A 115,343-nucleotide genomic window follows, 5' to 3' on the forward strand; every position below is an offset into this window, starting at 1 on the left:
GACGTTTACCCACTTCAAGGCTCTTCTTCAATTGAGCACCTGCATAAGCGAACACGTCTGCATTCGATGTTGTACCTGCGCCATGCACGAAACGCGGGTTCGTGAACATATTCGCCGTGTTCCACAGCAGCTTCGCGCCGGAAGCCTTCATATTCTCTTCCATCAAGTCCACGATTACATCGAGGTTCTTGTTCGTTTCTGCCAGCGTAGCGCCTTCCGGAGCGATGTCGCGGTCATGGAAGCAGAAGTAAGGAATGCCGATTTTGTTCAGGAATTCGAAGTTCGCTTCAACGCGAGCTTTCGCTTGATCCATTTCATTCGCCGAATCCCAGCCGCGGACTGCAGTGCCTACGCCGAACGGATCGGAGCCTGAGCCTGTGAATGTATGCCAGTAAGCAACTGCAAAACGCAGGTGCTCTTCCATTGTTTTGCCAAGTACAACTTCTTTAGGATTGTAATGTTTGAATGCTAACGGATTGTCGGAACCTTTGCCTTCGTAAGCGATTTTACCGATATTTTGAAAATAAGCCATGAATAATTCCTCCCAGAATAAAAGTATTGAAAACGCTCTTACAGCTATTCTAGCATCATCAAACTTAGTTTGTCTACTAAACAAAGTATGTTTTTTTAATAAATCCACCAATCCAAATACAGGCATACATCCCGGCTTGCGTGCATACATTGTACATAGTTTATTTTTCAAACAGGAGGCGAACGTGGATGGCCTGCGGCAATTTAGGCGTGGCAAATGATTTTAACGTGTTCGTTCTGGGCAACCACACCCAATCGTTCGTCGATTCCGGCGGGCGCGTCGCTGTTGGCGGCAATGCTACCTATAACAGCTATGGAATCGGCAATGCACTTCCCACTTCGACTACGCGTGCCGATTTAATCGTTGGCGGCAATATGAACATTATCGGCGGGACCAATTTCAGCGGGAATAGCGTCATCAGTCCTACCGGTACGATAATCAACTACACGATGACGAACAATAACGGCGTTACCGGTCAGCCTTTCCGTGGAACGCCGGTTGATTTTGCGGCAGCACAGCAATATTTGACCTGCGCCTCGAGCTCATGGGGGTCACTCAGCCCGAACGGAACCGCCTTCGTTAACTTCGGCCAAATCGTGTTAAGCGGTAACAGCCCGACGCTGAATATATTCACCATCAACGGCAATAACGTGGCAGGATCCGGCGTTTCGCTGTCCAGCGCGAACGGCATCAATATCATCACACCTCCCGGCTCTACCGTACTTGTGAACATCACCGGCAACAATGTTGGGTTTGGCAGCTATGCGATTTTCATCAATGGCGGTCAATCCTCCCCAGCGAACGGAGCCGTTATTCTATGGAATTTCTTTCAGGCGACAAATGCGTTCAACCTCAATCTGTCGATCAAAGGCTCCGTGCTTGCCCCATTCGCCGCTTGGAGCGCGTCCGGCTTCGGCAACATCGACGGCACGATTGTCGTCGATTCCCTGACGAACACGACAGGCTCCATCGAAGAGCATCACATTCCTTTTACGGGCTGTTTGCCGGAAGTATTCTGTACGCCAAGGCTGCAGCTGGCGAAGACCGTCAATGGCGGAAGCTCTGTAAGCGGCCCTCCGGGTACACCGCTTACGTACGTCATTACGGTCACTAACACAGGTGCCGGGACATTAACGAATATTGTCGTCGACGATCCTGAACTTAACTTCAATCAAACGATCATGGTGCTGCCGGCCGGGCAGTCCGTGCAATTCACGATCAATTCCGTTATTAAAGCCGGTCCGCCTAACAGCAGCTATCAGAATATCGTAACGGCGAAGAGCAATCAAACGCCTATACAATCCGCCGCTGTCACCATCAATATCGTCGGCCCGATTGTAGCGGAGCTGATCAAGACCGTTCTACCAACGACGGCAGAACCCGGAGATACGGTTACTTACACCTTCACGCTTGTTGTTCAGAATGGCGCTACGCTCTTCAATGTGCATTTGGTCGACCCCGTGCTTGGTCTGGACTTGACGTTTCCTTCGGCGACAAGCGGCGAACTGGCCTCCGTTCCCTTCGTCATTCCCGCGAACACGCCGATTGGCAGCAATTTCGTCAATACCGCAACGCTGACCGCAAGCAATCTGCCGCAACCTTTAACCGATTCGGCGACTGTATTCATTACGGAAACACCGTCTGTCATCTTAACCAAGTCGGCAGATACCGCTACGGCTGTACCCGGCCAGACGATTACGTACACGCTTACTGTCAGCAATGAATCTAAAGCAACGACGCTGTTCGATCTGCTGCTGACGGATCCGCTGCTCCATGTCAATCAAACGATCGCGAAGCTGGATCCGCAAACGACGGTCGTCTTTCATGGCATGTACACCGTTCCCGCAGGCACGCCTGCCGGCACGATTATTCACAATACCGCGACACTCGTATCCTCGCTTGGCACACAAACAGCAAGTACAGACGTCACCATCCTCGCAGCCCCAAGCATCACGATTACCAAAATACCAAGCGTGACGCTTATCGCGCCCGGCGAAACCATCTTCTACGCCATTACGGTAACCAATACGGGCAACATCCCGCTTACCGATGTTTTTATTACCGACCCGGTATTGTCCTTCTCCGTTACGGTGCCTATTCTCCCGGTTGGTGGGCAATATGTCGCTAACGCCTCTTTTTTGGTTCCGCTGGGTACGCCCGCCGGGACGAAAATTATCAACACCGCAACGGTATTAACGGATCAAACACCGGCGATCTCGGCAATGGCAGAAGTCGTCGTCGCAGCGGTATACGGATTGTCGCTGGCTAAGACAGCGGATGCGAGTACAGCCGTACCCGGTCAAATTATTACCTACACCATTACGGTGACGAATACTTCCAATGCCAATTTGACGAATGTCACCGTTACGGACGATCTGCTGTCCTTTACGGAAACGATCGCCTCCTTCCCTGCCGGCGCCACGATCATGTATGACATTGAATATACGGTTCCCGCCGGTACACCTGCAGGAACCATCCTGACGAACACCGCGACAGCCGACTCTGACCAAACGGAGCCAACCACGGCAACGAAGATGGTTATTATCACAGCCGTGCCATCGCTAAGTCTAACTAAAACCGTCGCGCCGACCAGCGGTCCAGCCGGTACGCCGCTCACCTATACATTTACGGTTACCAATACCGGCAACACCAGCTTGACGCAGGTGCGTGTCCAAGATCCGCTCCTTGGCGTGGATACGATCATTCCGCTTATCGCGATAGGCGGGCAGGCCGTGTTCAACGTGCCTTCGGTTATTCCGGCCTTGCCGCCGGGAACGATTATTCATAATATCGCGAACGCCACCTCAACCGAGACGCCGACTCCGGTGTTCGCCGACGCTTTTGTAACCGTCGGAACTCCGCCGACCATTTCGCTGACTAAGACCGTAAGCGAACCTTCCGCTCTTCCGGGCGAGACGGTTACCTTCACGATTACACTGACAAATACGTCCCCGGTCGTATTAACGAACGTGCTGCTCGTCGATGAATTTTTCAATTTGGACTATACGTTCGACAGCCTTTCGCCGGGAGAGTCCCGGACTATCGATGCCGATTTCACGATACCGCTCGATTCACTCGGAGGGACTGTATATGTGAATACCGTAACGGTTTCTTCGGACCAGACGCCGCCTGTCTCAGCATCGGCTTCCGTGACCACCGAGAATGTTTTTGACATGACGATTACGAAATCGGTCAATTTCGCGACGGCGCTGCCGGGCCAAACCATCACGTACACCATTGAGATCGAAAATACAGGCAATGTCTCTCTCTTCAACGTGTTGGTATCGGATCCGCTTCTTGGTCTGCAAACGGTAATTACGGAGCTTGATCCTAACGCTGTTCAGACTTGTATGATTCCGTTCACCATTCCCGAGGATGCCGTTCCCGGCTCTGTTATTGCGAACACAGCTACAGCGAGCAGCATACAGACCGGTGATCGCACGGCAAGCGCAAGCGTAGAAGTACTGCCGATTCCTGCCGGGGATATTAAAGTGCAGAAGCTTGTGAGCACCTTAACTGCGGATCCGGGCGAAACGGTCTTTTATACGATTATTGTGTTTAACGACTCCACCGCGCTCGTGACAAATATTCAAATTACGGACCCTGTCCTTGGGATCAGCGAGACATTGGCCGAACTGCCGCCGCAGAGCTCCTATACGCTGAGCGTGCCTTATACGGTTCCGCTTGGTACACCCGGAGGCACGGTAATCGTCAATACCGTATTCGTCGATGCAATCGGTGAAACCCTGACGGCGACGGCCACTATCACTGTAAATGGAATTCCTGCGGTCACGTTGACTAAGACGGCCGACCAGTCGACTGCTTTGCCCGGCGACATCGTGAACTACACCATCACGGTCACGAATACCGGCAACGTGCCGCTGACGAATGTAACGGTTACCGACCCGACACTTGGCTTCGTGGAAGTGATTCCTTCGCTTGCAATCGGCCAAAGCGTGCCATCCATTGTCCAATTCGTCGTTCCGGCTGTTCCTACAGGTACGATCATTACGAATACGGCTTCAGTAACCTCCGATCAGATTCCGACGCCTGTCACTGCGTCCGCATCGATCAGCGTGGATACACCGGCCAGCATTTCAATTACGAAGACGGTCACCCCTGCTTCCGCCGCTCCGGGCGAAATCGTTACTTTCACCATTGAAATCATTAATACCTCAGCCGTTGATCTAACGAATGTGGAGATTACGGATGAGCTGCTTGGCTTGTTCATCGATGCGCCGATTATTCCTGCAGGCGTGACTCGAACCATTACGATCGACTACACGATTCCGCCTCAAACGCCTGCAGGCACAATTATTAACAACGTCGCAACCGTCACTTCCGATCAGACGCTGCCTGCTTCCGCCGACGCCCCCGTAACCGTGGCCGCTGCTCCTTCCTTAAATCTGGTGAAGCGCGAAAGTTCAAACACCGCGGAACCCGGGGATTTCATCACTTATATGATTACGGTAACCAATACAGGCAACGTGGCATTAACGGGCATTCGGTTAACGGATACCTTGCTCAATCTGAACGAAGTCATTTCGCTGCTGGAGCCACAGCATTCGTTTGTCTTGAACATCCCCTATCAAGTACCATTCGGATTGCCGGCCGGAACCAGTATATTTAATACCGTTGCGGCCGTCTCCGATCAGACCGCCCCGCAAGAGGCCATGACGAATCTGGATGTGCTGCCGGTATATTCGATTGCGGTTCAGAAGACGTCGGCGCAAACGGAGGTGCTGCCGGGAGGAACGATTACGTTCGAAACGACGGTGACCAATACTTCCAATGCGATTTTGTCGAATTTGGTGCTGTATGACCCGCTTGTAGGCATCAATGAAACGATCGACACTTTGGATATCGGCGATTCCCTTACGCTTCGATCCGACTACGTCGTCCCTCTTGGCACACTGGCTAACACCATTATCACCAACGTTGTGACGGTGACTACAAGCGAAACGCCTCCTGCCGTCGCGGACAGATCCGTGCTCGTTCTGCCGGACCCGCGGCTTGATCTGACCAAAAGACTGCCTGCCATCGGGGTTCCCGGCGGCAAGCTACGAATGGAACTGTTCTTCGTCAACAGCGGTAACGTCACCTTGCATAACATTCATTTGGTCGATGCGGCTGCGCGGTATGATTTCCACTTGGATGAACTGACGCCGGGGGCGAATCAACGAGGAGCGCTATGGTTCATCCTGCCTCAGGACGCGCAGATTGGTTCGCAAGTCTTGAATACCGCTCTTATCAGCTCGAATGAAACGGCTCCGTTCGAAGCGCGCGCAATCGTTACGGTTGTCGGCCTGCATATCGAGAAGACATCGAGCGCCATCTCCGTCGTTGTGGGCGATCGCATCACCTATTCCCTTGTTGTTCGGAATCCGACGCCATATGCGGCGCACAATGTGGTATTGAGAGATCCGCTCCCGATGGAAGCCGCCTTTATTCCGGGCAGCGTATCGGTCAACGGCGAACGGCTGCCTGATGCTACTCCGGGCTTCCCGGGTATTCCGATCGGCACCATTCCCGCAGGCACATTCGCGACGGTTTCGTTCAAAGCCAGAGTGAAACTCGAGCCGCCGGGCCGCAAATTAGAGAACCAAGCGCATGCGAGCTTTTCGTTTACGGATGGCAGACATACGGCGAACGGCAATGCGGAGTCCAATGTATGGATCGTGGAGGTCTACGACGACGAGGAATAAAAAAAGTGCAACTTCATCTTCCGCGTGGTAAAATCGTACCCAAATCATCCGCAAAGCGGATTCGGGGGACGTTATGGCCATTAAGAAGACCGGAGATTTGACTTTAGTCAAAAAAATGAATACGGCAATCGTGCTTGAGGCGGTGCTTCGTCACGCGCCTCTTTCACGTGCTCAAATATCGGAGCGGACCGGGCTGAACAAAGCGACGGTATCGAGCCTCGTGCAGGATCTGATCGACCGCCATCTCGTGCTCGACATTGGCCCGGGTGAATCGAGCGGCGGACGCAAGCCGTTTCTGCTCTTGTTCCATGCCCGTGCAGGCTACGCGATCGGCATCGATCTCGGAGTCAACTATATCCGCGGCATCTTGACGGATCTGGAAGGAACGGTCGTGCTTGAACGCGAGCTGACGATTGATAATCATGAGGCGGCCATCGTGCTTCCGAAGCTGATGGATTGCATCGAAGAGCTGAGAACATCCATGCCTGCCAGTCCGTATGGTCTCGTCGGTATTGGGATAGGCGTGCCCGGCATCGTCAATGGCGAGGGCACCATCTTGTTCGCGCCTAACTTATCCTGGCCGCAAGTTCCGCTTCGGGCTATGATCGAAGAACGCTTCGGCGTGCCGGCTACCATCGACAACGAAGCAAATGCGGGGGCACAGGGCGAGCAGAAATATGGAGCCGGACGAGGCATTGCCAATCAGATCTATGTGAGTGTCGGCATCGGGATCGGAACGGGGATTATTTTGAACAAGGAGCTGTATAAAGGGGCGGCCGGTTTCTCCGGCGAGCTTGGCCATTTGTCCGTTATGGCGGATGGCACGCCATGCCGCTGCGGCAATCGCGGCTGCTGGGAGCTGTACGCATCCGAGAATGCGCTGCTTGAACAGGCGGAGCCGCTTGGCTATACAGATCTGGATGCTCTTATCGGCGCAGCCGAACAAGGCGATAAGCATGTCATCGCCTTGTTCCATCGTATTGGGGAATGGATTGGGACAGGAATTGCGAACATCGTCAATGTATTCAATCCCAATGTGGTCATCATCGGCAACCGGATGCGCCGCGCGGAACCGTGGATTCGTGAGGCGGTCGCGGCCACGGTCGGCAGCCGTGCGCTCGCTTATCACCGGGAGCAATTCCGCCTGCTCTATGCGGAGCAAGGCGACAGGTCCGCTGTGCGGGGGGCCGCCCATTATGCGATTTCCGCGTTTCTGGCCAAGATGAAAGACAGCTAGCATGCTGCAGAGCTTATCGCTTAGTCGATTAAACTCTGCGACCCCCTTCCCCTAGACAGCGAGAATGATTTTGCCGTATTGAATTTCACCTTTCACAAGCCGCTGGAAGCTTCTCGGGCCTTCCTCCAGCGGTTTTTCTGTTGTCCAGCCTTCCTCGGTCACTTTCCCGTCGGTCAGCAGCTCCAGCGCATCGGCGAAATCCTGCGGCGTATAACAGAACGAGCCGAGTACGTTCGTCTCGCAGCGGATCATATCGTTGATCGGAAGCGGCGATTCTGCGCTGCCAAGCCCGATATTCATGATCGTACCGCCGGTGTTGACAATGGCTTTCGCCAGACTTCGCGTCACGCTAAACCCTGCCGCATCGATGACGATATCTATGCCTTTGCCCTTCGTAGCCTGCTTCATGGCAGCAAGCGACGAATCGCTTGTGCTGTCTACCGCGCCGTCGAAGCCCATTTGTGAAACAAGCTCCAGCCGCAGCGGATTATTATCAAGCACGAACACCTTGCCCGCTCCGAGCAAACGTGCCGTAAACGCGCAAAGCAATCCGATCGCGCCGGCTCCAATAACGGCTACATTGCCGAACGGAACAATCGCCATCGCACGTCTGGTGGCACGCAAGGAGCATGCTAACGGCTCGGTCAGTGCCGCTCGGCGGTAAGAAAGCGCGTCTTGTATACGCACTACTTGCGCCGCCGGCACCGTAATTTGCTCCGCATAAGCGCCCGGCCGGTGGATGCCGATAATTTGTCTGCGATCGCAAAGGTTATACTGCGCGCGAACGCAGCGCGGACATGTTCCGCAGTGGATCAGCGGATTCACTACGACACGCTCGCCTAAGGCGAAGCTTGCGGCAGCACCGATAATTTCACCGGCGAATTCATGGCCCATCAGCAGCGGCGGATGCCGCAGGCTGTTATGACCGAGATACCCTTCCAGATCAGAGCCGCAGATGCCGGCATGGCTGACTTTGATGACCACTTCCTGCTCCTTCGGCTCCGGTAAAGCCATATCGATGAACGACATTTGCTCCGGTCCTGTCCACATCACTGCTTTCATGGCTATCTCCTCTTTCCCCTATTACATGATTAGTGCGCCGCCATCGACAGCGAGCAATGCACCGGTTACCCATTCCGCATCCGGCGATGTCAGGTAGACAATCGCTTTGCCAAGATCGCTCGGTCTTCCCCCGCGTCTGGCCGGCAAATGCGACGCCCATTCATCGCTCTGAGCACCGGCTTGCTTCCGCTGCTCCAGATTGATGTCTGTCGCCACACCGCCGCATAGTATGGCATTGACTCGGATGCCGTATTTGCCTAGGGCATTAGCCATAGACGAAGTCAGCGAATTCATGCCGCCTTTGCTCGCTGCATAGTGTACCTGCTCAGGACCGCCCCTCATCGTGGTGACCGTGCTGATATGCACGATTGCCCCGCTCCCTTGCTCCCGCATTACAGCCCCGGCTGCCTGCGAACAGAAGAAAGCGCCTGCCAGATTGACGGCAATCGTCCGATTCCACGTCTCTTCCTCGATATCGAAGAAATCGCGAAATGGGCAAATGCCTGCGTTGTTGACGAGAATATCGATGCGGCCGTATCGCGATTTCACATCGCTGACCATGCGATCGATATCTGCCTTCTTCCCAATGTCCGCGACTATTGCTTCTGCTTGCCCTCCGCGCTGCTTGATCTCGGCAACTACTTCCTGGGCGGCTGCTTCATGACTGGTGTAATTCACAATAACCGTCGCTCCCGCATCGGCAAGCTCACCGCAGATTCCCCTGCCTATGCCGCGGCTTCCGCCGGTTACAATTGCAATTTGCCCCTGCAATTTTCCGCTCAAGCTCGTTTCCCCCTTACCCATCCGTCCGGATAATGTTCCAAGATCGCCGCATCATGGCCAGGCAGCAAAATATCCGCTTCCCGCTTCAACCGGCGAATCGCATACACGCTTTCCTCCGAGCTGAACCCGAATCCGATCGGATGCTCTCGCTCCAAATTTTCGTATAGAAATGCGACATCGCCGGTAATGGCGGCTATGCCGTCTTCCATCTGAATCAATACCGCTTGCGAGCAGCGCGTATGTCCGCCTACTTGGATAACCCGTATCCCCGGGACAATTTCCGCCTCGTCCGGGACGAGCGTAAGCTGTTCGTGCATTTCGTTATCCATGTATCGAAGAAGGGCGTGCGGGAACGTATCGAAGATTGGAACGCCACGTTCGACCGCAAAGTCCCAGCCTCTGCGATTCACGTAAATCTTGGCGTTGACGAAGAGCGGAATGTTGGCGATATGATCATAATGCAAATGCGTCAGAATGACCGTATCGATATCCTCCGGCCGCAGCCCGTCGCATTTGGCAAGCAAGGATATCGTATCTTCCCCCTCGGCGACCGGGAACCCGGCATGACTGTTCTGATCGAGTCTATGAAACTCTTCGCCATATTCACCGCCGTAACTGAGCTGATGCGTCCCGCCCATTCCCGTGTCTACAAGAATGTTCCGGCCTGCACCTTGAATCAGCCAAAAATAGCAATTCACGTGCACCTGCTCCCCGAACCCTTCCATGAATAGAAAAACCGGCTTCGGCGCGCTGTGCGTCGCGGTTCGTAAACATTTGATCGTATAGACGCTCACTTGAAATGCCTCCTATCTGGTCAACTCATCCAGCACTTCAAGTGCCCCTTCGCGCAGCGAAAGTCCCGTACCGATGCACTCCGGCAGTTTAAACCATCCGTCCTGCGGCAGCTGTACGCCTTCAAACACGACATCATAATTGGTTTTATCCGCGCCATGGTAATAAGCAAACTCTGCATACGGAATGTTCACCTGCGAGAAAATCAAATGCAGCGCCCAAGGCTGCAGTCCGCCTGCGTGCGGAATCACTTCGAGGTTGCATGCGGATGCCATCGTGCAAATTTTGCGCGCTTCCGATACCCCGCCGACCCAGCAAATGTCCGGCTGCAGAATTTGTGCTCCGCGGGCCTGGATAAGCTGTTGATAGCCGTAACGCGTATATTCGTGCTCGCCTGTCGCGATAGCGGAAGTGATGACCTTGCGGTTTAGCTCCGCGTAACCGTCAATATCGTCCGGCGGCAGCGTCTCTTCGATCCACTTGACGCGGTATGGCGCGACCAGCTCGGCCATCCGAATCGTATATTCCACGTTCCACGCCATATAACAGTCCAGCATAATTTCCATATCCGGGCCCAAAATATCCCTGGTTTCCGCCACCAATGCCGCATTGCGTTTCATGCCTTCCCAGCCCGAGGACGGACCGTACGGCATCGCAAGTTTCTGGCCCATGAAGCCGCGGTCTTTTATTTTCGTCGATTCGTTGCCGGTGACATAAGCTTGCACTTTGTCCTTCGTCGCGCCGCCTAAGCTGACATAGAGCGGCTCTTGCCTGGCTTTGGAAATGAGATCCCACAGCGCCAAATCGACCGCGGAAACGGCCATGATCGGAATGCCCTTGCGACCGTAAGGAAGCGTGATTTTGAACATCATGTCCCACAGCTTCTCGATTTGAAAAGGATCCTTCCCCAGCAAAATGCGGCTGATATGCTCGTTAATGATAGACGCCGTCGCCATGCCCCCCGTGCTCTCGCCAAACCCCTCGAGTCCATTGTCGGCAATGATCTGCACGATCACGCGGCCTCCCATGCCAAGCCAGCTGGACCTGCGATCGAAATATTCCGGGTAGTTGGACATCGGATTCGCAATTACCGTTTCCGATAACCAGGAGCCCTCCGTGTTAACGCTCCCCTGCTTCACTTGCTGGGCATGAGCTTTCTCACCATTCAAAATAAAGACGCGCACATGCTCGATTTTCATACAAGCAGCCTCCTCTTGATCTGTTAGTTGGGTGATTTCAGCACCTGGCAGTTGCGTTCATATAAGCGCTTACAAAAGCATGGCATGCCAAAAACATCAAGCAGCCGATGGATTTCTGCTTGAGTGATTCCTTTCGGGCGGTACGGCAGCGGTAGTGAGTGTTTGTTGGAAAAGATGCGGGAGTTTGTTTTGCAGTTGGCTAGGGCTAGGCAATCATGGTGATCTGTGTCAGTGAGGTAACTTGAGGTTGAGGTGTAGGAGCAGCGCCGGTCCGGCATCCAAATGGGTAGTGGCAGTCCGGCGCCGCTTTCGAATTAAGTATACAATGTAAATTATTTGGTTTCAATAATAGTTTTAAGTTGCATATAGGTATACTTTTATAAGGTTGCGGAGTAATGAGCGGTGCTGCTGCGAACCAGCAGTTTCGGCACGATTTCTTCTTTCACAAAAGACTCTTCAATCGCCTTCTCGCTCCATGGCTTCAGCAGCAGCTCCACGGCACGCTTGCCCATTCGCTCCGTATTCTGATTAACGGTCGTGAGCGCCGGCGAAGTGTATCGGCTTTGAATGACATCGTCATAGCCGACAATGCTGAGCTCATCCGGAATGCGCAGCCCAAGCTCTTTGCCGGCGCGAATAGCGCCGAAAGCCTTGTAATCGCTCGTGGCAAAAATCGCGGTAGGCTTATTCTCAAGCGCAAGCAGCTGCTTGGCACCTTCGTAGCCCATCTCTTCCAGCTCTTCGTTGGCTTCCATTACCGATACAAGCGACTCATCGAAGGCAATTCCGTGCTGGGAGAGGGCCAGCTTGTAGCCTTGCAGGCGCAGCGAGAATTCTTGGTTGATATCCATCAGCGAGTGTCCCGTTACAATGATGCCGATGCGCTTGTGGCCGAGTGCAATCAGATGCTCAGTGGCCAAGTAGCCGCCTGTCAGATTGTCGACGATGACATATGGAATTTGCAGCTGCGGAAAATAAAAGTGAGCCAGCACCATGCGAAGGTCGGCTTCTTTCCACGCTTTCAGCTGGGAGATCATTATATTTTGCGCGCCGGGTGCGCCCGGCAGCACGATGGCTCCGACCAACGGATTCGACTCGATTCCATCGCTTTCGCTTACGTCGAGCAGCTGGAAACGAATGTCGTGCTCCTCGCACGCTGCATGAATGCCGCTTATAAAGTTGGCATAAAACGGATGGTTGAACAGATGCGGCGAGGCGGACGGATGGATTAACACGATCTGTTCGAGCGCGATTTTGCCGCCCTCCGAAGGATCGGTATTGTGCGGGTCTCGCAGCTGAATGAACGTCCCTTTGCCGCGAATGCGGACGACGAGTCCTTCGTTCACGAGCTCGCTGAGCGCGCGGCGCGACGTAATCTCGCTCGTCTCGTACAGCTTCGCCAGCTCGATCTGCGTCGGTATCGCATCTCCGTCCTTCAGTTGACCGCTGCCGATCTTCTCTTTAATGTCTTCCACAATAAACTTGTAAAGCGGCATTGTCTCTCTCATCATCATACACCCCTTCTGCCGGTTCCTACCCGATGCGCGGACAGTACATTATACTTATAAATCTATAACTTGATTATATAGTATACTTTATCAAAAAACCAACCAAAAGTTGATGGACACGCCTTTTAAGTAGGGGGGACGCAAGGTGGGCGAGCACGACTGGCGCGGCTTGAGTTGCGGATGCAGCTGGGGTGGGCTTGGCGCGGCTTGGTGCGGCATGAGCTGCGGATGCAGCTGGGGTGGATTGGCGCGACGGCGCAGCTGGAGCCGCGAGTGCAGCAAGGGCGGATTGGCGCGGCGGGCGGCGGGAGCCACCGGCTAGCACGAGAGGTAACAGGTACCTCTCTTTTGCTCTTAACTAACTTTTCAAGCCCAACTACGGTAACTGTTACCTCTCTTTCACTCGCTGTCGCCATTTCTAGCTAATCTAGGGTAACTGTTACCTTTCTTTATCCACATTGTGGCCAATGTAGATCCCCAGGCAAGCTACTTGTCTATCCACCTACAGCGGCGACTGAGTACTACAACGTGCTTCCTTCTACACAGCCCAAACAACATAAAAAAGTGACCGAGCAGGATCCACTTCTCCTGCCCAGCCACCTTCATTAGCCTCGCCTAGTTCGCTTTACCACTCATTACTGCGTTTGCTTGCCTAGCCTAGTTCGCTTACCGCTCATTACAGCTTTTCTTACCTCGCCTAATTCACTTTACACTCATTCTGCATTCCCCTGCCAAGCCACTCTCCGCCTATAAGCTCTAAGGTGTATTCGTCAGCCATATATAATCGACGTTCATCGTGCCTGCGGTTGAGAAAGGATCGAAGCGCAAGGATTTTATCGTCCCGCTCCAGCCGGCAACGGTTCCCATGTCGATTGTGTACTCGGTGTAGCTGCCCATATTCGCTGCAGTCGTGAACGTCTTGGACTTGGCTTCATTCCAGGTCGAATCGGCGTTCGTGATGAAGAAGAGCTTCGCGCCGGTATCGCTCGTGTTGTTCTTCAATCGGATCTTGAGGTACCGGTAAGAAGACGCGATGCCAAGGTTATTCGGACCGACGGAATACGGATCTCCGCCGCTTGAAGTGATCGTCCAAATGCCGCCGGATACGCTGCTGCTGATTTGATTCGTATTATTCCAGCCTTCCGTGCTGCCTGCCGTCGCAAAATCCCACTGCGCCGCAATACTCGAAGCCGTGTATGCGACTGCCGGCGACCAGCTTACATTATCGTACTGGTTGCTGCCCGCGGCGCCGCTCGTAATTTCGAAGCGAATCTCATCTCCCGCGGCGACCGTTACGCCGTCCAGGTTGCTTTCATAGCCGAAGCGATCATTGTAAGCGACGCTTTGATCGCCGCCTGCCGGCCAAATCCGTGTCCCGTTCTTCGTAATGCGGGCAACGACGCCATCTCCGCCGGCAATGACGGATTTCAGCACGCGGCCGCGAATACTTACCGTTCCGCTTGTTGGCGCCGTCCATGCGCGGGCAACGATTTTTCCAACTCCGGTGTCAGGATGCATTTCGAATTGGGAAACCTGCGGCACATTCGATACAGAGGATGCCTGCCAAATGTTTCCCGTCGTATCATAGTACCCGAGGTTGCTCCACGAAGAGCCGTTATAGGCTTTATACGACCAATTGCTGCTTCCTTGCGTGGAGCTAAACTGCTTAGCCGCATGATAGATGTTGCTGCTGTTCGTAATTTGAAGGTTGTTGGTCAGCGTAAATCCGCTGTAATTGGCGCCGTCCTGGTACAAGAAATTATTGGGCTCCGAATACAGATTGTCGCGGATCGTGCCGCTCGGCGTATCCGAGTTGCCCGCACGGCGGAAAGAGCCGCTGCCGTTGTTAATGAAGACATTGCCGCCGGCCACGCTGTTTGTCTCCAAACCGAGCCCCGGATGAATCGCCAAATACGAAATACCGGCGCCTGCGTTACCGGCAATATAGTTATTATTGATTTGCAGATTGTCCGTGCAGCACTCATAATCGAAGGCCACCATATCCGGTGAGGACGTGTTCGGCACGTTCGTGAACATACTGTTCAGAATGTACGAGTCGCTTACGAAAGCAATATAGATCGCAGCCGTACCCGTATCCGAGTGACAGCCTCCTTCACCGTCGAGCTTCGAGTTAATCATGGTCAAATACCGGACGGATGTCAGCCTCATCCCGTCGTCGCAACCGGTGCCTCCGCCCGCATTATCGCCGTGCATATTGAGATTGTTCATAAATACATGCTCCGCTGCTTTATGGCCGGTTGCATTCATATAGCCGGAATTGTACCAATCGATCGAAATCGTATCGAGATTTCGCGTGCCTTCTATCGTATCGAAAGTAACGTTATCAACGATGTAGGTGCTTGCGGGGTTGGAGGCGTTGAAGGTTTTGGAGGTGAACTCAATTCCTGCCGAGTTCCAGATGGCGTCCCCGGTAGAATCATTGCCGCTGCCTGATCCTTGATGAATGCCGTAGATATCATGGAAATATAAATTCGTGAAGGACAAATCATTATGCCCCGCTGTCGAGAAGGTAACCAGAATGCCCGTTCCGGCGCTGCCTACCTCCAGATTGTTGATTTTCCAATAGCTTGGATTGGTCAGCTTAATGCCGCGATCGGCTTGATTGCCATTGCGGATGATTTTCGCTTTAGCGGTGCCGCCGTACGAATCGATTGTAATATAGTTTGTCGAGTTTCCTTGCCCGGTCACCGTCATTTGCTGATTGCAAGTGACGCCGCTCTTGAGCAAAATACGGTCGCCGGCACTCATCGTACCGATGCTGTTAATCGAGTTAAAGCTGTTGTATGGCGATACCTGTGTGCCTGTTCCATTCGTTCCGGCAGAGCAATCCACGTAATAGTCCGCTGCGTTAGCCTTCGCGTTCCATACAAAGAAGCAGCAGCCCACAACTATTGCAAACAGCATTGCCTTTAGCATTTTCGATCCGAAAGCCATCCTTATCGATAGAGCCATCTTTTCTCCCTCTTCCCTTTTCGAATAGTCGCCTCACATCCGTGGAGTAAACACTTCCAAAAATAGAATCAGAATCAAAACCGCGTATTAATAACCTCCTTTCATCCGCCGGTTATTTAAGTATACTAATTAATACTTTACAACCGACTATCAATACTTTAACACGCACATACCCAACAATAAATATACTTTGTTAACATTTTCTTATGCTCATCGCAAACAAAAAAACCTCAACGCCTTAATTCTCGGCATCGAGGTTTCCAAGCCATCTGTTGCTCACTCACTACACGAGGTGGGATTGATAAATGCACTTCATGAGCTCAAAGGTTGCTTTCGTATCGGCCCATGCGCGATGAGGTCGTTCGTTCTGAATGCCATATAATTCGCAGAGGGTGGATAAATCATAGCTCTCGATAGGAAGCTTAAGCTGCCTTGCCTGCTTGATTGTACAGAGCAGCTTGCCTGTCCAGACTCGAATATTCGCTCTGTCACACATCGCCTTTAACACGCGATAATCATATTGCACATTATGACCGACCAACACCGGAGTGCCCGCAAGGAATTTATTCAATTGTTTCACGGCTTGAAACGATGTCGGCTTATCGGCTACGTCTTCAGCTGTAATGCCTGTGAGCTCCCTAATTTGCTTGGGAAGCTTCGACTTGGGGTTCACCAGTGTTTGATACCGGTCGATGACTTGGCCATTTCTAAACTTCAATGCGCTGATTTCAATAATCTTGGCATATTCCACGATAGGAGAAGTGGTCTCAAAGTCCAGCACGACACCTTCATCGGGCATCGCAAGTTCATTGTAGTAGTCGTACTTTTTGGCCTTCTCCTTCACAATTACGGGAGGATTCAACTGCGCCGCAGTGATCACCTCAAGCGGATATCCCTTAAGTACGCCCGGCTGTATCTGATCGACAATGCTAATGTCATTGAGCAAATCAAGCCGCTCTGTATAGGGATCGCAAGTTATTTGGGCATAGGAAGCAAATTCGTTCAGCAGTCCGGAAACCTGATCTTTATCCGCTAAGCCGTGCAACGATAGTGCGGACTTGGAAACGGCAAGCTGCATGCCGCAGCTTCGGTAGGTGCGATGCAGGATGCCAACGACCTTACGCAGCCCGCTCCAAAATCCGTAATCCGCCCTGCCTTGCCCCACGTTCAGCGCCATATAGCCTTCTTTTACTTCCGGAATGCAGCAATAGAACATCAGTCTGGTTTCGGATTGATGTTCATAGAGCTTCGCAGCGAGAACAATGGTCCTGTTCATCACAATCACCTACCGTTCTATAAAGTGGCTATTGTCCTTATAGTATAAGCCAAAAAAGAAGCAGCCTCCTCTTTTTTTTGAGGAAACTGCTTCTTATCGCTAGCCTTACTCTATCATTTGAAAAGTTCGATTAGAATGCAGAAGTCCATCCGGCATCCGCAGTAACGACCGTTCCGTTCAAGAAACTGGAGTCATCGGAAGCCAGGAACAACGCGACCTTGGCAATTTCTTCAGCCGAACCTGCGCGCGGAATCAAACCTTGCACCGCTTGCGAGCAGCTGAGGCCGAACTCGTTGATGTTCTTCATCGAAGCTGCGATGTTCGTAATAACCGCTCCCGGTGCGATCGCGTTGCAGCGAATTCCTTGTTTGGCGTACATAAAGCCTGTATTCTTAGTCAAACCTACGACCGCATGCTTGGAAGCGGTATAGATCGCCCCTGCGTGTCCGCCATTATAGCCGCCGGTCGAAGCGGTATTGACGATGACGCCTTTCCCCTTCTCCAAGAAGATCGGAATTGCTTTGCGCATGGCTCTCATGACGCTTTTCGTATTGATATCGAATACGCGATCCCACTTCTCATCCAGTATGTCCGCAACAGGCTCGAATCCATCCATGATACCCGCATTGTTAACCAGAATATCCAATGTGCCGAACTCGCTGACGGCAGCATCGATCATCCCTTCGATGTCTTCCCGCACCGCAACGTTAACTCGAATGGCTTTGGCTGTCCCGCCATTATTGACGATCTCTTGGGCAACTTGCTCCGCACCTTCGAAATTCAGGTCGGCAACAATCACCTTAGCGCCTTCCTTTGCGTACAATTCGGCGATTGCTTTGCCCATACCCGATGCTGCTCCGGTGACAACGGCTACTTGATTTTGAAGTTTCATGGTCGAGTTCTCCTTTGTTATCTATTCGATACAGTAACCGGTTTAGGTTCTAAGATAATTCCTGTTGCTGCCTTCTCTTCGACAGCCTGCCCTGTACGTTTAATGAAGAAAGATAACAAGAGTCCGATAACGCCAATCCCAATAATAACTAGATAGGCATCATTAATACCTTGAATCGTCGACTCCATGATCATATGCTCCTGTGTAGCATCTCCGCCGGCAGCCATCATATCCTGAAAATGCGTCTTCGTTCTGGTCGTCATTACGGTAACCAGCAAGGAGGTACCGATTGCACCGGCTACTTGCTTGATTGTATTGGAGATAGCAGTACCATGCGCATTAAGTCTGGCAGGCAACTGATTCAAACCTGCTGTCGTAATTGGCATGAGGAACATCGCCATACCGAAACGTCTGCCTGTGGACATCAGAACCAGATAGGTATAGCTGGTGGAATCCGTTAGATTCACGAAGCCTATTGTCGTTGCGATCGTAATAGCCATCCCGATAATGGATAACCACTTCGCTCCAAATTTATCGAATAGTTTACCTGTGATCGGCATCATAATGCCCATCAGAAGCGCACCGGGCAACATCAGCAAACCGGACTCCAGCGCTGTGTAGCCACGTGCATTTTGCAGATACAGAGGCAGCAGCATCATATCCGCATACATCACCATCGTGACCGCAATATTAATAATGGTCGTCAGGGAGAACATACTATACTTGAATGTTCGAAGCTCCAGAAGCGGTACTTTGGATACCAACTGTTTCCACGTGAACAGGATCAAGGCGATTACGCCGACAATGATCGAGAGGATCACTTCCGCGCTTGACCAGCCCTTACTTCCGGCGCTGCTGAAGCCATAAAGAACGGCACCGAATCCGATTGTCGAGAGAAGGACACTCCACAGATCAATTTTAGGAAATTGTCGTTCAGCTACATTTTTCAAGAAGACAAACGCGACTCCGATAACGATAGCGGCAATTGGAATCATGCCATAAAACATCGTGCGCCAAGAGAAATGCTCCATTACATAACCCGCCAAAGCAGGCCCGATTGCAGGTGCGAAAATAATGGCGAAGCCGACCATGCCCATTGCTGCTCCTCGCTTGTCAGGAGGGAATACAGTTAGAATTACCGTCATGAGCAGCGGCATGATGATACCGGCACCGGCAGCTTGGATTAGACGGCCGGTCAATAAAACATCAAAATTAGGTGCCACTGCCGAAACAATCGTACCCCCGAGAAAAATAATCATTGCGGTCTGGAACAGTTCGCGTGTCGTAAACCGCTGCATGAGATAAGCGGTAATCGGAATCAGAACACCGTTTACCAGCATGTATCCCGTTGTCAGCCATTGCGCAGTGGATGCCTCAATGTCAAAGTCGACCATCAGCTCCGGCAGCGCAACGCTCATTATCGTCTGATTCAAGACGGCGATGAACGCCCCCAGAATCATAACAAACATCAGAGGACCTTTCTTAATACTGCTGACTTCAAGGCCGGAAGTACTCATATTGCTCAACCCCTTCAAATTCTTTTCCGAACTAATTTACACAGTGTTGTATAATGTACCTAATGTAAGATTATAGTCACCGTACTTCTCGATCACAAGCAACAGCTTTTCGAGAAATGTTAATTAGTTTACGTATCCGCCAATTATGTCGTCCAAACGAAACATCTTTTACGATGCGGGCATAATTGTCGCGGACAAGTTGGAAGAACAAGGGAGTGAACTTGTGACGGTTAAAACACCACGGACCGATCCTCGCGTCCTGCGAACGCGTCAATTGATTCGAGATGCATTCATCGATCTGCTGCAGGAGCATGACTTGGAGAAAATAACCGTAAATGGTATTGCAGCACGCTCTACGATCAGTCGCGTCACCTTCTATCTTCATTACCGGGATATCCCGGATTTGATGGATAAGATGGCGGATGACATGATTAATGAAATTCATACGATCTTAAGAGCAGTACCGGAGAAACCTCAAGTCGAGGTAGATTGGACGATTCTGCTCCGGATTCTGGAGCATATCGCGGAGAACTCGAAATTTTATACGGTGCTTCTTGCATCCAAACGAGTATCTGTTTTTACCGATCGCCTGATGAAGCTGATGGTTGAAATCATCTCCAAACGAGCAGAGAGCCGAATCGCTTCCTCGACCGCTCCGGCTGTGAACGTCCCTAACGACATCGCCATCTGGTATGGCTCGTCCGCATTCATCGGCACGATCGTCTGCTGGCTTCGTAATGACATGCCCTATACGCCGCTTTATCTCGCGAAGCAGCTTTCTCTGCTGTTCCGATTACATCAGAATCCTTCCTCTACATAATTCCATACAAAAATAGCGGCGGATAAAGGTTTAATGTAACCTTTGTCCGCCGCTTCCGGTTTCTAGAATAATAGGATTGGCGTAATGACAACGCCATCTGAGAAATCACCGATGGTAGAGAAACAAGTTCGGTTATGGATAGCCGACTAGCTAACGAAGCCCGCCGGAAGCTTGGGCTTGGCGCTTGCCGGACAGCGAATACCAGAGCAGCATACATAAAGAGCCAATGCTCACGGCAATTAAAACGCCGTACACATATTCATAAGCGTGCATCAATGAATATTTCTTATGAAATTCAAGCAGCATCCCGCATACCGCAACAGATAACGAGCCGCCAAAAAACTGGATGAGCTGCATAAGTCCCATACCTGAACCGATCAGCTCGGCCGGCAATATACGTGATGTTTCATTGTTTAACGATGCCAAAGTAGCGGATGCCGCAGGTGAGAAGAACAGATATCCGATCAAGATAATTAACGGTGATGCACCGAGCTCTTCTTTAAACAGTATCATGACTGCCGCCAGCAGACCATGCCCCAGAATCAGAAACCGCACATTGCCGTATTGATCAATCCAACGTCCGAAGAAGCGCGTTAGAAAGGCTGATAACACCGCTCCCGGTGCAATTATGAGGCCAATCACCAACGGTGATTTGTGAAATAGATTGGCGAGGGCCAAGGGCATCAGGAACAGGTTCCCGAGATTCATGACTAAGATGCTGAAACCGACAACAAGCAGTTTCAAATACTCAGGTTTCGATAAGAGCCGCGGATTAATGAACGTTTCTTTGCCGCGTTTGAGATGCCAGGCGTGAGCGGCGATCGATAACAAGCCGGCAATCAGCCAGATAACCGAGCGCTGCGTAACGGCAATCAAGAGTGCCGCTGCATTCACGACCGTTAGAATGGCGCCGATCAAATCAAACCGAAACGGCTTTGGTTGTTCTTTCGGGAGCAGCCTCAGCAGAATCGGAAGCAGAATAAGCACGATACAAGTGACGGCGAACAGCCCGTTCCAACCTATGTACTCGCTGATCAGCCCGCCGACGATCGGCCCAAGACCGAAGGCCATCGCCGAGCCCGCCGATATCATGGATATCGTTCTGCCGCGCCTTTCGTACGGAATATACCGGCTGGCAAGAACGAGTCCGAGTCCGGCCATCGCCCCGGCGCCGGCCGACTGTGCGATGCGAGCGAGCAGCAGCGTTTCGAAGTTCGTCGCCAGAATCCCGATTATAGAGGAAAGCCCTAGAATCAGGAGACCGACTGCCACCAATCTTCGAATGGGCAGCACGTCCGAGAGTCTGCTGTAAATCACCGTCGATAAAGCATATCCGATCGAGTAGCTTGAAACGATCCACGATCCAAGCACCGCCGACACGCCTATATCTTGAATGATACTCGGGATGGATACGTTAAACATCGTCGTATTCATCACTACGATGAACAAGCCGAACGTCCAGACCGGCATTACGATTTTGTCATTCATGCTGATCCCTTCCTAATCTTTAGCTTTCCGTGCGCGCTTCTTATAATGCAGCAAGCAGCTCTTCCGTTGTTAGAATGGCATGAGCAAACGTAGGGCCGTTAATCTCATGCGCCGCATGCATCGCTTCTTTGCTGAAAGCCGATGTAGCATCTTTCACAAGCGTTACATGGTAGCCAAGCTCCATGCCGAAGCGTCCGGTCGATTCAATGCACGTATTGGCTATCATACCGATTAAGATGACTTTTTGTAAACCATGCATCTTGAGTTGATGATCGAGATCGGTGTTCGCAAACCCACTGCTGCCCCAATGCTCCTTGATTATGACATCGCCTTGCTGAGGTTGAAAATCCGCGTGAAATTCCCCGCCCCAAGAACCTTTCGCAAAGGACTGTCTGGCTTTAGCCCCGAGCTGATAAGGAGTCGGATGATTCCAAGTTTCGTAATCATCGGGTTCCGCTCTATGATGAGGCACGAAAAACACCCGGATACCGGCCTTTCGAACCGCAGCAACAATTTCCCTGAGATGGTCGAGCAAGTTAACGGATTCGCTTACTTCTTTCGTTCGCGGGTAAATCTTCCCCTCCGGTGCCAAGAAATCATTATAAGGATCCACCAGAAGCAGTCCTGTCGTTGTTTTGTCGTACATAGTGGTCATTTCAATACGCTCCCTTCCGTATGTTCAGTTTTCCCATAAACGACAAGATGAACCGGAATCGATAATCGTAACTTTGTTGTTACTTTTTCGTTACCTTTCTGTCATTCATTTCGATGCCGGGCTCGTTAATATGTAGTTGTAAGGCACGGCAAGCCAAGCCAAGCTAAGCCAAGCCAAGCCAAGTTGTTCTTAACCGTCCTAGTCTACAATAATAAGAAGAGGTGTATACATCATGTTGAAGAAGAATACAAAAACGAACTCATCGTTGAAAATAGGAAGTAAATTAGCGCTAGCCGGATTGATCGCAGTAGGCTCCATGGCGGCAATCGCCCATTCGGATGTACATGCAGCGGCGGCAAAACCGGATACCAGCAGCATTAAAGCGCAGCAAGGCAGCACTTATATCAAGACGATCTACGCTCTTGCAAAAGAAGGGAAAATTCCCGGCCTGAACGCGATCGCAGGCAAAACGCCAATCTCCGCCGTCCACTACAAATGGGGCGATCCGGAAGTTGGCGGCGACTTGAAAGGCAACCATTACGAAATGTACAATTTCGGCATGGGAAAAGGCGCCTACGGATTCGGAGTCAACAAATCCGGCGTCATCTACGATCTGCGTAATTTCGGTCAGTCTGTCGATCAAACCGTTGGCATCAAGTCACTGACATTCGAGTCCGTTATCAAAACGCTTGGTATGCCTAAAGAAGTTCGCTTCACCGGCACGGACAAAATCTACGTCTACCACCCTTCAACGAAATACGAATTGAAATTCGTCGGTCCTAGCAAGGTGGTTAAAGGCAAAGTCGCTCACATCGATCACGTTAACGTGTACGCAGGCAAAGCGAATCTATAATCCGCCGCAGCGTGCGCACGAGGATAAATGAAAAACCGCCCCTATCCGGCCTTCTTGGCCAAGTAGAGGCGGTTTTTTCTTTCATCCTAATTCTAACGAATCCTAGAGATCTTATTTGGCCCAATTCCACCATCCTGAAATTCTAACGAATCCAGGAGGTCTTATTTCACTTCAATTGCCGCAAAAATAGCCCAAAGTGACAAAATAAGACCTGTACGATTCGTTAGAATTGAAAAGTGGTGTTTTCATGTAAAATAAGACCTCTGCGATTCGTTAGCGCTTTGGAGCAGAGCCAAAGTGCAACAGGTTCGCTCGCAAACAAGAGCCGTAATTATTTACGGCTCTTGTTTCGCCTTTAATGAAGCACCTTCACATCAGTCCAGTACCGCCGTGATATGAGCTTTCGTAACCGCCCAGTGCGAGGCTGTCCAATACTTGGCCTTATCTTTAATGACAATCACTTGCGGGGATTCATGTTTCACATTCAAATCCTCTGCAATCCGATTGGAAACCGGACGGGATTCAATCACTTTGACAAGCGTGTAGTCCGCCGCTTGGTTCGGACTGCCCTTCAAGTAGTTCTCATATTCCTGAAGCGCGTTCGCGCTGACCGGGCATGTAGTGCTATGTTTCAAAATCACTTGTTCCCGCTCCGATGACCTCGCAAGCATGTCGTTCCATTCTTCAAGCGTCGTAATTTCTCTCCAATCCATTCGAGTTCCTCTCCCTTAGCTGCAGTTGTTGTTACGTTCCGAAAAACTCCGTCAACAGCTTCACGGTTTCTTGCGGGCTCTGCTCTGAGATCCAGTGTCCCGCTTTATTTATTTTGACCATTTTCATGTCAGTTGCATTTTGCTTCAGAAACTCTTCAAGCGTATGGGCAGTGGAATCCCAGCCGGCAATACCAAGTGCAGGTACGGACAGCTTCTTATAGGTTTTCAGATCATCGATATCTTGTCTGAATGTGTTGTACCACCCGTTACTTGCACGGATCGCATCAGGACTTGAGTAGGCCGAATAGTAGATATCTTTGGTCTCTTGCGTCATTGGCGGTTTGCCGCCAAATGCCAAGTAATAGAAGAGCCAATCTTGAAAAATACTCATCTGTTTGCCTTGCAGCAGCTTCTCCGGCAAGTCCGGCACGGAATTTAATGAAAACCACCACGGATAAATAGGACGTTCTTTATCGCTCATCACATATACTCCCGGCGGCGGTAAGAGCGGAATGCTCAGAAATCCTTCGAAGGGATGCGGAACATCCATCATCACTAGTTTTGTCGTAGCCTCTGGGAATTGAGCTGCATATGCATATGCGACCTGTGCCCCGATATCATGTCCTGCCATGTGAACCTTGTCATAACCAAGCTCTTTGACGAGCGCATGAATATCGGACGACAACGTCTTCTTATCGTAGCCGGTCGGCGGTTTATCGGAGCTGCCCATTCCACGATACTCAACGACGTAAACATGATACTTCTTCACCAGCTCCGGCATAATTTTGTGATAGGCATACCAGTTCTGAGGCCAGCCCGGGAGAAGGAACAGCGGTTTACCTTTACCGCCTTCAACATAATGAAGCGTGACGCCATTGACCTTTTTGTATCAGTTTTTGAATCCGGGAACCTTCTTAATAAGCTCCTGATCGGAGAATTTCTTGATGTCCATTTCAGGGTCAGCCAGATGCTGCATAGCTGAAACCACAGCCATATCACTTCGACTATCGTAAGCTGTGAACGCCGAAAGAAACACCGTCATCATCAACGACAAAGCCAACAAGCCGACCACTTTTGCATGCCTTCTTACCATTCCTATTCCTCCGCCTAAGCGCATCTGTTGATGGCTGTTTTATTGAAGACATTGCAGCCTTCCGGCTGCGCGCCATTCACGCCGTTATTATTAATCAGATGCGCTGCGGTTATTACAATGAGCCGGCTGGTCGCTGCTCCCTTATCGTGAAGTGAGCTTCGTGTAATAACGACTAAAAGTGACCGAATAAATGAGCACATAAATGACGATTAGTGCAGCGGCCAGATTGAAGATGACCAAGGAGACGTTCAGATTGAAAAATTGAGTCAGTATGCCGACAGCAACGGGCGGAACGATAAATCCGAAATACGCGCATAGATAGAAGGCAGAAACCACGCGCGGACGTTCTTCCGGCTTCGGCAATTGACCGGCAAATCGTAAAGCAACCTGAAACGTCCATCCGGCACCGATCCCTTGGATGAAGATGCCGGCCCAAAGTAAGAACAAGCTCTCTGCCTGACCGGAGAACACGATCAACCACGATCCAACGGCAAGAGATAGGATTGCCAATCGCATTCGTGTAACCGGATTACGCGGCCAAGGGAAGAATTGCATCAGAGCGCCTCCGCCCAGCAGCAATAGGATTAACAATCCGGAAATAGACAAGTTGTTCGTGTGAAGAACATGTTTAACGAAGGATGGGATTAGGGAGAACACGACGCTCCCTAATGTAAAGACGGTAAAGATCGGAAGTCCGATAAAGGACCAGAAATGAGCACTAATATTGTCGGGAACGCCAAGCGATATTTTAGCCTTAGCTTGCTTCTTCGCCTCTAAGTCCTCGTGTTTCGGCATGAACTCCAGCACAATTAAGGAACTGAACAACATGATAAGCAGTATCCAAAACGGCATACGAAGCGGCTGAACATCCAGATATTGCACGATTAATCCGGAAATGGCCGGACCAAGACCAAAACCGATATTCACCACGACCCCGGACAACTTGAGTGCCGTCCCCACTTTCTCTTTAGCCGTTTGTTTCATAAGAAACGCGCTGGCTGTACCTGTAAAAGCACCATACGCGATCCCTTCCAAGATTCTTGCCGCATACAGCATCCAACTGTTAGAGCTAATAATAAACAGCAGCGTAGAGGCGATCGAAATCCAAATACTGTAACGAAGGACTCGTTTCAATCCCCAAGCGTTCCCCCTCGCGCCTACAACTAGCAAGGTTGGCAGCAGAACTGCCGCATAGACGGCGAACAAAATCGTAATTTCCAGACTGCTGAGCTTATAGTGCTCCCCGTACAAAGGGAATAACGAAGAAATATAAGTGGCCCCACAAGACATGATTAGAACAACCCAAAGCATTTTTTTCATAAGATCTCTCCACTCCTTTTATTAAGAAACCGGCGTGTTCCCCCATATAACCTTTAGTTTGCTACAGGATGACCTGATTATTACAAGGAGCTCGAATCGGATAACGCTATATAGTCTTATATGCCCCTATTTAGCAAACGTTCGCACATCGAATCGACGATAATGACAAATCCTACACTATCGTCGATATGCAGCTATCTATCCGTTATGCTTGAAGGCTGACACCAACAACGTCATCCATCATGTTTCTCATCGAGGCTGCATGTTCGGCGCCGAATTTCCCTTCAAACTCAGCCTGAGCACGTTCCCATCCGATTCTTCCGATCTCCATTCGGTTCAAGCCTTCATCGGTAATGGACACGATTCTGGCACGCCGATCTCGTTCACTTACCTCGATCCGAACCAAGCCGTCACGCTCGAGCGGCCGTAGATTATGTCCAATCGTGGCCCGATCCATCGTCATAAGCTCAGCGAGTTCATTCATCGTCTGTGACCCGCGGTTCTTCAGGTAGCCTAGAATCGCGTATTGCGTAGCCCGGAGTCCCGAGCCGGTCTCTGACAAGCAGGTATCATAGAACCGCGTAATATGACGTGCGGCACGTCTCAACTTGGTACAGTTGCAGAGCTCTATGTTGGTCATCATGTTTAACACACACCTCCTAACGTTGTTGCCTCATTTGCATAAACCTATATTAGTCTCATATTCCCCTATTTGCAAGTGGGATAACATGGCCGACTTCAAATTGCCGCATTGTATAGAAATGGGCATCCCGTAACATAATGGTGTTAATCATACCACAGGTGTAGGCAAGGAGCATACGATGAAACGGCATAATGAACCTGTTGTGGATAGCGATTCTGTTACGGGTACGGATAAGAATCAACAACATAAAACCCCGAAGACAATCTCCGAGGTTTTTGAGCTGGCACTGAAATCCGGTGATTTTCATCAATTTTCTCCGGTTGAAGGCAACTTTCCTGTACGCATTCAAATCAGCTACTATGAAACGCTTGTGAATTGCACGAAAATAAACCGATACATTATTTCGGAAATTCAACAACACATCGGACTCATTCATGATCTGGACGATCTAAAAAACATCATTCCCTTCGTAGATGTGAAAGTGACCCATGATCCGGAGGATGTAGGAAATAAGCTGATTAAAGGTTATGTAGTCCTGCAGCTAAACGAAGCCGAGCATGCGTTCCTCCTCGTAAACGTCAATCAAGCGGATCTCGGTCATCGGATGACCAATGAAACCGAGAATGAGTTTAGCGTCGTCGGGCCCAAAGTCGGCTTTGTTGAAAATATCGAACTCAACATCCACCTTCTTCGGCAGCAAATTGCCGTACCGGAGCTGGTTTTTGAAGAAGTAACGGTCGGGTCCATGTCCAACACCACGGTAATGATCGCTTATATCGACGGCGTGACGAACGATCAGCACGTAGAGACGGCACGGCAGCGGCTTACTGCGGCAGATGCCGATATTGTTTTCGACAGCTCGATACTGGATCAAATCATTTCGGATCATACCAACACGCCGTTCCCCTTGTTTCTATCCACGGAGAGAGTCGATCGCGTGGTCTATGCAATTATTAACGGACAAGTCGCCATTCTTTCGGACGGATCGCCTTATGTGATTACGGGGCCATCCGGCTTTTTGGATTTCTTCGTATCACCTGAGGATTATTACGTACCCTGGATCGTCGGATCGTTCTTTCGGATCATTCGCATCATGAGCGTTATTTTCTCTGTATTCGCCACACCCTTATATGTTGCCGTATTAACCTATCATTTTGCGCTGCTGCCCGAAACGCTTCTTGAGCCGCTAATCATCTCACGCAGCCACGTTCCGTTTCCGCCTTTTGTTGAAGCCATTTTCCTGGAGATCACAATCGAGCTGCTGCGGGAGGCGGGAGCAAGGCTGCCTGCCAAAATCGGACAAACCTTAGGCATCGTCGGCGGTATTGTAATCGGACAGGCGACGGTTCACGCGGCGCTGACCAGCAATATTTTGTTGATTATCGTTGCGTTAACGGCACTAGCCTCGTTTACAACCCCTATTTTCAGGATGGCGAATACGATTCGGCTGTTACGCTTTCCCTTTATCCTGCTTGCAGCTTTATGGGGAGGATTAGGCATTGTTACCGGATTTCTATTGCTTGCAGGACATTTACTGCGCTTGAAATCATTAGGGGTACCCTACCTGGCTCCGATCTTTCCGTTTCGTACCGGCAACTTCTCGGACAGCTTCATCCGCGCTCCTCTGTCCTATATGACAAACAGAAGAAATTATTTAAAGCCAAAGTCGCTTGTCCGTTATCGTCCAAAAGGAGATAAGGAGGACATTAGCAATGAATAGGATGAAATGTCTGCTTATTATCGTTTCGTTCATTGTTCTGACGGGCTGCAGCAATGCAGTCGTTGTCGACCATATTCGCAGCTTGACCGTACTCGGTTTCGATAAGCAAGGTTCCGGATACAAGGCCTCGGCACTCTATGCTGATTACGAGGATAAGGGAAGAATAAAGGTGCTTCAAGGAGAAGCCAAGCGAACAAGGGTTATGATCAAAGAAATGGCCTTCCAATCCGCACAGCCCATACAGATCGAGAAACTGAAAATGCTGGCCTTTAGCAAAGAAGTAGCCGCCGAAGGGGTCAAGACGTTTATTAAAACCTTTTGCAGGGACCCTATCATCAGCTTCTATGTGACCTTGGCCGTCGTTGACGACTCCGTAGCCTCCTTAGCAACTAGTTTATTGGGCAAAGACAGCAAAGAGTTTCCTTATCACTTGATCGATCAGAATATGAAGCAAGAAATGATCCCACACTCGACCGTATCGAGCGTCTTATTTGATTATTACGGATTGGGGCGGGACTTTTCCGTACCTTATCTCAAGTTAAACGACAAGAAGCAAATTGAAATCGCCGGATACGCGATCTTTCAAGGCGACCGGTTGAAGCTGATCTTGAACCAAGAAGAAATGGTGTACTATAAATTGCTGCAAGGCCGATCACTTCGCGGAGATATCCCGTTTGAGATCAGGAAAGGCGCCAAGCAGTCCCCTGCCGTATTTCATACAACTTCCGGCAAGATGAAGAGGAAGGTAGCCACCGTTCAATCAGAGACGAAAGTGACCTATTCCTTCAAGTTAAAGGGGATGGTGAATGAATATCCGGATTGGTTTTCTTTAGGCGAAGAAGCAAACACGAAGTCGTTGACTGATCAGCTGGAAAAGCAGATACAAAGCCATATTCTTGCCTTGCTGCGCAAATTCGTGAAGGAAGGCGTTGACCCGCTGGGCATCGGTGATTTGACAAGGTCTCGCCAAAGAGGCTGGACGGAGCAGAGGTTCTATGCGACCGAGTACGATGATGTCCAATTCGATGTTCACATTCATGTCCTGTTAACCAAGGCGGGAATCGCAGAATAATGACGTAAGGGGGTACCTGTAACCGGATGGGAACGCATGTGAAGGAAAGCTTAACCCTATCTCCATATTTCCTATGGATATTAATACACGGTACCCAAATGCGCAGCACCTTGTTAATATTTCAGAACAGCATCATTAAAGGGGCTGAAATGGACGCCTTGCTCTCCTTTGCGCTCGTTGGCATAAGCTTTCATCTCCTTATTGTCATGATGTTTTATTTGATGAAGCATGCAGCCGAAGGCGATATCATTTCGCTTCACAACCAGTTATTCGGCAAGTGGCTCGGGAAATTGCTTACTTTCGCGTTCTATGGTTATATCCTTCTGTTTATCATAAATGAGTTAAGATCGTACATGGAAGTCATTCATGTTTGGGTTTTCCCCAATACACAACTATGGAGCTTGTCGGTCTTGTTTTTGCTCATTTCCGCTTACATCGTTACCGGGGGCTTAAGGGTCATAACCGGGATTACGCTTGTCTGTGTTCTCCTCCCGTCTATGTTGATTCCGTCCCTGTATTACCCGCTGAAGCATGCGCACTGGACGAACTTTCTCCCGCTGTTCAATCATACGGGGTATCAGTATGCGGAGTCAGCCTATCATTCATTAAGCACCTTTCTGGGGGCCGAATTTCTGCTGCTCTTGTACCCGTTCATCAAAAATCAGGAAAAGTCCAAGAAATGGGCTCATCTTGCCGTAGCTCATTCTACGATTATTCCATTTCTGATCGCCTTGGTCAGCTTCGCATTCTTAAATCTACAGGAGCTGAGACATATCATATGGCCAACGCTTATGTTATCCAAAATCATCAGTTTTCCGGTTCTGGAACGATTTGATTATGTGTATATTTTCATTTGGTTTTTCGTCATTATTTCCCCTTGCTGCGTCGGCTTGTGGGGAGGGACTCGCATTCTCAAGAAAACAATCGGCTTCCGATCAAGGCCCGCCTTATGGATCACCATCAGTATCGTGTTTGTCGTTATGCTTCCTATGAAAAGCCCCTTGATGATCAATAAACTGGACTCTGCTTTGAACCTGTCGGGATGGATTCTCATGTACGGCTACCTTCCGCTGCTTTGTATATGGGTAGGCCTGAGGAATTGGCTTGCAAACGCAAAAAGGACAGCCTCCACTTGAGGCCGTCCTTTTCTCTTATATGATTCGTTAGTTAATAAAGCGGTGACGGTTTCTTATGCGGAGCATGACTAGGCTTTCGAACGCACCAACAAGAAAAGAAAATACGGAGAACCAATTACGGCGACGACGATGCCCGTCGGAATTTCCGATGGCATGAACGCCCATCTGGCGATCGTATCTGCCGTGATAATGAGCAGTGCGCCTACAAGTGCGGTAACAGGCAGCAGCGCCTGATGCCGCGAACCGACCAGCCTGCGAGCCAGATGCGGAGCAATCAAACCGACGAAACCGATGCTTCCGCTTACCGCAACACAGGAGCCCGCGAGTCCGACAGCCGCTGCCAACAGGAGAATCTGTTCACGGGAGACGAACGCCCCCAGCCCCGTTGCCATGGACTCACCTAAATTAAGGATGTTTAACGTTCTTGCTTTGTAGAATACGTACGGCAAGAGGATTGCGATGAACGGAAGCAAGGCGAGCACGAACTGCCAGTCTTTCCCCCAGATGCTTCCCGCCAGCCACGTTTGGATGAACATAAACTTTTCTTTCGAAATCCGCAGCGACAGCACAATCGTAACAGCGGATATGCCCGCCGTCACCGCAACGCCCGATAACAGCAGCCGCGTAGGCGATATCCCCGCATTGCGCCGGTAGGCCAGCGTAAAGACAAGTGCGGCGGTGAACGCCGACCCGCCCCATGCGAGCAGCGGCAATAGATATACGGGAGCACTTGCCGCTACCGGGAAGAACACGACGAACAAGAGAACCGCCAAACCCGCGCCTGAATTTACGCCGAGTATGCCCGGATCTGCCAATCCGTTGCGCGAGATCGCTTGCATGACGCTGCCTGACACCGCCAGACCGGTGCCAACCAGTAGCGACAGGACGATACGAGGTAATCGAAAATCGAATAAAATCAATTCTTGCTGTGACGTCCCGTCTCCCAGAATCGTGTGCAGCAGTTCCATCGGAGTAAGCCGAATAAAGCCGGTGTTCATGCTTAAGATGAACACGATTATGATCGCGAGGCCGAAAGCTCCTACTACAATAAGATTTCGTTTATGCATCCGTTTCTCAGCGGGAGATACCATAATGTCTCTCGTACTCATACTTACAGCTCCCTCCTTTCTTTACGAGCCAAATAAAGAAAGAAAGGCACGCCGATAATGGCAATCAGTGCGCCGATAGGCGTCTCTTCCGGCGCATTGACCGTCCTCGCCGCGAGATCGGCCAGTACAACAAGCACTGCTCCCAGAATCGCCGAGCAAGGGATGATCCAGCGGTAATCGACGCCGACCAGCTTGCGAGTGACATGCGGTACCAGCAGTCCGATGAATGCGACCGCTCCTGCTACCGACACGGCTGCACCGGCAAGCACAAGCACGACGAGCATCGCCAGAAATTTGATGAGTCCCGTTCTAAGACCCAGTCCTTTGGCGACATCATCCCCTAGGCTTAGCATCGTAATTGCCGGGGACAGCATGATTGCAGCAGCCACCGCAACCGCGAACCAAGGAGCCATGATTTCGAGCTGCGACCATCTCACGCCGGCCACGCCGCCCGCGTAAAAGAAAGCCAAGTCTTGTCCGATCCGGTATTGAATGGCGATCCCTTCGCTAAGCGCCGTCAGCATCGCTGACAGAGTCGCGCCGACGAGCACCAGTCGAACCGGCGTCAGTCCTCCTCGTGAAGCTGCTCCGAGCCCAAATACGATCAACGCAGCAAGTCCGGCACCTGCGAATGAATAAAGCATCAAGTAGGTATACGGCAAGCCCGGAAAGAAAGCAAAGCACACCGCCAGCGCGAACCCCGACCCGGAATTGAGGCCGAGAAGGCCCGAATCCGCGAGCGGATTGCGAGTCATCCCCTGCATAATCGCTCCCGAGATTGCGAAGCTGGCGCCGACAAGCGCAGCTCCGAGCACGCGCGGCAAACGAAGCTCCTGAATGATCTGATGCGAAACGAGATCCGGTTGGTAATGAAAAATAGCGCCCCACACTTCTGCGAATTTGATATCGGCTGCTCCGAATGAAACGGATAAAGCAATCGACAGAGCAAGCCCGATCAGCCCGCCTATTATGATGAAAGTCGCGGTCCACGGCCTCGCATGAATGCGTACACTTTCGACCGGCTGCTCCACCGGGTTTTGCGTTTTCATGAATGATAACAAGGTAAACTACTCCAGTCTGATGAATCCTTATTGTCAGCTAGTCCCGCTCGCAGCGTACTGCCCTGTTCTGATTTTATTGATAATTATTCTCATCGTCAATGCTAAGATTTTCAAGCCACTCCGAATAACGCAGCAAAAACCCATAGCATCGCACAAAGCAGCTAGGGGTTTTGCTCATGATTAGGCCTTTAATGGGCTGCATGTCTTAGGCTCCGCGGCATGCCGTCCTTCTGGCTTCCCGCTCCGACTCCTTCACCCGGGGACAAGCGAAGCAGTATTCTCCATCCTCCCATTTGAAGTACAGGCAGCAGGTATTTTTAAGAGGAATCATGCGGCCGGGTTCACTCAGATCCTCTGTTAGAGGGGGATCAGCCCGATAGGGGTTGACCTTCGCCCCGAAGGCTTCCGGCTCCAGCCCTTCGCGCAGATAAAGATAATCTTCTTCGAGTCTTACGCGGACCTGCTCCGAATCAGCCGATTCCTGCCAGACGCTCATATAGTAACGCAGGTTTGAAGGCAGCTGCCCCCACAGTTCTCTTGGAGGAATAGAAGCCGCATGGCTCGCGGCTTCTATGATTGGCCGAATGGTAGCTTGATAGATTTCATACAACGTTTGCTGACGCGATGTTTCCCTATCGGCCCCCTGCACCGGCAGGCTGCGCTCCTCCCATTGCTTCAACGTATAGCCAAACGCTTCATAGCCGTCTTGCATGTAAAGATGGAGTTCAACATTCGCTAAGGAAAAGTCTATGCTTACCCCATGCACGGATAGTGCGTATTGCTGAGCAAAAGCTAAGTTTCCCACTCCAATCGCAACCGAGACTGCGGACGCGTCAAGAGAAGTCGTCTTAATTAATGGCATATGGGCTTCAAGTAATCTTGTCATATTCGATTCGACCAACAAATCGGTTAGCTGTATGCTGATAATCGGCGATTCCGGTGCTTGAAGTCCAATGTTGAAGGAATTGGCAAGCTCCGTGCTTAACGCGGTATTCCATTCACTCTTCTCCATCCTGTCACTCAGCCCTCCCTCAGTAGATTCATAACCTCATCGATTTCCCAATCCAACGTGTAGGCATCGTAGGGAAACCAGCGGCCGTCCAGACGTTGAACTTTCCCTCGCCGAACCGAGCTCAATTGCTTCCACTCCGGGCAAGCGGTCAAGCCCTTATAACGCAGCTCTGCCCTGGCTCCGCCGAATACCATGATGTACATGCGATCCGCATCGTACTGCGCCAATTCCTTCTCTGCAATGTTGCGCGCGCCGATTTCCGTTCGATCCGAAATGATTTTCCTCACCTTTGACGGGGGTTCAAAGCCAAGCACATGATAGAACGTATGTCCAACGTTGCGATCGGCGAATACGCACAGGAAGTCATCGAAGACGCCGAGCAGCGCGACCGTCTCCCCTTGGCCTAAGCACCCTCTCAGAGCAGAACGGGCATGTTCCGCTTTCTTCTCATATTGCAGTGCCCACTCCTTCGCTTCTCGTTCCCGCCCGATCAGACCGGCAACGGCGTTCATGTGGTCGAAGACGTTATCTTCCCAGGAGACCTGGGCGACCGGAGCAATTCTCGATAAGCTGCTCGCCATCGCCGACATGTCGCTTTCCCCATCCCTGAGCAAGATGAGATCAGGCTTTAAACCGATGATCGTCGCCAGCTCCTCGTCGACGTTGCCGATGTCTCTCATATCCGGAATCGGCCCTCTGCCCGGGATACTCTCCGTTAAGTAACGGGCCGCCGCAATCGGTCGCACGCCGAGTGCCAGCAGCTCGCCCAAGTATTCCATGGAAAGCACCCTCATCCGTTCCTTGCTGCGATTCATGTACTGCTTCGGCGATACCCCGACATTCTGTTTAAACCGTCGGTTAAAATAATACTCGTCGCGGAATCCCGTCTGCTTAGCGATATCCCGCAGCTTCCCTCCGGTCGTCGTCAGCAATGCCTTGGCACGGTCAATTCGCAAGTCCGTCATAAATTCGACGAGACTCTTGCCCGTCAATTCGCGGAACAGCCGCGCGTATTGCGATCGCCCAATGCCTGCCTTACACGCCAGCTCCGCAAGGCTGATCTCCTCCAGATATGCCTCGCGCAAATACGTAATGGATCGTTCCACTGCGAGCCGCGAATCACTGACCTCGTAATCGGAAGCATCCCCGCTGACGGGAACGCAGCTCTCGAGGAGAAATGCTGCCAGCTCCTGCAGCTTCCCGTTGTTTTTGATTCGCGCAGCCGGTTCAGCCTTAATGGCCAGAGCTGCCTCGCGGGCACAAATCTCCTCGGCAAGCTGCACAAGCTTGGAGAACGGCGTTGCACGGATCTCCTCGTCGCGCGCGAAGCCGACCCCGAAGATCGGATCGGCAACGCCGCTGGCGCTTATCGTCTTGCGATCATCCAAGCGAAACGCTCGGAAAGAGATCTCGCAGAATACGAGATCTCCCGTCAGCACGCTCTCCGCCTCAAGTACAGTTCCGATCGGCAGAAGGAATGCTTTGCCCGGCGCCAAGGAACGCACCTTGCCGTTTAAAACAATCTGTCCTCGTCCTTCCGAAACCGCGATCAATGCATAAACGTCCGTTATTCGCTTCTCCATCTTCCAACCGAATCGGCACACGTGACGCTCGGCTCTGTCCAGCGCGAACAATACGTTATCGCTTGTGCCAGGCTCTGTTCTTATCCTCGCAGTTTCCATCGTACAAACCTCGCTTGTTTATTCCGGCTTCGCTGTTAACATCTTAACGGTCTCGTCCAATTCCCACTCCAGCGTAAGCGCATCATAATAGAACCACTCCGGTCCTACGACATACACATGGCCGGCTTTTACGGCGGGAATATTGGTCCACATCTTCATTTTCTTTAGATCTTCGTATTTCTGATTTACTGTCTTCTCATCACCGTAGAGCATGACGAACAAGTAATCCGCCTTCGCATATTCCGGCAGTACCTCGAGTGAAATTTCCTTCGCGCCGGACGCTTCCCCGTCTTCCATCATTTCTTTAATCTTAGGGGTAGGTGTGAAGCCGAGTGCATGGTACAACGTATGTCCGATATTGCGGTCTTCGTAAGCGTAGAACGATTTATCGAAGATGCCCAGGGCAACCGCAGTGGATCCTGCCGGAACGACGGATGAAATTTGCTCCTTGGCCGATTGAGCTTTCGCCTCGTAGTCCTTGATCCATTGCTCCGCTTGATCCTTCTTGCCAACGATGTCCCCCATCGCACGAAGATGTTCATATAACGTTCCGTTCCAAGCAATCGAGACGAACGGTGCCACTTTCTCCAATTGCGGGCGATCCTCCCGGTCGCTTCCCCCGTCAAATGAAACGATTAAATCCGGGTTCATGGCCGTAATTTTCTCCAGGTTGACCGGCACATCTCCTACGTCCTGGATGCCATCCACTTTGCCCGCGAATGCGTCGATTAAATAACCTGCAGTACCGATCGGCTTTGCCCCAACAGCAAGCGCTTCGCCCAAATATTCGAGAACGACGATTCTTTGCGGATTCGCCGGGATTTCCACTTCTTTGCCGTCGGCATCTTTATAGATGCGCGTAGCCTGACTTTCTTCGGATTCCGTTGTTTCTTCAGATGTTGTTTCTTCAGCCGCTGCCTCTGTCGTTTCTTCGGAAGCAGCCTCATCCGACACAGCTTGATTGGAATTTGCCCCTTGGTTACTGTTGTTGCCCGCAGACTTCCCGCATGAAGCCAGCATCATGAGGGCTATAATTAGCACGCAATAGAGCGCTCCTCGTTTCATTCTACTATTCATTTTAGTACCTCTCTCCTATGAATGATATTGATAATTAATCTCAATACATTATAAGAGATCGTCTCTCCCTCGGGCAATGGAGGATTGGCGCATCGTTTTTGTATTTTTGGTCTGATCGCCGGAATCGCGCCTAGCCAAGTATCCGATCAATCCCCATAAAAAAAGCCCGCGCTATCACGCGGACTTCATTCGGATCTCTTACAGATGCGAAACCAGCGCATCCACAAACTTCTCTAAGTACTGCTGATCCAGCTCGTCAAAGCGCTCTAGGATCGGGCTGTCGATATCGAGCACGCCCAGCAATTCCCCGTTCTTGAGGATGGGAACGACAATCTCCGATTGGGAAGCTGCGTCGCATGCGATATGCCCGGGAAACTCATGGACATTGGCCACCCGAACCGTCTCCTTGTCGCTCGCTGCCTTGCCGCATACCCCTCGAGATAGCGGAATTCGCACACAAGCAGGCAAGCCTTGGAATGGACCTAGCACAAGCTCATCGCCCTTATATAGATAGAATCCTACCCAATTGATGGTATCCAGGAACTGGTTAAGCAACGACGAAGCGTTGGATAAATTAGCAATGCTATCACTTTCTCCGTCCAGCAACGCATGCAATTGGCGGATTAACAGTTCATAATTATCTGCTCTTGAGCCTTTGTATTCTTCCGTATGAAACATAACTATACTCCTTAATCGCTGCGGACTATTCATCATCAGAGCGGGCTATTTGCTATACCTCTTTTCAGTATACCATTGTCGTCTTTATTCATTAAGTCATAATTATTGACAGGTTATTAGCCGCACTATACGTACTATCTACGCATTGAGGAGACGTGCAATAATCCTGAAAATATGGCTGCTATTAATCCAAATCCTGAGATAAAGGTATAAATGAACAGAGGTGCAGGACTAGGGTCAGCGTAGAAGTTATCCAGATCTGCGATTGTATTGTAATAATAAAGTCCTCCCAGAATTGCTCCGCCGATCCAGACCAGTACCCCAATTTTTGCAATCAGCAAATATTTGCTCGTCACTATTCTCATAGGTAATTCTCTCCTTACGCATCCGTAATCAGGTGTGGAATTCGTACCGCTGCTTCATACAGCATAACGATTGTTATAAATTTCCACAACCCAAAAAAGGCTATGCGCCCGAGATAAATGACTCGGAGCCGCACAGCCTTTACTCTTCCGCTTATTACTTCTTGCTATCGTACGCCTTCTGATAGATATCCAGATAGTGAGCCAGATTTAAGCCCTCAAAGCCTTTGACGTAGCTGTCCCACTCGGAATCCGTCAGCTGTTTCGAGCCCGTTACAAACTGCGCCATGTTGGAGCGGATGTACTCGTTGATTTGCGTGCGCAGCATAATCGTTTCTTTCGCGTCGTTCTCATCCATGAAGATCGTGAGCGGGAACGTCTCTTCCGGCTGCTTGTTCTCGTAATTATTCGCCGTTTCGGTGAAGAGACGGAATTCATAGCCCTGCTGGGAGAACATATCGGCCGGCGCCGTCCAGGATTCACGGATTTCGCGCGTCCGTCTCGTGATGCCCATCTGATCCCAAGTATCGTTGGACGTCGTCGTGATATCCCAATATTTCGGCTTCAAGCTGTACTTGGCCGGATTGCCGTGCACATCCTTCTCGCCATCCGGAGCTTTCTCCCAGAAGTTTCCTTCAAGGCCGTATTCGTTCATGATGGCATGCTCTTCGGAATACATGTAATCGGCCATTTTGATCGCTGCGATTGCTTCTTCCTCCGATGCCTTATTCGTGATTGCGAACTGTCCATTGCCGTATGCCTTATAGTAGCCGGCATAAGCAACTCCCCCGGGACCTGTAAGCGGAGGTACCGTTACATACTCCTTATGACGGTTCTGCCCTTCAGCCAAACTGAAGGCCATGCCGATGTGACCCGCGGTCACGCTGCCGATGACATTGTCGCCTTCTTGGTTGCCGACTTGCGCCATTTGGTCGATATTCTGCGTGAACGCTTCTTTATCGATCAACCCTTCGCTGAAGAGCTTGTTAATGTAGGCCAAACCTTCGCGCCATTCCGGCTGATTGGCGGCCAGCTGCACTTTACCGTCCTTCAAGTAGAAGAAATCCTCATCATTATCATAGATAAAAGCATTCATTAAGAAGTTGGACGGAATGGCATGCCAGGTATTGAACGCACCGGACAGCGGGACTTCGTCCGCTTTGCCGTTGCCGTTCGGGTCCTGCGTCTTGAAAGCCTTGAGCACTTCAAAATATTCGTCCGTCGTCGTCGGCATTTTCAAACCCAGCTTATCCAGCCACGTCTTGTTAATCCAGAGCTTCTGCGAATACCAGCAATGGAAACAGTCATTAATATGCGGCAGCGAATAGATGTTGCCGTCCGGAGCTGTAATCGCGTCCTTCAGATCCTTGTCTTCCGTGAACGCGCGTTTGATTTCATCGCCATATTGGTCAATCAGGTCATTCAGCGGTCTAAGAATACCTTGCTTGCCGTAATCGATTTGCTCCGCTTGCGTGAAATCACCGGAGAGGAACACGGCCGGATAATCGCCGCTCGCCAGAATCAGCTTCTTCTTGTCCTTGGCGTTTGCGCTTGGCGTTGCATCGAACTTGAACTTGATATTGAGCTTCTTCTCCAAATACGTTGTTACTGCATTCGTATTAATGTCTTCGATCTTCGGAGAAACGCTGATGAACGTATTCAGCGTAACCGTTTTTCCGGTATCCACCTTGTTGGCCGATCCGTTATCCGCTCCCTCGCTTCCACTGCCGTTACTACCGTTAGTGCCGTTGCTGCTGCATGCCGTGACGATTGACGCGATCATGACTAGTAAAGCTAGCATTTTCGAGCTTCTCTTCATCTTCAAGACAGACGCCTCCTCGATAATTTCAATCTTATCATGCTTCTCTCTTCACGCACATGCATCCTTACCGCTAATTGCCGGCATCACCTCCAGGACCGAATATGCCCGATTATCCTTTCAGGGAGCCGATCAGAATGCCTTGTACAAAATACTTCTGCACAAACGGATAAATGGCGAGCACCGGTACCGTTGCGACGACGATAAGCGAGAATTTCAATAAGTCGCGGAGTCCCTGCATCGCGGACATTTTATTGGCGTCCACCATCATGCTGGAGTCGATGGAATTAAGGATTAGTATATTGCGCAGCACGATTTGAAGCGGAAACAGCTCCTGCGACTTCAGGAATATAAGCGCTTCGAAGTAGGCATTCCAATGTCCGACCGCATACATGAGCACAAGTACGGCCAAGATCGGCTTTGAGAGCGGCAATACGACCCGAAATAAGAAGCCTAAATCTGAGCAACCATCGAGCTCCGCAGCTTCGCCAAGCTCCTTGGGAATGCTGGATTGGAAGAAGGTTCGGGCAATAATAACCTGCCAGACCGCCATCGCGCCCGGTAAGAGCATGGCCCACCTGGTGTCCAGAATGCCGATATTTTTCACCGTCAAGTAATACGGAATCAGACCGCCGCTGAACATCATCGTGATCACTAAGATCACCATGATGGCATGTCGACCATAAAACGTCGATTTGGACAGCGGATATGCCAGCATAACGGTCAAGGTGACGTTAATTAAGACCCCGAAGCCCGTGTAGAAGAGCGAATTGCCGTACCCCGTCATGATCATCGGATTGGAGAAGATCGCTTTGTAGCCGGCTAAGCTGAAGTCCACCGGAAACAACCACACTCTCCCGCTGATTACCGCCTGCGGCGAGCTGAAAGACGAGCTTACGATATACAAGAGCGGATATAGAACAGCCAGCAGGATGATTCCCAAGAAGGCATAAACCAGCGTCAGAAACAGCTTGTCTCCGAACGATTCCCGAATTGCGTTTGAACGCGCCACCTGCGAACCCCTCCTACCATAAGCTGCTGTCTGATAGGCGTCTTGCGAAATAGTTGACGCTTAACAGCAGAATGAGATTGATGACCGAATTGAATAAATCGACGGCGGCTGAGAAGCTGAAGTTCGCGCCAAGCAGCCCGATCTTATACACGTAGGTCGAAATAACCTCCGAGGTGCTCGTATTGAGCGGGTTTTGCATTAAGTAGATTTTTTCAAAGCCCACGTTCATGATCTGCCCGACATTCAAGATGAGTAATATGATTGCCGCAGGCATAATGCCCGGGATATCGATATGCCACACCTTCTGGATACGCGATGCCCCGTCCACTCGGGCCGCTTCATACAAATCGGTATTGATTCCGGCTAAAGCCGCCAGGTAAATAACCGCGCCGTATCCAATCCCCTGCCACACGTTCGACCATACGAAGATGCTGCTGAAGTAGCTGGGAATCCCCATGAAATTCACGGCTTCCATGCCAAACACGCTCAAGATATGATCGATAAAACCGAGCCTTGGCGACAGGAACAGAATAATCATGGAAACCATGACGATCGTCGAGATAAAATACGGCGCGAACGTCACCATTTGCACGATTCGTTTGAAGCGCATGCTTCGCACTTCATTCAGTGCAAGGGCCAGAATAATCGGTGCGGGAAACCCGACGAGCAGCGAGTAAAGACTGATTACAAGCGTGTTCTTAATGAGCAGCCAGAAGTTCGGCGATTTGAAGAAGGTGTTAAAATTCGTTAAGCCCACCCATTCGCTGCCGAGAAAGCCTCGTACCGGACTGAAATCCCGAAAGGCGATTTGAGCCCCGTACATGGGGATATATTTGAAAATAAACAAATAAGCAAGCGGAAGCAGTACAAGCAAATAGAGCTGCCAATGCCGCTTCACGCGTTTGCCCCGATCCCTCAGCAGGAGCGAGGTGCCGCTGACACGAACTTCCGATTTCTCCCTTTCGATGACTCCTGTCGATGAAGGCATGTTGTCCCATCACATCCCCTATTGAAGTGTTGGCCTTGATTGCTTTCAACGATAAAGGACGCGGGATACAGGCCGCAACAACCACTAATCCACCTGATGTTCAATTTTCCAAAGCCGCGCCGTTATTGGCTTTGCGTCATGGACCGCTCAACTTTCCGCAAGCGCTCAACTTTCCGATTTCCGCTTGTGAACGACAATAGAGGCCGCCCATGAGCAATGCTTCTGCTCGCGGACAGCCTCTATGATTTACATCGCATGGCGCTTACGGAAATCAACCGGCGATATGCCTTCCACTTTGCGAAAAACGCGCCGGAACGTCGCCGCATTCAAGTAGCCGACATGCTCGCCGACTTCCTGGATGGAATCTCGCTCCTCAAGCAGCCGCTTCTTCGCTTCGGCGATACGCAGCTGAGATAAGTAATCCAGGAAGTTCTCGCCGAACTCTTCTTTAAAGAGCTGGCTGATATATTTGGCACTGATGCCGAATTTATCTCCGAGATATTCGAGCGACAGTTCCGGATTCGCGTAATGTTGTCCAATATAGCCTCGAATGTTCTGCAGGAGCTGGTGATGCAGACGACCGCTGTACATGCGCCCCATTTTATCGGCAAAGGATTGCAAAGTCACACTAAACAGGCTTTGAAGCTCATCAAGCGTTTCGAAATCGTCAATGATTTGGCGTAAGGATACCGCAGCCTCGGACATCCATACCTCGTAATAATCCTTGGAAGCTTGAGAGAGCTGCAGATCCATATGGGCGACAAAATAACGGCACAGCTCGTTGATCTCGCTCTTGGGCAGACAGCAGCTTCGCATACCGCTGAACATGGCGTCGAAGCTCTCTCTCCAGTTCTCTTCATGAAGGCGAAATTGCTGAATTAACCGATGGATCGCCTGCAGATGTTTGTTGGTTGCTTTCGCCGAAGGGCCCTGCTGCGACTCGCTATAATGGATGACCCGGTTGTGGCCCAGCGCGGCTTTGAACGTCAGCGCCTCCAAGGCTTGTTTGTTGGAAGCGCCCGCCCCTTCGGCAGCCGCCTCCCCCAGTCCGATTGTCACCGAGAAAGCCAGATGCTGATGAATCCACGCGGTAATGTGCTCGCAGATCGAATCTGCCTTGTCGTAGGAGGTGTCCGGCATGAATAGAATGCCTGTCATTTGCAGCGGGGTGGTCCACTCCAGCCAGATCGGAATATCGTGCTGCGTGAACAATTCATGGGCCGCGCTGCTGATGACGAATTTGAATAGGGATTGGTCGCGGCTTTTATACTGATTGAACACTTGCTCCGGATGATCAATCTCAATGACGAATACCCGCTGCTTATCATGCTGCGGAAGTGCCGACAAGTCATCGGCTGCCGCCTGAGCGCCGCTCTCAAACTGCAGCAGCTCCCTGAAGATCGCATTCTGCTTCCGGGCAGCCGAGGCTTCGGCTTCTTTGCGAAACAGCTTCGTCTGCTCGGCAAAGTTGTTGATCGCCGTCTCGATGAACGTAAACTCATCCACCGCGAGCCTTCCCAGCGTCGGCTTCCCCGATCCGAATTGATCCTGAATGCGGAAGACGAGCTCTTCGATCGGCTTATAATTCTTGCGCGTGATGTACACAATCGAGACGCCGCCCGCCAGAAAAATAATCAATCCCAGCACGAGCCAGATGCTGGAGAGATTCGACATCACGGACACCATTTTGCCGTTCACGATGCCGCTCTCCACCGTCCAGCCGGAATACGGCGATGCCAGGCTTGCGAGCACCTTCCCGGTTTCAGACGCCTCCCCCTGCTTGAACAGCGGCTTGCCTTCGCGATCGTACAGCTGAACGAACGCTTGCTGCGGATCGTACATCTCTTTGATGATATTCCGAAGGGATGCCGCGCTGACATTCACGACTACGAGCCCGTCGGCGCCGGGTCCGACGGAGACCTTATGCACGAGGCTGATCACATTCTTGGGCTTCTGGGCGACCAGCTCGCGATAGGGACGAATCGCGCTCCACGAAGAGGAATTACTCTCCTTGCTGTACCGCTGGCTGCGAATAAAGGCGTTGTCTTCAAATTCGTTCAGCTTGGTTGTCATCCCGCTGAAGACGATGCCGTCCTTATAGCGGACCAAATAATAGGAGTCGATGATCGACATTTCCTGCTGTAATTGCAGCATCCGATTCACGACCTGATAGTTCAGAAATACGTTGTCGCTGCCCTTCTCGAGGAAGAAATCATTCAGCAGCTTGCTGGATACCAGCTCGCGAATCATCATCGTGTCCAGCGTTTTCAAGCTGACATCGACGGTTTGGAGCAGCTGCCCCGCGAACACTTTACTGGATTCTTTGGTATTCCGGTTGTTTTGCTCGACGAGCGTCTGGAAGAATACGAAGAAGAGGAAGGAGAACATGATGAAGAATATCGGAAGGTAAGACCAGATCATCTTTCGCAGCCATATACGGGTCAAAGTACCACCATTCCTTTATAAGGAAGTTTGCACGCATTCATAGGCAATCTCACGATGTAAACGCATTCACGGATTACTTCTCATTATACCCATAGGTGTATTCATCGTCTATGTCGGGCATGGAAGGACAATAACTTATTTTCCAGATTATTGATGCTGCTCCGGTTCAGACGTTCTGACCTGCATGATCATCATCAAATAACAAAGTCCTGATAATCCGCTAAGGACCATCAGGACTTTGAATGTTCGCCGCATTGGCGGCTTTATTTAGAGATGGCTATTTCGTTTTGCGGTTGAACTTCTCCAGCATGGCCTCTCTGCGAGAACGCCGATTGTCTAATATCTCTTCTTGCGTTCGGTCTTTGACGGGAACGGGCTTCGGACGAAACGGAACAATCTTCTTCTTACTCATACTATTCACCCTTCTTGAGAGAATAGTAGTCAGTGTTGCCCGGAATTCGATCTATTAAACAGAAAAAGCCTCTTGGCTTCTACCAAAAGGCTTCCATATTATCGCGTTAATTGATATAGACGTTCGATGGTTTGCTCTGTCGTGGAAGTGAGTTGACCAATCCGCTTCAGCAGCTGCTCACGCTGTTCTCGGCGTTTCTGAATAATCGATTGTTGGGAAACATCCTTCACCACTCGAATCGTACTGGCAAAATCAGACGCATTACTGTGCTCCGGCATCCAAGTCAACCTCCTTCTGAGAAAGCATTCGTTTCTGGATCGTCAGACAGAAAGCGTGAATCACTCTGCGAATCTGTCTTGACTCTATGATATCATTATCCAAAATCAGAGACAAGGCACGCTCATCGTCATCATCGAAGTGAAAGCACCACACCCACGTCTCCTCCTCCAGCATGTCCATGCGAAAGGCAACAACATGTCTCCCCGGATACGGATTATTGGAGTAGGCTTGTCCCATCATATCCTTAGCCGCTGCTACAGCTGCAAAATCTTGATCGCTACCCAAATCAAGGTCCCTTTTCTTTCCCGTGGTTCCCTTGTCCATCATTAGTTTAAGGGTATTTCCTTCCTGCCGGTATAAAGAGAAGCCGGATATGAAATCCAAATCGGTAAAGGCGAGCGCGTCATTCACATATCGATATTGATTCTCCGTGATGGCCTTTAGAACCTTGGTTAACGTGTAGACCGCACTATCCGACTCTACCAATTCATCCTGCAGTGTAGCGATTGCCGCTTCCTGCTCGGTAATGGTAGTCTTCAGCTCAGCAATGCTGGTTTGCATAAAATCATGCTGGCTTTGCGAGTAGGCCACAACGTAAGCGACGCTGGAGGGATCTTGGTCATGCTGGCTGAATACGGCATTAACGAGATTATATAAGCCTTCGAAGGTAAAGTCGTCCTTCTTCACAAAGGGAGCCCATACCTGTTCGTACTCGCGCGGACGTTTAGCCTTGAAGGCTTCCACATGAAACTCAGGCTGTCCGATTGCGGCCATTTTATGGATATAGGCTTGGACGAGCAAATAATAGATGATGATCATTAGCGCCAAAGCTGCGAAAATACCGATCCAGAGCGGCCACTGCGCGTAGTTCCCCGCTGTAACTCCCGCTGCAATAGGTCCGATTATGGGCAACGTCGTCCAGGAGATCCCTTTGAGCAGCTTAGCCTGCTTGAAATAGCCGCTAACCGTTTTCACCGGCCCTTTCCAAGCCTTGCCTCGCCATCGTTCCCCATTTTGATTACGCATTGTTTTGATGATCGGGTCTATGTCGCCCTTGATCCCGCTCAGGTAGCTATGATAATTGGTCTGAATCGATTTGATTACCATTCCTGATTAGTCACCTCAATTCATGATACAACAACCATGCGGACAAAGCCTAGATTTACTTGATAAATTTCCCAACAGGCTTTGGTCGCTTGCGCCTACGATTCGTTAGAACTTTACGGCCTGCAAAATAAATGAAACTTTCTTCACGAAAAAATGTAAATTACTACTAGATGTGATATCATATAAATATCAACATACTATCTAAGAAAGCATGAGGTGTCCCCTGATGATCGAAAGGAAAGCTTGGTACGTAAATGGGTTTGTTGCACTGCTGATCCTTGCCGTACTGCTGGCAGGCATCATTGTTTGTTTAGTCACGGGAGTAGGTGAATCACCTAACTGGCTTCTTATCTCCTGTTCCGTGGTACTCACGCTGATATTTCTCATTGGACTAAGTTCCCTGGTTATCGTGCAGCCGAATCAAGGCAAAGTCATTACCTTCTTCGGAAAATATGTCGGCACCGTGCTGGACAGCGGTTTTTGGATGGTGATGCCCTTCGCCGCCCAACGAAACGTGTCGCTGAAGGTACGCAATTTCAACAGCCAACAGCTTAAAGTAAACGACGCGGAAGGGAATCCGGTGGAAATCGCGGCTGTTGTCGTCTTTAAGGTCGTCGATACGGCTAAAGCCTCCTTTGAAGTTGACCAGTATGAGAAGTTTGTAGAGATTCAGAGCGAGACGGCTGTCCGCCATATCGCCGCCCAATATCCGTACGATAACTTCGCGGATACCGATAAGCACTCCTTGCGGGGTAACGCGGATGAGGTCGCAAATGAATTGATGGCCGATTTGCAGAATCGTTTGGCCATTGCCGGTGTTCAAATTTTGGAAACCCGTCTTACGCACTTGGCTTACGCCCAAGAAATCGCCAGCGCCATGCTGCAGCGTCAGCAAGCTTCCGCAATTGTAGCCGCTCGTCATCTCATCGTGGAAGGTGCCGTCGGCATGGTCGAGATGGCTTTGCGCCGCTTGGAGGAGAAAGGCATCACCCTTGACAGCGAGCGCCGTGCCGCGATGACAAACAATCTTATGGTGGCGATCGTATCCGATAAAGGCGCGACCCCGGTCATTAACGCGGGCACGCTGTATACGTAAGGTGTGATGACTTATCTCAACCGATAAGAAAGCTTTTCTGCTTCGACTCGATCCCGTCATCTACCGCGCGCTTGAGCAATGGGCCAACGATGAATTCCGCAGCGTGAACGGGCATCTGGAATTCGTCATTCGCGAGGCGTTAAAGCAGGCGAATCGTTTGCCCGGTCAACCGAAACGGATTTCGCCCGATGAAACGGAGTAACGAACCTGCCAAACAACCGCATCCAATGGATGCGGTTGTCGCACGGAATCATGTACATTTTCTGCAGTGCCGAAGACATGCCCGAGACCCGATCGAATATGATCGGGTCTTTCTGTATCCCTTCCGTCTTCCTAAGTTATAGAATAATTAGTTAATCAATCACGACTCGCAGGAATCGTCCCGTGCGGAATGTGCAGGAGTTCTTCGCTGATTGTCCAAAGCTTCTCGGCCGACGCCGGATCAATGGCCCATGGACGGACTCCGCGATGAAGTTGGCTGTCTGCGGATACAATCTCTGCGATATCGCCATCTTCGCAATAGACGCCGCCTTTATCATTCAGCATCGGACTGACTGCGCACCAAATGGCTGTGGCGGCGCCTTGCTCGGCGGTTTTGAAGCCTCCGGAGGATGTATAAGTGCCGTCTTCGTTCCGTCTCACACCCCAAGCAGCCAACTCCTCGTTGCTCATGTTTCGGGATAAACCCGACAGGATGGCGCCGGGATGAACCGCAAATGCACGAACTCCGTGCTCGCGGCCTCGTTTATCCAGCTCTATAGCAAACAACGAGCACGCGATCTTTGATTCGCCGTAGGAGACAAACTTGTTGTACGGCCTCATGGTGAAATGCAAATCGTCGAAATCGATGGGTCCAGACATATGGCCAATGGACGAATAGGAGACAACCCGAGCATTCCCGGACTGCTTCAGCGATTCCCATAAACCCGCAGTTAGTTGAAAATGTCCAAGCGAATTCGTCGCGAAATGGGTATCGAAACCACGGTCGTCATGAGTCATTGCAGGGAAGCAAACACCGGCGTTCAGAATTAGAAGATCGAGCGCACGATCGGAACTACGGAATACCGCGTTGAACGCGTCAATCGAAGAGGGATTCGCAAGATCGAGCTTGATGACCTCGACATTCTTAAGAGGAGCAAGAACTTCATGTGCTTTATTAACATCACGAGCACCGACGATGACAGTGGCGCCTGCGCCTGCAAGTGCACGCGTTGTTTCCAAACCGATGCCACTATGGCCACCTGTAACGATTGCGACTTTTCCACTGAGGTCATGTCCAGCCAGCACCTCATGAGCGGTCGTATCGGGCCCGAATCCCGAATGTAACGGTTTTTGTTCAGTCATCATATGGTAATTGCTCCTTTTGAAATCGTATTAGACAAAAATCATAAAACGTCTATGTGTCTATAATATACAATTGGACAAATCGTGTAAAGTGTATAAAATGGAAATATGGACGACAAAAAGAAGCTGCATATTGTTGCGACGGCGTTAGAGGTGTTCTTTAAGTACGGTTATAAGCGGGTATCGATGAACGAAATTGCGGAGGCTGCGGGCATTTCGCGCGCAGGTCTCTATCTATACTTCAAAAACAAGGAGGAAATGTTCAACGCTGCGATTGTTTACCACGGCGACATTCTCATAGAGGAGATCCAGGAAGGGTTGTCTGCCTATAAAACGGAGGAGCAACAGGTTTTATACGCCATTGATGTATGGACGATCCGTAACTTCGACGATTCGCTGCGTTCGCCGGAACATAAGGAAATAACGGACAGCTCTTATCAGTTCGCCCGGCCGGCGCTTGACACAAGCTATGGAAAATTAGAAACAATCCTTGCTGCCTTGCTGGAGAAGAACGTTATTACAGCAGGTGGTATCACTCCTGCGAGATTGGCGCATCTGGTAGTAAGCGCATTACGCGGCTTTAAAACGGTTGCCAAGAGCTCGGACGAGCTTCGCCAAATGATTCAGGACTTGCTCCGGATCGTGTTGCAATTCGAGTAAAAAACTCTCCGTTCTCCCAGCGGAAAATCACTCCTTAAGAACATAATAAAATAAAAACAATCCGCGCAAAGCGCGGATTGTTTTTGCTTTTCATTCACAAGATAAAGCTAATCTGACGTGATAGTCCCTGCTTCTCCGGCTGTCCAGCACGCCTACGCTTTCTTCAGCGTCCTGCGGCGCTTCCACAGCGCCGCGCAGAGCGCCAAGAGCAGCGATAGACCGGCTAGTCCGCCAAACTTGACCATGGTTTGCGACGGCACAGCCGACCATCGATGCGCAGCAGCTTTGCCGTGGTTCCAGATAAATGAAGAAGCGGCTTTCGTAAACACAACGTCCTTTGTCTCTCCCGCTAACTGAATATGAGCCATGTTGAGATGGTGGACAAAGCCTTCCTTTTGAAAGAATGCGTACTCGATATCGAGATTCTCGACCGACTCCGCGAACGTAAACAGCAAATCGGCTCGTACCATCGGCAGCTTGCCCTTCTCCGTCAATTGAATTTCCCCAATTACGGGTTCCGCCGTGGCTCCGCCGCTTGAAAGCTGCAGACCGGTTCCCATAAACGCCTTCAATGCTTCCGCCTGGGTTTTGACTTCCGCTTCGTCCACGTAACCGTCCGAATTGAGATCCAAATCAACGAATTCCATAAGCTGATAGGGATCCATATACAACGCGTACTCGACCGTAGCGCCTTCGACTGCAACGTCCGAATAACCGACCGGCTCGAAATGCGCCGATGCCGCGATCGGCCAAGCGGCAAGCAAAGCGGCCCCAAGCAGGAGGCCTGCCATGTATCTCTTGATCTTCATTACGTTCATAGACTCTCCCCGCCAATTAAAGAAATTGCTGCGTCATGCGCTCGACAAACCAATACAGCCCGAAGCATGCCACTACCGCGGATCCCCCGGATACGAGAATTCGCTCGTCCAGTTTCGTCTGCTTAAACGCCCAGATCAACGGCAGTACGGCAGCCAGAACCATGATTTGACCGACCTCGACGCCGAGATTGAATGAAAAGAGCGGCACCACGAATTCGTCCGACAGCGTTCCGCGCAAAATCTCCGAGAAGCCGAAGCCGTGAATCAAACCGAAGAAGAGCGTTACGATCCAGCGGTGGTTCAATTTTTTGAGGAACAGGTTCTCAATGGTGATGTATACAATCGACAGCGCTATGAGCGGCTCGATGATCGACGGCGGCAGACTGACGAGCTCCAGCGAGGACAAAGCGAGCGTCATGCAGTGCCCCACCGTAAAGGCAGTCAGCACCTTCAAAATATCGAGCTTCGACATTCTCGCGATAATCAGTCCGCATAGAAACAGCAGGTGATCGTACCCCGATAAAATATGTTCGATGCCCATGGTCAAGTATTGCAAAAAATTCCCCACGATAACATACTCCTTCCGGCTAAGAAACAGCCGGGAATACGGAGTATTCCGTATTCCCGGACCGATGAATGCTATTATTTGATCACTTGCAGGGCGGACATGATGACCTTGACGGCCTCAGCCCGCGTCGAGATCGCATCCGGCACGAAATTACCGTCGCCGCGACCTTCGATGATGCCTTGCTGCTTTAACTGCTCCGCTAGGCTGCGCGCCCAAGTCGGAATCGAAGAGGCATCGGCGAATGTCGACGTCGTGCCGTCAGCAACCAACCCCATCGCTCTCGCGAGCAAAGCGATCATCTCAGCCCGGCTTAGCGGCTGGTTAGGACGGAACGTATTGTCGTTGTAGCCGGTTACGACACCGGCTTTAATCGCCTTGCCTACAGTGTCTGTCATCCAACCCGGGGCATTCGCCAAATCCTTGAACGGCAGCTCCGCGCCGGCATCCCCATAGCCCATCGCCCTGACGAGGACGGCCAGGAACTCGACCCGCGTAATTGCTTGGTTTGGCTTAAATGAGCCGTCCGGGAAACCATTAATCAGACCGCTGTCGACAGCTTGTTGAATGAAGCCCTTCGCCCAGCTTTCCTTAACGTCGCCGAAGATCTGGTCGACCGGCTTCGAAGGAGCAGGATCGCTTGTCACCGGCGGTTCTACAGGCGGTTTGGCCGGCTCTTCCGGCTTGCTCGGCTGCTGCGGAGTTGTCGGTGACGTTGGTTCGCTAGGGTGTCCTGGACCTGGCGGCTTGATGGAGACCGTAACCGTCGCAGTCGTGGAAGTACCCTTACCGTCACTGACTTGATACGTGAATGTATCCGTTGACTCCGTCTGAACGTCAGCCGACGGGGTATAGACCGCTTTGCCGACAGCAGGATCCGCAATGACAGCATTGCCTTTGGTTCCATTATCAACGATCGCGTAAGTCAACGGATCTCCGTCCGCGTCCGTACCTTTAAGTGTGACGTCGATGGCGACGCCTGTCGTCGTATTGACCGAGATGTTATCCGCGACCGGCAAATGGTTGCCCGGCTTGATCGTAATGGTCACCGTGGCCGTGTTCGAGTCCATGTGACCATCGTTAACTTTAAACGTGAAATGGTCAGTGCCCGATACACCGGCTTGCGGCGTATACGTGAAACTTCCTGTCGCCGGGTCGGCAATGACGGCCGAGCCCTTTTCGCCGTTTGTGACGATAGTGTACGTCAATGTGTCGCCTTCGTCCGCATCAGCCGCGGACAGGGCTGCATCCGTCAGCGCTACGTCCTGGTTCGTCTCGAAGCTGCCATCCGCCGCCACAGGTGCGGTATTCGTAGGCGCTTCTTCGTTAATCGTAATCGTCACCGTCGTCTCAGCCGACGTCAGTTTGCCGTCGCTTGCTGTGAACGTGAAGCTATCCGTTCCCGGCTGCGCGCCTTCGTTAGTCACATACGTGAATGCGCCAGTCGCCGGGTTCGTTACGGTTGCGACGCCTTTCGTACCTTGCGTTGCAATTTGGTACGTCAACTGGTCGCCATTCGCGTCAGCAGCGGCAAGCACGCCGTCCACCGGATGCCCCACTGTCGTCGTATACGAGCCTGCTTGGCCGACCGGCGCTTGATTCGCCTCGACGGTGACCGTTGTAAGGATTTGCAGGTTGCCGAAGGAAACGGTCACGACTGCTTGTCCCGGCTTCACGGCAATCAGGTTGCCGCTATTGTCGACCGCGACAGTACTCGCGTCGCTGCTTGTGAAAGCCAACTTGCCCGTGGCGGACAATGCACGAGTCGACTTGTCGATGTAAGTACCGGTCACGCCAAGCACGGCCGTTTGGCTCTCGAGCAGCTTCGGATTCGGCTGTTCAAAGCTCATGCTTTGCGGTACATTCACGCCATCCGTCACCCAGATCGGGTTCGAGAACGCGAATTTGCCGCCGGTGCCTTCGAGCTCCATCCGGTAGAAGTCACCGGGCACAGCGTTATCCTGAACGGTTTGCGTCCAGCTAGTACCGGTTAGGGATTTAAACTCTTGCACTACCGTTCCGTTCTTGATCAAGCGAGCGGTCGTCAAACCGCCCGGAGCAGATCCGCTCAGCGTGATCGTCGCCTCGCCGCCGGCCGGATCGACCGTTACATCGGAACCGATCGGTTTGCCGTTCACGGTGATTGCCAAGTCAATATCGCCATTCGTGCCGTACAGCATGCCCGAGCGAATCGCCTTGTAGACGTCTTCCTTGGACAGCTTGTCCATATACGCTTTGATATGCGGATCGCCGACCTTGCCCGGGTTATGGGCATCGGAGTTCGCGAGTCCGATGATATGCCTGCCTTGCTTGTTCAATTCATCCCACTTGGCGAACGCCTGGGCGTTAACCGTATGCTTCGGCGGATAGAAACCGTTCCAAACCTCGATGCCGTTGTAGTTCTTGACGCTCCAGTCTTCCCATTCCAAACCCGGATAGTATGGATGCGCGATGAAATGCATCCCTTGGCCATCGTTGTTGGCGCGCGTCTCGTCGATATAACTTTGCGCAGGCTGCGCCCAGTTAATGAGACTCGAGATGTCGTACGCGAGCGAGTGCCCGGTGCCTGTTGTCACTTCTTCGCCGAGCAGTTCAACGAAGTCGGGACGGTTCTCCTTCAGAACATCGTCCTTCTGCTTAATGGAGTTATGATCCGTTGCCGTCAGGAAGTCCAATCCTTTGTTGCGTGCGACCGTTGCGTTGTCATTGATTGAACCGCTGCCGTCGCTGTATCGGCTGTGCGTGTGGTTGTCACCGGCATACCAGCCGGGACCATTCACGAAAACCTGCTCGGTCTTGACGGTATACGCCGCGCCGTCCTTGTCGATGTCGACTTCCAGGTTGCCGTGCCCACCGCTGCTTGCGCTCAGGTTCCACGATACGGACTGAGCGCCATGCGCCGGGATGTCCGGGATCGGCTGCGCCAGCACGTCCGTAGTCGTGAGGTTCGCCGGCAGCTTCAGGTTAACGGCAAGGCCGGACACCGACTGCTCCGATTCATTCGTCACCGTCAGCGTCGCTTTGAACGTATCGCCTGTCTCCAGATTGTTCTTATCTGTGGCAAGGTCCATGCGAATGCCCGTCTGCTCGCTGATCAGATCGTCGTAGACGTTGTTCATCGCTGTGCTCTTGTCCACGAGCCCTTCCGTCCCTACCGCTACGAGATGGCGCAGCATGCGGAACTCACCGCCGGCCGGAACCGTGATTTGCTTCTCGCTTATGACGTAGGTGTTATTACCGAAGACTGTGAAGCCGCTGAAGCTGCTGTCATAAATAATACCGTATTCCTGTCCGGACGTGCCGTATTGAGCGAACCAAGGAGAGGACGGCGTATAGGTGTCCAGCGTAGGCAATTGACCAACGCCCGGCACATACGAGATCGTGCCCGGTCCATCATGATCGAGCGCATCACCGGCAAAAGCCGTCAGGTCCGTATCGGTCGTGTTCTTGAACACGGTCTCGGCATCGATCCATTGTTTACCCGCTTTGACGGAATAGGTCGTCTCCACCTCAATGCCCGGCACCTCGGAGTACGTGCCCTTCACCTTGACGGACGCTTCATCCGGCGTGACGCTGCCCACGTCTACGCTCGTCGACGTGACCGTCTCGACGTCCCACGGGTTAGTAGTTGGCATGGCGCCCTTCCGCAGGTACGGAAGATTTATCCAGTCCAGATCATCCTCCATGCCCTGCACGGTAAAATCCAACGGACGGCCGACCGAGTTTTTCAACTGAGAGTCGACGGTCGTCTTCGCAATCGCCATGGCAACCTTCGAGTTCTGCAAGACGATGTCATCCATGGAACCTTCAGACATCGACCCGAGAAGGTGAACACCGGTTCCCGCGCTGACGGATATAGGCTTCATCGCATAGTCCATCGGATATTGTATCGTCGAATCGGACGTGATTTCCACAGAGCTGGACTTCGCTTCGTAGCCCGGTCTTGAGGCCGTCAGCGTATACGTATTAGCCGGTAGATATAATTCATACTTACCCGCGGAATCCGTTGTCACGGTACCTGCCACTTGCGCGTTGATGTTCTTAGCGACAAGCGTCACGCCTTTAATGCCGTTGCCCGTCGTCGTGTCCGTCATCGTGCCGCTGACCTTGCTGTAGTCGGGCACAGCGGGATCGAGTACGGATAACTCCTTGGCGTATGCCGAGAAATTATCGTACGCGTTACCGCGCTCGGACGGAATTTCCGTAATGTGGTACCAAGAGATCTGCCTACTCTCTCCTGCTTTCACGCTGGCGTCAAACCAAGCGCCAAAATAAATATCGTTACCGTGAATGCCCGTCGGCTGGTTGTCCAGCCATGCAATGGCATGAGCCGGCTCGCCCGAGGAGGTATCTGTACCGTCATAAATATAGTTTTCGCTCCAACCGGAGGTCCGCAGACCCGGATACCAGCCTATCCCCGGCGCATAGGAAACCTGCGCACCCGGCACGTCGGGATCAAGCGAATAAAGGAAATAACCCGCGAAATCCTTCGTGTCCGTGTTGTTCAGCGTCAGCGTCATTTTCATTACCGGTGCGTCCGGGAGCAATTCGTATTTCACTGCACTTTTGATTTTCGCATTACTATCCCACTGACCCGACGCTACGATAGAGTCGCCGTCGACCGAGATATTGCTTAAATCCAGCTGCAAGCCCGTTTGGGCATATTTGTTGTTCATCGTCGGACTGAGAACGAGCTCCGCCCAGTCGAGCGTTTCTTTCATGTTGGCTTTCGGATCCTTGGAAACGAAATCGACGGGCCAGCCTTTCTTGAAAGAGCCTTGTGCATTGTTATTCCCGACTTTGTTGGAAATGACCGCGATAGCTTCGTCGTTCTGGACGTAGTAATACTTATCACCGGCATTTACGTCCTTGCCGGTCGTCCCGTTCTCGTACGTAAAAGCCGGTGCTTCGGTCGATGTACCGGCGTTTCCTTCCAATGCGGCAAACGATTTGCCGTATGGCAGCATGCCAAATAGTAGTGTTGCAGCAATTCCAGTATTAAGCCATTTCTTCCACATGAGATTGAATAAACTTCCTTCCCGGGTTTTGTCTTCTCTTCCTATCTCGCTTTATTCATCCTTATGTCTCTCTTGATCTTGTTTCAACGGATAAAGCAAGATTCATATTACTCGCGGTCTGTTAGACCGATGTTCGCAATACGTGAAGGTATTGTTGCGGAATGAAAGGAATCTATTGGATATTTCATCCCCATAACGACATGGAACCCGCTAACGGAGTGGATTCCGATGATAGTCGACCATGAAAAAAACGTATGGATATATAGTAAATAAGCCGTCCCCCGGTTGAAACCCGTGGGACGGCCTATGTCTTCGCACTATCGTTGCATACTTTACTTCAAGATTGCCTGTATAAACATGGTGAAGATCGCCGACGCTTCTGCTCTTGTAGCCAACCCTTGCGGATACGTTATGGCCCGTACCTTTGATGATGCCGGCTTGACGTTTGGTCTTTCGTACTCGCCGAAACAAGCGCAGTCTTGACATTGCCTGCCGGTGTTGCCGTTAGCCGTTCTTCCAATCGGCATGAACCGCTTCAGGCGCACTCCGGGTCGATACCTTGACACTTATAGAAGGCTTTGGCTCTCCTTCGAATTGACAGCTGAACGAAAGGGTCTGACTCCCTGCGCGAACGATCGGGGCATCTGATGAAGCCTGCACAGTACGCAGCACATTCCAATTTTTGTCCATTATGATGCCAATGCGCTCGCCGTTATAGGACAAATATTCACCGGCGCGCACTTCCGTTTCAAACGTCAGATACGAGCCATTCACGCAGATCGTCGGACGCTTTATGAAGCCTTCCTCGTTACCGTACGTTGACTGAACGCGCATGCAGAACCTTAACGGCTGCTCATCATGCCTGTTGTAAAACGGCCAATCCGCGCCTCCCGGCTGACCCGGCTGCAGTTCTTCCGGACTGCATTCCAGCGGAGCAGACAGATGGATCGCATACAAGTTCCACCGATCCCCATCAAGCTGCTCAAGATGCCAGTCGCTCTTGGGATCCTTCAGCTTCTCACGCTGCTCCGGAGAGAATGCACCGATCTGCCGCGCTCTCTCCCAGCTGCTTACGCTCTCAAGCAGATGGTCGATATTTCCATTCCGACCGAGCACTGCCATTTCGGCAGATAACGCGAACCCGGCATCAAAACCGGCCGCCTTCGACAATACCCATTCGATCTCTTCCGGCGTCGTGGCCTCGAACCGACTCGATGCAGAGCGGATGAGAAACCATCCCAGCATCGGAGGGATAAAGTTTCTTTCGAAATAACGCTGGTTGCTTAGCCGCCACTCCAGCTGTCCTTCGCGTGTCGCCACCCCCCAAGGCTCGCCCCAATTAAATCTTGTAAATACATGCCAAGAGTAATTGGAAACGACAATGCTCGCGTCGTTAATCACTTCATTATCCCAGCCGTCGTAGCAACGTTTAACAAAACGGTTTACGCCGTAATCATCTTGCCCCGTTGCATAGCAGCCTTCCAGGCCATCGAAGGAAATTTGTTTCAAGCCCGTGTAACGGAAAAGCTGGCCAATCCGTTCGCTATAGTCGTCCTGCAGCTCGATGTTCGGAAAAAACACATTATACGGATGATCCCATAAGCGGCTAATTCCAGAACCCGCTGTATGCCCGGCAGCGGCTGTCATGTTTACTCCCCTTCTGACGTCAAGAAGCTTCCATGGAGCACTTTCCGATACGGAACCATATTCGATGAGTTCTTTGCCGATGATTGCCGTTTGGCGATAAAGACTGACTTGGAAAGGCTTGGGGTTGTCAATGATCAGCTCGGAGGTTTCGGCTTCGCTCACAGCTTCGATTAAACGAGCTTTACCCACGGTTTGCAACCTCTCATCCGGTTCCGGCGTTACGTAGGGATCATTCAGTGTCGTGAAATTCGAAAGGGTATGTACACCGACATGCACGCCTGCCGATTCAGCCGCTTCCACGCTCGCTCGCAATCCTTCATCCCCGTTCGGAAAGCTTTCCGGCTTTAGCACGAAATGTCCCCATTGTACGAACGGGTCAGGATGGTACACGTATTTGAGCCCCGCCTGCTTCGTGTATCTGACTGCTTCCGTGATCGTCTCTTCGGTGAAATTGGTGATCAAATACGATTGCTTCGCAGCGGGCGACACTTTCCCCCACACGCCTTCAATGGTTGGATGCGGCAAATTTTCGCCCAGCTCAACCGCCTCAATCGTTTCAAGAACGTTCTCGGCAGCGCATCCGAATAAGGCGACTTTAGATCCCACGATTGCGGCATCCTCGTGATTTAACGGGGCAACTTCAATATCATTGATGCCCCATACCGGTCTAATGCCGCCCTTGGCACGATTTCTTGCGTACGCTTGCAGCAGACTGCCTTCCTTCGTCGGCCACGCCGTGCATGCGTTGTATTCGAACTTTCCATCTTCATAGAGGCTTTCGGCAAATGCCAGCGGCTTCAGCTCTGAGGGCCATCCGCCTATTGTTTTAGCGTTTAATGAGAATAGACCCACTGCAAATTTATGATTATGGACCACCCCGACGGATTCTCCGATCGATCCTGCAATTGTCGTTTCGTATGGCCCCCAAATAACAGCATCGATCTCACCTTTTTCATTTGTTTCGCTTATCTCTGTAACTTCAAATGATGTATAAAGCTCCTTCGAACGGATGGCAACATGCACCCACACGCCGCTGCCTTCGAAATAAAGCGATAGTTTGCCCTCTCCATCGTCATATGAAGCGCGGCATGGACATTCGATTGTTCCGTCCCTTACGATTCGAAGCAATGGAGAACCCTGGCCAGCCTCGTACCCTGTACCATGAAGCGCGTCCTCAAGGCGCGTTATTCTGCCCGCTTCATCCATACTAAAAGCCAATGAACCCGCATTCAATTGGGCGTTCATAGATTCTCTCCTCTCAAAAAAAGGGCGAAAATGGGTTGACCAATTTTCGCCCTTTGCTTGTATCTATCCCTTATCCGTGCGACTTCAGCGTAAGACGGAATCGGTACTTCATATCATCCTCGAACCACATGACGAAATTGGTGCCCCATACATTGTTATGGAGATTAAAGTGAAATCCGCCGTCAAGCGGGGCGAAGCCGTTGTCGAACTGCAGGATTCTCTTCGCTCCCGGACAAACGATGGGCGTATCCAGCGTTTCGATGACCGCTGCGCCGTCCGCGCCGGCATAGAATAATCCGGACTGCACCCCGTGCATATTCCGGTTGCCGTTCTTGACTACGGACAGCGGAGATATACGGCGTCCCAGCTTATCCATTTCCCATAAATTCGGATTGTCGACAAGCGGCGAGAAGGAAAACCAACTCGCTTCAGGCAGGCGGCAGGCTTGTTTCCCCTGCCAATCCAACTGGACATCAAGAATCGGAGCATTACGCTGAAAGGTATACAGAATGTTCAACCGTTGCGGAGCTCCGTGATGCTCGCACACGTAATCCGGCAGCTTTAGTTCAACGCTAACAACATCGCACGCCGGCTTTCTGTCCAATTCGATCCTCTCCACGTTCGCCTTAAACAGTCTGTGCGTCGGCTTCGGATCAACAAACTCAATTCCCGGCTTGCCCAGATCCGCTTCGGCCCAGCTGTGATGGAGCGGCAGGTTGGTTACATATTCGTTAAAATATTGGTCGTAGCTCTCCTTGCTGAACGTTTCATAAATGAAGCTGCCCAACTGGTGCTCTTCATCCGCCCAAACCTTCCCTGCTTCATCAATCAAAGAGCAGATGGAACCCTCGGAAGAGAAAGCGACGCGGAATGCCCCAAGCTCATAGGATTTACCGATAAGCATAGGCTCGGCATGAACGGTCGCTTGGCGTTCCGAAGAAGGATCAAGCCGCTCAAGCGCGCTCGCCGCTTCTCTCGCCAAAGCTTCCGGCAGGGCGCCAATAGCCCGGGACAAATAGTCGCGCTGTTCTTGCCACGAACGCTCCACTTCGCTGAAGCGTCGGGTCGGATTCGCCAACTGACGGAGATAATCGAACTTTCTCCACTTCGTGTCATCGATCACATCCCGCTCTCTCGCGGCAGCTAAGGCAGGTGGTGAATAGCTGCTAAAGTCTACAAGATAAACGGATTCATTCAAGCCCCACGTATGCTCGGGAACGAGCATTAAATCATCACAAAACCGAGCGTAAACTTCGCCTTGCGGATCCAGCGCGCCAGAACTTACCCACTGATCGCGCAAACGAAGCAGTTCGCGGTAACGGGCGATTTTCCACGGATCAGAGGAAATGCCGTGAATCCAGGAGTCTCCGATCTCCTCCGTAACGACCGGCAAGAGATGCTTGACGGCCTGCAGCTTCTCGGCATACGCATCCATTGTCGACGCTACGATATCTGCGCCGGGATACTCATGCTGAAGCCTATCATACAACGCTCGTACTTCCTCGATGGATGGCGGTCCATCGTTGTCTCCCGTATGAGCGAAGTACAGCGCATCTTCCATCCCATCCAGATAGAAAGGCCTGCCGTAAGCGTCGGCATAATTCACGATAATTTCGGATCCATCCGATGCGCGCCATACGAACAGCTTCGGAACCGACGGATTCTTGCTTACAGGGTTCACGCCAAGGTGCAGATATTGGATGCCTCGCTCCGCCATCATCGGGACAATGGCGATCGTATGGCCGGGAACGTCCGTCATTTTGGAAGCAATCGTCTTGCGTCCGTACTTCTCATCCAGCTCCTGCGCAAGTGACAGTCCATATTCAAACAAACGCTCATCCATGATTTCCGTATGGGTCGTAAACGGCAGGCCATGCCATACGATGCGGCCTTCTCGAATACCTTCCTCCATACGAGCGCGCATGGGCTCGGACGCATGTTGCAAATACTGCTTGATTAACCAGGAGCCCGTCGTCCATACGAACTTCACGGGTCCTTCCTCTTGCGCGAGCTTCTCGGATAGCTCCAACGCTTGCGGGATAAAGCTGTTCATATACCGATCGAACACATCCTGCGCCATATGGGTAAACCCGATATCCAAATGCGTTTTGAAAATAACGTGGACTCTCTTAATCGCGTTCATCCTGCTCGTCCTCTCCAATGCGCCAAGCGGTCAGCCCTGCGCCCATCGTATGGCACTGCCCGATTGCTTCGGCAGCGGATGTAATCGAATCGCTCCATGCCAAGCTATAGCGGAACTCGTAGAAGCCGCCTAGCGTCGCTTTGAAATTCGTTTCCCAGTAATTCGTCATCGCCCAAATGTAAAGCATAGGCTTTATATCTTCCGTTTGCTGCGTATGCAGCAGACGTTTGCCATACTCCAGCGTGCCCAGCTGCAGAAGCGGTGTATCCGGCGTTGCCAACGTAAGCGAGCCTTTATCACTCACATAAGCAAGTCCTTCTTGAATGCACGTAAAATCAAGCAGAGTGCCTGGGATTTGGTCTACCCACGGACGAACCAGCGCGCCTGCTTTCTCAATCCAGAGCGTCTCTTCGCTTCCCGCTCCGGATGTAAACGGCAAGGAGAAATAGACATTCTCCGGTTCCCAGACGGAATCTTTATGAAGCCGTACAGCGACATCGACACGGTTTATGGTCGCGAACACCTTTAGGAACAAGGAATAATAGCTTATGCCCGGAAGCTCAAACTGCAGCTCTACTGAACCGAACATCGGTCCGTTTTCTAGTAGTTTCACTTTCACGAGACGACCGGCTGATCGGCGAACATTCATCCCTTTCCGATTGCGTCCCATCGAACCGCGAGCCGAAACGCCAGGTGTCACTTCATATACAGGTGTGAACGCACCATGATTGCTGTCATCGCGAATCTGTTCTTCACCGGTCTCCTTGTTGATCCAAGAATGGATGCCTTCCTCTTCCGACCAGCAAATGCGAACAAATGGGGATTCGATCGAGAACTGGTTTGCGATAACGGCTCTTTCCGTTCGACCGCTTGAAAACATGTCATCGACGTCATCAACGTTATCTGTAGCAAGCAGTCGGTAATTATTCGTTGTTTTCTCCTTTGACACCTTGGCCGGACGAAGCCTATACGCCTTCTGCTCCCCTGGCGCAAGACTAGCTTCGACCGTGACACTTTGATAACCGGGCTGATGAGGAACGACAAGTCCCGTGCTTTCATCGATGACTTCGATGCCATGCTTGAAGGTTTCATTCTCGAAGCCTTCCCATTCCATTTCGACAAGCTGCCTGGAATGCTGCAGCTCCGTATTCGCGACGCGGTAACGAAGAGCTCGGCCTGGGTGAAGCAGTGTGCCGCCTTTCGCATTTCGCACTTTATCCAACGCCGAATGAGCCAGGCGGCTTCCATTCGCGGCATAAGCAAGTTTACGCACCTCAAGCATTTGAACATTAAAGTGCCACGGCTGGTTAACGGAGGTGTGGAATCCCCATGTATGCTCCGCGTACATCACGAGTTGACGCTCAATTTCATCAAGTTCCCGACGACTTACGATACGCTGCTCCGGATCAAGCCGCTTCACCTTGCGAAGCACGCGCTGACCATCCTTGAAGATTTGCGTATGCATCGGCGTCGAACCCGCGCCATCCGTCCACCAATCCGGCCAATCCCCGGCATGGACAGGAATATCGATCGGCTGACTTTTCACATGCTGGAAAAACTCGCTTAAGGTCGCCATTCGAATCTGTACCTGTTCCCCGTGACGGGCATTCCATCTATTGATGACGTCCATAATCGCTCCGTTCGGCGACCCGTTGTCCGTCGCAAGGCCCGAGACCGTTACCGGCACGAAATCATACGGATAGTTCTCTTGTTCAAGCAAGCTTAAATAGCGGTCAATTCGTGCATCCATAATTTCATCGTGGTTGCCGACGATCGCCGGCGTATGGAACTCATCGCGAATGATGTAGCTGCCTACCGCATCCGGACACATGCCCAGCTCGTTACCCAAGAAATAATGATCCCCGTTCCAGACGAGCAATTTCTCTCCGCTTGGCGTCTCCCACCAGAATGGCGTCTGTTTCTTTCCCAGAGCGAACATGCCGTGATGCGTATGGATACAGGAGAATAAATGCTGCACACCGGAATCCAGCAAGCTTTGTCCATAGCCCCAGCTATAGCCATTAATGTCAGCCGTCATGGCCGAATCCACGTGCCGGCCAATGCTTCTTCCATACTCAGCAGCCTTGGAATGAATAGCTTGAAGTAAATCATAATCGGCGAGCTCCGTCATATTCAGATAAGTACCGGACAGCTCGATATCGCCGCTGCGAACCGCTTCCGCGAAGTCACGCTTTTCCTCTTCGGTCGCTTCCTCCAGAAACTTCTCGACCGCCCAGAAGGTTTCGCACGTCCACTTGAACCCTTTCCACTCCGCTTTCTGCCCTTGCTCAATTTGTTTCGTAATTTGCAGCGCTTGCCGAATGAAATCGACATGGAATTGCTCAATTCTTTCTTGTCTTCTTGTATAGCCGATATCGGTATGAGAATGATGAATGACGAATATGCGCCACTTGCGCCCCAGCTTTTCCATATGCATGTTAATGAACAGTCCTCTCAAACGTATGAATGATGATTCCTGTGATTCCAGTGCTACTCTTTCACGCTTCCCACAACGATTCCTTTGACGAAGAACCTTTGCAGGAACGGATACACAAGCAGGATCGGCAATGAGCCTACGATAATTTGAGCGGCCTTCGTCGTACGGTCGGAAATCTCGGACATATGCTTCGCCTGCAGCATGCTGATTTTGTTGAAATCGGGCTTGATAATGATCGTCTGCAAATAGGTAGCAAGCGGATATTTATCTGGCGACTTCATCAGAATCAGCCCGTCAAACCAAGAGTTCCATTGACCGACAAAGGCAAACAATAGGATGGTCGCAATCGAAGGCATGGAAATCGGCACCAGAATGCGCCACAACGTCGTCCAATGCGAGGCCCCGTCAATGAAAGCGGACTCCTCCAGTTCCTTCGGCAAGCCGCGGAAGAAATTCAGCATGAGAACGGCATTAAACACTTGAACCGCTCCGGGCAGCACTAACCCCCATATCGAGTTGTCGAGCGAGAACATCTTAATCGTCATATACCATGGAATAAGTCCTCCGCCGAACAGAACCGTAAACATGAAGTACCATGCGTACAAGGTCCGAAACCGGAAATCCTTCATTTCCTTGGATAACGGATACGCCAGCAGGATCGTAAAGAACATACTGATCGATACCCCGAGCACGCAGCGCTCTATCGAAATGAGAAATGACTTCACAAACTGAGAGTTCGAAAAAATAAACGAGTATGACGCCACCGTCGCATCTACTGGCCATAGCTTGACTAGCCCAGCGGACGCGGCAGTGCTGGTGCTGAATGAAATCGCAAGTACATGCACCATAGGAGCCAGACATAAGAGCGATAACAGAATAAGAAAAACATGATTAAATACGCTGAACGTACGGTATTTAAACGACGGACGATGAAACATAGGTTTGTCCCCCTAAAATATGCGATAGTTAGATAGTCGGTACGCGAGCCAATACGAGATGCTGATCAGCAGTAAGGACACGACGGATTTAAACAGCCCCATCGCCGTTGCAACACTGTATTGCGCATTGACGATACCGGTACGATAGACGAGCGTATCTAATATATCGCCTGTTTCGTATACGGTCGCATTATACAGGGTGAAGATTTGATCGAATCCGGCATTAAGCACATTGCCTAAGCTTAACGTCATCATCAGGATCACAATCGGGAAAATGGACGGAACCGTAATATGCCTGGTTTGCTGCCAGCGTGTAGCGCCATCGATGACAGCCGCTTCATATAAGGACGGATTCACGCTTGTAATCGCCGCCAGATAGACGATCGTACTGAAGCCGAACTCCTTCCAAACATCCGAAATAATCAGAACAGGCCGGAACCAATCGTTGCTGCCCAAGAAGAAGATAGGTTCAAAACCCAGACTCTTAATCACTTGGTTAACAATCCCTGACTCGGGAGACAGAATGTCTATTAATATCCCGCCCAATATAATCCAGGACAGAAAGTGAGGTAGATAGATCAGCGTCTGAATGCCGCGCTTAATCAACGCGTTTCGAACTTCATTGAGCAGCAGCGCGATCGTAATCGGTACAATCAGACCGACAACGATTTTAATAGAGGCAATGATGAGCGTGTTCTGGATCGCCAGCATCGTATCCGGCATCATGAAAATATATTCAAAGTTATCGAAGCCCACCCATTTGGAATGGAAGAAGCCCATTAACCCCTTGCCTTTAAGGCGAACAAACTTTTGAAAGGCGAGCACGATCCCAACCATGGGGAAATAACTGAAAATAAGAGCGAAAATAAAGCTGGGAAAGATCATGGCATGCAGCGGAAGTTCCTTTCTCAACCTTTTATACACAGAGGCACCTCCCAGTTTCCCTATAAAAGTAAAGAGAGAGGAGTGAGGGACTCTCCTCTCTCTTTCTATTCACTTCCTATTACTGCTTCGCTGCCCAATCATTCACTTCGGATGTAATTTGATCGCCGCCAAGCTTCTTCCATTGCTCGACGAACTTATCGAATTCATCGATCGGGGCAGCGCCCATAATGATTTTGGTAAAGGTTTCATTTTGCAATTTGTCCAGCACGCCTTGTTTTTCGACCATCGTCGGCGTATTGGCGCCTAGGTAACCCGTCGTAAGCAAGGTATCTTTATACCCGGCCAATACCTCGAATGAAGATTCCGTCGGACCCGCTTGACGATAGGTAGCCCACTGTTCCTGATCGCCGTTCATGAACGCCGTAATTTTCTCGTACAGCGACTTTTGCTCCGGATTCAGTGTAGCCGTATCTTTGGATTCCACTGCCCCTTTAATCGCCAGGTAGTTATCCGGAACGTCCTTATTCGGAGCGAATACTTGGAATACCGGGTATTGGAAGAGCTCTGTTCCTTTTGCGGATACGGAGTATTTCGTCCAGTCCGCCGTCTCGCCGTAAGCGCGTTCCAGCCACAGGTTCAGCATCTTCACGATAACTTCAGGATGCTCGAAGCCATCTTTCGCCACATAATATTCATAGACCGGGAAGCCTACGCCCGGAATGGCCGGCTTATCATCTGCGGAAACGATCGGGAACGGCTTCCATTCCATGCCTGGATTTTGCTTTCTCGCGTCATTGAACGGCCAGTAGGAGTACCAGTTTGCTCCAAAATAGATGCCTACTTTGTTTTGGGAGATGGATTCAATCACTTTTCCTCCATCTTTCACCGCAAACTCTTTATCCAAGTAGCCGGCTTTATACAACTTCTGAAGCTCCGATAATGCTGTTTTCATCTCAGGAGCGATGTTTCCGTTTGTCAGCTTTCCGGAAGCGTCTTTCACCCAAATGCCGGGATACGCATGGAAACCGTTGTAGAAGCCAGTTAAACCACTAAGCTCTTTGCTGATCGCCAAGCCGAACGTGTCATTCTTGCCGTTGCCGTCCGGATCTTTGGTAATGAAAGCCTCGGAAATTTTGAGCAGCTCGTCCATAGTCTTAGGCTGCTGCAGACCCAATTTATCCATCCAATCCGTACGGATCCACAGAATGTCTGCGCTCGTAATGTTGCCGCCGAACTTCGGAATCGCCATCAGCTTGCCATCGAACGTAGCCGCTTTGATCGCAAGGCCTCCGTCTTGATTGGCCAATTCCTTCAGTGCGGGTGAAGCGTACTTCTCCCATACTTCCGTTAAGTCTTGAATTTGCTCGCCTTCTACCAGCTGGTTCATCTGCTTCGTAGTGACGCCGAATGTATCCGGAATATCATTTGAAGCGATGGAGATATCCAGTTTATTGCTATCTCCGCTTGGATCTCCCAGCCAGTCATAAACAAGCTTAATGCCTAGAGCGCTTTCATATTCTCTGGTCCAAACATTATTCTCATTCGTATCGCCATTCTCAAAGCGATCTGCCGGGAGGGCCATGCGAACCGAATGTACGGTAATGGGCGGATCGTATTTACCGAATGGGTCCACCGTGCCTTCAGCGTCCGTGTTAGTCGATGCCGTATTTGTATTTGCGCTGTTATTTGCGGTTGTCGATTCACTGTCTGTCGACTGCTTCGAAGCTTCATTGCCCGCATTGTTATTTTCCCCGCATGCCGAAAGCATAAGCGAAGTTGTAAGTAAGCAAGCGGCGAAGAGTGTAATCCGTTCCTTTCTTGCCATTTCGTAAACCCCCTAGGTTTGAATGTTTTGCTCACAAGTTGATTATAAGTAGACGAAGGGGCGGCCAGCTATTCGCCATTCTTTACTTTGCACTCGCATTTCTAGACGTCACGACGCTTTCTCGATATTCCTGAGGCGTCATCTGCAAGGCCTTCCGGAAGAAGCGAAAGAACGATTGCTCCGATAAGAAGCCGACAGAAGTAGAAATTTCATGGATTTTCAAGCGATTTTCTTCCAGCAGTTCTTTGGTTTTCGCAAGCCTCGCCGTCATAATATAGTCGGACAAGCCTTCATTCGTGACTTGCTTGTACAACCGAGATAGATACGAAGGATTGTGTCCAACCACGTCGCCAATGCGATTAAGCGTCAAATCCCCTGCTATGTTCTGCTGAACATAACGCTGCACCATCCGGATCACATCGTGCTCCTGATTTCCTTTGCCTGCCTGTTTGTGCTCAAACAGCGCCTCCGCCAGCTTATAGAAATAGTCCACGACTTCCTTCCAGTTATCATGACAATCAAGGGCCGTCATTTTCCCCAAATTGACTCGGCCTCCAACCTCGCTCTGAACTTCCCAACGGTTGATATAAGATAAGAAGATGGAGACGAGCGTGAAATAAACTTCCGTCTTTATAGCATTCTTAGCAGCCGCGCACTCTGTCAGCGCTGTCATAATGCCAACATATTCAGCCATAAATTGCTCCTTCTGCCCGTTCTCCAGCAAGGTTTGCAGCAAATTCAGCCTCTTGAGCTGCTTTCGTTGATCATGCTCTAATTGATCGGCAGAGGTAATGGTTAGGGTTGGCTCTATAAGCAACTGCTGCTGACTTAGCCCAAGCCCCCGGTTTAGGAGCTGCTGCAAATGCTCGAATTGCTCCGCTATGCGATCCCACGCCTTGAACGATGCGCCAATGGCAATGGATAGATTCAGCTTCAGCAAGACACTGCAAGAGTCTTGCATCATCTCTGCCGTTCCTTTAAGAAAAACCAGACACCGCTGCTCTAGCTCGGCAAGCTCGGCAACCGATAAATCTCCCGTGTGCTCATTGGGCTGAATCAGCCACAGCAGCTTTGTTTTTCTCTCAAAATCAAACGAAATTAAAAGTACCTTCGCCGCTAGATATTCCTTTGCAATGTTCTGAATGGCAAATAGATATAACGATTTGTCAAAAGGACGCGTGTCCTCCTTCCAATCGTCTATCCTGCCGATCATAGCTACGACAGGTTTAGTAGGATCAAGTTCAATGTCAGCTTCCTCGAAGCTTCGGCTGAGCATCCCATTTGCGAGCGCCCCCCCTTGTACAAGCTCCATAAGCAGCTCTTTCTGCAGTAATGGTGTCATCGCCTGCATCTGCTGCTTCGATTTGGCAATATACGCTTCAGCCTCGACCGCTTCCGATAGAGCCGTCAGTGCTTTCTGAACGGAAGCGACGATCGCCTCTTCTCCTTCAGTCTTTAATAAGTAATCGACGCCTCCGTTACGCATCGCTTCATGGATAAAGTCAAAATCGTTGTAGCCCGTTAGAAAAATCACCTTGCATCGCGGCCAATATTTGATGATCTCGCGATGAAGCTCTAAGCCGCTCATGCCCGGCATCCGAATATCCGACAAGACAATATCGATTTTAACCGTTTGCATACAGCCGAGCGCTTCCGCAGAGGAATACGCGCTCAGAAGCTCTAATTCCGGAATCGCCTTTCTTTCAAACAAATCCAGCACACTTTCTACGATGAACGGTTCATTATCAACAATGAGTAATCTATACATTCTTCTCAGCTCCCTTAGTCGTTAATCTCATCTCCACCAGAACGCCTCCCTCAGCGCCTCGAGATACAGCAAGTCCATAGTGCTCGCCATATCTTAGCTGCAGACGTCGATGCACGTTCAGAATGCCGGTTGATTCTTTCGTCAGATCATGTTGCATCCGATGTCGCAATTCTTCAAGCGCCGCTTCCGAAATATTCTCGCCATTGTCCTCTACTTGAATCAATAGATCCTCGTCTTCTATTGCAAACCTTATTGAAAGCAGGCCATTCGAAACCTTGTCTTCCAGACCATGCACATAGGCGTTTTCAATAACGGGCTGCAGAATAAGCCTTGGTACAGGAAGCCTCCGGAACGCCTCCGGCAGCTCCTCCCATTCCACTCTGATCTGCCTGGAGAAGCGCAGCGTCTGAATCTCTGTATACGACTTGGAATGATGGATCTCCTGATCAAGCGGAATGGTTTCGTTGCCCGTTCGAGTAATGAATTTGAAATAATCCCCAAGATGTTGGAGGAGGTGTTCCGCCGTTTGAACATCACGCATCCGAACGAGTCCCTGCAGCATAAAGAAGCTGTTATACAGAAAATGCGGATTAATCTGAGACTGCAGCTGTTTCAGCTCCGCTTGCTGGGAACGAATGCGCTCCTCATACACTTCGCCGATCAGCTTATTTAATTGACTGACCATGACATTGAATTGCCCGTACAAATATTTGAACTCGTCGCTGTAATTATGATCAAGCTCGATCTGCAAATCCCCTCGTTCCACCTTCCGGAAAGAACTGACAAGGCGTTTGAGCGGACGGTGAATCAAGCGGAAGATCCAGTACGAGAACGCAACGATAATCACGATGGATAAGATGGACAACAACCATAGAAATTTACGGTACTTATCCAGCGGACCAAGCACTTCATCAGCAGGGATATAAACGACCAAATAGGTGTCCAGCAGCTTCGAGTATCCATAGGTAATGACGTAATTTTTGCCTTTTATGCTAATATTGCTTTGATCGATTGCTCTGCCTTTGAGATCCGGGTTGTTCAGAAACGCCTTAATCTCAGGTAAGAGCTGATCGTGTTTTCCATCCGAGAATGACCAGTTCTGTTTGACGTTAATAAAGGAGGCTCCTGCGCCATCCATGTCGACGATTTGACGCAGCGATTCTTGAAGCTTCTTCGTGGATAGATCAACGCCGAGCGCAATCGTTAAGGGCAGCTTCTGGAAAGGGTCCGGATACACTTCGCTCAGAAAGAGCCCCTTCTCCCAATAGGTGATCTTCCCTCCTGTACGGCCGGACATTTTCAGAGCGTTTAACTCGTCCAGCGGAATGTGATTGTCATAGCTGTTGGAGAATATCCCTCTCTCCATAGAAGGGATGTAAACCTTGACATTCTCGACGTATAAACTTGACGTTTTTAATAGATTCAGCCTGTCTTTGACTTTAAGAATCGTCTGAACTCTCGTGTAATCATCCATTTCCGCGGCGATCGTTCGAATTTTTTGAAAATCCTCGTTAAAAATCAGTTCTTTGTTGATTTGGATAATGCGCGCCATTTCACTCTCGAAAGAGCTCATGTAGAATTGCACATTGTTCACTACAGATTGCGACAGCTCTTCACGCATGTTCTTCTCGGCGGATTGAATGATATAAATGCTAATGCTAAATATCGGTATAATGACGATTAGAAACGCTAACAGAAGCTTGGTAAATATACCCGCATTAAATTGCTTGAATACTCTCATCCTGATCCCCCGTGTTCGTTGAAATCAAACTCTCAGTTCATTCGACAAAAACCATGCTTCCCCTTTATACCATTTTTTTGTAGGCAACAAAAAGATCGAATTTCCCCCTATTTCTGCCGCATGAGCAGGGGGATTCATTGTCTCTTGGCATGGTATCGATGTCGTTTCCTTTCTTAGACAGGTCCTAATTCCCCCAATATCGGTCGCCGTGAATACATGAAAAAGGCAGCCCAATGAGGCTGCCCTTTATCTTCGTTTCCATATTTATGCTCTGTTCGCAGCGCCGGCTCCCAATTGATAGGCGCATCCGGATTCCAAGCGACATTCTGATAGCAGTTCCTTTATCCGCTGTTAGTGGCGGATTTCCGGCGTTCGGGTTACGTTAACCGAACGTACAACCACGATATCGGGCGTGTCCGGATGGACCTGCTTCATCTTGAAATCCTTCACTTCAATATCGCAGCTGTCTTCTAAACGCAGCGCAGGGCCTTGTCTTGTTTCGATCCGCACGCCATTCAGTTCCAGGTCCCTGACATGCTTGCACAGCATCCCCTCGCCTGCCGCGACGAATGCATTGAATACCATATCGGGCTCATCCCCGACTTCACCTTGATCCGCAGTCATTTCGATATGTACCTGATTGAGCTGCACGTCTCGGATCGGCATCTCCGGCAGGCCATGCAGGAAACCGGCCGAAGCACGGCAGCGCTTGGCCGTTACGCCGCTTATCCGGATATGTTCGATGACAGGCGTGGCTTCCGTTACCGGTCTGGCCTCGGCACTGCCGATCAACACGTCGGACTTATCGACACCGTGGCGGTAGAAGGCATTGATCGTTAACGGACACAGCACGTCCTCCATATAGAGGTTGCTGACCAATATGTTTCGGATATATCCGCCCCTGGCGCGGTTCGTCTTCATTCGGATTCCGCGGTCCGTTCCGATAAATATACAGCCGGTTATGACCACGTTGCGAATGCCGCCTGCCATTTCGCTGCCCATCACGATGCCGCCATGCCCCCGTTTCATCGTGCAATTGGCCACCGTAATATTTTCCGATGGCCTGGCGACTCTTCTCCCGTCTTCATCAATACCCGATTTAATGCAGAGGCAGTCATCCCCGACGTCAAAATGACAATCTGAAATTCGCACATAAGAACAGGAATCGATATCCAAGCCGTCGCCGTTCGGAGCGTCATGCGGATTGCGAATCGTAACCCCATGAACCGATACGTTGCGGCAATAAACCAAATGCACGTTCCAAAAAGGAGAGTTCTGCAGCGTGACCCCTTCAATGCGGACATCCTCGCAATCGATGAATTGCAGCAGAGGCGGACGGAGAAACTGGGACTCCCACTCGACGATATTACTCGTGTACGAACGGATCAGCGGCTCATTAAGTACCGCCAGCTCCTGCGCGACGTCACTTGGGATTTGCCCGCCCTGCCGCAGTACGCGATTCGCCTTCCACCATGAATCCCCCTGTCCGTCGATGACGCCCTGCCCCTTGATCGTGATCTGCTTCAAGCCTCTTCCGTGCAGCAGCGGCGCGAACGCGAAGCACTCATACCCCGACCACCTCGTCGGAACGGGCGGATAGCGGTCGAACTCCGAGCGAAATAACAGCAAGGCGCCTGCCCCAAGCTCCAACGTCATCCGGCTCTTCAGCACGATTCTTCCGGTCAAATATCGGCCCGCCGGTATATATACCGTTCCTCCTAGATCCGAGCAAGCCTCAACCGCTGCGGCAATGGCTTCGCTATTGTCAAAGATTCCGTCACCGATCGCGCCAAACCGGGTTATATCGAAGATCGACATGATCTACATCCGCTCCTTCATCGGTTGCTGTCCAACAAATCGTTGATCGCAGCGCATGCCATAATGAAAGCGCCAACGCCGTGCAGGTCATTCCTGCTGGTTGGGCGAGTCACATAGTTCTCGTAATCGCCGGCAGACGTCCCGATGCAGATATCGGGCATGACGAGCCTGCCTTGTTCGTCCTGCTCCATGCGGGAGATTAGCCCATGATACCCGCTCATCGCCGCATCCAAGCATTCGTCGCCTATGACGCCTTGCCGAATGCCCCTCGCAATGGCATGCACGAATAGGCTCGTGCATGAAGTTTCAAGCCAATTATCGTCGTTATGGCCTTTATCCACCACCTGATACCACAAGCCGCTCGACTTATCCTGATAACGGATCAGCGAATGTAGGAATTCCCGCTGAACTACCGCCAACGGTTCTGCTTCCTCGTCCCTTCTCAGAACGGATAAAAACTCGGCCAAGGCCAGTCCATACCAGCCGAGCGATCTTCCCCAAAATTCGGGCGAACACCCTGTCTGATTATTCGCCCATGGCATCTCGCGGCTTTCGTCCCAAGCATGATAAAGAAGTCCGGTGCGTTCGTCCTTCATCGCTTTGCGCATAAGGCGCTCCTGAAGAAGTACCATCTCTTTCAACCGATCGTCGCGGTACGCACGGTCGTACTTGAGCGCAAATACGCCGCCCATATACAAGCCGTCGAGCCACATTTGATAGGGATATTTATCCTTATGCCAGAAGCCGCCCTCCGTCGTCTTGTTGAACGTGTCAAACAGCCCTCTTAACCGGTCAGCCGCCAGCCGATACTTAGGTTTGCCTGTCCGTTCATGCAGCCGGAACAGCAGCAAACCAGCCTGAATGGCATCCAATTCATCACGGGCAGCGTACAAATTCCCGCAATCGTCTACTAATCCGTCAACGTAGCCTTGGATATACGCCTCGTATTTGGGCTCGTTCACTCGTTCCGCGAGCATCTCCATCCCGCACAGGAACACCCCTTGATGATAGTGCCATCGGCGTGCAGGCGGAAGTTCCTCCGGCCTATAGATGTCCATGATCGAATCGCAGGCGTAGCGCGCCCACTCGATCGGCGTTCTTATGCTTACCTCCATTATCATCGCAGCTCCTCCGTTTGCTTGTAGTGTGATCCATCTCCGCACTAGCCTTTCATCGATCCGAGAAGCGCACCTTTGGCGAAGTGCTTCTGCAGGAACGGATATACGGCCAGAATCGGCAGCGTAGCCACGACGATAACGGCCATCTTAACTGCCTGGTCGGGGGGAGGGACGGCACCGTCGAGACTCGAGCTGTAATCCAAGCCGCTCGCCAACACGACGATCTGGCGAAGCAGTACTTGAATCGGCCACATGCTGCTGTCATTCAAATACAGAATCGCATTGAGATAGGTATTCCAATAGGTTACGGCATAGAAAAGCGAAATGGTCGCGATGGCCGGCATCGACAGCGGGAGCACGATTCTGAACAAAATGCCGAAGTCGCTGCAGCCGTCTATTTTGGCCGATTCCTCTAATCCCTCCGGGATGTTCTGGAAGAAATTGCGAAGAATGATCATATTAAATGCGCTGACGGTCAGCGGCAAAACGAGAGCGGCATACGTATCGATTAAATGCAGCTCTTTGACAACAAGAAAGGTCGGGATCAGCCCGCCTTGAAACAGCATGGTGAAGACGACCAGAAACATGATCGTCCTGCGGCCGTCCAAATCCTTGCGAGACAAGCCATACGCCATCAAGGAAGTGATCAACATGCTAAAAGCAGTGCCGAGCAGCGTGACCGATACCGATACCATGATCGACCGGAATATCGTGCCCGTCGAGAAGACGAAGCGATAGGCTTCGAAGCTGATGTCGCTTGGGAAAATAATGAATTTTTTGGCCGCCATCTCCGCACTGGTCGTCAACGAGCCTGCCACGACATGGAGGAACGGAAGAACGGTGGCTAGCGATATAATCATAAGCAGGATGAAATTGACGCTGCTCAGCAGCCGGCTTCCGAACGTGCGATCCTGGATCATGCGGTTTCCTCCCGGTCGTTCTTAGTAGATGCCATCTTCACCGAATCGCTTGGATAGCTTGTTCGCGGCGATGACCATGATCAGCCCGACGAACGATTTAAACAGTCCGACCGCCGTGCTGTAACTGAATTTCCCTTGCTTCAATCCTGCCGTATAGACGTAGGTATCAATAATTTCGGCCACTTCGCGGTTCATGGAATTGAGCAGCAAATACACATGTTCAAATCCAAGCTCCAGCACGTCCCCTACCTTCAGGATGAACAAGACGATGATGACGCTGCGGACAGCCGGGAGCGTAATATGCCAGATCTGTCGAAGCCGGCCGGCGCCGTCCATTCTTGCGGCCTCGTACTGCTGCGGGTCGATCGCCGCGATGGCAGCCAAATAAATGATCGTTCCCCAGCCGGCCTCGCGCCAGATCACCTGGATGATGTAAGTCGGACGGAACCATTCGGAGCTTAGAAGGAAATTCACCTTCTCTAACCCAAGCGCTCCTAACACGGAATTCACGATGCCGCCGTCCATCGTCAGCATGACGTAGCTGATGGACACAATAATGACCCATGACATAAAGTGAGGCAGATAGATAAGCGATTGAAACAACCTCTTAAAGCCGCTGCTCCGTACTTCATTGAGCATTAACGCCAGCAGGATCGGGACCGGAAAATAGAACAAGAGATTGAGTCCGAACAAAATAAGCGTGTTGCTCAGGATGTTCAGAAAGTCAAGCTCCGTGAACAACCGGTTGAAATGTTTGAATCCGACCCATTCGCTTCCCGCGATCCCTTTAAACGGTTTAAAGTCCTGAAACGCGATGGCCAAACCGAGCATTGGCGCATACTTGAAAATCAAGAAATAGAGCAATCCCGGCAGTATCATGACATAGAGCCATATATTTCGACGAAGCCGCCTTCCAAGCTCGCTTCCGGCATGTGTCGTTCCCATGGTTGCCGGACGAGCGGTCCATTCCCGCATCGTGCTACTCCCTTCCGCCCGCATGGATCGAAGAGGCTGTCATACGCGATCCGACAGCCTCTTCAGCTAGTTGACTACCAATCTGGGTGAATCCGGTCTATTTCTGATAGACTGCGTTATACTCCTCGATAATTTGGTCGCCGCCGCGTTTCCTCCAATCCTCGATTGCTTTGTCGAAGCCGGCCTTATCGATCTTCCCGTAGATATACTGGTACGTAGCATCCGTAATCAGAGTCTGGAGCTCCACGCCTTTCTCGGTAAAGGTCTGGGAATCAAGCGCAGCGGCCGGATCCAAGATGGCGATTTTCTCGTTTTCCTTCGTGAATTGTTCCGCATGGATTCTGCCCGGGAGCGCATAATAGCCCTCGTACATGCCGTTTGTTTCCGATTCGCCGACAAGACTGTCCTTGAAGCCCTTCACTTCCCGCTCGATCAGATCGGAATCCTCCGTCACCTTCGCTTTGCCGTTTTCGACGGTATAGTGCTTGCCTTCGATTCCCCAGAACATCACGTTAGCCACTTCGGGCGTCATCAATTTATCGTAGAAAGTAAGGACTTTCTTCAATTCTCCCTCATCCTTAATGGCAGATTTAGGGAAAAGAACCACGTTGTTGTAACCCGGTATCGCCCATGTAGCTAACTCGCCGTTCGGCCCTTTGATCAGAGCCAGCGTATCGATGGCAGCCGTCGGGACGTTCTTGATTAAATCTTTGTTCAGACTGTCAACGTCCGACATCGCGCCGATGTACATCCCTGCTTTGCCGCTCGTGAATAGGCTGACTTGGTCCGTCTTGCTGGTTGCCGCGAAATCCTTGTTCATGGCACCGGCATCGCGGATGGTCTTCATGAAATCCATGGCCGCCGCGTATTGCGGGAACATGAAATCAGGCTGCAGCTTCCCGTCCTTCTCGCCCCAATTATTCGGCGTCGCGTACCAAGAGGCGACTGTCTTGAAGGCGCCGTAGATCAGATCGTTCCGGTCCGCGAGTCCGATCGTGTTCGGTTTACCGTCACCGTCCGGGTCTTTCTCGGTGAAAGCTTTAGCCATTGCAATGACGTCGTCTACGGTCTCCGGCGTTTTCAATTGCAGTTTATCCGCCCAATCCTTGCGGTAAATAATGCCTTGGCGGGCAAGCGGTCTGCCGATATAAAGCGAGAACAGCTTGCCATCGACCTTCGTATTGTTCAGAATCAAAGGCTTCAGCTTGCTCAAATTCGGGAATTCGCCAAGCAACGGGCCGATCTCCCAAAACTGGCCGTCGCGAATCGCCCCTTTCATCTGCATAAACGTAGCTTGATTTTTCAAATACGTGACTTGCGGAAGCGCCCCGGTGGCCATGGTCGCGTTCAGCTTATCTTCATAGGTGTCCGCCGGAAAAAATTGATACGTCAGTTTCGTGTTCGTCAGCTTCTCGATTTCATTCTTAATGGTGTCAGGCGGCGTTTGCGCAACGTTTAGCGGAAGCATGATCGTAATCTCCGTCGGCTCCTCGTTCTCAGGCGCCGCCGGTTCCGTTGTTTCGCTTGTCGCAGGTTCGTTGGTGCCTGCCGCTTCATTTACTTTCGTGTCGGTGCCGCTATTCGCTTCATTCACGGCGTTCCCGCCGTTATTTCCACCGCATGCCGAAAGCATCGTGCTGAGTACCAAAACCGTGCCAATCTGAACAAAAGTCCTTCTCTTCATCTTGCTTGACCTCCGCATCGATTTGTTATTAGGAGCTGCACGTCAACCATACAATCGGGCGGCGCGTTACGGATACAATCCCAACACCACATTTCGAAACTTCGGGCTACTATCTGAAGAAATGATTATCGCGTCTGTCCATGACAACAAAAAATCCGCCTCACAATCGCGAGGCGGATTCCTATCGCTTCTATTCAAAATAAGATTTCGTGAACTCCTCAATCATTGCGTTGCCGCCGCTTCGCCTCCATCTGTCGACTTCCTGATCGAATCCCGCTTGATCGATTTGCCCTAAAATATAGTGATAAGTCGCATCCGTGATGATTCGGTTCAGCTCCTCGCTCCGCTCATCGAACGTCGCGGATTCCAAATTCACGGTCGGATCCTTGACGATAAACTTCTCGTTATCGCTACTGAGCTTCTCGGCAAGCGCCAGCAGCGGGTCTTCCTGTGTAACTTGCAGAAGGTTCGGATTGCTCAAATCGGCGGTCATGAGCACATACATCGGCCCGACTTCGTCGATACGCAGCTGCTCGCTCTCAGAAGGCAGCTGAACCTGCTTGCCCTGCAGCTTGTAATGCCTGCCCTCTACGCCAAATTTCATAAGATTCGCAACGTCGGCTTCCATGGATCGGTCGAAGAATGTGAGCACCTGCTTGAGCTCATCCTCCGACTGGATCGCGCTTTTCGAAAACAGGAACAGCCCGTTGAAATTCGGGATGGACCACACCTTGTACCCTTGCGGGCCTTCGATCCGGTTGACTACCGTAAACCTTGCGTCTTTGTTGAACTGCTTCGCTTCATTGGACAGCCGCTGTACATCCGTCATGCTCCCGATATAGACGCCGGCCGTTCCTTGGATAAGCAGATTCCGCTGAATGTCTTTGCTCGTAACGGCAAAATCCTGATTCATGAGCTTCTCGTCGTACAGCTTCTTCATGAAGTTCATCGTGTCCATATATGGCGCCGTCTCGAATTCGGGCACCATACGGTGATCGGCTGCTATCCAATTGTTTGGTGTTCCGAAATAGGAGCTGAGCGTCTTGAATGCGCCGAAAACAAGATCGTTCCGGTCGGTTAATCCGATCGTATCGCGCTTGCCGTTGCGGTCCGGATCCCCATACGTAAACTGCTTCAATACGGCATAGAGCTGATCGAGCGTTCGAGGCGGGGCAAGCTTCACATTTTCGAGCCAATCCTCCCGAATAATAACGCCTTGCCGCGAGGACGGGCGCTCCGTGTACAAACCGAAGATTTTACCGTCAACAGCGGTCTGATCAAGAATATCGCCATTCAGCCGTCTTAAGTTCGGAAACGCATCCAAATAAGGACCGATTTCCCAAAACAGGTCGGAACGGATCGCGCTTTTTAACAGGTAATAATCGGTATACTTGACGAACGTCGCTTTTTTCAGGGAATTCATCGTTAGCGCTGCATTCATTTTATCGGAATAAATCTCGTCGCGAACCCAATCGATCACGAGCTTCGTGCCGGTCAAATCTTCTATTTCCTGAACAAGCGACGCCTCAGGTCCCTGCGGAAAATGAAGAGGCACCATAATGGTGATGACCGGTCTGGAATCGCCTGCTTCGATCGAATTCGAACGAAACGGATTGGAGCATGAAGCGAGCGCAAGCGCTGTAATCAGGAGAATAACCGTTTTGATGGTTCTGCTCGCAAGGCCGGATAAATGACAATGCAACAAATCAATTCCTCCCGAATCTGCAATAATGATTACTTTAGGCTTTAATGATTATTGTCCGAGTGCTGAGAAGTAGCCTACAATGGTGGTATAACATTGATAAGGTGATGGCTCTTGATGCGCTCATTCAGTTTTCTGACCAAATTAACCTTTTTCTGTTTTTTGCTCAGCACGTTGCCTGTTCTGTTCATCGGTATCTTCTCGTATGTAACTTCGTCAAATGAAATACAAAAGGATGTCAACAAAGGAAAAATCCAGCTGCTCGAGCAAATTAATGCCAATGTAGAGCAAATTCTTACGACTGTCAACCATACGCTTAACCAAGTCATAAACTCCGCCGTGCTCAAAAATGCTATGAACAGCTCCTTAACTGTAAGCGATTTCAATCTTTATGGCAATCTGCGGGATGAGCTATTGCACATGCAATCCTTCGATACCAAACTAGAAGATGTCGTCTTAATCAACAAGCGCCATAATTGGATGATCAAAAATTCCGGCTTATATCGATTCGATCAATATGCCTTCCATGCTCAGCTCGATGGGCTGATCGAAGCCAAATCGGATACGGCTTGGGTCATGAATCCGTCCCATTTGTTTTACAGCGAGGAAAGTGCCGGAAGCGCGATGTGCACGTACAGCGTTAGCCTGATTAAGAAGCTTCCTGTAACCGAGCCTAATCCCTATGGACTTATCATGGCAAACATTCCAACCTGCAGTTTGCAGTCGCTGCTTCAACATGCCCCGGATCAGTCGGATATGACGTTGATTATCGATGATCAGTACCGCATCATCGTCCACCCTGACCGCGATTTCATCGGAAAGCCCTTGTCGGCTATCGGATTCGATCAAGAAAACAAGCTTAACGAGCAGATCGGTCAGTTCTCGTCGGATATCGATCATCAATCGTTTTCCGTTACCTATTACAAATCGCCGACCAACGGCTGGATCTATATGTCTATCACTTCCATAGCCAGCCTGACGAAAGAGTCCAAAAAGATCGGCTTGTACACCGTTGCGGTTTGCGCGTTTATGCTGCTCATTACGATGCTGCTTGCATGGCTGGGATCACGGCGCATGTATTCGCCTATCGAAAGGCTTCTTAAGCAAATAGACGTGCGCAAACTCGATATCCGTCAGAATCGGACGAACGAATTCCAGGCGATCGGCGAACAAATTCGGCAATTGGCTCAATCCAAAACAAGGCTTGAGAGCGAGCTTCACCAGCATCTCAAGCAGGTACGCACGTTCTTCTTGGCTAAAGCTTTCCAGGGGAATGTGAAGCGAGGCGATCTCACGGAGCAATTGGAGCGGTTCGGCTTCAGCGCTCAGCTTGAAGAATGGCATTCGATGGCCGTCGTTACTCTCCAAATCGATTCGCTGGACGAAACCAGATACGGCAAACAAGACATCGAGCTGCTGCTCTTTGCCGTCCAGAATATGATCGAAGAACTCATACCGCCCGAGAATCGGCTTGTTTCGTTGACGATCGATCACACGGTCGTCACGCTGTTCGGCAGCGCCGCTGCAGAAATCGTGGACTTTAAAACCGCCCTATTTATGCAGACCGAGCAATTGCAGCAGCAGATTCAAAGTTTTCTTCATCTGACGGTCAGCATTGGCATCAGTCTTCCATTCCACGACATCGGGCTCCTTCCTGCCGCTTATCAAGAAGGCTTGGATGCACTGAAATACCGGCTAAAACTCGGTGAAGGCATCGTTATCCAATATGAACACGTAAATGCAGGGAAGCATTACTTTATCAGGAGCTATCCGAGCCAACTGGAAAACGACCTCATTGATGCCATAAAATTAGCCGAGAAAGAGAAAGCGAAGGAGATTCTTCAAGCTTTCCTGTCTCCCGTCTTCTCCGCGAAGATGTCGCCACAGGAGTATCATTTCCCCTTGGTGCGCCTCTTGAATAGTTTGCTGGTCGTGAAACAGGAGTCCGGAATTAGCATGAATCAGATTGGCTCCGGTCGGAGCTCGTTATTTGAGGAGCTATTCGAATTGAATACCGTGCCGGAAATCGAGGATTGGTTCTGGACGCGCATTATCTTCCCCATGGTGCGGATTTTCAGAGACCGGCAGGAGGCCCAATACTCCAACATTTCGGAGAAGATCATCGATCTGATACATCGTCATTACGATACCGATCTATCGCTGGAGGAATGCGCCGCGAAGCTTAATTACAATTCCAATTATTTAAGCAGCGTTTTCCGCAAGGAAACGAATAGCTCCTTTAGCGAGTATTTGGCTACCTACCGGTTCAGCATGGCCAAAAAATGGCTAAGAGAGAGCGATATCCCCGTGAAGGACATTGCTTCCAGGCTGCGCTACAACAATCCGCAGAACTTTATCCGTTCCTTTCGCAAGTTAGAAGGCATTACCCCCGGCCAATACCGGGAACGCCATACCGCTTCATGACAGCTTAATCAAACAAAAAGGAGCAGTTGCCGCGGCAACCTGCTCTTTTTTGTTTTCATCATTGGCAAATATTTCTGCAGCAAACTTTTTGCAAGCCTGAAACGTCATAGACTTACGTCCCTTAGCGCAAAGGAGAGTTTATTCGTCATGTTTGCTTCCCCTTCTTCGAAGGAAGTGCTGCAATGCATATTACAACATAAAGATAATGCCTATCGATTGGCATACACATACGTCAGAAATCCCGATGATGCGCTGGACATTATTCAAGATGCCATTCAGAAAGCGTTAGCCGCCTCTAAGTCGCTCAAAGATGTTTCCCTAGCGAAAAGCTGGTTTTACCGAATCGTCATAAACGCGGCTCTGGACTTCTTGAGGAAAAAGAAAAACGTTGTTCCGCTCGACCAGGAGACGCTCGAAACCTACGGATTAAGTACGCAAGATGCCTATCGGGATATCGATTTGGAACATGCGATGAATCTGCTCCCTCCCCTTTATCGAAGCGTAGTCGTGCTCCGTTATTTCGAAGACATGAAAATTGAAGAAATCGCCGGTGTCTTAAACGAAAACGTCAATACGATCAAGACGCGTTTGTACGAAGCGCTAAAAAAACTGCGCTTGTTCATGAACGATGAAAACTTTAGTAAGGTGGATGGAAATGGATAACAAGTTGAACGAACTGAAGCGACAATATCGCGAAATTCCTATCCCCGAGGGTCTGGACAATAGAGTAGATGAAGCAATTAGCAAGCATGTCCGTAAGAAGACGATACGTATTCGATGGATCGCTGCTGCGGCTGCACTCGCGACATTGTTTATTTCGGCGTTAAACACGAGTCCCTCGTTTGCGCACTCATCTTCGAAATGGCCGGTCATCGGCCCCATCGCTAAAGTACTTACTATCCGTGAATATAAGGTAGAAGAACCGACTTATAAAGCCCATATTCAAGTGCCGGCCATTTCCGATCTTGGTGACGCGTCGTTAGAACAACAGTTAAACAACAAATATGCCGCGGAGAGCAAACGGCTGTACGATGCATTCATGTCGGAAATGGAAGATTTGAAGCAAAACGGCGGTGGCGAAGCCGGCGTGGAGAGCGGTTATGTTGTCAAAGCCGATACGGATCGCCTGTTGTCCGTTGGACGCTATGTCGCCAATACCGTAGGTTCTTCCTCCACCACGTTCGAATACGATACCGTAGACAAAGTGAACCATGTGCTCATCACGCTGCCGAGCCTCTTCAAAGACGACCGGTATATTGCTCTCGTCAGCAACAACATTAAGGAACAAATGCTGATGAGAATGAAACAAGACCCAAACTCGTTTTTCTGGGTTGCCGGAAATGGCCAGCAAGAGTCGGATCTGAATTTCAGATCCATCGAAAAGGATCAAAACTTTTATATTAACGCGGACAACAAACTGGTCATTTCCTTCGATAAGTACGCCGTCGCCCCCGGATCGATGGGCATCGTAGAGTTCGTCATTCCAACGGAGCTATTAACTGACGTTCTGGTCAATCAAGCATACGTAAAATAATACCGTTTATTGATTAGAGGCTTGGTTATTCTCGGCTTGCGGACCATAATAATACGGATTTGCAGTAGCCGGCAGAGGGCGGTCCACCACATAAGAAGGATCTTTCTTCTGTTTCAGGAGTGCTGCGATGACCTCTTTAAGAGCCGCCCATAGACTGGGGCTTGGAGCCGGGTAGTCGAACTTGAGTTCTTCGTGCAAGGCGGGCAGTGCATGATAGGGAACCATAGGGAACATGTGGTGCTCAATGTGATAGTTCATGTTCCAGTAGAGGAAACGGAAGAAGGGATTGATATAGATCGTACGGGTATTCAAGCGATGATCGAGCACGTCCTCGCGCAGCCCCAAATGCTGCGCCACACCAACTAACAACAGCAAGAGCGGACCGTAGAAGGTTGGAAGTCCGATAAACATAAGCGGCAAGATGCTTCCGATTAGAACCGACCAAGTCATGATGCCAAGCAAAATCAGCATCCAAATCCGCGAAATCCAAACGGCTTTCCTCAATTCGGAAACCGGAACATAATCTTTCTCCGTGGCAGTAAGCCTTCCGAAGCAATGGGTAATCACGCTTGCGAGATCTCTTTTACCGCCATAGATATGGATGATTTCTCCGAATAGAATGCGCCATACCGGTGGTCTGGTCATTGCGATCTCCGGATCGCGACCGACGATGTACGTATCCGTATGGTGTCTCACATGGCTCCAGCGCCAAGGCGTCGGCGGTCTTAAATCCATGAAGGAAGCGATTTGATACAGCGCATCATTCATCCATGGCGTCTTGAACGCCGTGCCATGACCGCATTCATGCCACCGCGAATCGGCCATCGAAGCATAGCTGATGCCGTAAATGGCAAACGCCGGTATTGCCCACCATGTTCCCCATGAATAATAAGCTAGCAGCCCGGTGCCGGCCAGCCATGCAAACATGATCATCGTATCGCGAATAGCAGGCCCATCCTTGCGCTTCATAAGCTCTTTCAGGCGCTGACGCGGAATTGGACTGCTATACCAATCAGCGGTTGCCAGCCCTTTTTCCACCGCCAGCTTGTTCTCCGGTCCAGTCAGACTGTAATCCCTCATTTTCGCCGCCATCGTGCTGACCTCCTCGTTAAGGATAAATGATAACGCTTACTTAAATCATAACGTTTGAAGGCCGATCTGTCGTTGAATAAACCGGACATCCGTTTGCACTATTCGGACATTTAACGGTTCATTAAAGGGGGTTCCGAACAGTTGCCGCGTTGAGCGCATGCTGCAAATAACGTATGCCGCAACCGTTAGGATTCGAAGCATAGATAAAAAACGGCTGCCGAGAATTTCTCGACAGCCTCCGGCCGCTAATATGCGGCCCTTTAAGTTTTATTATGCCCGGTTAGATGAAGCTTGCTTTTTACTGCCGGAGGAACTGTTCTCAAACCGTTGACGGTCAGTCCGTTCAATCTGGACGATCGTTCCGTTATGCACAGTGATTTGAACCGAACCGTATTCCAATCCGTTTACCTGCTCCTGAATCCGGTTTAGCCAGATCTCGTCCGCTATCAGTTTAGTCATCGCAATCCCTCCTAATGATTCCTATTGCTCTTAAGCTTTGGCTGCAGCCGATTCGCGGAGCGCGTTATAAACATTGAAATCTCCCTGCGTGATTGCGTCGATTTCCGCAAGCTCATCGGCAGTCAGCTTCTCCGCTACCTTTGCAATCGATTCGGTAATATTTTGGGGTTTGGATGCCCCGAGAATGGCGGACGTGACCTGCGGCTGGCTGACGACCCAAGTCAAAGCAAGCTGAGCCAGCGTCCAACCTTTCCTAGCCGCAATCGGCTTCAATGCTTCAACGATATGGAAGTTTCGTTCGTTCTCGAGCAGCGGCTTAATTCTCGCTTCCCCCGCAGCCCCTCGCGATCCGGCCGGCGGCGCTTGGTTGAACTCGTATTTGCCGGTCAACAAGCCGCGGCCCAGCGGGCTGTACACGACTACCCCTACCTGTTCGGAGGCTGCGAACGGCAGCAATTCCTGTTCGATTCCCCGCGCGATCAGGCTGTACTCCGGCTGAATGCTCTCATAGCGGTGCAGCCCCAGCTGTGCCGAGATGCCATGCGCTTTCGCCAGCTGCCAAGCTGCATAGTTGGAAGCCCCGATGTAACGAACCTTGCCTTGACGGACAAGGTCATCAAGCGCCCGCAGCGACTCCTCAAGCGGCGTTTCCCGGTCGAAGCGGTGTACTTGATAGAGATCGATATAATCGGTTTTCAGGCGGCGCAAGCTGTTTTCAACCGCGCGAATGATATGATATCTGCTTTGTCCTTGATCATTCGGCTCATTGCCGACGCGGCCGTGCACCTTGGTCGCCAGAATAATCCGGTTTCGGCGGGAGCCCAGCAAATTGCCGAGAATCGTCTCCGATTGACCGCTCTCCTGCGGGTTGCTTAGGTCAGTGCCTTTGCCGTAGACATCGGCCGTATCGATAAAGTTGATTCCGGCATCCAGCGCCGTGTCCAGCACTTCCGCCGACTTCGACTCGTCGATCCAACGCCCGAAAGCCATCGTACCGAGCGCAACCTCCGATACTTTTAAACCCGTTCTTCCGAACTTCTTCAATGAAATGCTCATGCCTGCACGCTCCTTTAAATTAGGTTTTGGAATAAACAATGATGGCAGCTGCTTCGACCGTATCGTCCATTTAAGACAAAAAACCGGAGAGTCGCAAAGTCTGGCGTCTCTCCGGTGGTCCGGTCGATTAATTACTAGTAATCCTATGAATATACTGTGCTTAAAAATATAGCACCGACTTCCACGCATGTCAACTTGTGGAAGAACATTTTTTTTGCGGCGTTGACGCGACTCCATGTTGGTGATACGATATAGCTGATTATTCCGCTAGGATTAGTATAAATAGTTGACCAGCCCCCTGGAGACACAAGGTTCGCTTGTGTCTCCTTTTTGTTATTACGGGAGCCAAGACATACATTCATAAGGAGGATAACGATGGGCAAACCCAACAAACAAGTGCACTTGAACGTTTTTCTTCGGCAGGCCGGCCATCATGCCGCCGCCTGGCGCCATCCCAAAACGACGCCGGAGCTCACCTTCGATTTCGCCTACTACAAAGGTCTTGCGCAGACCGCGGAACGCGGGTTGCTCGATTCCGTCTTTATGGCTGACGGCTATGTCGGAACCGGACGGCGCCTGGAACCCTTCACGCTCCTATCTGCCCTCTCCGTCGTCACCGAACGCCTCGGATTAATCGGCACCGTAGGCACGACCTACAATGAGCCGTACCACGTTGCCCGCAAATTTGCTTCGCTCGACCATATCAGCGGCGGGCGGTCGGGATGGAACATTGTGACAGGCCATACGGATGCGACGGCGTACAACTTCGGGAAAGAGTCGCATCTGGAGCATTCGGAACGGTACAAATGGGCGGAGGAATTCGTTGAGGTGACGAAGCAGCTCTGGGACAGCTGGGAAGAAGACGCGCTCGTCTTCGATAAGGAAGCCGGCATCCAGTTCGACGAGAAGAAGCTGCATGAAATCAATTACTCGGGCAGCGTCTATCAGGTTAAGGGCCCGCTCAACATTCCAAGGCCGCCCCAAGGCTATCCCGTGCTCGTGCAGGCCGGCTCCTCCGAGGCGGGACGCGAATTGGCCGCGCGCACCGCGGAGGTCATCTTCACGGCGCAGCCTACGCTGGGCGAAGGAAAAGCGTTCTACGCCGATGTAAAGGGCCGGCTGACTAAGTACGGAAGATCGAACAGCGAGCTGATCATCCTGCCGGGCTTCAGCCCGATTATCGGCGATACGAAAGCCGAGGCGCAGGAGCTTGAGGATGAGCTGAACGCTTTTCACGATATCCATGAAGCGGTAGCCCGGCTATCGGAACGGTTCGGCATCGACTTGACGGGACTTCCGCTTGACGAGCCGGTCCCCCAACTGATCGACCCGAAAGGGATTGATTCCGTCAACGGCAGCAAGAGCCGGCATCAACTCATCCTGGATATGCTGCACAGCGATGCCAGCTTAACGCTCCGCCAAGTCGTGAACCGGCTCGCCGGCGCACGCGGCCACCTCCTACACACCGGCACCCCGATCGAGATTGCGGACGTTATTCAGCAGTGGATCGAACAGGATGCGGCCGACGGCTTTAACTTAATGCCCCCCATTTACCCGCACGGACTCAACATTTTCGTCGACAAGGTCGTACCCGAGCTGCAAAACCGCGGCATCTTCCGCACCGCATACGAGGGCACGACCTTAAGGGAGCACTATGGCCTTCCACGTCCGGCGAATCGGATCCGCTCCGGCGCCGCAGCTTCGCTTCCTTCCTAATCCACTATAAAAGGAGTGTCTGCATATGACCAAGATCGCCACTAACCTCACCCAACTAATCGGAAACACGCCGCTGCTGGAACTGAGAAATTTCAATGCCAACCGCAACCTCGGCGCCGTTCTGATCGCCAAGCTGGAATATTTCAATCCCGCCGGAAGCGTCAAGGACCGGATCGGGTACGCGATGATCAAGGACGCGGAAGAACGCGGCGTCATCACTAAAGACTCGGTCATCATTGAACCGACAAGCGGCAACACCGGAATCGCGCTTGCGTTCGCCGCGGCAGCGCTCGGGTACAAATTGATCATTACGCTTCCCGAGACGTTCAGCATCGAGCGAAGAAAAATGCTGCTTGCCCTCGGGGCCGAGCTTGTATTAACGCCCGGTGCCGCGGGCATGGCCGGCGCGATCAAGAGAGCCGAGGAGCTCGCGGCGGCCATACCGAACTCGTTTATTCCGCAGCAGTTCCGCAATCCGGCCAATCCCGCCATTCACCGCAAAACGACGGCGGAAGAAATATGGCGGGATACGGACGGCGCGGTCGATATCTTCGTTGGCGGCGTCGGAACCGGCGGCACGATATCCGGCGTCGGCGACGTTCTTAAACAACGCAAACCGTCGGTCCAAATCGTTGCGGTCGAACCGGCCGGCTCTCCCGTTCTCTCCGGCGGGGAGAAAGGCACCCATAAAATCCAAGGGATCGGGCCGGGTTTCGTACCGGACAACTTCCACAGGCACATCGCGGACGAAATTGTGACCGTCTCGAATGAAGATGCGCTCGATACCGCGCGTTTGCTGGCCAGGAGCGAAGGACTGGTCGTCGGCATCTCGTCCGGCGCTGCCGTCTTTGCGGCCAGTCAGATCGCGAACCGACCGCAGAATGCCGGTAAAACCATCGTCGTGCTGCTTCCCGATACCGGCGAACGTTACTTGTCCACCGAGTTGTTCCCGGTCGAAATCCTCTAACGCTCCTGTTCTCCGATAAAAGCGATGACAGCTTCCGCGAACCCCCTTGTGGAAGCTGTCCCGTTTAAATCGGCCGTACGGACGCCGGCGGCGACCGCAGTCTCGACACCGCGCAAGATTCGCGACGCGACGCGCGACAAGCGCCGATCATCGTGGCGGGCGGCCAGCCAATCCAGCAGCATCGCCGAGGATATCAGCATTCCGATCGGATTGGCGATATCCCTTCCGGCAATGTCCGGAGCAGAGCCATGCGCCGCTTGGGCCATCGCGTAGTTATCCCCCGCATTCAAAGCCCCCGCAATGCCCAGGCTGCCGACTAGCTCGGCCGCAAGGTCGGATAAGATGTCGCCGAACATGTTCGTCGTCAGAATGACGTCGAAATCGGCGGCGCGGCGGACCAGACGGGCGCAAGCGGCATCGATATGGTAATCGTCCACCTCTACGTCCGGGTACTGCGCGGCGACTTCCCGGCATACGCCGAGAAACAAACCGTAACCAAGCTTGATTACGTTCGCCTTATGAACGATCGAAACCCGCTTCCTGCGCAGTCTCGCAGCCCGGAAGGCTGCGTGGGCAATCCGTTCGGCTGCCCGGCGCGTAAACACGCCGGACGTGATGACCAGATCCGGCGTCACCTGCCACTCCCCCGTTCCGGACGCCATATTCCGGTCGGCATAGAAGCCCTCGGTGTTCTCGCGGTAAATGACGAGATCTGCGCTCTTTGCCACGCTGGCGATACCGGACATCGTCCGGTTAGGGCGGATATTCGCGAACAGGTCAAAGGCGTGACGCAGCTCCCCGCTCGGATTCCGCCCGGCACGATGCTCTGCCGGATACGATACGGAATCATGCGGTCCCATGATCCAGCCGCAGCAGTCCAGCAACGTCTCCTTCGTCAGCTGCGGCAACGGGTCGCCGTACTCCCGAATTGCCTGCAGCCCCATCGGCAGCGGCACCGGATCAAGCAGCGCAGCCCCGCTACGCCGCTCAGCCGCCGCGATGATATTCAGCGCAGCCGCCACGATTTCGGGCCCAATCCCATCTCCTTCCATAACGCCTATGCGATAAACGCTTCTCATACCAATACACCTCTCGCGTTCAAATACAGCCTGGAATAATAGCCTTTCTGTTCCATCAATCCGTCATGATTGCCTTCCTCCACGATTTGGCCTTGATCCAGCACGATGATCCGGTCGGATCGGCGGATCGTGGACAGCCGGTGCGCAATGACCAGCGTAGTCCTGCCCTCGGACACGACCCGAAGCGCGGACTGAAGCAACTGCTCCGTGTGCGAGTCCAAGTTGGCGGTTGCCTCGTCAAGAATCAAGATCTTCGGCTGAAAAACAATGATGCGGGCAAATGAAATCAACTGCTTCTCCCCGGATGAGAACCCTGTACCGTTCTCGGTCAGCCGGGTTGCGTAGCCGTCCTTCATCCGCCGCACCAGCTGGTCGACGCCGACTCGCTCGCATGCGCGGATCACCGTCTCTTCCGGGATCGATTCGTCGAACAGCCGGATGTTGTCGAGCACGCTTCCCGAGTAGAGAAACGGCTCCTGCTGCACAAGCCCGACAATCCGCTGCAGCTTCTTCTGCTTCAGCTTGCGGATATCGAAGCCGTCGATTCGGATGCTGCCTTCCTTCACGTCGTAGAACCGGCACAATAAGCTGATCAAGGAGCTTTTGCCCGCTCCGGTTGCGCCTACGATGCCCAGCATTTCGCCCGGTTGGATATTCAGATCCACTTTATGCAGCACCTGCCTGCCTTCCTTGTAGCCGAATGTGACGCCTTCGAATTCCACTTTGCCCGCGATCGACGCCCGCTTGACCGGCGTGGCTTCTTCCGGATCGCGGACATCCGGCGCCGCCTTGAATACGCTCCAAATCCGATTCACCGACACGATGGTCGATTGGACCGTATTCCACTGCTGCGTAATGGAGTTGATCGGCTGGAAAAACTGGCGGATGTACGTGATGAACGCATAGAGCACGCCAAACTCGATCTGTTCGCCTAACACCGCGCGTCCCCCCAACCACACGACGAACGCCACGGACAAGTTGCCGAGGATGTCGAAAATCCGGTTGAACACCACCATCGTTCGGATTTCGCGCAAATTGGTGCGGTAAAACGCATCGTTGCGTTCCGTAAACTGGCGCTGCTGCTCTTTCTCCTGATGAAAGACTTGGATGAGATTCATCCCGGACAAGTTCTCCGCGGCGAACGCGATCATCCGCGACAAAGCGGTTCGAACGAGCTGGTACGTCGCCCGCATATAAGCGCGAAAGCTGTAGGCGATCAGCGTGATCACGGGAATGATCAGCAAGCTGAACAGCGTCAATCGAACATCCAGCCTGAACATCAGCACGACGATAAAAATCAAGGTCAAGCCGTCCCGAAGCAGGCTCGCCAATACTTGATTGAAGAACCGGTTCAATCCTTCCGTATCGCTCGACACGTGCGCAATGAGGCTGCCCGTCGATACGCGGTCGAAGTAGGAAACCGACAGCTTCACCAAGTGCTTGAACATGCCGCTGCGGATGCCGGCCACGATGCTCTGCCCGATTCGCTGCAGCAAATTGTTTTGCAGGTAGGTAAACACGAAGCCGGCAACCGCCAGCAGGAAGTAGATGCCGCACAGCAGCAGCAGCGACCGGAAATCCGCATGGTCCGCGGTCAGCACGTCATCGATGGCAATCTTGACCAGGTAAGGCTGCAGCAGATCGGCCGAGATCGACAACAGAATAAAGAACAAGAGCACGACAAATGACCATCGGTGCGGCTTGGCGTACGTATAAAGCGCTTTGACGGCCGAGCCGTAATCGAGCGCGGCGTCGGTATCCTGCTGGATGCCCGTGCGCTGATCCTGCTGCCAATTGTTAACGATGGCTTTCGACATCCGCATCCCCCTCCTCCTGAATGGCATAAAGACGCGCATAGACGCCTTCCGCCGCGACGAGCTGCTCATGCGTGCCCCGCTGGACGATACGTCCTTCGTCCATGACGATAATCAGGTCCGCATGCTTGAGCGCGCTGATCCGATGGGAAACGATGATCGTCGTCTTGCCTTGCCGCTCGGCGCGCAGCGAATCGATGATCGCTTTCTCGGTCAGCGTATCGATCGCGCTTACGCTGTCGTCCAGGATCATAATCGGCGCCTGCTTGAACAAGCCGCGGGCAAGGCTCGCCCGCTGCCGTTGGCCGCCGGACAACGATAATCCCCGTTCTCCGAGCCTCGTCTCGAACCCATCGGGAAGCTCATGAACCTCTTGATGGATATGCGCCTGCAATGCCGCCCTTTCGATCTCCTCCAGCGCCGCGCCGCGATTGCTGAAGCCGATATTTTCGCGGATCGACGTGCTGAACAGGAAGCCGTCCTGCGGGACGTAGCCGATGCTGCTTCTGAGACTTTCCAAGGTCACGCTCCGAATATCCAGGCCATCCGCGAATATCGTGCCGGCCGGAGGATCGTAGATGCGGAGAAGCAGCTTTATTAACGTTGTCTTGCCGCTTCCCGTCTTGCCTATGATGCCTACGGATATGCCGGGCGGAAGCGTGAGATCGATCTCCGACAAGACCGGCGAGGAACCGTCCGGATACACGAACGACAGCTTGCGGATGTCGATGGCTGCATGCGCCGGGTCTTGCAACTTAAACGTCCCGGTATCGGGAACGTCCGGTTCGACGCCGAGCAGATCGTTCAAACGTTCAAGGGAAGCCCGCGCGCGCTGCATCGCATTAATGACGTCGCCAACTCGCTGAAGCGGATTGATCAGCATCCCGATGTAGAGCACCAACGTAACGAAATCGCCGAGCGAGATCGTCCGGTTGGCGGTCAAATATCCGGCCGTGGCGATCGAGGCAATCATCGACAAGGCGCCGAGAAACGGAATGACCGCCTGCAGAAGCGATGAAACGCGCACCAATTGAAGCTGGTTGTCGCGGATTTGGGCAACCGTCGCGTCGAAGCGGTCCGTCATGATGGCTTCCGCCGCGAATTTCTTCGTGACCCGGATTCCGCTGAATTGCTCTGCTGCGGTTTCCGTCATTTTACCGAGCGATTCCTGCACTTGGACGGAGCGCTTGCGGATAATCGGTCCCAGCCATGCGACGAACCACGGGATAAAGAGCAGCGGGATCAAGCTGATCAGAATCGCATAAGCCGGAATCGAGCTGAGCATCATGGACACGATTACGGAAATGAGCAGAATCGAGGAGTTCGTAATATGATTGATCCCCATCGATATGGATTCCCGGACAGCGGTCACGTCGTTGATCAGATAGTTCAGCAGCTTACCAACCCCGTACTTGGAGTAGTTGTTCAAGCTGAGCCGAGTGAATTGAATGAACAGCTTGCCCCTGGTCAACCGCTCGAACAACCGTCCCAGATACATGATCAGAAACTGCCCGCTCCCGCCAAGGATACCGTATCCGAGCGCGATCGCCGCGACCAGCAAGCTGTATGGCGCAATATCGGCCTGGGCCAGCGTGCCCTTGTGGAGCTCATCCGTGAAGCTGCCGATCGTGCGCGGCAATCGCGCCAATATCACGTTAGCCGTACCGATGGCGCAGACGGCGATGACATAGAGAACCCATTTGGACTTCATATAATCGCTTAATAGTTTCGGCTTTTTCAACAAGCATTCACTTCCTGTATCATTCTTTGGCATCATTGCAAAAGCCGGGGCTTTATCGGCCCCGGACTCCCGTCGTCTCTTATGGCGTGCCGACCGTCGTCTTGAGCGTCTCGACATCTTTATTAATGGCTTCCTCGGTTTTGCGGATTGTGGAGTTGACATCCAGGCCGCCGATCGCCAAATCTTCGGCCGCCTCGGTCAGGCGCTTGCCGATATCCAGCTCGTACGGATGAACATAATGCTCTTGCAGCGGCTCGCCGATAAACACGTTCTGTACCGTCTTGCCCTGCAGCACCGGAATATCGAGTCCGTATTCTTTGTTCAGGTCATCGTTGATAATGGCCGGTACACGGCCGTTTCGCGCGAGGATCCGCTGGCCTTCATCCGACAAAATCTCCTCGATGACTTGGAACGCTTCGTCCTTATGCTCGCTCTTGCTGTTTACGGACAGCGAGTGAATTTGGGCTTCCCTCGTCTTGCCGAGCTGATCCGAGAAGTTCGGCGCAGGCGCGATGTCCCAGTTGAACTCGACCCCTTGCTGGCGCAGTTCTTCAAGCGGTCCTACCATGTTGGCCAGCCAGGTGACGCGGATCGCTACGTTCTGGTCCTTCATAAACTGGTCGCGTCCGTAATTCCATGTTTTATCGGCCCCGACATAGCCGGGGATCTCGAATATTTTCTTCTGCAGTTCGAACACCCGGCGCCATTCCGGCGTATCGAGCGCCGCCTGGCCCGTTTCCTTGTTCAAATACGGCAGGCCCAGGCTCTTCGCCAGACCGGTCAGGTTATCGACGGAAAGGCCGACATAACGCTTGCCGCCTTCCGTACGGGTCAGCTTCTTGCCCAGTTCCAGCACTTCATCCCACGTCAGCTGCTTTTCGGTCGGATAGGGAACGCCGAATTTATCGAAGATATCCTTGTTGTAGTACAAGACGTGCTGATTGGCGTTAAACGGAATCGCGTAGATTTGGTCTCCCTTGCCCGCCGTAATTTCCGTGATATAGTTCCACAGAATCGGCTTAATGCGCGAGGTATCGAAATTGTGGCGCTTGATGAGCTCCCGAAGATCTTCATAGGCTCCTGTGCGAATGATCTGTTGATGGGAGGATGAAGACGAATAGATGATGTCCGGGGTATACGTCGACAATACTTCCTCGTTGGTCGTTTCCGCCGCCGGCGTGATCCGCTCGATCGTCACGTTCGGGTATTTTTTCTTGATCGGTTCGGCGATCAGCGTATTGAATTCGACGTCGGGGAACGTGCCGCTGGTGTTGTAGAACGTGAGCTTCAGCGGTTCGTCGCCAAGCTTCTTATAATCTGCGGATTCGTTTTTCTGGTTTTCGCCCTCTGTGCTGCCCTCGGTCGAAGCTGCGTTACCGTTACCGGCCGGCTCATTCGCTCCGGCAGACACTCCGTTGTTCTTGCCTCCTCCGCTGCTGCATGCGGCCAACAGAGTAGCCGCCAGCAGTAAATTGACCATCGTAAGTTTTTTCTTCATCTCATGACACCGCCTATAAATTTAGTAGTTGCAAGACTAGCCTTTCATTGCGCTGACACGGCCAACCTAAGTGGGCTTCCGGAACAGCGCTGTTGACGACACATGCCGATCACCTCCTTATAACTTGCCTGGCCGGCTGCTCGTGCGCCGTTATTCGACCAGTCCCGTTCGTTCTACCCCTTCGATAAACCAGCGCTGCGCGAAGAAATAGACGATGAGCAGCGGAAACACAATTAAGAACGAAGCCGCCATTTTAATAGACTCCTCGTAGACCGACATCTCGCCTGCTCCCGCAGCCCGCGCCATCTCCGCCGCCATTCTCGCCAGCGTGATGGACAACGGCACGTTCTCGGCCGTGAACATGAAGATCGACGGCAAGTAGAAATCATTCCAGTTCCAAACGAAAGAGAACAGAACGACAACGACGATCGCGGATTTGGACAGCGGGAACATGACGCGGAAGAACAGCCTGAACGCGCCGGCCCCGTCCATCCTCGCTGCTTCGTCCAGCTCCTTGGGCAGCGTGGAATAGAAGGAACGGTAAATGATGACGAACAACGCTCCCTTCAAGCCATGCCCGAAAATAGCGGGGATGACCATGGGCAGCACGGTGTCCAGCCAGCCGAAGTTCTTGAACATCATGATCGTCGGCAGAATGATGACTTGCGGCGGCATGATGAACGTGAACAGCAGCATCGCCATCCAGAAGCGCTTGAACGGAAAGTCAAGCCGGGCAAAGGCATAACCGGCCACCGCGCAGGAGAAAACCTGCAGCACCGAAACCGCGCCGGCGAGCGATACGCTGATCGCCAAGCTTTTCGTATAGTCGAGCAGCCGCATCGCTTCCCGAATATGGCCAAGGAAGATGCTCTTCGGCACCCAGATAACCGTCGGGTCGAGAATGTTCCGGGCATCCTTCACCATGGTCGTGACCATGTACAGAATCGGTTTCATATAGATGAAGGCAACGTTAATCAAGATGACGTACATGACGGTCTTGAACAGGAGGCCTTTATCGATTTCGCCTCCGATCAGCCGGAACCGGACGAATGCCGCGATCCGGTCAATCACAGCGGATGGCGCGCGCCTTGCTCGTTCGATTATGATTTTGGCCATTGGCGAATCGCCTCCTTTTATTGACTCGTGCTGCCCGAGAGCGCCTTATCCACCCTGCTGTAGAGCAGCAGCGTCAAACCGACGAACAGCAAGATAATGGTGAAATAAATCCAGGCCAGCGCGCTGGAGCTGCCATAATTGGCCGTATTCACCTTGCTGATGATCGGGTTGGACGGGAAAGTGAACAAATCGACGACCGTGTACATCAGATTCAGGAAAATGTAGGGAACGAGTCCCGGCAGCGTGATTTTCCAGAAGGTGTTCCATGGCCCGGAACCGTCAATGCGGGAAGCCTCGTACATCGACGGCGGCAGCGTCTGGCGCCCCGCAAGGAAGATCAGAATCTGAACGCCCGAATACCAGAGCACCAGCACGAATGAGCTCATGACGGTCTGGATCGGATCCGCCCATGACGCGGGAACGTATTCTCTCAAGTATTCTTCGATATGCAGCGACTGCAGGACGCTAAGCGAACCTTCCCCTTGATTAATAAATTCCTGGACGATTTGTCCGGACGAGAAAATGACGGGAAGAAAGAAAATGACGCGAAACAGCGTGCGGCCCGGAAATTTCAAGTTGAGCAGAATCGCCACCAGCAGCGAGAAGACGAGAATGATCGGAATCATCATGATCGACTCGCGCAGGAACGGGATGAGATCCTCGTAAAGCAGGCTCCCGTTCGAAACCAAAATTTCTTTGTAATTGCGGAAGCCGAGAAAGGTATAGACGACCGAATCGACGGTAATTCGAACCTGGTGGAAGCTCATGTACAAGGAATAACCGAGCGGAAACGCGACGAAAGCGAGAAAGCCGAATATCCAAGGGGCGATGAAAATCGAGCCTTCGATTTTACGGATCGTCGATGCGTGCAGCCTGGCCTTTCGAATCATCATGGACCCAACCCTCCCTTGACTACGGCAAAATCCTGCGCAGGCACGCGAAGCTCGCCTTGCGCGTACGCGCTCGCTCCATAATTGACGATTACGCGCTGTCCGCCTTCGTAAGTCGTTTCCTTCACGTCCTCCGAGATGGAGCGATGACCTATGATTCGCTTATCCTGTACATCGCGCAGCGCCTCGTTCGCCCTCGCGTATTCCTCCGACAGACTGTCCAGCCAATCCCGGTAATTCAGGCTGTAATACCAGATCGAATACGCATGCCGCAGTTTATCGGACGGAGCCGCGGCGAAGACGTACGTCGGATACGCCCCGTATTCGATGCCGCGCAGAAACTCGGTCCGCGATTCCTGTCTCACGTTCGCCCACTCGGACGTGTACGTTACAGCACCGTGGAGCACGATCTGCGTAAATGGAACCACCTCATCGACAAACACGTCGAAGGAGTAACTATCCGCGAGGCGGGGGATGTGCTTCAGCCCCTCCCATACGTAGGCGTTGGCATTAACGGCCGAGACGGAACCGAGCGTTTCCTTCGCCTGCTTGAAAATATCGCGCTGAATGCCGATCCCGTCTGCGCGGCTTGCCGCATAGCGGCCGTTGAAATCGGTGTTCAGCTGATACCCGATCCCGCCGCCGTCGAACACGATGCCGTCCGCGCCAAGCTTCTTGTACTCGCTTAGGTCCGAGGCGATGACCTTGCTGTAAAACCGCGGACTCACGAGCCAGGTATCCTCTCTAGCGGACAGCGTGTTGCCCGAGAGATCGCGCTGGCCATCCCTTCTATACCAGAAGCCGTCGTCCCCGTTATTGTTGATCGTATAATTGGCCGTTAAATAAACGGGGATGTCCAGCGTATGGGCATAATCGATAAATGCTCTCATGCCTTTGCTGCCGCCGAGTTTCGACTCCGCGGGAAAGTAACCGCCATGCGTGCTGTACCCATCCTGCTGCCAGCCGCTGTACTGCACGACCAAGTCATGAACGCCCCGGTCATAAATGCTTGCAACCAGCTCCTTCGCTTCCTTCGTCGTCGTGGCGGTCAAATAGGAATCGAAGAGCAAGCCCTGTTCGATGTCGCCGCCGACGATATCCATGTAGAGCGGAATATCCTTCTTCGGCTCCGAAATCGGATGAAGCGCGCCGCCCGCCGTCAAGTAATCGCGATATTTGGCCGCCATGCCCACGTAATCGCTCTGATCCGGCGGCAGCAAGTAATAGCGGACGGTACGGCGAGGAGCTTCGAACCGCTGCTCGCTGTACGTGAAGAAACCCGCGTCCGTGCTCTTGCTGACGCTTTGGAAGAAGCGTTTGCGGTACTGCCATTCGGCCGTCACCCAGTTCGACAGACCAATCGAGCCGGAGGGAGCCGCGAACACGTTGGCATATTCGGCCCCTTCGGTGATGACGGCCGCGAATGCCTGGTCGCCGGACTTCAGGCCGAATACCGGGATCGACAGCCGCTGGCGGTTCGGCTGATCGAAATAGAAGGAACCGTCATATCCGTAAACCGGTTGATTGAACGTGAGCTGCGGGAGGACGCGGTCGGTCTTGAACCGGATCAGCGCGCCTGAGCCGTCCGGCACGAAGATGTAGCCGTCCTGACCTTGGGAGAACTGCCCCCCGAACAACGGGTAAAGCTTGGCGTTCAGGAGGCTGAACTTACCGGCTTCCACGATTTGCTCGTCGCGGATGGTTGTCTCGACGCTATCCTCTTTCAGCGTCACCTCGACCGGAATTTTAATAGAGCCTTTAGACAATACAAACGTGACGGCAAAGCCGTTCTCCGTCGCCTTGAAATCTTCAACGTAACCGCCTTCATCAACTAAGCCGACCGTTCTTGACGCCGACTTGTAGTTGGATAAATCCATGTATTCCACGATGACGGGCGAAAGCAAATTATTTTTCCATGCTCCGCCGATCGTCTCGTTCGGCCACTGGGCAGGATCGGGATACGAGAACCAAACCTTGCCGGTTTGTTTGCTCACGACCCGGAAGTGCCCGGTTTCCTTGTCGGCAGAAAGCGTCAAGTTCACGTTCTCGGCTATTTGACGAAACCTGCCGTCAGCCGGAAGCTCCGATTTAAATGGGGCGGTACCCGCCTTGGGCTTGAAGGAGGCTGCCGCAGCGGAATTGTCGCTCTCGGCTGCTGCTGCCGTTCCTTCCGAAGCGGCGTCTTCCCGCGTATGGAATTGAAGAGCAAGCCCTGCCAGGACGGCAACGATCACGATGCCCGTTATAAGGAAGGAAAGCCTTAGTCTGCTGCCGGTCATCGGATGATCACCTCCTGATAGATGGAATAAATAAAGTTAATCAATTCCCCGCTCAAGCTGAAGAAAATAAAGATCAGCGTCGCGATGATGGCCAGCGCCAGCAAAGTAAACACGATGTTCAGGATGGCTTCCCCGACGCTGTAGTTGTGAATCCCTTGCACCATCCAGAAAAATTGCAAGAACGTCCACGCGTACATCGCCAGCTCGAGAAACCCGAAGATCGACGCCTCGCTTAGCGTGAAACCATGAGAGATTATTGTTAGGGGTATACCGATCGAAATAATCGGAAATAAGGCGTAGGAACTCCCATAAAACACATCCCGCAGCCGTCCTTCCCCGCGCATCAGGGAGCTGACCAAGTAATTCGCTACCACCCACCCGAGCCAAAGCGCGGCAAACTGGACCAAGATCGGCCCCAGCTTAACGCCGAGATAAATTTTCGGATTAAAGATGAAGCTCGTTTGTGAGCTGATGACGCCTGCAGATACGATCGAGAGCGCAAGCATGAGCAAGCTGCTCGCAAGCCCTGCGCCGCTCTGGTATCGGATCGCATGGTACCCTTCGATCGGATGCCTGACAAGTGTCCGCACATGCCGAAGCTGTGCATACAACCTGCTCTGCGGGCGAAGCAGCCCGGAGCTCGCTGCGGCCCAACCATATTTACGCGACAGCCTTACGGCAGCGAAACCGAGTATCCCCGCCGCTGCAATGACATTCATCAGAAACCCGAAATGCTCCTGGAACCAGAAGAGGCGGTTCTGCCAAAAGGAGTCCGAATAGCCTTTGTTCACGCCTGCTTTCAGAAACAGGTCTTCCGCCAGCTCGAACTGCTCCTTCTTGAATGCTGACTTCGCAAGCCCGATCAAGGCCGGCGTATAGTAGGCATTCTGGCGGTAAACCTCGGCCCAGAGCGGCTCGCTTTCCTCGTAGCGGCCGTCTTGTGTAAGCCTGTTCGCCTGATGGACCAGAGAACCGTATTCGGTCAGCCGTAACCGCTGAATAAGGCTGTTGACGCTGTCCAGCACCAATAAATCCCCCGTCGAAGTCGTCGCGATCGAGGCCGGCGTCTTGACGAGCCCGAGCTTCGTCGTTCCCTCGATTTCGTCGCTGCCCCAGAAGAAGAGCAGGTTTCCGTCGGCATCATACTGGCTGATGGCATTATAGAGCGAATCGATGACCGTAAAGTTTCCGTCCGCATCGACGCTGATATCCTGCAGCTGCGGCTCGGCTTTCCGGTGCGCCCACCAGGCAGTCTCGCCGAACGACTTGTTGCCTGAAGCCGGCGTAAATTCGCCGCCTCCTTCCAGCTGATCCAATCCGGCGATATTGAATTTCTTCACTTGCTCATTGTCGATTTCCTTGGTTACCGTATAGATGAAACCGCTCGGATCGATCGCCGCGTTCACGATTGCCCCGGGCAGCTTGCTTAGCTCCCTGCTATACATTTCCCTCGTATAGAACGCCCGTTTAAACGAATCGAACAGCGAGAACTTCACTTTATTGGAGCCGAAGAAGCTTTGATAACGGCCTTCCGGGTCGAGCTGGAGCAACCCCTGGAACGCGCCTAACGTCGTGATATAGAGAAAACCGCGTTTATCGACGACCAGCTTCGTCGGCTCGTACTTGAACGACTCCGGCAAGTATCGCGAATCCGGCCGTTTGTACTCGCGCAGGAGCTTTCCTTGCCCATCCAACCTGACGACCCTCTGGTTGCCGGTATCCGCCACGTAAATATCGCCGTTCTGATCCACGAACAGACCGTTCGGGCTGCTGAGCGGACTTTCTTTGACCTCGATGAAACGAACCAATCGCCCCTGTTCATCCAGATGCACGATCCGGTTATTTCCCGTATCCGCGATATAGATATGATCTCTGCCGTCAACGAACAGATCCTGCGGTTGATTGAGCGTGCCGATCGGCGCTTCGCCGGCCGCCGCGGTTTGGACGGCCGCTTTCTGAGGAGCTGCCTTGTCTGCGCCGATATCCGGCCCGAGCATCCCCTCCGGCTGATAGGCGTTCTGAATTTGCACGAGCTGCCCGTACCCGTCCTTATAGAACGTTTGGTACGGGGAATATGCGCTTGCCGCGGGCGGAAACAGCGACACCGCCAGAAGTGCGACAAGCATGATCATCGTTGTTGTACTCCAATGCCATCGCCTGCTCAATGATGCGCCCTCCCTCCTCATTTGATTCCCGAATGCGCCATCGTATCGATGACCTTCCGCTGCAGGATGATGAAGAACAATAAGTTCGGCACCAGAATGATTAATGCCGCGACCGCCGCCGCCCCTTGCCTGGCGACGTTGTTCGCCAAATTGTTCGTCAGCGTGGAGAGGAAGAACGGGAATGTCTTCATGTCGTCGTCCTGCATAAAGAACGTCGAGGTCTCCAGGTTGCTCCATGAATTCTGAAACGACAGGATGGCGACCGTCGCGACGGCCGGCATGCAGACAGGAATTACGATTTTCAAGAACAAGCCGAACTCCGTCGACCCGTCGATGCGCGCGGCTTCCAGAAGCGCCGACGGAATTTGGTCCATAAACTGTTTGAGCAGAAAGACCCCGACCGGCAGCGCCACCATCGGCAGCACATGCCCCAGATACGTGTTCATCAGTCCCAACTGGCTGACCACCAAGTAGCGCGGGATCTGGACGACCTCTGGCGCGAACATGAGCATGAGCACGATGGACGAGAACACCAATCTTTTGCCCGGAAATTCATGCTTGGCGAGCGCATAGGCGCATAAGGAGCTGACGACCGTTACCGACACGATGGTCACGGCCGTAATCAGGAAGCTGTTGAACAAGTAACGGGAAAGCGGAATGATCGAATTCGACGTGACCCACATCAGCTCGATGAAGTTCTGAACCGTCGGCTCCTTGACGAAGAAGTTCGGTGGATAGACGAACAGCTCGTGATACGGCTTGAACGCATGATTAAAGATATAAATGATTGGAATCAGCATGAACGCCGCGAAGGCGGCCATGGCCAGATGAAACGCGATTCTCGATACGGAGAATGATTTCAGCATGATTACTCCTCCTTGCTTCCGAACAATCCCCAAGCGAGCTTATTGGATGCGTACATGAGCAGCAGGAGAAAGACCGAAATCGCCGCCGCATAGCCCATCTCGAAACGGATAAAGCCGAAATCCTGAATATGGTTGACGATCAAATGCCCGGCGTATTCCGGCGTCGGGTTTTTGCCCGACAGCTCCACCCCGATCGCTCCCGTCTTGAAGGTCGTGACGATCGCCATGACGGCGCCGAACAGCATCTGAGGCTTCATCGAAGGAATCGTGATATACCAGATTTCCTGCAGCTTGCTTCGGATGCCGTCGATACGACCGGCCTCGTACAGAATGGGGTCAATGTTCAATATGCCTGCCAGCATCGCCAGAAAACCGACGCCCATGCTCGACCATAACGACACGGCGATCATCGAATTCATGAGCAGCGCGGGGTCGGTCACCCACAGCTTCGGCACGTCGATTAAGCCTTGCCTGAGCAGAAAGCTGTTTAGGTAACCGATCCGATCCCCGGACAGCAGCGGCAGCCAAATGACCGTCATCGCGATTCCGATCGTGAGCGAAGGCGTGTAGACTGCCAAGGCGATCCACTTGCGGATGTTTTTGCCCAAGAGCGAGATGAGCCAGGCGACGATGAACCCCGCGATATAACCGCCCGGCCCTACGATGATCGCGAATTTGAACGTATTCGGAAGCGCGTATTTCAAAAACAGCAGATCCTGCGAGATCAAATATTGAAAATTGCTCCATCCGATAAACCGAGGCGGCTCGACCGCGTTGTAATACGTAAAGCTCAGGCCGATGGCGATGACGACCGGCACGACGATGAAGGCGCCGAAGATCAGCATGAATGGAGCGATGAACAAATACGACGTCCGGGCGGACCACAGCTTGCTCAGGATGACGTTCGTCTCCTTCTCACGGCTTGCCGTTACCCGGTATGCCGTCCGATAGGACAATAATCTACTTAACATAGCGGTCGATCCCTTCCCATGGTTTGTCGACATTCGGCAGCTTGAACGGCTTCAGCCGCTTGCCGTCGGCATCGATGAAACCGAATTCCTCCTGCTTCCTGCGGAGCTCCCGGTTGATGTCGCGCACGGCTTGCTCCAGCGAAGCCCGGTAGTTCATCTTGCCGATAACCGACCGGTTCCAGGCATTATTCGCTTCCCGTTCCAGGTAATAGCCCCCGGGAACGTTCGGAATATCTTTGTACCATCTCCATTGCTCCAAGATCACTTCGGCGTCCTCCCGTTTCCAAGGCAAGCGGCTGAATGCCTGCACGTTCGACGTATTCCAGCGAAACGCGACGCCGTTAATGGCTTCAAGGTCGGCTCCGTATTGCTGCTGAACGTCGGCGGACAACCACCACTGCAGAAACTTCCACGCCTGCTCCTTCTTCGCCGACCGCTTGAATATGACGTCGGTGCGCTGTCCGCCCCCCGCCCAGCGGGAGATCGTACCGTCCGCTTGTTCGACGCCCGGTATTTCGGCAATCTTCCAACGGTCGTTCAGCTCCGGCGCAGCCGCCGCGAGCTGCACGTACATGTTGTAATCCGAGATGCCGATCGGCATCGTGCCGTCGCGGAAATGCTGATAGAAGCTCGGCACTTCCTTCTCGATCGCATACGTATTGAACAGATCCGTCCATTGCTTGAACGCCTTGAACGCGTCCGGATTGTCCAGCGCGGTCTTCAATCCGTCCGGTTCGTAGAAATCGATGCCGTTCTGGTAGAAATATTGCGAGAATTGCATTGGATTGATATAAAAGTTCATATAATTCTGCTGCAGCGTCGGCAGGATATCGTAGACCTCTTCCCACGTCTGCGGAACCGCGATGCCGAGCTTGTTCAGAATATCCTCCCGGTAGAACAGCACCTGGAACGATTGCGTTTCCGGCGTGCCGTAATGCCCGCCGTTATAGTTGAGCGGGAGCCAGGAACCGGGACTGAATTGTTCGTAAAGCTTGTCGAACCCTTCGAATTCGGATAGGTTCGCAAGGCTTCCCCGAATGGCGAGATCGACCGGCAAATCCTGCGTTAATCCGAGCGCGAGATCAGGCTGAACGTCGGCGGCATTGGACATGAGCAGCAGCTCGGGATTCGCGAGCAAATTGACCTTCACCTCGATGCCGGTTTCCGGCGTGAACGATTCGTCTGCCAGCTGCTGCAGCTGGTCGACGTAGTCGCGTCCGCGCTGGACCCAGATATTCAGCTTCTTCTCGTCGAGCTTCGTAATGCTGTCCCTGCTATCGAATGAGTAAGTGAAATTTTGGATGCCGCCCCACAGTCTGTTCCATAGAGACGCCTTCATATCGGGAAAGTCAGCCCCGATCGGGGCCACGTAGACTTCGTCGAGCTGGAGCGACTGCTTCAGCAGCGTCTCGATGAACAGGTTCAGCTTCTCCCGGATCGACGCGATTTCCGCGACGTTATACGGAATTTCCTCCGGCTTCTTGAGCAGCGAACGGATGTCCTTGGCTGCCGTGTCCATTCCCTGGCTTACGGAATCTTTGTTTCCGTTGATCCGCACGCTCGTCTGCGACAGCAGCTCCAACCGATCCGCGATGCGCTGCAGCTTATCCGGCATCTCCGGATAATCCCGTTCCATGATCCAGGTTCGGTTGCGGTCCACGACCGCTCCCGTCAAGGCCCGCAATTCCCAATCGACCGCATCGAGCTCTTGCGACACCGATTTGATTGCGGCAATGACCGGTTCGACGGGGGCATGAGTGACGGCCAGCGAAATCGTATGCTTCCCTGTATCCAGGAAGACTTCGTAAGGGCTGCCGTCTGCTTCTTCCAGCACCTGTCCCTGCCAGCTTGGCGAATAAGGAAATTCGTAAGCCTGAAACTCCCGGAACGGAACTTTGCCGTCGACGCGAACGGTCCGAAACGACGTTTTCTGCGAAACGACGTTCTGCAGCACGCGGAAAGCGAATTTGTACCGTCCGCTCTCGGATACCTCGAAGTCCCACGTGATTTCTTGGTTCTGCTCGACCCACCTTGCGCCGCCGACCGTATTGTACGTAATCCGGCCCTTGGCTCTTGGCACGCTGCGCGGATTGCGGTCCGAGAATAATTTGATGGCCGTATCGTTCTTATAGGCAAAATCTTCGGCTTGGATCGTAATCGGTTCCTCGCCTTTAGCCTCGCTTGCCGGATAACCGGCGGAGACTTCCTCGTAACCGGCCGGCGTTTCGCTTGGCGCCAGTTCGATGCGCTCGAGCGCCAGCGGCTCATAGCCCGAGAACCGGATCGTATGGGCTCCCTCAGGCAAATACCATTGCAGCGGTCCGGCGTAAGCACCTGCCGAATCGACCAGCGGCTTGACGCTCCAGGCGGAAATGTCCTTCGATCTCGGACGGATTTGATCGCCGTCGCCGTTCTTCAAGATCGGCCGGACATCCTGCCAGGTACGGTACAGCGCAACGGATGAGGCTTCCGCGAACGGCCGTTTGCCGTCGATCTTCACTTCCCACAGAATCGGAGCCGTTCTGCCGTCGTCGGTAAACGGCTTGTAGGAAAGGCGAATTTCGTACAACCCCGCCTCCGGGACGACCGTCTTGAATTCAGCCCATTCCTTGTCCGGAGAGTCCCAGCGCAGTACACCTGCCTTGCCGCCGTATTCGCCGGTCGAGAGCCTTTCGGCATTTGAAACCGTCTGCGGGCTTCCCGCGTCAACGGTGACGACGGTCTTCGCGCTTGGGACTCCTTCGCTTTTCCAGGCGATTAAAGCCTGGGCATACGTAAGTTCTCCCTCTGCGGGGCCGGTGCCGGCAGGCGGCGGGGTATTCAAGGCATCATCCACATTAGCCGCCGCCGCAACCGCATCCCTGCCGTTCGGACTGCTGAAATGCAGCACAGCCTGAACGGAGAATACCAGCAAGCCGGCAGCCAGCACGACTGCCCCCGCCTTCCTCCATAATCGTGTTTTCAACATGCTCTCCCCTTCCGGCGTGGTTTAGGATGAAAACCGCTCGCCGGTTTCCTGATGAAAGAACAGCATCTTCAACGTGTCGAGTCCCAGTCTTACCGTTTCGTTCGCTTCGAAATGAACCGACGGACTGACGCGCGCGATGAGTAAATTGTCCTGCCCGATATCCAGGTAGAGATAGCGGTCGGCGCCCATCAGCTCGGCGAAGCGATAGGTGCCCGTGATGACGGCTTCCGAGAAAAGCGCTTCGAGGCTGATGTTTTCGGGCCTTATGCCGAGGATGACTTGTTTATCGATTTGCTTGTGCGCCCGAAGCGCTGCCGCGTTGTCGCCGTGAATCGGAAGCTTGAACCGAGAGGTATGAAATTCGAGCACGCCAAGCGCATTCTCTTCGATTTTGCCCCGAATGAAATTGATCTGAGGCGATCCGATGAACCCGGCAACGAACGTATTGGCCGGGTACGAATAAATCTGCTCGGGCGTGTCGATCTGATGAATGATGCCGTCGCGCATGACGACGACCCGGTCGGCCATCGTCATCGCCTCGACCTGGTCATGGGTCACGTAGATGAACGTGCTGCCCAGCTCCTGATGGAGTTTAATGATTTCCATCCTCATGGACACCCTCAACTTGGCATCCAGATTGGAGAGAGGTTCATCCATGAGAAACAGCTTGGGGTTGCGGACGATCGCCCGGCCGAGGGCGACGCGCTGGCGCTGTCCCCCCGACAGCTGTCGCGGTTTGCGGTTCAGATAAGGCTCGATCTCCAGAATGCGGGAGGCTTTCTTCACGGCCAGATCGATTTCGTGCTTTGGCAGCTTTCGCATCCGAAGTCCGAACGCGATATTCTCATAGACGCTTAAGTTCGGATACAGCGCGTAATTCTGGAACACCATCGAGATGTCGCGGTCCTTCGGCGGCAGATGGTTGACCACCTGGCCGTCGATGATGATTTCGCCCTCCGAAATATCTTCCAAACCGGCAATCATGCGCAGCGTCGTTGACTTGCCGCAGCCGGACGGACCGACGAATACGATGAATTCCTTATCTCGGATCGTCATATGAAAGTCCTTCACGACCGGATGTTTATCTTTACCATAGCGCTTATAAAGATGATTAATCTGCAAGCCCGCCATTCCTATCCCCCTATCCTCGTTCCCGTATCCCAAATAAAAAAAGGAGATATCCGGCTGGTTTCATAAAGAAACCTGAGCAGATATCTCCGAGTGTACGGTCGATTATTTGGCTGAAATCGCTATAACCAATAAATCCGATGAATTTTATATGCTTTCGTTCAACTTGGGTCTTACTATAACAACGGCTCCTAGATATTGTCAACCTCAATGGCTGAAACTTTGAAAAAAAATAGACATTGACGATTGGCACATGATCCTATAGTATTTCGAGTAAAACGATGGGATTACCCAGTGTTAGAGACCGGACAACCGGATCCATGGCTATTTAGCGTGGATCCGGTTTTTTTATGTCCTTCTCGGCAGCGGGCCCGGAAATCTGAGGTGATTAGTTTGGGAGCTAACAAGGGAAAGACGAAAAAGCAGGCGCATTTTAACGTATTTATTCGCGGAGCAGGCCATCATGCAGGTGCGTGGAAGCATCAATCCAGCGATCCCAAGGCGGATCTTGGTTTGGAGTATTATGCAGAGCTTGCGAAGATCGCCGAGCGGGGACTGTTCGATTCGTTATTCACGGCGGACAACTACTCCGGACTTGGCAGAAGGCTGGAGCCGTTCACGCTGTTGTCGGCACTTGCGGCGCTGACCAAGCATGTCGGATTCATTGCCACCGTCAGTACGACGTACAACGATCCTTACCATGTCGCCCGCAAGTTCGCGTCGCTCGACCATATTAGTAAAGGCCGCGCCGCATGGAATATCGTAACGGGCCATTCGCAGTCGGATGCCGATAATTTCGGCAAACCCGGCCATCCCGAGCCCGAGACGCGCTACGATATCGGCACGGAGTTCGTCGAAGTGACGAAGCAGCTGTGGGATAGCTGGGAAGAAGACGCGCTGGTCTACGACAGGTCGACCGATGTGACGCTTCATCAGGACAAAGTGCACGAAATCAATTTCACCGGAAAATACTTCAACGTCAAAGGGCCATTGAACATCCCCCGTCCGCCGCAGGGCTATCCGGTGCTCGTTCAAGCCGGCTCGTCAGAGAGCGGCAAGGAGCTGGCCGCCCGTACGGCGGAAGTGATTTTCACGGCCCAACAGACGCTGGGAGCCGCGCAGGAGTTCTATACGGACGTCAAATCCCGGCTGGCCAAGTACGGGAGAACGCCGGATCAGCTGCTCATCATGCCGGGACTCAGCCCAATCGTTGCCGATACGGAAGCCGAAGCCCGCGACCTTGAAGATGAGCTGTTCAATCTGGTCGATTCCGCCAAATCGCTGAAGCGGCTGTCTAATTATTTTACGGTCGACCTCTCCGAGTATCCGCTTGACGCGCCGGTTCCGGTCGATAAATCGAAGCCCTATGGCTTCTCGAACAACGGAATTACAAGCCGTCACGAAGTTGTCATTGACGCTGCCCGCCGCGACAATATGACCATAAGGCAGTTCCTGAGCCGCAGTTATGCCGGGCACGGCCATGTTTCGTTCACCGGTTCGGTCATTCAGGTTGCCGATTTTATCGAGAAATGGTTAGCGGAAGGCGGGGCCGACGGCTTCAACATCTTGCCTCCCCTCTTCCCGTCCGGCCTCGATACTTTCGTCGACAAGGTGGTGCCGGAACTGCAGAACCGCGGATTGTTCCGTACCGCATACGAAGGTACCACGCTTCGCGAGAATCTCGGCCTTGCCCGTCCGGATAACACGCATAAGCAGATATGGGCGCTGAGCAAGGCGGCGAAGTAACCTATTCATTCTCAATTAGGAACGGAGGTTTCAGCGGATGGCAGTCAACCAAGCACCTGAAGTCGAATTCGGCTGGTATATGCCGACAAGGGGCGACGGCCCTTACATTGGCGTCAAATCGGAACGCGTCGTCGATACGCCTTACATGATCCGTGTCGCCCAGGCGGTCGAAAACGCCGGCTACACGTTCGCTCTCATCCCGACCGGCGGCACCTGCAGCGACGCCTGGATTATGGGTGCTACGCTGGCGGCCCATACGCGCGTCTTCAAGCCGCTTGTCGCGATGCGTCCCGGACTAATCGCCCCGGCGCTTGCTGCGCGAATCGGCGCTACGCTCGATGAAGTGACCGGAGGCCGCGCGCTGATCAACATCGTGACCGGCAGTTCGCCGGAGGATATGAAAGCGATGGGCGACCCGCTGGCATACGACAAGGAAGCGCGATACGAACGGACGCTGGAATATATCAAGATCGTTCGCGAACTGTGGGTTCGCTCGCATGGCGCGGAGGGACGACAGTTCCTCGCCGGCGGCAACCTTGCGGCAGGCAACCCGGAAGGCGCTGCGTCAACGTTCGATTTCAACGGGAAACACTTCTCGATTGAAGGCGGCAAGAGTTATCCGCCGCCGGTGCAGCGTCCGCACCCGCCCTTCTATTTCGGCGGAAGCTCGCCGGCCGCGAAGAAGACGGCTGCCGAAATCGCCGACGTCTATCTAATGTGGGCGGAGCCGATCGATTGGATCAAGGAACAGATCGCGGAGGTGGAGCACCATCGCGAGCAGCTGCTTGAGCGCGAAGGCATCAACCGCACGATCCGGTACGGCCTTCGGGCGCAGGTCGTCATTCGCGATACCGAGGAGGAGGCATGGGCCGCAGCGAAGCTGATCATCAGCAAGGTTGACGAGGCGACTCTCGATGCGAATGAAATTCAGTTTGGCGGTTCGCAATCGGAAGGCCAACAACGGCAAAATCAGGTTCGAGCGCTCGCCAAAGCGAACGATTATGTCATCGGGCCGAACTTCTGGGCCGGCCTGTCCGCTATTCGCGGGGGTGGCGCCATGGCTTTCGTAGGCACACCTGATCAGGTCGCGGACCGATTGCTCGAGTATGTCCAAATCGGCATCACCTCCTTCATTCTTTCTGGCTACCCGAATCTGGAGGAAGCGACCATATCCGGGACGAAGCTCATTCCGGCGTTCCGCCGCAAGTTCGCGGAGCTGTTTCAGGCGGATCTGAGCGAAACCGCAAGCTGACAACAAACAGCGCCCATGGAACATGGGCGCTGTCCTTGTCATGGCAGAAGAGCTTCGCTTAAATAAATCGGTAGCCTTGCCCTTCAATAAACCCGTGCAAGTGATGGCGCAGCCGGTCTTTGCGGAAGCGTGACGCCATTTCCTTGGACCAATGCGTATCCTTGCTGCCGCCGGCACGGGATGCGTAATACGCCTTAGTTGTCTCGTCATATTCCTTTATGCTGGATGCGAACACGTCGTCGTCGTAAATTTCTTCGTGGTAAATCGCGGCCACCGGAAGCCGAGGACGAATGTCGGGCTCCTGGTCAGGCACGCCAAGGCACATGCCGAATACCGGATAGACGAGATGCGGAAGCTTCAACAGCTCCGCCGCCCGCTTCGGATCGTTGCGGATGCCGCCGATGTAAACCATGCCAAGTCCGACCGATTCCGCCGCGATCGTCGCGTTCTGCGCCGCAAGCGTGGCGTCGATCGTCGCCAGCAGAAACGTTTCCACGTTCTGCGTCAGCTCTTCGCCTTCATCGTCGTCGTGCAGTCGGACCGCGGTTTGCAGCCGGTTCAAGTCCGCGCACCATACAAGGAACAGCGGCGCCTCCTCGATATGCTTCTGACCGCCGGCAAGCTCGGCGAATTGCCGCTTCGTCTCCTTATTGCGCACGCCGACAACGCTGTACGCTTGGATATTGGATGATGTGGATGCCGCTTGCGCGGAAGCCAGAATGGAGGCGAGCTGCTCCTCCGTCACCGGATCCGGCTTGAATTTGCGAATCGAGCGATGCGCCTGCAAATGCTTAATAATGTCGTTCAACTTATTCCCTCCTCATGAGATAAAAAAACCAGAGATGCACAAAGCGCATTCTCCGGTTTTCCGGTGGATATACAATTCCTACTATTCCTACTGGCAATAATGAATTTAGCATCAAACCTCTATGCTGTCAACATGCAGCGCGGTTTGCACAACGTATTTTATTAAAATCAAGGAGGGGTTTTCCATGGTCGATCTCGCCATTATCGGAGCTGGCCCTTACGGCATATCGCTGGCTGCGCATGCCAAGGCCGCCGGTCTCTCCTATGCGCTGCTTGGACAGCCTATGCATTTCTGGAAGGAGCAGATGCCGCAGACGATGTTCATCCGCACCAATCCGCTGTATATCAGTCTCTCGGACAGCGAGGACAGATGGACGATTGCGCGATTCTGCGAAGAAACCGGCACGCCGCTTGTTTCGCCGTTTCCGCGCCCGGCCTTCGTCGAATATGCCTTCTGGTTCGCCCATCGGGCCGGCATTGCGTTTACGTCTGACCTGGCAGCCGAAATCACGCGTTCTTCCCATGCTTTTGACATCGTCACCCGAACGGGCTCTCACCTGTCAGCCGCTCGCATCATCGTCGCCACCGGTCTGCAGCATTTCAGCTACGTTCCCAAAGCGCTGCGTTCGCTGCCTCCATCGCTGCTGACGCATACCTTCGGCCAAACCTCGTTCGATCGTTTCCACGGCCGCTCGGTTGCCGTCGTCGGAAGCGGCCAGAGCGCCTGGGAAGCGGCGGCATTGCTTCATTTAGCCGGCTGCGACGCGGAGCTGCTGTTTCGCGGAGAAAAAGTTCGTTTCTCCGGGGAGGACAACGCCGCTTCCGGACTTCGTCTGATCGAATCGGCCGAGCAGTTTTACCGCCAGCCCCACGAAGAGAAGCAGGAGCGCTGGAATACGCCGAGACGCGGAAGCGTCGCCTTATTCCTGAAGCCTTACGTGGAAGGCAAAGTGAAAGCGACGGGTAGCGTGGAAATCGTACGGGCGGATGTACGGGACGACGGCAAAGCGCAGCTTGCGCTCTCTAACGGCGAGACACGCGCAGTAGACCATGTGGTCAGCGCCACCGGTTACCGCATCAATTTGGATAACGTGCCTTTCCTGGCGCCCGAGCTCTCCGGAGACGTCCTTAGGGAACCTGCTCCCTTCCATGGCTTTCCTCTCTTAAGCGAGCACTTTGAAAGCAGCATACCCGGACTCTATTTTGCCGGACCGCTGGCCAGCCACACCCATGGCCCTGCCTTCGGCTTCATCGCCGGCCTTAACCAGACATGCCGTTCCATAATCCCGCATATCGTCGGCATGAGAAACGGCAGCCCCCTATAAGGAGCTGCCGCAACTGCTTCACGTAATCTCTCTACTTATTTCCTGCTGGTCGCTATAATAAGGGCATCGGATTGACTTGGAAGCATACCGATCCGCGTTTTGCCTTCCGCAACCGTAACATCCGGGACATGTACATAGCGATCCTCCAGCGTAATTGCAGTCACTTCATAGGCGGTAAAATCCGCATCCAGTACAATATGGTTACTATAAGGCACATAAATAACGATTCTCTCAAGGGAAGGTAATGCCGCCATACGGATGCTGGAATACGGTGTGAGCAGCAGCTCTTGCTGCGGTTCGATCCCGTGCAATTGATACTGTTCGAATAACCACTTGGCGTATCCGACATCCCATGCGCCTTGCAGACGCAACGCTGTCTGCCTGTCGAACGGGATTTTGGACCAACTCTCGCTTGTAAAATCCGATCCTTCCTTATGCCACGACCAGACCCCATGTGCACCGTAGGTGAAGCCTGCGTTAGCCCCGGAGAGCACGCTGGACCAAAATGCATTGCGCAGATCGAAGGCGCCAAACCTTCCGTACCGGTCACCGTGTCCATGACCCTCATAACAAGGCTCAGAGTTGATAATTGGGCGTACGATTGCCTTGCTTCGGAAACTCTTAGCCAGTTCGTAGGTTCCAAACTGCTCCTCAAGCCTGTGCCCGGATTGATAGATATATAGATCAAGCAATTCGGATTGCATGAACAGCTCCGGAAGCTCGTGGAAATTCCCTACAGGATGCAGTGCTGTAAGCGCCTCTGGCTGCAGCTCCTTCAGCTTCTTCATGGCGATGTAGAAGTAGGCATTCACTTCCTCGTTCTCGAACGCCGTATCGCCGCTTACATAATACATGGGGTGATAGGCCGCAAACCGATTCACGGCATAAGCGGTATACAGTTCCACGGCATCCTTCGGCATCGTATATTCCGGCACTCGCTTATTCGCCCAAGTTCCGGGAACATAGTTGTTCCAAAGCAAAGCCAGTGCCGGTACAAAGCCCAGCTCATAAGCCATCCGCACCATCGCCTCAGCTTTGTCGAAAAAAGCATCGTTAATGCGATAGAAATCCCAATTCCCCTCCTCATTCAGCTCATAAGGATAGAGACCCGTATAGGTATTGCTGGCATCATGAAGCACCGGAAGAATACTGATTTGCAGCGTATTGAAGTTTTGCGATTTCCGATAGCGAAGGTATTCCGCCCATTCCTCGATGCTCGCATTGGAGAACACGCTCCATACCGTATCTGCCAGCATGAAAAAAGGTTTGCCTCCGCGCGTAAGCATTCGTTTATTGTCCGTGATCTGAACTGCCGACATTTCCTGCACCTCCTCTATTAGTTGCATCAATGCGTCTTTACCCCTTTACGCTGCCAAGCCGGATACCGCTGACAAAATACTTCTGCAGGAACGGATAGACCAGAAGTATAGGAATAGCCGCTACGATCATCTGCGCGCCTTTGACGGAACGGTCATTTAGCTTCGCCAGCCGCTCGGCTTCGGTAGCTGTCATCGTCTGGAAATTGAACTCTACGACGATCGTCTGCAGATAACTTTGAAGGGGGTAGTTCTCCGCGCTGCGCATAAAGATTAAACCGTCAAACCAGGCGTTCCAATGGCCGACCAAGCAAAATAGCGTGATGGTTGCAATCGCAGGCATCGAAATCGGCACATAAATTTGCCAGAGCGTACGCCAGTGGCTGGCACCGTCAATATTAGCGGCATCCTCCAGCTCTTCCGGCACCTCGCGGAAAAAATTGAGCATGAGTATAATATTGAAAACCGTAACGGCGCCGGGCAAAATCAGCGCCCAGATCGTATCCATGATGCCAAGCTCCTTAATCAGGATGTAGTTTGGAATGAGTCCGCCGTTAAAGAGCATCGTGAAAAAGAAAATCCATACATAGGTTGAACGCATGCGAAAGGATTCGATTTTTTTGGATAATGGATAAGCAATCAGGATGACAAGGATCACGTTGATGAAGGTGCCGATTGTTGCCCTTTGGATCGTGATGCCGAAAGCTCTCCAGAATGCCTGTCTATCGAGTACATAATGATAAGGCTCCAATGTAAATCGTACCGGCCACAGGTGGACAAGTCCGCCGGCAACCGCAGAATTATCGCTCAAGGACAGCGCGACAATATGAACGAAGGGGATGATGCACAACACAGCTACTAGAGCAAGAAAGGCGTAATTGAAAATGCTGAACAGCTTCTGGCCTTTTGTTTGTCGGTTAAGCACGATCTTCCCTCCTTTAGAAGAGACGGTATTTAAACAAACGGTAAGCGATCAAGTAAGAGGTAGCTATCAACACAAAAGATACGAGCGACTTCAACAATCCGACTGCTGTAGAAGGGCCGTATTGCGCCTGAAGCAAGCCCATCCGATAGACCATCGTGTCGATGATATCCCCTGATTCATAGACCTGCGGGCTGTATAAGTTGAAAATTTGATCGAATCCGGCATCCAGAACGCTTCCCAGACTCAATACCATGAGAAGAATGATGATCATTTGCATACCAGGCAGCGTGACATGCCAGGTTTGCTTCCATCTCCCCGCTCCATCAACTGCTGCCGCTTCATAGAGCGAAGGATCTATGCTCGTAATCGCCGCCAGATAAATAACCGTATTGAAACCGAATGTTTTCCAAACATCGGATGCAACCATCGTAAAGGGGAACCACGAATTTTCGCCCAAAAAATAAATCGGCTCTACGCCGAATAAGCCCAGAAACGAATTCACGATGCCATCCGAAGGCGACAATATATCGATCATAATTCCACCCAATATAATCCAGGACAGAAAATAAGGAAAATAAATGATCGTCTGCGTTGTACGCTTAAACAGCATATTGCGTACCTCGTTAAGCAAGAGTGCGAAAGTGATGGGCACAAGAAGATTCGCGACGATCTTCATAATCGCGATGAATACGGTGTTCCATACTACATTCCAAATGTTCGGCATCGCAAAAACATATTGAATGTTATCCATACCCGTCCACTTTTGCCCACCGAAAAGTCCTTTGAGCGGTATGAAGTTTTGGAATGCAATCGAAACGCCGACCATCGGGATATAAGCAAATATCACAATTAGAATTAGACCCGGAAGAAGCATCAAGTGCAGCGGAAGCTCTCTTTTTTTTCGGTAATTAATCTTTTTGCCGCCGCCGGTTTCAACCGGTTTATCAGTCGCTAATTCCATGGAACACCCTCATTCCATACCTTTTTTTGTAAACAGCCGTGCAAGCGCCACCATTAGAGGTGACACTTGCACGGAATCATTGCAGCTTTATTATTTGGCTACCATCGCGTTTATTTCTTCCGTTACTTGTTCGCCGCCAAGCGAATTCCACTTGGAGACCATGTCATCGAATCCTTTCTCGGCTTCGGTCTTACCTTGAATGATGCTTGTAAGCGTCGTGACGAGCAGCTCATCCATTGAGCTGCCGCGCGCGACTTCCGTTGGAGACGGAGCGCCTAAATAAGCATCCCACATGACTTGGTCCGGATAGGAGCTGTCAACGAAATGAAACGGCGTGTCGCCGGGGCCGAACATCATATTAATGGACCAGTTCCCTTGCTTGATCGCATCGTAGAAACCTTTGCCGGAGCCGGTCAAACTGTCGGTCGTATTATCGGCTACCGCTTTCTTGATATCCTGATGCGCTTTAAGGTCGATCATCGGATCGAGCGAGTATACAGGGGACATCCACCAGATGCCTTGAACGTCGTCTGCAGTGAACCATTTATTATAATCGGGACTTTCGCCAAACAGCTGCTCCACATAGAGGTTCATCATCTTGATCAGGTTCTCGGGATGTTTCGTTCCTTTCTTGATGACCATCCAGCCGTCGGCTGATATTTTCAACGGAATTGTTACGGGCTCTCCGGATTTAGTTGGAAGCGGCACCGTAATCCACTTCGCATTCTTGTCATTGGCAAGCGTCTTCTCTGCCGTGAATGCCATCCAGTGCGGACCGTAGAACATGCCTGTTTTGCCGGCTACGACGGATTCCATCGCTTTTCCGTTGTCCTTCGAACCAAATTCCTTGTCCAGCAAGCCTTCTTTAA

General features: G+C 52.1%; 87 protein-coding genes (2 of these 87 cut by a window edge). 17 read left to right on the top strand and 70 right to left on the bottom strand.

From position 1 onward, the window contains the following. Positions 1-532, bottom strand: partial view of a xylose isomerase gene (gene xylA / locus BM412_RS18690; RefSeq protein ID WP_091221648.1) — the 5' portion only. Its footprint begins 782 nt before the window's first position; only the first 532 of its 1,314 coding nucleotides appear in the window; its start codon is at positions 530-532; its stop codon lies off the left edge, out of view. Between the two features lie 188 nt (positions 533-720). Here xylA and BM412_RS18695 point away from each other — a divergent pair, with 188 nt between their 5' ends. Together BM412_RS18695 and BM412_RS18700 are read left to right on the top strand one after the other, a co-directional pair. Further along, the gene (locus tag BM412_RS18695; RefSeq protein ID WP_091221651.1) at positions 721-6,237 is read left to right on the top strand and encodes a DUF7507 domain-containing protein; all 5,517 of its coding nucleotides are present in this window, start codon (positions 721-723) and stop codon (positions 6,235-6,237) included. 73 nt (positions 6,238-6,310) lie between these two features. Then, positions 6,311-7,474, top strand: coding sequence for an ROK family transcriptional regulator (locus BM412_RS18700; RefSeq protein WP_091221654.1), 1,164 nt, complete (start codon positions 6,311-6,313; stop codon positions 7,472-7,474). A gap of 51 nt (positions 7,475-7,525) precedes the next feature. Here the strand turns inward: BM412_RS18700 and BM412_RS18705 are convergent, their stop codons facing one another. The 9 genes from BM412_RS18705 to BM412_RS18750 form a co-directional block, all read right to left on the bottom strand. Next, the gene (locus BM412_RS18705; RefSeq protein WP_091221656.1) at positions 7,526-8,536 is read right to left on the bottom strand and encodes a zinc-dependent alcohol dehydrogenase; all 1,011 of its coding nucleotides are present in this window, start codon (positions 8,534-8,536) and stop codon (positions 7,526-7,528) included. Positions 8,537-8,557: 21 nt separating this feature from the next. Further along, positions 8,558-9,319 (bottom strand): SDR family NAD(P)-dependent oxidoreductase, encoded by a 762-nt coding sequence (locus tag BM412_RS18710; RefSeq protein ID WP_177245919.1) that lies wholly within the window; start codon positions 9,317-9,319, stop codon positions 8,558-8,560. After that, positions 9,316-10,113 carry an N-acyl homoserine lactonase family protein gene (locus tag BM412_RS18715; RefSeq protein WP_091221662.1) on the bottom strand — a complete coding sequence of 266 codons (798 nt, stop codon included), beginning with the start codon at positions 10,111-10,113 and terminating at the stop codon, positions 9,316-9,318. Before BM412_RS18715 ends, BM412_RS18710 begins: the two co-directional genes overlap by 4 nt. 12 nt (positions 10,114-10,125) lie before the next feature. Beyond that, on the bottom strand, positions 10,126-11,310 hold the full coding sequence (locus tag BM412_RS18720; RefSeq protein ID WP_091221664.1) for an enolase C-terminal domain-like protein: 1,185 nt from the start codon (positions 11,308-11,310) through the stop codon (positions 10,126-10,128). A 377-nt stretch (positions 11,311-11,687) separates the two neighbouring features. Continuing rightward, positions 11,688-12,818, bottom strand: a complete 1,131-nt coding sequence (locus BM412_RS18725) for a GntR family transcriptional regulator (protein ID WP_256256443.1) — start codon at positions 12,816-12,818, stop codon at positions 11,688-11,690. Positions 12,819-13,574: 756 nt separating this feature from the next. Continuing rightward, positions 13,575-15,773, bottom strand: a complete 2,199-nt coding sequence (locus BM412_RS18735) for a hypothetical protein (protein WP_177245920.1) — start codon at positions 15,771-15,773, stop codon at positions 13,575-13,577. 301 nt (positions 15,774-16,074) lie between these two features. Then, a complete protein-coding gene (locus BM412_RS18740) occupies positions 16,075-17,067 on the bottom strand; it encodes a 3'-5' exonuclease (RefSeq protein ID WP_091221673.1) in 993 nt (330 codons plus the stop codon). A 130-nt stretch (positions 17,068-17,197) separates the two neighbouring features. Beyond that, complete coding sequence (locus BM412_RS18745; RefSeq protein ID WP_091221675.1) at positions 17,198-17,959, bottom strand: SDR family oxidoreductase; 762 nt, start codon at positions 17,957-17,959, stop codon at positions 17,198-17,200. 17 nt (positions 17,960-17,976) lie between these two features. Then, positions 17,977-19,476, bottom strand: a complete 1,500-nt coding sequence (locus tag BM412_RS18750; protein WP_091221677.1) for a DHA2 family efflux MFS transporter permease subunit — start codon at positions 19,474-19,476, stop codon at positions 17,977-17,979. Between the two features lie 145 nt (positions 19,477-19,621). Between BM412_RS18750 and BM412_RS18755 the strand changes: the two genes are divergently transcribed. Then, entirely contained in the window at positions 19,622-20,296 is a 675-nt protein-coding gene (locus BM412_RS18755) for a TetR/AcrR family transcriptional regulator (protein ID WP_091221680.1), read from the top strand. 150 nt (positions 20,297-20,446) lie between these two features. On the opposite strand, the gene BM412_RS18760 is transcribed toward BM412_RS18755, so the two are convergent. Next, on the bottom strand, positions 20,447-21,784 hold the full coding sequence (locus BM412_RS18760) for an MFS transporter (RefSeq protein WP_091221683.1): 1,338 nt from the start codon (positions 21,782-21,784) through the stop codon (positions 20,447-20,449). A gap of 40 nt (positions 21,785-21,824) precedes the next feature. Next, positions 21,825-22,439 carry a cysteine hydrolase family protein gene (locus BM412_RS18765; protein ID WP_091221685.1) on the bottom strand — a complete coding sequence of 205 codons (615 nt, stop codon included), beginning with the start codon at positions 22,437-22,439 and terminating at the stop codon, positions 21,825-21,827. Between the two features lie 232 nt (positions 22,440-22,671). Between BM412_RS18765 and BM412_RS18770 the strand changes: the two genes are divergently transcribed. Next, positions 22,672-23,292, top strand: coding sequence for a YjgB family protein (locus BM412_RS18770; protein WP_091221688.1), 621 nt, complete (start codon positions 22,672-22,674; stop codon positions 23,290-23,292). Positions 23,293-23,666: 374 nt separating this feature from the next. Here BM412_RS18770 and ytxJ read toward each other — a convergent pair whose 3' ends face one another. The 5 genes from ytxJ to BM412_RS18795 form a co-directional block, all read right to left on the bottom strand. Further along, positions 23,667-24,005 (bottom strand): bacillithiol system redox-active protein YtxJ, encoded by a 339-nt coding sequence (gene ytxJ, locus BM412_RS18775; protein WP_091221690.1) that lies wholly within the window; start codon positions 24,003-24,005, stop codon positions 23,667-23,669. A gap of 31 nt (positions 24,006-24,036) precedes the next feature. Beyond that, positions 24,037-24,837: an alpha/beta fold hydrolase gene (locus tag BM412_RS18780; protein WP_091221693.1), complete on the bottom strand. Its 801-nt coding sequence runs from the start codon at positions 24,835-24,837 to the stop codon at positions 24,037-24,039. A 57-nt stretch (positions 24,838-24,894) separates the two neighbouring features. Then, positions 24,895-25,098, bottom strand: a complete 204-nt coding sequence (locus BM412_RS18785) for a hypothetical protein (protein ID WP_091221695.1) — start codon at positions 25,096-25,098, stop codon at positions 24,895-24,897. Between the two features lie 141 nt (positions 25,099-25,239). Beyond that, the gene (locus tag BM412_RS18790; RefSeq protein WP_091221698.1) at positions 25,240-26,418 is read right to left on the bottom strand and encodes an MFS transporter; all 1,179 of its coding nucleotides are present in this window, start codon (positions 26,416-26,418) and stop codon (positions 25,240-25,242) included. A 205-nt stretch (positions 26,419-26,623) separates the two neighbouring features. Then, positions 26,624-27,061, bottom strand: coding sequence for a MarR family winged helix-turn-helix transcriptional regulator (locus tag BM412_RS18795; protein WP_091221701.1), 438 nt, complete (start codon positions 27,059-27,061; stop codon positions 26,624-26,626). Positions 27,062-27,239: 178 nt separating this feature from the next. On the opposite strand from BM412_RS18795, the gene BM412_RS18800 reads away from it, so the two are divergent. From BM412_RS18800 to BM412_RS18810, 3 genes are read left to right on the top strand one after another with little or no spacing between them, the layout of a single operon-like run. Further along, complete coding sequence (locus BM412_RS18800; RefSeq protein ID WP_091221704.1) at positions 27,240-28,781, top strand: spore germination protein; 1,542 nt, start codon at positions 27,240-27,242, stop codon at positions 28,779-28,781. Beyond that, positions 28,774-29,853: a Ger(x)C family spore germination protein gene (locus tag BM412_RS18805; RefSeq protein WP_091221706.1), complete on the top strand. Its 1,080-nt coding sequence runs from the start codon at positions 28,774-28,776 to the stop codon at positions 29,851-29,853. The genes BM412_RS18800 and BM412_RS18805 overlap by 8 nt, the downstream gene beginning before the upstream one ends. Before the next feature lie 26 nt (positions 29,854-29,879). Further along, complete coding sequence (locus BM412_RS18810) at positions 29,880-30,989, top strand: GerAB/ArcD/ProY family transporter (protein ID WP_091221709.1); 1,110 nt, start codon at positions 29,880-29,882, stop codon at positions 30,987-30,989. Between the two features lie 68 nt (positions 30,990-31,057). Here BM412_RS18810 and BM412_RS18815 read toward each other — a convergent pair whose 3' ends face one another. The 14 genes from BM412_RS18815 to BM412_RS18875 all read right to left on the bottom strand — a co-directional run bounded on the left by BM412_RS18815 (position 31,058) and on the right by BM412_RS18875 (position 46,032). Then, a complete protein-coding gene (locus BM412_RS18815; protein ID WP_091221711.1) occupies positions 31,058-32,098 on the bottom strand; it encodes a FecCD family ABC transporter permease in 1,041 nt (346 codons plus the stop codon). A gap of 2 nt (positions 32,099-32,100) precedes the next feature. Further along, positions 32,101-33,147 carry a FecCD family ABC transporter permease gene (locus tag BM412_RS18820; RefSeq protein ID WP_091222929.1) on the bottom strand — a complete coding sequence of 349 codons (1,047 nt, stop codon included), beginning with the start codon at positions 33,145-33,147 and terminating at the stop codon, positions 32,101-32,103. A 217-nt stretch (positions 33,148-33,364) separates the two neighbouring features. Then, positions 33,365-34,171 (bottom strand): (2Fe-2S)-binding protein, encoded by an 807-nt coding sequence (locus BM412_RS18825; protein ID WP_091221713.1) that lies wholly within the window; start codon positions 34,169-34,171, stop codon positions 33,365-33,367. A gap of 8 nt (positions 34,172-34,179) precedes the next feature. Beyond that, on the bottom strand, positions 34,180-35,853 hold the full coding sequence (locus BM412_RS18830) for an AraC family transcriptional regulator (RefSeq protein ID WP_091221716.1): 1,674 nt from the start codon (positions 35,851-35,853) through the stop codon (positions 34,180-34,182). An 18-nt stretch (positions 35,854-35,871) separates the two neighbouring features. Then, complete coding sequence (locus BM412_RS18835) at positions 35,872-36,930, bottom strand: ABC transporter substrate-binding protein (protein WP_091221718.1); 1,059 nt, start codon at positions 36,928-36,930, stop codon at positions 35,872-35,874. Between the two features lie 198 nt (positions 36,931-37,128). Continuing rightward, the gene (locus BM412_RS18840) at positions 37,129-37,608 is read right to left on the bottom strand and encodes a GAF domain-containing protein (protein WP_091221721.1); all 480 of its coding nucleotides are present in this window, start codon (positions 37,606-37,608) and stop codon (positions 37,129-37,131) included. Positions 37,609-37,742: 134 nt separating this feature from the next. Further along, positions 37,743-37,973 carry a hypothetical protein gene (locus BM412_RS18845; protein WP_091221723.1) on the bottom strand — a complete coding sequence of 77 codons (231 nt, stop codon included), beginning with the start codon at positions 37,971-37,973 and terminating at the stop codon, positions 37,743-37,745. 154 nt (positions 37,974-38,127) lie between these two features. Continuing rightward, on the bottom strand, positions 38,128-39,795 hold the full coding sequence (locus tag BM412_RS18850) for a type 2 periplasmic-binding domain-containing protein (RefSeq protein ID WP_091221726.1): 1,668 nt from the start codon (positions 39,793-39,795) through the stop codon (positions 38,128-38,130). A 106-nt stretch (positions 39,796-39,901) separates the two neighbouring features. Then, positions 39,902-40,801: a carbohydrate ABC transporter permease gene (locus tag BM412_RS18855; RefSeq protein ID WP_091221729.1), complete on the bottom strand. Its 900-nt coding sequence runs from the start codon at positions 40,799-40,801 to the stop codon at positions 39,902-39,904. Between the two features lie 13 nt (positions 40,802-40,814). Continuing rightward, the gene (locus tag BM412_RS18860; RefSeq protein ID WP_091221731.1) at positions 40,815-41,789 is read right to left on the bottom strand and encodes an ABC transporter permease; all 975 of its coding nucleotides are present in this window, start codon (positions 41,787-41,789) and stop codon (positions 40,815-40,817) included. A 246-nt stretch (positions 41,790-42,035) separates the two neighbouring features. Further along, positions 42,036-44,210 carry a helix-turn-helix domain-containing protein gene (locus BM412_RS18865; protein ID WP_091221733.1) on the bottom strand — a complete coding sequence of 725 codons (2,175 nt, stop codon included), beginning with the start codon at positions 44,208-44,210 and terminating at the stop codon, positions 42,036-42,038. Between the two features lie 301 nt (positions 44,211-44,511). After that, positions 44,512-44,646, bottom strand: coding sequence for a hypothetical protein (locus tag BM412_RS32555; protein WP_256256444.1), 135 nt, complete (start codon positions 44,644-44,646; stop codon positions 44,512-44,514). Positions 44,647-44,744: 98 nt separating this feature from the next. Then, positions 44,745-44,924: a hypothetical protein gene (locus BM412_RS18870; protein WP_091221736.1), complete on the bottom strand. Its 180-nt coding sequence runs from the start codon at positions 44,922-44,924 to the stop codon at positions 44,745-44,747. Further along, a complete protein-coding gene (locus tag BM412_RS18875) occupies positions 44,908-46,032 on the bottom strand; it encodes a hypothetical protein (RefSeq protein ID WP_091221738.1) in 1,125 nt (374 codons plus the stop codon). Before BM412_RS18875 ends, BM412_RS18870 begins: the two co-directional genes overlap by 17 nt. Before the next feature lie 226 nt (positions 46,033-46,258). Here BM412_RS18875 and BM412_RS18880 point away from each other — a divergent pair, with 226 nt between their 5' ends. Next, entirely contained in the window at positions 46,259-47,128 is an 870-nt protein-coding gene (locus BM412_RS18880; protein WP_091221741.1) for an SPFH domain-containing protein, read from the top strand. A 357-nt stretch (positions 47,129-47,485) separates the two neighbouring features. Here the strand turns inward: BM412_RS18880 and BM412_RS18890 are convergent, their stop codons facing one another. Further along, positions 47,486-48,475, bottom strand: a complete 990-nt coding sequence (locus BM412_RS18890; protein WP_091221746.1) for an SDR family NAD(P)-dependent oxidoreductase — start codon at positions 48,473-48,475, stop codon at positions 47,486-47,488. Between the two features lie 105 nt (positions 48,476-48,580). On the opposite strand from BM412_RS18890, the gene BM412_RS18895 reads away from it, so the two are divergent. Further along, positions 48,581-49,132 carry a TetR/AcrR family transcriptional regulator gene (locus BM412_RS18895; RefSeq protein WP_091221749.1) on the top strand — a complete coding sequence of 184 codons (552 nt, stop codon included), beginning with the start codon at positions 48,581-48,583 and terminating at the stop codon, positions 49,130-49,132. A 152-nt stretch (positions 49,133-49,284) separates the two neighbouring features. On the opposite strand, the gene BM412_RS18900 is transcribed toward BM412_RS18895, so the two are convergent. The 18 genes from BM412_RS18900 to BM412_RS18980 form a co-directional block, all read right to left on the bottom strand. Further along, the gene (locus BM412_RS18900; protein WP_143111654.1) at positions 49,285-49,941 is read right to left on the bottom strand and encodes a hypothetical protein; all 657 of its coding nucleotides are present in this window, start codon (positions 49,939-49,941) and stop codon (positions 49,285-49,287) included. Between the two features lie 25 nt (positions 49,942-49,966). Next, positions 49,967-50,518: a HupE/UreJ family protein gene (locus BM412_RS18905; RefSeq protein WP_091221754.1), complete on the bottom strand. Its 552-nt coding sequence runs from the start codon at positions 50,516-50,518 to the stop codon at positions 49,967-49,969. A gap of 74 nt (positions 50,519-50,592) precedes the next feature. Further along, positions 50,593-55,533, bottom strand: coding sequence for a CehA/McbA family metallohydrolase (locus tag BM412_RS18910; RefSeq protein ID WP_091221757.1), 4,941 nt, complete (start codon positions 55,531-55,533; stop codon positions 50,593-50,595). A 332-nt stretch (positions 55,534-55,865) separates the two neighbouring features. Next, on the bottom strand, positions 55,866-56,060 hold the full coding sequence (locus tag BM412_RS31905) for a hypothetical protein (RefSeq protein WP_143111655.1): 195 nt from the start codon (positions 56,058-56,060) through the stop codon (positions 55,866-55,868). Continuing rightward, on the bottom strand, positions 56,038-58,425 hold the full coding sequence (locus BM412_RS18915) for a hypothetical protein (RefSeq protein ID WP_091221759.1): 2,388 nt from the start codon (positions 58,423-58,425) through the stop codon (positions 56,038-56,040). Before BM412_RS18915 ends, BM412_RS31905 begins: the two co-directional genes overlap by 23 nt. A 70-nt stretch (positions 58,426-58,495) precedes the next feature. After that, entirely contained in the window at positions 58,496-60,568 is a 2,073-nt protein-coding gene (locus BM412_RS18920) for a DUF5054 domain-containing protein (RefSeq protein WP_091221762.1), read from the bottom strand. Next, on the bottom strand, positions 60,555-62,999 hold the full coding sequence (locus BM412_RS18925; RefSeq protein WP_256256445.1) for a glycoside hydrolase family 38 N-terminal domain-containing protein: 2,445 nt from the start codon (positions 62,997-62,999) through the stop codon (positions 60,555-60,557). The genes BM412_RS18920 and BM412_RS18925 overlap by 14 nt, the downstream gene beginning before the upstream one ends. Positions 63,000-63,058: 59 nt before the next feature. Then, positions 63,059-63,943: a carbohydrate ABC transporter permease gene (locus BM412_RS18930; protein ID WP_091221767.1), complete on the bottom strand. Its 885-nt coding sequence runs from the start codon at positions 63,941-63,943 to the stop codon at positions 63,059-63,061. A gap of 12 nt (positions 63,944-63,955) precedes the next feature. Then, positions 63,956-64,828 (bottom strand): ABC transporter permease, encoded by an 873-nt coding sequence (locus tag BM412_RS18935; protein ID WP_091222931.1) that lies wholly within the window; start codon positions 64,826-64,828, stop codon positions 63,956-63,958. Positions 64,829-64,946: 118 nt separating this feature from the next. Then, positions 64,947-66,653: an extracellular solute-binding protein gene (locus tag BM412_RS18940; RefSeq protein WP_091221771.1), complete on the bottom strand. Its 1,707-nt coding sequence runs from the start codon at positions 66,651-66,653 to the stop codon at positions 64,947-64,949. An 82-nt stretch (positions 66,654-66,735) separates the two neighbouring features. Then, positions 66,736-68,421: a response regulator transcription factor gene (locus BM412_RS18945; RefSeq protein WP_091221773.1), complete on the bottom strand. Its 1,686-nt coding sequence runs from the start codon at positions 68,419-68,421 to the stop codon at positions 66,736-66,738. Continuing rightward, a complete protein-coding gene (locus BM412_RS18950) occupies positions 68,414-70,162 on the bottom strand; it encodes a sensor histidine kinase (protein ID WP_091221775.1) in 1,749 nt (582 codons plus the stop codon). The genes BM412_RS18945 and BM412_RS18950 overlap by 8 nt, the downstream gene beginning before the upstream one ends. 351 nt (positions 70,163-70,513) lie before the next feature. Then, complete coding sequence (locus BM412_RS18955; RefSeq protein ID WP_091221778.1) at positions 70,514-71,980, bottom strand: glycoside hydrolase family 28 protein; 1,467 nt, start codon at positions 71,978-71,980, stop codon at positions 70,514-70,516. Between the two features lie 17 nt (positions 71,981-71,997). Beyond that, complete coding sequence (locus tag BM412_RS18960; protein WP_091221781.1) at positions 71,998-73,101, bottom strand: glycoside hydrolase family 88/105 protein; 1,104 nt, start codon at positions 73,099-73,101, stop codon at positions 71,998-72,000. Positions 73,102-73,142: 41 nt separating this feature from the next. Further along, positions 73,143-74,018 carry a carbohydrate ABC transporter permease gene (locus BM412_RS18965; protein ID WP_091221783.1) on the bottom strand — a complete coding sequence of 292 codons (876 nt, stop codon included), beginning with the start codon at positions 74,016-74,018 and terminating at the stop codon, positions 73,143-73,145. A gap of 21 nt (positions 74,019-74,039) precedes the next feature. Then, positions 74,040-74,963: an ABC transporter permease gene (locus BM412_RS18970; RefSeq protein WP_256256495.1), complete on the bottom strand. Its 924-nt coding sequence runs from the start codon at positions 74,961-74,963 to the stop codon at positions 74,040-74,042. 127 nt (positions 74,964-75,090) lie between these two features. Further along, positions 75,091-76,677, bottom strand: a complete 1,587-nt coding sequence (locus BM412_RS18975; RefSeq protein ID WP_091221788.1) for an extracellular solute-binding protein — start codon at positions 76,675-76,677, stop codon at positions 75,091-75,093. 190 nt (positions 76,678-76,867) lie between these two features. Continuing rightward, positions 76,868-78,382 (bottom strand): extracellular solute-binding protein, encoded by a 1,515-nt coding sequence (locus BM412_RS18980; RefSeq protein WP_256256447.1) that lies wholly within the window; start codon positions 78,380-78,382, stop codon positions 76,868-76,870. Between the two features lie 114 nt (positions 78,383-78,496). On the opposite strand from BM412_RS18980, the gene BM412_RS18985 reads away from it, so the two are divergent. The 3 genes from BM412_RS18985 to BM412_RS18995 all read left to right on the top strand — a co-directional run bounded on the left by BM412_RS18985 (position 78,497) and on the right by BM412_RS18995 (position 82,337). Further along, entirely contained in the window at positions 78,497-80,803 is a 2,307-nt protein-coding gene (locus BM412_RS18985; RefSeq protein WP_091221794.1) for a helix-turn-helix domain-containing protein, read from the top strand. A 147-nt stretch (positions 80,804-80,950) separates the two neighbouring features. Further along, positions 80,951-81,466, top strand: a complete 516-nt coding sequence (locus tag BM412_RS18990; protein ID WP_091221797.1) for an RNA polymerase sigma factor — start codon at positions 80,951-80,953, stop codon at positions 81,464-81,466. After that, positions 81,459-82,337: an anti-sigma-V factor RsiV gene (locus BM412_RS18995; RefSeq protein ID WP_091221799.1), complete on the top strand. Its 879-nt coding sequence runs from the start codon at positions 81,459-81,461 to the stop codon at positions 82,335-82,337. The genes BM412_RS18990 and BM412_RS18995 overlap by 8 nt, the downstream gene beginning before the upstream one ends. Positions 82,338-82,343: 6 nt before the next feature. Here BM412_RS18995 and BM412_RS19000 read toward each other — a convergent pair whose 3' ends face one another. From BM412_RS19000 to BM412_RS19010, 3 genes are all read right to left on the bottom strand, one after another. Further along, positions 82,344-83,429: a fatty acid desaturase family protein gene (locus BM412_RS19000; RefSeq protein ID WP_091221801.1), complete on the bottom strand. Its 1,086-nt coding sequence runs from the start codon at positions 83,427-83,429 to the stop codon at positions 82,344-82,346. A gap of 270 nt (positions 83,430-83,699) precedes the next feature. Then, the gene (locus BM412_RS19005) at positions 83,700-83,888 is read right to left on the bottom strand and encodes a YezD family protein (protein ID WP_091221802.1); all 189 of its coding nucleotides are present in this window, start codon (positions 83,886-83,888) and stop codon (positions 83,700-83,702) included. 30 nt (positions 83,889-83,918) lie between these two features. Then, positions 83,919-84,944 (bottom strand): aldo/keto reductase, encoded by a 1,026-nt coding sequence (locus tag BM412_RS19010; RefSeq protein ID WP_091221805.1) that lies wholly within the window; start codon positions 84,942-84,944, stop codon positions 83,919-83,921. Between the two features lie 375 nt (positions 84,945-85,319). On the opposite strand from BM412_RS19010, the gene BM412_RS19015 reads away from it, so the two are divergent. Then, positions 85,320-86,660 carry an LLM class flavin-dependent oxidoreductase gene (locus BM412_RS19015; protein WP_091221807.1) on the top strand — a complete coding sequence of 447 codons (1,341 nt, stop codon included), beginning with the start codon at positions 85,320-85,322 and terminating at the stop codon, positions 86,658-86,660. A 25-nt stretch (positions 86,661-86,685) separates the two neighbouring features. Further along, positions 86,686-87,627 (top strand): cysteine synthase A, encoded by a 942-nt coding sequence (cysK, locus tag BM412_RS19020; RefSeq protein ID WP_091221810.1) that lies wholly within the window; start codon positions 86,686-86,688, stop codon positions 87,625-87,627. Here the strand turns inward: cysK and BM412_RS19025 are convergent. From BM412_RS19025 to BM412_RS19080, 12 genes are all read right to left on the bottom strand, one after another. Then, entirely contained in the window at positions 87,624-88,706 is a 1,083-nt protein-coding gene (locus BM412_RS19025; protein WP_091221814.1) for an isocitrate/isopropylmalate dehydrogenase family protein, read from the bottom strand. The two genes, cysK and BM412_RS19025, sit on opposite strands and share 4 nt — an antisense overlap. Further along, entirely contained in the window at positions 88,703-90,523 is a 1,821-nt protein-coding gene (locus BM412_RS19030) for an ABC transporter ATP-binding protein (protein WP_091221817.1), read from the bottom strand. Before BM412_RS19030 ends, BM412_RS19025 begins: the two co-directional genes overlap by 4 nt. Continuing rightward, positions 90,504-92,261, bottom strand: coding sequence for an ABC transporter ATP-binding protein (locus BM412_RS19035; RefSeq protein WP_091222933.1), 1,758 nt, complete (start codon positions 92,259-92,261; stop codon positions 90,504-90,506). The genes BM412_RS19030 and BM412_RS19035 overlap by 20 nt, the downstream gene beginning before the upstream one ends. A gap of 79 nt (positions 92,262-92,340) precedes the next feature. Next, on the bottom strand, positions 92,341-93,759 hold the full coding sequence (locus BM412_RS19040; RefSeq protein WP_091221819.1) for an ABC transporter substrate-binding protein: 1,419 nt from the start codon (positions 93,757-93,759) through the stop codon (positions 92,341-92,343). Between the two features lie 150 nt (positions 93,760-93,909). Continuing rightward, positions 93,910-94,875, bottom strand: a complete 966-nt coding sequence (locus BM412_RS19045) for a carbohydrate ABC transporter permease (protein WP_091221822.1) — start codon at positions 94,873-94,875, stop codon at positions 93,910-93,912. Positions 94,876-94,892: 17 nt separating this feature from the next. After that, a complete protein-coding gene (locus tag BM412_RS19050; protein ID WP_091222935.1) occupies positions 94,893-95,765 on the bottom strand; it encodes a carbohydrate ABC transporter permease in 873 nt (290 codons plus the stop codon). Further along, positions 95,765-98,044, bottom strand: a complete 2,280-nt coding sequence (locus BM412_RS19055; protein ID WP_091221825.1) for a DUF5696 domain-containing protein — start codon at positions 98,042-98,044, stop codon at positions 95,765-95,767. The genes BM412_RS19050 and BM412_RS19055 overlap by 1 nt, the downstream gene beginning before the upstream one ends. After that, entirely contained in the window at positions 98,041-100,209 is a 2,169-nt protein-coding gene (locus tag BM412_RS19060) for an SMP-30/gluconolactonase/LRE family protein (protein WP_256256448.1), read from the bottom strand. The genes BM412_RS19055 and BM412_RS19060 overlap by 4 nt, the downstream gene beginning before the upstream one ends. A 17-nt stretch (positions 100,210-100,226) precedes the next feature. Next, positions 100,227-101,075 (bottom strand): carbohydrate ABC transporter permease, encoded by an 849-nt coding sequence (locus BM412_RS19065; RefSeq protein WP_091221831.1) that lies wholly within the window; start codon positions 101,073-101,075, stop codon positions 100,227-100,229. Positions 101,076-101,077: 2 nt separating this feature from the next. Then, complete coding sequence (locus tag BM412_RS19070; protein WP_091222937.1) at positions 101,078-101,920, bottom strand: carbohydrate ABC transporter permease; 843 nt, start codon at positions 101,918-101,920, stop codon at positions 101,078-101,080. Positions 101,921-102,035: 115 nt separating this feature from the next. Further along, positions 102,036-105,014, bottom strand: coding sequence for an extracellular solute-binding protein (locus tag BM412_RS19075; protein WP_091221833.1), 2,979 nt, complete (start codon positions 105,012-105,014; stop codon positions 102,036-102,038). A gap of 21 nt (positions 105,015-105,035) precedes the next feature. Next, positions 105,036-106,145 (bottom strand): ABC transporter ATP-binding protein, encoded by a 1,110-nt coding sequence (locus BM412_RS19080; protein WP_091221835.1) that lies wholly within the window; start codon positions 106,143-106,145, stop codon positions 105,036-105,038. A 390-nt stretch (positions 106,146-106,535) separates the two neighbouring features. Here BM412_RS19080 and BM412_RS19085 point away from each other — a divergent pair, with 390 nt between their 5' ends. Further along, positions 106,536-107,888 (top strand): LLM class flavin-dependent oxidoreductase, encoded by a 1,353-nt coding sequence (locus tag BM412_RS19085; protein WP_091221838.1) that lies wholly within the window; start codon positions 106,536-106,538, stop codon positions 107,886-107,888. 37 nt (positions 107,889-107,925) lie between these two features. After that, positions 107,926-109,140, top strand: coding sequence for an LLM class flavin-dependent oxidoreductase (locus BM412_RS19090; protein WP_091221840.1), 1,215 nt, complete (start codon positions 107,926-107,928; stop codon positions 109,138-109,140). A gap of 58 nt (positions 109,141-109,198) precedes the next feature. Here BM412_RS19090 and nfsA read toward each other — a convergent pair whose 3' ends face one another. Further along, positions 109,199-109,948, bottom strand: a complete 750-nt coding sequence (nfsA, locus tag BM412_RS19095) for an oxygen-insensitive NADPH nitroreductase (protein ID WP_091221842.1) — start codon at positions 109,946-109,948, stop codon at positions 109,199-109,201. Between the two features lie 184 nt (positions 109,949-110,132). Here nfsA and BM412_RS19100 point away from each other — a divergent pair, with 184 nt between their 5' ends. After that, the gene (locus BM412_RS19100) at positions 110,133-111,272 is read left to right on the top strand and encodes an NAD(P)-binding domain-containing protein (RefSeq protein WP_177245924.1); all 1,140 of its coding nucleotides are present in this window, start codon (positions 110,133-110,135) and stop codon (positions 111,270-111,272) included. Between the two features lie 35 nt (positions 111,273-111,307). Here BM412_RS19100 and BM412_RS19105 read toward each other — a convergent pair whose 3' ends face one another. The 4 genes from BM412_RS19105 to BM412_RS19120 form a co-directional block, all read right to left on the bottom strand. Continuing rightward, positions 111,308-112,591: a glycoside hydrolase family 140 protein gene (locus BM412_RS19105; RefSeq protein ID WP_177245925.1), complete on the bottom strand. Its 1,284-nt coding sequence runs from the start codon at positions 112,589-112,591 to the stop codon at positions 111,308-111,310. A gap of 37 nt (positions 112,592-112,628) precedes the next feature. Next, positions 112,629-113,513 carry a carbohydrate ABC transporter permease gene (locus BM412_RS19110; RefSeq protein ID WP_091221849.1) on the bottom strand — a complete coding sequence of 295 codons (885 nt, stop codon included), beginning with the start codon at positions 113,511-113,513 and terminating at the stop codon, positions 112,629-112,631. A 13-nt stretch (positions 113,514-113,526) separates the two neighbouring features. Then, positions 113,527-114,474, bottom strand: coding sequence for an ABC transporter permease (locus tag BM412_RS19115; protein WP_091221852.1), 948 nt, complete (start codon positions 114,472-114,474; stop codon positions 113,527-113,529). Between the two features lie 90 nt (positions 114,475-114,564). Beyond that, positions 114,565-115,343, bottom strand: partial view of an extracellular solute-binding protein gene (locus BM412_RS19120; RefSeq protein ID WP_091221855.1) — the 3' portion only. The gene runs 832 nt beyond the window's last position; only the last 779 of its 1,611 coding nucleotides appear in the window; the start codon falls outside the window, past its right edge — the gene reads right to left on this strand; the stop codon is at positions 114,565-114,567.

This window comes from Paenibacillus sp. BC26 (genome assembly GCF_900116125.1).
GTDB classification, from domain to species: Bacteria; Bacillota; Bacilli; order Paenibacillales; family Paenibacillaceae; genus Paenibacillus_Z; species Paenibacillus_Z lignilyticus.

What these genes read in the sequence shown, in the direction of transcription:
- BM412_RS18930 (WP_091221767.1), bottom strand. Translation starts at nt 63,943, where the DNA reads ATGTTTCATCGTCCGTCGTTTAAATACCGTACGTTCAGCGTATTTAAT.
- BM412_RS18970 (WP_256256495.1), bottom strand. Translation starts at nt 74,963, where the DNA reads ATGGGAACGACACATGCCGGAAGCGAGCTTGGAAGGCGGCTTCGTCGA.
- BM412_RS19105 (WP_177245925.1), bottom strand. Translation starts at nt 112,591, where the DNA reads ATGTCGGCAGTTCAGATCACGGACAATAAACGAATGCTTACGCGCGGA.
- BM412_RS18985 (WP_091221794.1), top strand. Translation starts at nt 78,497, where the DNA reads ATGCGCTCATTCAGTTTTCTGACCAAATTAACCTTTTTCTGTTTTTTG.
- BM412_RS18865 (WP_091221733.1), bottom strand. Translation starts at nt 44,210, where the DNA reads ATGATCTGGTCTTACCTTCCGATATTCTTCATCATGTTCTCCTTCCTC.
- BM412_RS19065 (WP_091221831.1), bottom strand. Translation starts at nt 101,075, where the DNA reads ATGCTGAAATCATTCTCCGTATCGAGAATCGCGTTTCATCTGGCCATG.
- BM412_RS18910 (WP_091221757.1), bottom strand. Translation starts at nt 55,533, where the DNA reads ATGTGGAAGAAATGGCTTAATACTGGAATTGCTGCAACACTACTATTT.
- BM412_RS19115 (WP_091221852.1), bottom strand. Translation starts at nt 114,474, where the DNA reads ATGGAATTAGCGACTGATAAACCGGTTGAAACCGGCGGCGGCAAAAAG.
- BM412_RS19090 (WP_091221840.1), top strand. Translation starts at nt 107,926, where the DNA reads ATGGCAGTCAACCAAGCACCTGAAGTCGAATTCGGCTGGTATATGCCG.
- BM412_RS18870 (WP_091221736.1), bottom strand. Translation starts at nt 44,924, where the DNA reads ATGCCGGAGCACAGTAATGCGTCTGATTTTGCCAGTACGATTCGAGTG.
- BM412_RS18975 (WP_091221788.1), bottom strand. Translation starts at nt 76,677, where the DNA reads ATGAAGAGAAGGACTTTTGTTCAGATTGGCACGGTTTTGGTACTCAGC.
- BM412_RS18750 (WP_091221677.1), bottom strand. Translation starts at nt 19,476, where the DNA reads ATGAGTACTTCCGGCCTTGAAGTCAGCAGTATTAAGAAAGGTCCTCTG.
- BM412_RS18755 (WP_091221680.1), top strand. Translation starts at nt 19,622, where the DNA reads ATGTCGTCCAAACGAAACATCTTTTACGATGCGGGCATAATTGTCGCG.
- BM412_RS19030 (WP_091221817.1), bottom strand. Translation starts at nt 90,523, where the DNA reads ATGTCGAAAGCCATCGTTAACAATTGGCAGCAGGATCAGCGCACGGGC.
- ytxJ (WP_091221690.1), bottom strand. Translation starts at nt 24,005, where the DNA reads ATGGATTGGAGAGAAATTACGACGCTTGAAGAATGGAACGACATGCTT.
- BM412_RS18770 (WP_091221688.1), top strand. Translation starts at nt 22,672, where the DNA reads ATGTTGAAGAAGAATACAAAAACGAACTCATCGTTGAAAATAGGAAGT.
- BM412_RS19000 (WP_091221801.1), bottom strand. Translation starts at nt 83,429, where the DNA reads ATGGCGGCGAAAATGAGGGATTACAGTCTGACTGGACCGGAGAACAAG.
- BM412_RS18890 (WP_091221746.1), bottom strand. Translation starts at nt 48,475, where the DNA reads ATGATGACTGAACAAAAACCGTTACATTCGGGATTCGGGCCCGATACG.
- BM412_RS18705 (WP_091221656.1), bottom strand. Translation starts at nt 8,536, where the DNA reads ATGAAAGCAGTGATGTGGACAGGACCGGAGCAAATGTCGTTCATCGAT.
- BM412_RS18965 (WP_091221783.1), bottom strand. Translation starts at nt 74,018, where the DNA reads ATGATCCAGGATCGCACGTTCGGAAGCCGGCTGCTGAGCAGCGTCAAT.
- BM412_RS18760 (WP_091221683.1), bottom strand. Translation starts at nt 21,784, where the DNA reads ATGAATGACAAAATCGTAATGCCGGTCTGGACGTTCGGCTTGTTCATC.
- BM412_RS18990 (WP_091221797.1), top strand. Translation starts at nt 80,951, where the DNA reads ATGTTTGCTTCCCCTTCTTCGAAGGAAGTGCTGCAATGCATATTACAA.
- BM412_RS19010 (WP_091221805.1), bottom strand. Translation starts at nt 84,944, where the DNA reads ATGAGCATTTCATTGAAGAAGTTCGGAAGAACGGGTTTAAAAGTATCG.
- BM412_RS19045 (WP_091221822.1), bottom strand. Translation starts at nt 94,875, where the DNA reads ATGGCCAAAATCATAATCGAACGAGCAAGGCGCGCGCCATCCGCTGTG.
- BM412_RS19100 (WP_177245924.1), top strand. Translation starts at nt 110,133, where the DNA reads ATGGTCGATCTCGCCATTATCGGAGCTGGCCCTTACGGCATATCGCTG.
- BM412_RS18950 (WP_091221775.1), bottom strand. Translation starts at nt 70,162, where the DNA reads ATGAGAGTATTCAAGCAATTTAATGCGGGTATATTTACCAAGCTTCTG.
- BM412_RS18790 (WP_091221698.1), bottom strand. Translation starts at nt 26,418, where the DNA reads ATGAAAAAAATGCTTTGGGTTGTTCTAATCATGTCTTGTGGGGCCACT.
- BM412_RS18720 (WP_091221664.1), bottom strand. Translation starts at nt 11,310, where the DNA reads ATGAAAATCGAGCATGTGCGCGTCTTTATTTTGAATGGTGAGAAAGCT.
- BM412_RS18820 (WP_091222929.1), bottom strand. Translation starts at nt 33,147, where the DNA reads ATGAAAACGCAAAACCCGGTGGAGCAGCCGGTCGAAAGTGTACGCATT.
- BM412_RS18955 (WP_091221778.1), bottom strand. Translation starts at nt 71,980, where the DNA reads ATGTCGATCTTCGATATAACCCGGTTTGGCGCGATCGGTGACGGAATC.
- BM412_RS19070 (WP_091222937.1), bottom strand. Translation starts at nt 101,920, where the DNA reads ATGCTGATCTTCGGCGCCTTCATCGTCGTGCCGGTCGTCATCGCCATC.
- BM412_RS18795 (WP_091221701.1), bottom strand. Translation starts at nt 27,061, where the DNA reads ATGATGACCAACATAGAGCTCTGCAACTGTACCAAGTTGAGACGTGCC.
- BM412_RS19050 (WP_091222935.1), bottom strand. Translation starts at nt 95,765, where the DNA reads ATGATTCGAAAGGCCAGGCTGCACGCATCGACGATCCGTAAAATCGAA.
- BM412_RS18735 (WP_177245920.1), bottom strand. Translation starts at nt 15,773, where the DNA reads ATGGCTTTCGGATCGAAAATGCTAAAGGCAATGCTGTTTGCAATAGTT.
- BM412_RS19015 (WP_091221807.1), top strand. Translation starts at nt 85,320, where the DNA reads ATGGGCAAACCCAACAAACAAGTGCACTTGAACGTTTTTCTTCGGCAG.
- BM412_RS19075 (WP_091221833.1), bottom strand. Translation starts at nt 105,014, where the DNA reads ATGTTGAAAACACGATTATGGAGGAAGGCGGGGGCAGTCGTGCTGGCT.
- BM412_RS18825 (WP_091221713.1), bottom strand. Translation starts at nt 34,171, where the DNA reads ATGGAGAAGAGTGAATGGAATACCGCGTTAAGCACGGAGCTTGCCAAT.
- BM412_RS18810 (WP_091221709.1), top strand. Translation starts at nt 29,880, where the DNA reads ATGGGAACGCATGTGAAGGAAAGCTTAACCCTATCTCCATATTTCCTA.
- BM412_RS18875 (WP_091221738.1), bottom strand. Translation starts at nt 46,032, where the DNA reads ATGGTAATCAAATCGATTCAGACCAATTATCATAGCTACCTGAGCGGG.
- BM412_RS18745 (WP_091221675.1), bottom strand. Translation starts at nt 17,959, where the DNA reads ATGAAACTTCAAAATCAAGTAGCCGTTGTCACCGGAGCAGCATCGGGT.
- BM412_RS18700 (WP_091221654.1), top strand. Translation starts at nt 6,311, where the DNA reads ATGGCCATTAAGAAGACCGGAGATTTGACTTTAGTCAAAAAAATGAAT.
- BM412_RS18935 (WP_091222931.1), bottom strand. Translation starts at nt 64,828, where the DNA reads ATGATCTTTCCCAGCTTTATTTTCGCTCTTATTTTCAGTTATTTCCCC.
- BM412_RS18920 (WP_091221762.1), bottom strand. Translation starts at nt 60,568, where the DNA reads ATGAACGCGATTAAGAGAGTCCACGTTATTTTCAAAACGCATTTGGAT.
- BM412_RS18785 (WP_091221695.1), bottom strand. Translation starts at nt 25,098, where the DNA reads ATGGTAAGAAGGCATGCAAAAGTGGTCGGCTTGTTGGCTTTGTCGTTG.
- BM412_RS18915 (WP_091221759.1), bottom strand. Translation starts at nt 58,425, where the DNA reads ATGAACGCCCAATTGAATGCGGGTTCATTGGCTTTTAGTATGGATGAA.
- BM412_RS18695 (WP_091221651.1), top strand. Translation starts at nt 721, where the DNA reads ATGGCCTGCGGCAATTTAGGCGTGGCAAATGATTTTAACGTGTTCGTT.
- BM412_RS31905 (WP_143111655.1), bottom strand. Translation starts at nt 56,060, where the DNA reads ATGCCGATTGGAAGAACGGCTAACGGCAACACCGGCAGGCAATGTCAA.
- BM412_RS18840 (WP_091221721.1), bottom strand. Translation starts at nt 37,608, where the DNA reads ATGTTTCATACGGAAGAATACAAAGGCTCAAGAGCAGATAATTATGAA.
- BM412_RS19040 (WP_091221819.1), bottom strand. Translation starts at nt 93,759, where the DNA reads ATGAAGAAAAAACTTACGATGGTCAATTTACTGCTGGCGGCTACTCTG.
- BM412_RS18945 (WP_091221773.1), bottom strand. Translation starts at nt 68,421, where the DNA reads ATGTATAGATTACTCATTGTTGATAATGAACCGTTCATCGTAGAAAGT.
- BM412_RS18830 (WP_091221716.1), bottom strand. Translation starts at nt 35,853, where the DNA reads ATGGAAACTGCGAGGATAAGAACAGAGCCTGGCACAAGCGATAACGTA.
- BM412_RS18860 (WP_091221731.1), bottom strand. Translation starts at nt 41,789, where the DNA reads ATGCCTTCATCGACAGGAGTCATCGAAAGGGAGAAATCGGAAGTTCGT.
- BM412_RS19025 (WP_091221814.1), bottom strand. Translation starts at nt 88,706, where the DNA reads ATGAGAAGCGTTTATCGCATAGGCGTTATGGAAGGAGATGGGATTGGG.
- BM412_RS19080 (WP_091221835.1), bottom strand. Translation starts at nt 106,145, where the DNA reads ATGGCGGGCTTGCAGATTAATCATCTTTATAAGCGCTATGGTAAAGAT.
- BM412_RS18725 (WP_256256443.1), bottom strand. Translation starts at nt 12,818, where the DNA reads ATGAGAGAGACAATGCCGCTTTACAAGTTTATTGTGGAAGACATTAAA.
- BM412_RS19005 (WP_091221802.1), bottom strand. Translation starts at nt 83,888, where the DNA reads ATGACTAAACTGATAGCGGACGAGATCTGGCTAAACCGGATTCAGGAG.
- BM412_RS18880 (WP_091221741.1), top strand. Translation starts at nt 46,259, where the DNA reads ATGATCGAAAGGAAAGCTTGGTACGTAAATGGGTTTGTTGCACTGCTG.
- BM412_RS18765 (WP_091221685.1), bottom strand. Translation starts at nt 22,439, where the DNA reads ATGACCACTATGTACGACAAAACAACGACAGGACTGCTTCTGGTGGAT.
- BM412_RS18995 (WP_091221799.1), top strand. Translation starts at nt 81,459, where the DNA reads ATGGATAACAAGTTGAACGAACTGAAGCGACAATATCGCGAAATTCCT.
- BM412_RS19055 (WP_091221825.1), bottom strand. Translation starts at nt 98,044, where the DNA reads ATGACCGGCAGCAGACTAAGGCTTTCCTTCCTTATAACGGGCATCGTG.
- BM412_RS18800 (WP_091221704.1), top strand. Translation starts at nt 27,240, where the DNA reads ATGAAACGGCATAATGAACCTGTTGTGGATAGCGATTCTGTTACGGGT.
- BM412_RS18925 (WP_256256445.1), bottom strand. Translation starts at nt 62,999, where the DNA reads ATGGAAAAGCTGGGGCGCAAGTGGCGCATATTCGTCATTCATCATTCT.
- BM412_RS18900 (WP_143111654.1), bottom strand. Translation starts at nt 49,941, where the DNA reads ATGAAGATCAAGAGATACATGGCAGGCCTCCTGCTTGGGGCCGCTTTG.
- BM412_RS18805 (WP_091221706.1), top strand. Translation starts at nt 28,774, where the DNA reads ATGAATAGGATGAAATGTCTGCTTATTATCGTTTCGTTCATTGTTCTG.
- cysK (WP_091221810.1), top strand. Translation starts at nt 86,686, where the DNA reads ATGACCAAGATCGCCACTAACCTCACCCAACTAATCGGAAACACGCCG.
- BM412_RS18960 (WP_091221781.1), bottom strand. Translation starts at nt 73,101, where the DNA reads ATGATAATGGAGGTAAGCATAAGAACGCCGATCGAGTGGGCGCGCTAC.
- BM412_RS18940 (WP_091221771.1), bottom strand. Translation starts at nt 66,653, where the DNA reads ATGGCAAGAAAGGAACGGATTACACTCTTCGCCGCTTGCTTACTTACA.
- BM412_RS18815 (WP_091221711.1), bottom strand. Translation starts at nt 32,098, where the DNA reads ATGAGTACGAGAGACATTATGGTATCTCCCGCTGAGAAACGGATGCAT.
- BM412_RS18895 (WP_091221749.1), top strand. Translation starts at nt 48,581, where the DNA reads ATGGACGACAAAAAGAAGCTGCATATTGTTGCGACGGCGTTAGAGGTG.
- BM412_RS32555 (WP_256256444.1), bottom strand. Translation starts at nt 44,646, where the DNA reads ATGAGTAAGAAGAAGATTGTTCCGTTTCGTCCGAAGCCCGTTCCCGTC.
- BM412_RS18845 (WP_091221723.1), bottom strand. Translation starts at nt 37,973, where the DNA reads ATGAGAATAGTGACGAGCAAATATTTGCTGATTGCAAAAATTGGGGTA.
- BM412_RS18835 (WP_091221718.1), bottom strand. Translation starts at nt 36,930, where the DNA reads ATGAATAGTAGAATGAAACGAGGAGCGCTCTATTGCGTGCTAATTATA.
- BM412_RS18740 (WP_091221673.1), bottom strand. Translation starts at nt 17,067, where the DNA reads ATGAACAGGACCATTGTTCTCGCTGCGAAGCTCTATGAACATCAATCC.